Source organism: Erysipelothrix anatis, assembly GCF_009828745.1.
Taxonomy (GTDB): Bacteria; Bacillota_I; Bacilli_A; order Erysipelotrichales; family Erysipelotrichaceae; genus Erysipelothrix; species Erysipelothrix anatis.
Genome location: NZ_WTSX01000002.1, coordinates 57524 through 172866, shown reverse-complemented (window position 1 = coordinate 172866; position 115343 = coordinate 57524). Strand labels below are relative to the sequence as shown.

At 37.9% G+C, this 115343-nt stretch carries 108 protein-coding genes, 1 other RNA gene and 1 other annotated feature (2 of these 110 running past the window's edge); of the genes, 71 read left to right on the top strand and 38 right to left on the bottom strand.

Going from position 1 to position 115343, the window contains the following annotated elements; translation table 11 throughout:
* The 5 genes from GVV19_RS02325 to GVV19_RS02305 form a co-directional block, all read right to left on the bottom strand.
* Window positions 1–563, bottom strand: partial view of an ABC transporter ATP-binding protein/permease gene (locus GVV19_RS02325; protein WP_159645201.1) — the start only. Its footprint begins 1726 nt before the window's first position; 563 of the gene's 2289 nt are visible here — the first part of the coding sequence; the start codon lies at window positions 561–563; its stop codon lies off the left edge, out of view.
* 120 nt (window positions 564–683) lie between these two features.
* Window positions 684–1601, bottom strand: coding sequence for a tRNA (adenosine(37)-N6)-dimethylallyltransferase MiaA (miaA, locus tag GVV19_RS02320; RefSeq protein WP_159645199.1), 918 nt, complete (start codon window positions 1599–1601; stop codon window positions 684–686).
* The gene (gene mutL, locus GVV19_RS02315) at window positions 1598–3457 is read right to left on the bottom strand and encodes a DNA mismatch repair endonuclease MutL (RefSeq protein WP_159645196.1); all 1860 of its coding nucleotides are present in this window, start codon (window positions 3455–3457) and stop codon (window positions 1598–1600) included. Before mutL ends, miaA begins: the two co-directional genes overlap by 4 nt.
* Window positions 3450–5963 (bottom strand): DNA mismatch repair protein MutS, encoded by a 2514-nt coding sequence (mutS, locus tag GVV19_RS02310; protein ID WP_159645193.1) that lies wholly within the window; start codon window positions 5961–5963, stop codon window positions 3450–3452. The genes mutL and mutS overlap by 8 nt, the downstream gene beginning before the upstream one ends.
* Window positions 5953–7506: a PTS glucose transporter subunit IIBC gene (locus GVV19_RS02305; RefSeq protein ID WP_159634806.1), complete on the bottom strand. Its 1554-nt coding sequence runs from the start codon at window positions 7504–7506 to the stop codon at window positions 5953–5955. Before GVV19_RS02305 ends, mutS begins: the two co-directional genes overlap by 11 nt.
* Window positions 7507–7573: 67 nt before the next feature.
* On the opposite strand from GVV19_RS02305, the gene GVV19_RS02300 reads away from it, so the two are divergent.
* On the top strand, window positions 7574–8779 hold the full coding sequence (locus GVV19_RS02300; protein ID WP_159639921.1) for an FtsW/RodA/SpoVE family cell cycle protein: 1206 nt from the start codon (window positions 7574–7576) through the stop codon (window positions 8777–8779).
* A gap of 27 nt (window positions 8780–8806) precedes the next feature.
* Here GVV19_RS02300 and GVV19_RS02295 read toward each other — a convergent pair whose 3' ends face one another.
* Window positions 8807–9589 carry an NAD kinase gene (locus GVV19_RS02295; protein ID WP_159645191.1) on the bottom strand — a complete coding sequence of 261 codons (783 nt, stop codon included), beginning with the start codon at window positions 9587–9589 and terminating at the stop codon, window positions 8807–8809.
* A 42-nt stretch (window positions 9590–9631) separates the two neighbouring features.
* Here GVV19_RS02295 and GVV19_RS02290 point away from each other — a divergent pair, with 42 nt between their 5' ends.
* A complete protein-coding gene (locus GVV19_RS02290) occupies window positions 9632–10174 on the top strand; it encodes a CYTH domain-containing protein (protein WP_159639925.1) in 543 nt (180 codons plus the stop codon).
* Here GVV19_RS02290 and GVV19_RS02285 read toward each other — a convergent pair.
* The 3 genes from GVV19_RS02285 to dnaX are packed head-to-tail and all read right to left on the bottom strand — an operon-like array spanning window position 10140 to window position 13491.
* Complete coding sequence (locus GVV19_RS02285) at window positions 10140–11006, bottom strand: hypothetical protein (RefSeq protein WP_159645189.1); 867 nt, start codon at window positions 11004–11006, stop codon at window positions 10140–10142. The two genes, GVV19_RS02290 and GVV19_RS02285, sit on opposite strands and share 35 nt — an antisense overlap.
* 14 nt (window positions 11007–11020) lie before the next feature.
* Window positions 11021–11611: a recombination mediator RecR gene (gene recR / locus GVV19_RS02280; protein WP_159634821.1), complete on the bottom strand. Its 591-nt coding sequence runs from the start codon at window positions 11609–11611 to the stop codon at window positions 11021–11023.
* A gap of 8 nt (window positions 11612–11619) precedes the next feature.
* The gene (gene dnaX / locus GVV19_RS02275; RefSeq protein WP_159645187.1) at window positions 11620–13491 is read right to left on the bottom strand and encodes a DNA polymerase III subunit gamma/tau; all 1872 of its coding nucleotides are present in this window, start codon (window positions 13489–13491) and stop codon (window positions 11620–11622) included.
* 74 nt (window positions 13492–13565) lie between these two features.
* On the opposite strand from dnaX, the gene GVV19_RS02270 reads away from it, so the two are divergent.
* Complete coding sequence (locus tag GVV19_RS02270) at window positions 13566–14171, top strand: sortase (protein WP_159645184.1); 606 nt, start codon at window positions 13566–13568, stop codon at window positions 14169–14171.
* A 43-nt stretch (window positions 14172–14214) separates the two neighbouring features.
* Here GVV19_RS02270 and GVV19_RS10745 read toward each other — a convergent pair whose 3' ends face one another.
* Both GVV19_RS10745 and ffs read right to left on the bottom strand, forming a co-directional pair.
* Window positions 14215–15102 (bottom strand): GNAT family N-acetyltransferase, encoded by an 888-nt coding sequence (locus GVV19_RS10745; RefSeq protein WP_201288182.1) that lies wholly within the window; start codon window positions 15100–15102, stop codon window positions 14215–14217.
* 25 nt (window positions 15103–15127) lie between these two features.
* Window positions 15128–15215, bottom strand: an RNA gene (ffs, locus tag GVV19_RS02260) — signal recognition particle sRNA small type.
* A 77-nt stretch (window positions 15216–15292) separates the two neighbouring features.
* Here ffs and GVV19_RS02255 point away from each other — a divergent pair.
* Window positions 15293–16084, top strand: a complete 792-nt coding sequence (locus GVV19_RS02255) for an HAD family hydrolase (RefSeq protein WP_159645182.1) — start codon at window positions 15293–15295, stop codon at window positions 16082–16084.
* A gap of 54 nt (window positions 16085–16138) precedes the next feature.
* Here the strand turns inward: GVV19_RS02255 and serS are convergent, their stop codons facing one another.
* The 10 genes from serS to dnaA form a co-directional block, all read right to left on the bottom strand.
* Window positions 16139–17428, bottom strand: coding sequence for a serine--tRNA ligase (serS, locus tag GVV19_RS02250; protein ID WP_159645179.1), 1290 nt, complete (start codon window positions 17426–17428; stop codon window positions 16139–16141).
* 34 nt (window positions 17429–17462) lie between these two features.
* Window positions 17463–17654: a binding site (T-box leader), on the bottom strand.
* A gap of 97 nt (window positions 17655–17751) precedes the next feature.
* Window positions 17752–20262 (bottom strand): DNA gyrase subunit A, encoded by a 2511-nt coding sequence (gene gyrA, locus GVV19_RS02245; protein ID WP_159645176.1) that lies wholly within the window; start codon window positions 20260–20262, stop codon window positions 17752–17754.
* A 10-nt stretch (window positions 20263–20272) separates the two neighbouring features.
* Complete coding sequence (gene gyrB, locus GVV19_RS02240) at window positions 20273–22192, bottom strand: DNA topoisomerase (ATP-hydrolyzing) subunit B (protein WP_159645174.1); 1920 nt, start codon at window positions 22190–22192, stop codon at window positions 20273–20275.
* Window positions 22192–23289: a DNA replication/repair protein RecF gene (gene recF / locus GVV19_RS02235; protein ID WP_236261682.1), complete on the bottom strand. Its 1098-nt coding sequence runs from the start codon at window positions 23287–23289 to the stop codon at window positions 22192–22194. Before recF ends, gyrB begins: the two co-directional genes overlap by 1 nt.
* A complete protein-coding gene (locus GVV19_RS02230) occupies window positions 23261–23482 on the bottom strand; it encodes an RNA-binding S4 domain-containing protein (RefSeq protein ID WP_159639941.1) in 222 nt (73 codons plus the stop codon). Before GVV19_RS02230 ends, recF begins: the two co-directional genes overlap by 29 nt.
* Before the next feature lie 188 nt (window positions 23483–23670).
* Window positions 23671–25530, bottom strand: coding sequence for a PTS fructose transporter subunit IIABC (locus GVV19_RS02225; RefSeq protein WP_159645171.1), 1860 nt, complete (start codon window positions 25528–25530; stop codon window positions 23671–23673).
* Window positions 25531–25532: 2 nt separating this feature from the next.
* Entirely contained in the window at window positions 25533–26444 is a 912-nt protein-coding gene (locus GVV19_RS02220; protein ID WP_159645169.1) for a 1-phosphofructokinase family hexose kinase, read from the bottom strand.
* Window positions 26445–26557: 113 nt separating this feature from the next.
* Window positions 26558–27295, bottom strand: a complete 738-nt coding sequence (locus GVV19_RS02215; RefSeq protein WP_159639947.1) for a DeoR/GlpR family DNA-binding transcription regulator — start codon at window positions 27293–27295, stop codon at window positions 26558–26560.
* A gap of 2 nt (window positions 27296–27297) precedes the next feature.
* The gene (dnaN, locus tag GVV19_RS02210) at window positions 27298–28416 is read right to left on the bottom strand and encodes a DNA polymerase III subunit beta (RefSeq protein WP_159639949.1); all 1119 of its coding nucleotides are present in this window, start codon (window positions 28414–28416) and stop codon (window positions 27298–27300) included.
* A 262-nt stretch (window positions 28417–28678) separates the two neighbouring features.
* The gene (gene dnaA, locus GVV19_RS02205; RefSeq protein ID WP_159645167.1) at window positions 28679–30052 is read right to left on the bottom strand and encodes a chromosomal replication initiator protein DnaA; all 1374 of its coding nucleotides are present in this window, start codon (window positions 30050–30052) and stop codon (window positions 28679–28681) included.
* Between the two features lie 596 nt (window positions 30053–30648).
* On the opposite strand from dnaA, the gene rpmH reads away from it, so the two are divergent.
* The 8 genes from rpmH (at window position 30649) to GVV19_RS02165 (ending at window position 37481) form a co-directional block, all read left to right on the top strand.
* Window positions 30649–30783, top strand: coding sequence for a 50S ribosomal protein L34 (rpmH, locus tag GVV19_RS02200; RefSeq protein WP_003774176.1), 135 nt, complete (start codon window positions 30649–30651; stop codon window positions 30781–30783).
* Between the two features lie 46 nt (window positions 30784–30829).
* The gene (gene rnpA / locus GVV19_RS02195) at window positions 30830–31156 is read left to right on the top strand and encodes a ribonuclease P protein component (protein WP_159634863.1); all 327 of its coding nucleotides are present in this window, start codon (window positions 30830–30832) and stop codon (window positions 31154–31156) included.
* A gap of 24 nt (window positions 31157–31180) precedes the next feature.
* The gene (gene yidC / locus GVV19_RS02190; RefSeq protein ID WP_159639953.1) at window positions 31181–32026 is read left to right on the top strand and encodes a membrane protein insertase YidC; all 846 of its coding nucleotides are present in this window, start codon (window positions 31181–31183) and stop codon (window positions 32024–32026) included.
* A gap of 16 nt (window positions 32027–32042) precedes the next feature.
* A complete protein-coding gene (locus GVV19_RS02185) occupies window positions 32043–32657 on the top strand; it encodes a Jag family protein (RefSeq protein WP_159634869.1) in 615 nt (204 codons plus the stop codon).
* A 38-nt stretch (window positions 32658–32695) separates the two neighbouring features.
* Window positions 32696–33250, top strand: coding sequence for an aminoacyl-tRNA hydrolase (gene pth / locus GVV19_RS02180; protein ID WP_159645165.1), 555 nt, complete (start codon window positions 32696–32698; stop codon window positions 33248–33250).
* The gene (gene mfd / locus GVV19_RS02175) at window positions 33247–36669 is read left to right on the top strand and encodes a transcription-repair coupling factor (RefSeq protein WP_159645163.1); all 3423 of its coding nucleotides are present in this window, start codon (window positions 33247–33249) and stop codon (window positions 36667–36669) included. Before pth ends, mfd begins: the two co-directional genes overlap by 4 nt.
* Window positions 36659–36922, top strand: a complete 264-nt coding sequence (locus tag GVV19_RS02170) for an RNA-binding S4 domain-containing protein (RefSeq protein WP_159634878.1) — start codon at window positions 36659–36661, stop codon at window positions 36920–36922. Before mfd ends, GVV19_RS02170 begins: the two co-directional genes overlap by 11 nt.
* A gap of 238 nt (window positions 36923–37160) precedes the next feature.
* Window positions 37161–37481, top strand: coding sequence for an FtsB family cell division protein (locus GVV19_RS02165; protein WP_159639959.1), 321 nt, complete (start codon window positions 37161–37163; stop codon window positions 37479–37481).
* A 21-nt stretch (window positions 37482–37502) separates the two neighbouring features.
* Here the strand turns inward: GVV19_RS02165 and GVV19_RS02160 are convergent, their stop codons facing one another.
* Window positions 37503–38045, bottom strand: coding sequence for an NUDIX hydrolase (locus tag GVV19_RS02160; RefSeq protein WP_159645161.1), 543 nt, complete (start codon window positions 38043–38045; stop codon window positions 37503–37505).
* Window positions 38029–38247: a hypothetical protein gene (locus GVV19_RS02155; RefSeq protein WP_159645159.1), complete on the bottom strand. Its 219-nt coding sequence runs from the start codon at window positions 38245–38247 to the stop codon at window positions 38029–38031. The genes GVV19_RS02160 and GVV19_RS02155 overlap by 17 nt, the downstream gene beginning before the upstream one ends.
* Window positions 38248–38351: 104 nt before the next feature.
* On the opposite strand from GVV19_RS02155, the gene tmk reads away from it, so the two are divergent.
* From tmk to GVV19_RS02110, 9 genes are all read left to right on the top strand, one after another.
* Window positions 38352–38981 carry a dTMP kinase gene (gene tmk / locus GVV19_RS02150; protein ID WP_159641728.1) on the top strand — a complete coding sequence of 210 codons (630 nt, stop codon included), beginning with the start codon at window positions 38352–38354 and terminating at the stop codon, window positions 38979–38981.
* Window positions 38965–39906 (top strand): DNA polymerase III subunit, encoded by a 942-nt coding sequence (locus GVV19_RS02145; protein WP_159641729.1) that lies wholly within the window; start codon window positions 38965–38967, stop codon window positions 39904–39906. The genes tmk and GVV19_RS02145 overlap by 17 nt, the downstream gene beginning before the upstream one ends.
* An 11-nt stretch (window positions 39907–39917) precedes the next feature.
* Entirely contained in the window at window positions 39918–40763 is an 846-nt protein-coding gene (gene rsmI, locus GVV19_RS02140; RefSeq protein ID WP_159645157.1) for a 16S rRNA (cytidine(1402)-2'-O)-methyltransferase, read from the top strand.
* Window positions 40764–40773: 10 nt separating this feature from the next.
* The gene (gene guaC / locus GVV19_RS02135) at window positions 40774–41748 is read left to right on the top strand and encodes a GMP reductase (protein WP_159634899.1); all 975 of its coding nucleotides are present in this window, start codon (window positions 40774–40776) and stop codon (window positions 41746–41748) included.
* A gap of 30 nt (window positions 41749–41778) precedes the next feature.
* Window positions 41779–42177 (top strand): Fur family transcriptional regulator, encoded by a 399-nt coding sequence (locus GVV19_RS02130; RefSeq protein WP_159634902.1) that lies wholly within the window; start codon window positions 41779–41781, stop codon window positions 42175–42177.
* 46 nt (window positions 42178–42223) lie between these two features.
* Window positions 42224–42991, top strand: coding sequence for a tyrosine-protein phosphatase (locus GVV19_RS02125; RefSeq protein WP_159641731.1), 768 nt, complete (start codon window positions 42224–42226; stop codon window positions 42989–42991).
* Between the two features lie 95 nt (window positions 42992–43086).
* Window positions 43087–45006, top strand: coding sequence for a methionine--tRNA ligase (gene metG, locus GVV19_RS02120; RefSeq protein WP_159645154.1), 1920 nt, complete (start codon window positions 43087–43089; stop codon window positions 45004–45006).
* Window positions 45007–45049: 43 nt separating this feature from the next.
* Window positions 45050–45652 (top strand): histidine phosphatase family protein, encoded by a 603-nt coding sequence (locus GVV19_RS02115; protein ID WP_159634911.1) that lies wholly within the window; start codon window positions 45050–45052, stop codon window positions 45650–45652.
* Window positions 45653–45702: 50 nt separating this feature from the next.
* The gene (locus GVV19_RS02110) at window positions 45703–46311 is read left to right on the top strand and encodes a histidine phosphatase family protein (protein WP_159645152.1); all 609 of its coding nucleotides are present in this window, start codon (window positions 45703–45705) and stop codon (window positions 46309–46311) included.
* A gap of 32 nt (window positions 46312–46343) precedes the next feature.
* Here GVV19_RS02110 and GVV19_RS02105 read toward each other — a convergent pair whose 3' ends face one another.
* The 3 genes from GVV19_RS02105 to GVV19_RS02095 are packed head-to-tail and all read right to left on the bottom strand — an operon-like array spanning window position 46344 to window position 49551.
* The gene (locus GVV19_RS02105) at window positions 46344–48329 is read right to left on the bottom strand and encodes an ABC transporter permease (protein ID WP_159645150.1); all 1986 of its coding nucleotides are present in this window, start codon (window positions 48327–48329) and stop codon (window positions 46344–46346) included.
* Entirely contained in the window at window positions 48326–49195 is an 870-nt protein-coding gene (locus GVV19_RS02100) for an ABC transporter ATP-binding protein (protein ID WP_159634920.1), read from the bottom strand. Before GVV19_RS02100 ends, GVV19_RS02105 begins: the two co-directional genes overlap by 4 nt.
* Complete coding sequence (locus GVV19_RS02095; protein WP_159641735.1) at window positions 49192–49551, bottom strand: GntR family transcriptional regulator; 360 nt, start codon at window positions 49549–49551, stop codon at window positions 49192–49194. The genes GVV19_RS02100 and GVV19_RS02095 overlap by 4 nt, the downstream gene beginning before the upstream one ends.
* Window positions 49552–49680: 129 nt before the next feature.
* Between GVV19_RS02095 and mnmG the strand changes: the two genes are divergently transcribed.
* The 19 genes from mnmG (at window position 49681) to GVV19_RS02000 (ending at window position 68811) form a co-directional block, all read left to right on the top strand.
* Window positions 49681–51540: a tRNA uridine-5-carboxymethylaminomethyl(34) synthesis enzyme MnmG gene (gene mnmG / locus GVV19_RS02090; RefSeq protein ID WP_159634926.1), complete on the top strand. Its 1860-nt coding sequence runs from the start codon at window positions 49681–49683 to the stop codon at window positions 51538–51540.
* A 155-nt stretch (window positions 51541–51695) separates the two neighbouring features.
* Window positions 51696–52667, top strand: coding sequence for a Gfo/Idh/MocA family protein (locus GVV19_RS02085; RefSeq protein ID WP_159645145.1), 972 nt, complete (start codon window positions 51696–51698; stop codon window positions 52665–52667).
* A gap of 13 nt (window positions 52668–52680) precedes the next feature.
* The gene (rsmG, locus tag GVV19_RS02080; RefSeq protein WP_159641738.1) at window positions 52681–53397 is read left to right on the top strand and encodes a 16S rRNA (guanine(527)-N(7))-methyltransferase RsmG; all 717 of its coding nucleotides are present in this window, start codon (window positions 52681–52683) and stop codon (window positions 53395–53397) included.
* Complete coding sequence (noc, locus tag GVV19_RS02075; RefSeq protein WP_159634935.1) at window positions 53390–54139, top strand: nucleoid occlusion protein; 750 nt, start codon at window positions 53390–53392, stop codon at window positions 54137–54139. The genes rsmG and noc overlap by 8 nt, the downstream gene beginning before the upstream one ends.
* A 27-nt stretch (window positions 54140–54166) precedes the next feature.
* The gene (locus tag GVV19_RS02070) at window positions 54167–54943 is read left to right on the top strand and encodes a ParA family protein (RefSeq protein ID WP_159634938.1); all 777 of its coding nucleotides are present in this window, start codon (window positions 54167–54169) and stop codon (window positions 54941–54943) included.
* Between the two features lie 5 nt (window positions 54944–54948).
* Entirely contained in the window at window positions 54949–55821 is an 873-nt protein-coding gene (locus GVV19_RS02065; RefSeq protein WP_207948901.1) for a ParB/RepB/Spo0J family partition protein, read from the top strand.
* Between the two features lie 23 nt (window positions 55822–55844).
* Window positions 55845–56138 (top strand): hypothetical protein, encoded by a 294-nt coding sequence (locus GVV19_RS02060; protein ID WP_159634941.1) that lies wholly within the window; start codon window positions 55845–55847, stop codon window positions 56136–56138.
* Window positions 56139–56327: 189 nt separating this feature from the next.
* Entirely contained in the window at window positions 56328–57908 is a 1581-nt protein-coding gene (locus tag GVV19_RS02055; protein ID WP_159645142.1) for a right-handed parallel beta-helix repeat-containing protein, read from the top strand.
* 131 nt (window positions 57909–58039) lie between these two features.
* Complete coding sequence (locus GVV19_RS02050; protein ID WP_159645139.1) at window positions 58040–58327, top strand: hypothetical protein; 288 nt, start codon at window positions 58040–58042, stop codon at window positions 58325–58327.
* A 369-nt stretch (window positions 58328–58696) separates the two neighbouring features.
* Window positions 58697–60010, top strand: a complete 1314-nt coding sequence (locus GVV19_RS02045; RefSeq protein WP_159634950.1) for an ABC transporter substrate-binding protein — start codon at window positions 58697–58699, stop codon at window positions 60008–60010.
* 70 nt (window positions 60011–60080) lie between these two features.
* Window positions 60081–60959, top strand: a complete 879-nt coding sequence (locus GVV19_RS02040; protein WP_159634953.1) for a carbohydrate ABC transporter permease — start codon at window positions 60081–60083, stop codon at window positions 60957–60959.
* Window positions 60949–61776: a carbohydrate ABC transporter permease gene (locus tag GVV19_RS02035; protein ID WP_201287515.1), complete on the top strand. Its 828-nt coding sequence runs from the start codon at window positions 60949–60951 to the stop codon at window positions 61774–61776. Before GVV19_RS02040 ends, GVV19_RS02035 begins: the two co-directional genes overlap by 11 nt.
* Window positions 61777–61849: 73 nt before the next feature.
* A complete protein-coding gene (locus GVV19_RS02030) occupies window positions 61850–63784 on the top strand; it encodes a heparinase II/III family protein (protein ID WP_159645136.1) in 1935 nt (644 codons plus the stop codon).
* An 8-nt stretch (window positions 63785–63792) separates the two neighbouring features.
* Window positions 63793–64920, top strand: a complete 1128-nt coding sequence (locus tag GVV19_RS02025; RefSeq protein WP_159645133.1) for a glycoside hydrolase family 88 protein — start codon at window positions 63793–63795, stop codon at window positions 64918–64920.
* 212 nt (window positions 64921–65132) lie between these two features.
* Window positions 65133–65966: a hypothetical protein gene (locus GVV19_RS02020; RefSeq protein WP_159641743.1), complete on the top strand. Its 834-nt coding sequence runs from the start codon at window positions 65133–65135 to the stop codon at window positions 65964–65966.
* Between the two features lie 17 nt (window positions 65967–65983).
* On the top strand, window positions 65984–66820 hold the full coding sequence (gene kduI / locus GVV19_RS02015) for a 5-dehydro-4-deoxy-D-glucuronate isomerase (RefSeq protein WP_159634968.1): 837 nt from the start codon (window positions 65984–65986) through the stop codon (window positions 66818–66820).
* A gap of 105 nt (window positions 66821–66925) precedes the next feature.
* Window positions 66926–67489, top strand: coding sequence for an SIR2 family NAD-dependent protein deacylase (locus tag GVV19_RS02010; RefSeq protein ID WP_159645131.1), 564 nt, complete (start codon window positions 66926–66928; stop codon window positions 67487–67489).
* Window positions 67486–68034 carry an SIR2 family NAD-dependent protein deacylase gene (locus tag GVV19_RS02005; protein WP_159645128.1) on the top strand — a complete coding sequence of 183 codons (549 nt, stop codon included), beginning with the start codon at window positions 67486–67488 and terminating at the stop codon, window positions 68032–68034. The genes GVV19_RS02010 and GVV19_RS02005 overlap by 4 nt, the downstream gene beginning before the upstream one ends.
* Window positions 68035–68064: 30 nt before the next feature.
* Complete coding sequence (locus GVV19_RS02000) at window positions 68065–68811, top strand: NUDIX domain-containing protein (RefSeq protein ID WP_159634977.1); 747 nt, start codon at window positions 68065–68067, stop codon at window positions 68809–68811.
* A gap of 14 nt (window positions 68812–68825) precedes the next feature.
* Here GVV19_RS02000 and GVV19_RS01995 read toward each other — a convergent pair whose 3' ends face one another.
* A complete protein-coding gene (locus GVV19_RS01995; protein ID WP_159641746.1) occupies window positions 68826–69071 on the bottom strand; it encodes a hypothetical protein in 246 nt (81 codons plus the stop codon).
* Window positions 69072–69205: 134 nt separating this feature from the next.
* On the opposite strand from GVV19_RS01995, the gene mnmE reads away from it, so the two are divergent.
* Window positions 69206–70543, top strand: a complete 1338-nt coding sequence (gene mnmE, locus GVV19_RS01990; protein WP_159641747.1) for a tRNA uridine-5-carboxymethylaminomethyl(34) synthesis GTPase MnmE — start codon at window positions 69206–69208, stop codon at window positions 70541–70543.
* Between the two features lie 7 nt (window positions 70544–70550).
* A complete protein-coding gene (locus GVV19_RS01985; RefSeq protein ID WP_159645126.1) occupies window positions 70551–71336 on the top strand; it encodes a TatD family hydrolase in 786 nt (261 codons plus the stop codon).
* A 741-nt stretch (window positions 71337–72077) separates the two neighbouring features.
* Here the strand turns inward: GVV19_RS01985 and GVV19_RS01980 are convergent.
* The 5 genes from GVV19_RS01980 to GVV19_RS01960 form a co-directional block, all read right to left on the bottom strand.
* The gene (locus tag GVV19_RS01980) at window positions 72078–73079 is read right to left on the bottom strand and encodes an N-acetylglucosamine kinase (protein WP_159645124.1); all 1002 of its coding nucleotides are present in this window, start codon (window positions 73077–73079) and stop codon (window positions 72078–72080) included.
* 85 nt (window positions 73080–73164) lie between these two features.
* Window positions 73165–74109, bottom strand: a complete 945-nt coding sequence (locus GVV19_RS01975; protein ID WP_159645122.1) for an N-acetylglucosamine kinase — start codon at window positions 74107–74109, stop codon at window positions 73165–73167.
* 17 nt (window positions 74110–74126) lie between these two features.
* Entirely contained in the window at window positions 74127–75113 is a 987-nt protein-coding gene (locus GVV19_RS01970; protein ID WP_159634995.1) for an SAM-dependent methyltransferase, read from the bottom strand.
* A gap of 99 nt (window positions 75114–75212) precedes the next feature.
* Complete coding sequence (locus tag GVV19_RS01965; protein ID WP_166082574.1) at window positions 75213–75890, bottom strand: methionine ABC transporter permease; 678 nt, start codon at window positions 75888–75890, stop codon at window positions 75213–75215.
* On the bottom strand, window positions 75890–76912 hold the full coding sequence (locus GVV19_RS01960) for a methionine ABC transporter ATP-binding protein (protein ID WP_159641751.1): 1023 nt from the start codon (window positions 76910–76912) through the stop codon (window positions 75890–75892). The genes GVV19_RS01965 and GVV19_RS01960 overlap by 1 nt, the downstream gene beginning before the upstream one ends.
* Window positions 76913–77345: 433 nt before the next feature.
* Here GVV19_RS01960 and GVV19_RS01955 point away from each other — a divergent pair, with 433 nt between their 5' ends.
* The 11 genes from GVV19_RS01955 to GVV19_RS01905 all read left to right on the top strand — a co-directional run bounded on the left by GVV19_RS01955 (window position 77346) and on the right by GVV19_RS01905 (window position 87139).
* Window positions 77346–78677, top strand: a complete 1332-nt coding sequence (locus GVV19_RS01955) for an aldehyde dehydrogenase family protein (protein WP_159645120.1) — start codon at window positions 77346–77348, stop codon at window positions 78675–78677.
* An 11-nt stretch (window positions 78678–78688) separates the two neighbouring features.
* Window positions 78689–79612, top strand: a complete 924-nt coding sequence (locus GVV19_RS01950; protein WP_159641753.1) for a hypothetical protein — start codon at window positions 78689–78691, stop codon at window positions 79610–79612.
* A 69-nt stretch (window positions 79613–79681) separates the two neighbouring features.
* Window positions 79682–80596, top strand: coding sequence for a hypothetical protein (locus tag GVV19_RS01945; RefSeq protein ID WP_159645117.1), 915 nt, complete (start codon window positions 79682–79684; stop codon window positions 80594–80596).
* A 42-nt stretch (window positions 80597–80638) separates the two neighbouring features.
* Entirely contained in the window at window positions 80639–81109 is a 471-nt protein-coding gene (locus GVV19_RS01940) for a QueT transporter family protein (RefSeq protein WP_159645115.1), read from the top strand.
* Window positions 81110–81273: 164 nt separating this feature from the next.
* Window positions 81274–82077 (top strand): 3D domain-containing protein, encoded by an 804-nt coding sequence (locus GVV19_RS01935; RefSeq protein WP_159645113.1) that lies wholly within the window; start codon window positions 81274–81276, stop codon window positions 82075–82077.
* A 67-nt stretch (window positions 82078–82144) separates the two neighbouring features.
* Complete coding sequence (rnmV, locus tag GVV19_RS01930; RefSeq protein ID WP_159645111.1) at window positions 82145–82690, top strand: ribonuclease M5; 546 nt, start codon at window positions 82145–82147, stop codon at window positions 82688–82690.
* The gene (rsmA, locus tag GVV19_RS01925; protein WP_159641758.1) at window positions 82687–83502 is read left to right on the top strand and encodes a 16S rRNA (adenine(1518)-N(6)/adenine(1519)-N(6))-dimethyltransferase RsmA; all 816 of its coding nucleotides are present in this window, start codon (window positions 82687–82689) and stop codon (window positions 83500–83502) included. The genes rnmV and rsmA overlap by 4 nt, the downstream gene beginning before the upstream one ends.
* Window positions 83495–84328: a 4-(cytidine 5'-diphospho)-2-C-methyl-D-erythritol kinase gene (gene ispE, locus GVV19_RS01920; RefSeq protein ID WP_159641761.1), complete on the top strand. Its 834-nt coding sequence runs from the start codon at window positions 83495–83497 to the stop codon at window positions 84326–84328. The genes rsmA and ispE overlap by 8 nt, the downstream gene beginning before the upstream one ends.
* A gap of 44 nt (window positions 84329–84372) precedes the next feature.
* Window positions 84373–85737 (top strand): bifunctional UDP-N-acetylglucosamine diphosphorylase/glucosamine-1-phosphate N-acetyltransferase GlmU, encoded by a 1365-nt coding sequence (gene glmU, locus GVV19_RS01915; protein WP_159641763.1) that lies wholly within the window; start codon window positions 84373–84375, stop codon window positions 85735–85737.
* A 3-nt stretch (window positions 85738–85740) separates the two neighbouring features.
* Window positions 85741–86706: a ribose-phosphate diphosphokinase gene (locus GVV19_RS01910; protein ID WP_370456898.1), complete on the top strand. Its 966-nt coding sequence runs from the start codon at window positions 85741–85743 to the stop codon at window positions 86704–86706.
* A complete protein-coding gene (locus GVV19_RS01905) occupies window positions 86699–87139 on the top strand; it encodes an NUDIX hydrolase (protein WP_159645109.1) in 441 nt (146 codons plus the stop codon). The genes GVV19_RS01910 and GVV19_RS01905 overlap by 8 nt, the downstream gene beginning before the upstream one ends.
* Window positions 87140–87357: 218 nt before the next feature.
* Here GVV19_RS01905 and GVV19_RS01900 read toward each other — a convergent pair whose 3' ends face one another.
* Entirely contained in the window at window positions 87358–90477 is a 3120-nt protein-coding gene (locus GVV19_RS01900) for a UvrD-helicase domain-containing protein (RefSeq protein ID WP_159645106.1), read from the bottom strand.
* Complete coding sequence (locus GVV19_RS01895; RefSeq protein ID WP_159645104.1) at window positions 90474–92882, bottom strand: PD-(D/E)XK nuclease family protein; 2409 nt, start codon at window positions 92880–92882, stop codon at window positions 90474–90476. Before GVV19_RS01895 ends, GVV19_RS01900 begins: the two co-directional genes overlap by 4 nt.
* Window positions 92883–92991: 109 nt before the next feature.
* Here GVV19_RS01895 and GVV19_RS01890 point away from each other — a divergent pair, with 109 nt between their 5' ends.
* The 5 genes from GVV19_RS01890 (at window position 92992) to GVV19_RS01870 (ending at window position 98620) form a co-directional block, all read left to right on the top strand.
* Window positions 92992–93783 carry a hypothetical protein gene (locus GVV19_RS01890; RefSeq protein ID WP_159645102.1) on the top strand — a complete coding sequence of 264 codons (792 nt, stop codon included), beginning with the start codon at window positions 92992–92994 and terminating at the stop codon, window positions 93781–93783.
* A gap of 2 nt (window positions 93784–93785) precedes the next feature.
* Window positions 93786–94541: an exodeoxyribonuclease III gene (locus GVV19_RS01885; protein ID WP_159635046.1), complete on the top strand. Its 756-nt coding sequence runs from the start codon at window positions 93786–93788 to the stop codon at window positions 94539–94541.
* 103 nt (window positions 94542–94644) lie between these two features.
* Window positions 94645–96393, top strand: a complete 1749-nt coding sequence (locus tag GVV19_RS01880) for a DEAD/DEAH box helicase (RefSeq protein ID WP_159645100.1) — start codon at window positions 94645–94647, stop codon at window positions 96391–96393.
* A gap of 106 nt (window positions 96394–96499) precedes the next feature.
* The gene (locus tag GVV19_RS01875) at window positions 96500–97378 is read left to right on the top strand and encodes an ion transporter (protein ID WP_159641535.1); all 879 of its coding nucleotides are present in this window, start codon (window positions 96500–96502) and stop codon (window positions 97376–97378) included.
* A gap of 285 nt (window positions 97379–97663) precedes the next feature.
* Entirely contained in the window at window positions 97664–98620 is a 957-nt protein-coding gene (locus GVV19_RS01870) for a hypothetical protein (RefSeq protein WP_159641536.1), read from the top strand.
* Window positions 98621–98732: 112 nt separating this feature from the next.
* Here GVV19_RS01870 and GVV19_RS01865 read toward each other — a convergent pair whose 3' ends face one another.
* The 3 genes from GVV19_RS01865 to GVV19_RS01855 form a co-directional block, all read right to left on the bottom strand.
* Window positions 98733–99386 (bottom strand): peptidylprolyl isomerase, encoded by a 654-nt coding sequence (locus GVV19_RS01865; RefSeq protein ID WP_159645098.1) that lies wholly within the window; start codon window positions 99384–99386, stop codon window positions 98733–98735.
* Between the two features lie 57 nt (window positions 99387–99443).
* Entirely contained in the window at window positions 99444–100928 is a 1485-nt protein-coding gene (locus GVV19_RS01860) for an ATP-binding cassette domain-containing protein (protein WP_159645096.1), read from the bottom strand.
* A gap of 131 nt (window positions 100929–101059) precedes the next feature.
* Window positions 101060–102310, bottom strand: a complete 1251-nt coding sequence (locus GVV19_RS01855) for a replication-associated recombination protein A (protein ID WP_159645094.1) — start codon at window positions 102308–102310, stop codon at window positions 101060–101062.
* Between the two features lie 61 nt (window positions 102311–102371).
* Between GVV19_RS01855 and dtd the strand changes: the two genes are divergently transcribed.
* The 6 genes from dtd to GVV19_RS01825 all read left to right on the top strand — a co-directional run bounded on the left by dtd (window position 102372) and on the right by GVV19_RS01825 (window position 106669).
* Complete coding sequence (gene dtd / locus GVV19_RS01850) at window positions 102372–102827, top strand: D-aminoacyl-tRNA deacylase (protein ID WP_159645092.1); 456 nt, start codon at window positions 102372–102374, stop codon at window positions 102825–102827.
* Between the two features lie 44 nt (window positions 102828–102871).
* Window positions 102872–103723, top strand: a complete 852-nt coding sequence (locus GVV19_RS01845) for a bifunctional 5,10-methylenetetrahydrofolate dehydrogenase/5,10-methenyltetrahydrofolate cyclohydrolase (RefSeq protein ID WP_159645090.1) — start codon at window positions 102872–102874, stop codon at window positions 103721–103723.
* 9 nt (window positions 103724–103732) lie between these two features.
* The gene (locus GVV19_RS01840) at window positions 103733–103933 is read left to right on the top strand and encodes a DUF951 domain-containing protein (RefSeq protein WP_159638564.1); all 201 of its coding nucleotides are present in this window, start codon (window positions 103733–103735) and stop codon (window positions 103931–103933) included.
* A gap of 2 nt (window positions 103934–103935) precedes the next feature.
* A complete protein-coding gene (ychF, locus tag GVV19_RS01835) occupies window positions 103936–105039 on the top strand; it encodes a redox-regulated ATPase YchF (protein ID WP_159638562.1) in 1104 nt (367 codons plus the stop codon).
* A gap of 92 nt (window positions 105040–105131) precedes the next feature.
* Window positions 105132–105455: a cyclic-di-AMP receptor gene (locus GVV19_RS01830; protein ID WP_159638560.1), complete on the top strand. Its 324-nt coding sequence runs from the start codon at window positions 105132–105134 to the stop codon at window positions 105453–105455.
* 41 nt (window positions 105456–105496) lie between these two features.
* Window positions 105497–106669 carry a M20 metallopeptidase family protein gene (locus GVV19_RS01825; RefSeq protein ID WP_159645088.1) on the top strand — a complete coding sequence of 391 codons (1173 nt, stop codon included), beginning with the start codon at window positions 105497–105499 and terminating at the stop codon, window positions 106667–106669.
* Window positions 106670–106750: 81 nt separating this feature from the next.
* Here GVV19_RS01825 and GVV19_RS01820 read toward each other — a convergent pair whose 3' ends face one another.
* The gene (locus GVV19_RS01820) at window positions 106751–107899 is read right to left on the bottom strand and encodes a hydroxymethylglutaryl-CoA synthase (RefSeq protein WP_159645086.1); all 1149 of its coding nucleotides are present in this window, start codon (window positions 107897–107899) and stop codon (window positions 106751–106753) included.
* 128 nt (window positions 107900–108027) lie between these two features.
* Here GVV19_RS01820 and GVV19_RS01815 point away from each other — a divergent pair, with 128 nt between their 5' ends.
* The 7 genes from GVV19_RS01815 to GVV19_RS01785 form a co-directional block, all read left to right on the top strand.
* On the top strand, window positions 108028–109200 hold the full coding sequence (locus GVV19_RS01815; RefSeq protein ID WP_240914420.1) for an acetyl-CoA C-acetyltransferase: 1173 nt from the start codon (window positions 108028–108030) through the stop codon (window positions 109198–109200).
* 174 nt (window positions 109201–109374) lie between these two features.
* Entirely contained in the window at window positions 109375–110817 is a 1443-nt protein-coding gene (gltX, locus tag GVV19_RS01810) for a glutamate--tRNA ligase (RefSeq protein ID WP_159641545.1), read from the top strand.
* The gene (locus GVV19_RS01805; RefSeq protein ID WP_159638550.1) at window positions 110804–112042 is read left to right on the top strand and encodes an HD domain-containing protein; all 1239 of its coding nucleotides are present in this window, start codon (window positions 110804–110806) and stop codon (window positions 112040–112042) included. The genes gltX and GVV19_RS01805 overlap by 14 nt, the downstream gene beginning before the upstream one ends.
* The gene (locus GVV19_RS01800; protein ID WP_159641546.1) at window positions 112035–113261 is read left to right on the top strand and encodes an aminopeptidase P family protein; all 1227 of its coding nucleotides are present in this window, start codon (window positions 112035–112037) and stop codon (window positions 113259–113261) included. Before GVV19_RS01805 ends, GVV19_RS01800 begins: the two co-directional genes overlap by 8 nt.
* Before the next feature lie 131 nt (window positions 113262–113392).
* Window positions 113393–113767: a DUF1934 family protein gene (locus GVV19_RS01795; RefSeq protein ID WP_159638546.1), complete on the top strand. Its 375-nt coding sequence runs from the start codon at window positions 113393–113395 to the stop codon at window positions 113765–113767.
* A gap of 4 nt (window positions 113768–113771) precedes the next feature.
* On the top strand, window positions 113772–114095 hold the full coding sequence (gene rpoE, locus GVV19_RS01790) for a DNA-directed RNA polymerase subunit delta (RefSeq protein WP_159638544.1): 324 nt from the start codon (window positions 113772–113774) through the stop codon (window positions 114093–114095).
* A 195-nt stretch (window positions 114096–114290) separates the two neighbouring features.
* A protein-coding gene (locus tag GVV19_RS01785) for a CTP synthase (RefSeq protein WP_159645081.1) crosses the window boundary here: on the top strand, window positions 114291–115343 show its 5' portion. 567 nt of this gene lie beyond the right edge of the window; only the first 1053 of its 1620 coding nucleotides appear in the window; the start codon lies at window positions 114291–114293; its stop codon lies beyond the right edge, outside the window.

The window sequence follows — 115343 nt, the reverse complement described above, 5'->3', positions numbered from 1 at the left end:
AACTTTTCTTTTGATATTTCTTTGAGAAGGTCCATGACCACCACACTTGTTTTACTATCAAGTGCTCCAGTTGGTTCATCCGCTAAGATAATATCTGGATCATTCACCAATGCCCTTGCAATCGCCACTCGTTGCATTTGTCCACCTGACATTTGATTCGGTTTTTTGTTGATTTGGTCATGTAAACCAACTTTAATCAGTGCTTCTTCCGCGCGCTTGTGCGCTTCCTGTTTTCCAATGCCCGATAACTTCATAGATAGCTCGACATTCTGTAGTACTGTCAAGTGGGGGATTAAATTATAGGATTGGAAGACGAAGCCGACAGAGCTATTTCGGTACGCATCCCATTGTTTATCTGTATAGGTTTCTGTGGACTGCCCATCGATAATTAGATCACCGTATGTATAACGATCCAACCCACCTACAATATTTAATAATGTTGTTTTTCCGCTTCCTGATTGTCCCAGGATAGATACAAATTCAGTATCTCTAAATGTAAGGCTAACATCTTTGAGTGCTTGAACTTGTCCATAATTCTTTGTAATATTCTTCAGTTTAAGCATAAACTAACTTCCTTCCGCTGTATCAATATATTAACACAGTGACATTGTGCTTTCAATAGTTTTACGCTTCGATTAATGAAAGATACTTCACACGTACTATTTCCTGGGAAATTAAAAGACCTACGATTCCGTAGGTCCTTGTATAAATTGTGCAACCCTTTGCGATACTGTTTCGAAAGCATTCTCTGATTGAATATCAATCCATTGACTCGGAGTTTGGTGTTTGAACCACGTAATCTGTCTTTTAGCAAAACGACGTGTGTTACGTTTTATGAGTTCATCGCGCTCTTCCGCACTAATCTCATGGTTAAAAAAAGGTTCAAATTCACGGTAACCAATCGCCTGTAAAGCCTGCAGTTCGAAGAGTTTTTGATGATGGCTGAGCAAATCCGCGACCTCTGTCTCAAGACCTTGGTCAATCATCATATCAACGCGTTTATTAATTCGCTCATAAAGTACATCGCGATCTGTTTGCAAGAAAAAAATGCACGCATCAAACAATGCAACATCCTTTTGGTTTTCGTGAATGCCTGTCTTTGTCTTACCATCTTGAAGCATATTTAACGTGCGTACAACACGCTTACGATTGTTGGGATGGATTGTTTGCGCGGCCTCCGAATCACGGTCCTGAAGCATTTGATGCAGTGTGTGATCATCAAAATCATCAAACGTTTCCATCGTAGGCGTTACTTCCGTTTCGAAACGATAATCATTTACTAAAGCATTAATGTATAGTCCCGTACCACCTACAATGATTGGTAGTTTTCCCTTTGCATGAATCGCTGCAATCGCTGCGCGCGCATCTTTTTGAAACTGAGCAACATGATACGGTTCCACAATTGAAGTAACATCAATTAAATGATGGATGATACCCTCACGTTCTTCTACAGACGGCTTCGCAGAACCTATATTCAATTCGCGATAAACCGCAACCGAATCGGCACTTATAATTTCACCGTTAAAACGATGGGCTAACGCAACACCCATTTTTGTTTTCCCAGATGCAGTTACACCTGCAATAACTACTATTTTTTTCATCGTTTAAATTCCTTAATGAGTTGATTGTGTTCGACTGTTATAAATGTCGGACGTCCATGAGGACAATGGAACGGTTGTTGTGTATGTCGCAATTGCTCAACCAACGTTTCCATCGCATCCATTGACATAAACTCATTAAAGCGCACAGAAGAATGACACGCCAATGTTGCGATGACATTACGACGCATATCTTCCTCACGTACAACTTTATCTGTTTCAAACATATCCAATACTTCATTCACAAATTCATGGACCTCTGCTTCATCAATCCAAACTGGAACTGCTCGAAGGATAAATGCATCATCTCCAAAAATTTCGAGTTGCATTTGAAATGGTCTAAAAACTTCATTGATAGCATTGATCTGAGTGATAAGTTTTTGACGCCCTTCAATTACCATAGGAATCAAAAAGTCTTGCATCGGTACGTCTTTATTTAAAAGTTTATCTTGATAGTATTCATAACGAACACGCTCCATTGCTGCATGTTGATCAATTATATATAATCCCGCATCCCCTTGTGCCAAGATATATTTACCACTTAACTGTGATAGAACTGTCAATGGCTCAATCAAAACTTCGATGGGCTTTGGTTCTGACGGATATGGAGTTTGAGGTATAAAAGCAGTCTCCTTTTCTTCAACACGATAATCGTGAATAAATACCGGCGTATCAATAACTGGCATATCTGTAATGTTTATTGGTTCTGATACTTCTTCCGATTCATCATTGTGTGTGTTTGGTAAAACCGTATTTTTATCAACACTTTCTTCAATAAATATTTCCTTTTGAGTTTCAATAATCGCATTTTGTAGTGCTTCACGCATATCCGTTTGTTCTGGCAAACTCGGTTTTATCGTGATTTTTTGTGGACGCATACCTTCTGACAATAAAGCCTCTAAATGATTTTGAATTAAGGATACGAGTTGTTCCTCTTTCGACAAACGTATCTCCCATTTACTTGGATGAACGTTAACATCAACGAGTTGCGGATCTACTGTTATCTTCATTACAACGATTGGATAACGATCGGTTGGCATATGACGTCTGAAACTATCAACGACTGCTTTTTGCGCTTTCGGGTAACGAATCATTCGATCATTGATATATAACCAAATTGCATATCGATTCGAGCGATTGTGCTGTGGTAAAGCAGCAACACCTTCGATTTTGAAATCATAATTTGATGCTTCAAAACGGCGTGAATCTTCTGTAATGGTTCCCCCATAAATTCGGTGGAATACATCCATGACATCACCAGTTCCATAACTTCTAAACACCATGCGGTCATCAAGGGTAAGGGAAAATGCGATATCCGGGCGCCCAAGTGCAAATTTTTGCACCGTATCTTGTATGATTGAGTTTTCATAATGAATGTTTTTAATGTATTTAAGACGCGCAGGAGTTTTCAAGAAGAGATTTCGAACGTGAATTGTTGTTCCTTTATTTCGTGCAAAACGAACGACATCCCGTTTTTTTCCATTATCAATAAAAATGCGATGTCCCGTATCGCCATTATTCGTTGTCGCTTCAACTTGGCTAACTGACGATATCGACGGCAATGCCTCCCCACGAAATCCAAATGTCAGAATTGCGTTTAAATCATCTGTATCTGATATTTTACTTGTTGAATGACGTTCAAAGGCACGTGACAAATCATCTGCACTCATACCCTCACCATTATCAGATACTTCAACTAATTGCATTCCACCTTCAATGATTTTAATATCAATCGTTGTAGCCTTAGCATCAATCGCATTTTCAACAAGTTCTTTTACAATGCCACCAGGACGTTCAACAACTTCACCAGCAGCAATCATATTTGTTAAATGTGTATCTAATACGTGAATTTTACTCATGTGAATCACCTTCTAAAACTTTTTTGAGTTCAGAAACAAGCATTAACGCTTCAATCGGTGTCAGTTGATTAACATCGATCCCTTGCAGACGTTGCTTCACAAAACCATAACCTTGCGGTTCTACTTCTACTTGAATTACTTTACTATCAATATTAACTGAGTTTTTAGAAAGTTCGAGAACTTCAAGATTTTGCTTTGCGCGATCAATAATACTTTGCGGTAAATGTGCAAGACGGGCAACGTTTATCCCATATGATTTATCTGCTCGCCCATCTAAAACACGATATAGGAATGTTACATGATCATTTTCTTCATGAACTTCAACATGAATATTTTTAATGCCATCATACATTTCTTCGAGTGCAACCAGTTCGTGATAATGTGTTGAGAAAATCGTCCGTGCTTTAACCGAGTTATTAATATATTCAATAATTGCTTGGGCTAATGCCATCCCGTCATAGGTTGAGGTTCCACGACCAATTTCGTCAAACAAAATTAATGACTGTTCAGTCGCATTAGATAAAGCTGCTTGAGCTTCAATCATTTCGACCATAAACGTAGATTGACCCATGAGAATATCGTCACTAGCACCCATGCGTGTAAAGATTTGATCAACAAGACTCCACACCATACGGTCGCACGGTACAAAACATCCCATTTGTGCGAGCACAACATTTAATGCGACCATTCGCATATAGGTACTCTTACCACCCATATTCGGTCCAGTTAAAATCAATGTATAAATCGATTCATCCATTAGTGTATCACTTGCTATGTACTGTTGGTCTTTAAGCGTTGCTTGTAATACGGGATGCTTTCCTTCTTGAATATCGAGGTAACGTCCCTCTACAACTTCAGGTTTCGTAAAACCAGGAAGCGCCGAAATTTCTGCTAAAGCAACAAGTACATCCAATGTCGCAAGACCATCTCCAATCGCATGGATGGATTTCGCATGTTCCGAAACATACTCAGAGTACTTCACAAAGAGTTCGGTCTCTATCTGTAGAATTTGGTCACTTGCTTGGCTTATCTTCACTTCATATTCTTGAAGTTCTTCACTGATATAGCGTTCCGCATTTGTTAGTGTTTGTTTTCGGATATAACCGAAATCATCACGAACATTATCGACTTGTCCTTTGGACACTTCGATAAAGTATCCAAACGCACGATTGTATCCCACTTTTAAATTTTTAATTCCTGTTTTTTCCCGTTGTTTGGCTTCATACGCAACGAGCCATTGCTTGCCATTTTTTGAAATTTCAAGAAGTTCATCTAAGGTCTCATGAATCCCCGTTTTAAATGTACGCCCTTCTTTTAATTGAACCGGAGCATCATCTAAAATAGTATTATCAAGCACCTCAAAAACTGCTTCTAAGGGATCTAATTCACTGATGAATTGGAACTCATCAAAACCTTCAATATCTCTTTGAATTGTGCGAAAGACTCCCAATGTTTTCTTCAAACGAACTAGGTCTTGGGCATTATGTTTTCCTGTCGCCATCCGGGCAACGACACGATGAATATCATAGACTTCTTTTAAACTTGCTACTAATTTATCATTTAATAGATAATCTTGAATTAGTGTTTCAATTTGTGCATGACGTTTGTAGATGTCTGACTTACTCACCATCGGTTGCATTAATTCTTGTTTTAAAGCTCGTGCTCCCATATTCGTGCGGGTTTTGTTGAGGTAGTGAAACAAGGACAATTCTTTGCCGTTTTGATGATCTATCAGTTCAAGGTTTGTCATTGTTGCATAATCCATACGAAGGTATGCTTGGTCATTCAAAACGACAACATCTGATAAATGTTGCAATGACCGCTTATGTGTATACTTAAGATAGGCACTCAAACGTGCTAAGGCCATTCCAATCGCTTTATCGTCATGGTTCATGGTCTCATCAATTGTTTCTTGATATGATACATAAATATCTGTTTTGGCTTTAACTTCTTTTAAAATATTGGGGTCAAAGTCTTCGCTAACTACGATTTCTTTAACTTGAAATTGTTGGAGTACTTTAATGATATCTACGAAATCATTCATAACTCTTATGGCACGAACTGTACCCGAAACGATGTCGCAGCTCACAATACTCGCATAAACGAGATCTGTATGAATGGCTGCAATCTCACGTGTTTCATGATCTTCAACTTCGAGATATGTACCCGGAGTTACAATTTCAACAACCTCACGTTTCACAATCCCCTTAACCGATTTGGGATCTTCAACTTGCTCAACAATCGCTACTTTATAACCCGCATTCACAAGTTTTTGAATATAAGATGCTGCGGCATGATGGGGTACACCCGCCATGGGTGCTTTCTCATTACCACCTGCTGATCGTGCTGTTAGCACAAGATCTAAAACTTTTGATGCAACTACGGCATCTTCAAAAAAGAGTTCATAAAAATCACCTAATCGATAAAACACCAACGCATCATTGGTGTTTTGTTTTATTTCCATATACTGTTGGAGCATAGGTGTCAGTTTTGAATTATCCTTCATTCTCTTCAACTTCCTCTACTTCGTGTATTGCTCTGTATGTTTTAATATTTTTATTAATAGCTTTTTGAATCATATATGCTGGTGAACCAATGGATAAGACAAAGCCTTGGCGAGTCTCAACAATTCGAGTAACACCCTGACGGTGAAGCGCAGCAATATTTAAGTCTTCGCGTTCCCTTAGTTCTACATGAATTCGCGTTAATGTACTTGATACTGTTTCGATATTTGAAACACCACCAAGGCCTTCTGTAAAGTCTTCAATACGTTGTTGCTTATTCGTAATACTTAGAACATCCAATGCTAGTTTATTGAAGTACAAGCGTGTGAATGAGAAGTAAACTAAGAAGACAATGATTCCTACAAGCAATAAGATAAAGACTTTACTTACTAATACAGTATTATAAGAAATACCCATCAAATCGATAATATTTCCAGGTGTTGCTGAGAGTAAATTTCCAAAGAAAGAGAATCCCAGTGCCACCGAGAATCCACTCAGAATTGCATAAATAAAACTTGTTGCAAACAGGTGGAAGAAGTATAGTGTTGGGCTTGTAAGTAACATTAGAATTTCTATTGGTAACAATGTACCACCAACCATCGATACAAGAATCGCAGCAATTAATAATCCAATATTACGGTTACGTGCACGTTTGTTTGAAATGGTCGTTGAGATAGCAATTAAGTAAGCTGGTACTGCAAAGATATTCATCACATAATATGCACTTGTAAAACGACCAGCACCAAAGACATTCACCGTTTCTTTTAACTGTCCGGCCCAGATGTTGACATCACCAACGAATGATTGACCTGCAAGGTTCATCCAGGTTCCACCTAAGGTATTGAGCCAGAATTCTTGGTGTAATATAACATCAAGGTTAGCTAGTGCCATGAGACGCTCTAGCGCCCCATAGGCAAATAGACTCATTGGATTATTCACATCTTGCGAAATAAATTCCATGATGCTGTACATCATTTCCATAAAATATGGCCATCCAAATGCAAAGAGCATACCGATCACAGATGATCCAACGATTGCGAAAACCATCTTAACTGTTTCACGATCCGCAAAAGAGACATTACTTATGTGACGTTTTTCTGAAGTTTTACGATATATATTTTTAACAAAGAGATAGATTGCAATTAAACCAAATATCCCTGTACGGTATAACATGTACTGTTTATCACCTAATTTGATCACTAATGCGCTAATATAAGTAGCTGTAGGTGATGTCGTTGGTGACAAGAGTAGCATAGATACTAAAAATGCTAGATATGATATAATTCCTGTGACTACTATGTTCGGTTCGTTTTTCTCATGAGAGAGTAACTTGATAAAAACATATAGTGGGAAATATGCTAAAATGATACCACCACTCATCAATAACACACGTGATATTGTAAGGAGTATTGGGCTGTCCAATTTTAAAACACTATTCACATATGGATTGGGTATAATCGTACCAATTGCGACTAGCAACGATCCAAAGAATAATGATTTTAAAGGTAATTGTAATTGTTCGTAATAAGTTTGAAGACGATTCATGTGGAACACCTCTTGATTTATCTTTATATATTATACACTATTCTATCTATTCACAAAAGGAGCGACAATGAACAAATTCATCAATGAAAGTAAGCGCTACTTTACCTTAGACAAAGTTTTGTTCGGAATTATGATTGCATTCGCAACGATAAGTGTTGTGGCCATCTATCTATCCGCACCACTTTTAGATAATGGTCAAGCAGATGCAATTTCTTTAGTTAAGAAACAATTAATGTGGTTTGCGATTGGATTCGCAGTTATCGCATTTCTAATTAAAATCGGAATAGACCGACTGTTTACTGCGATAGATATAGCTTATTGGATCTTAATGGTTCTTCTAGCTGGTCTTGTAATTGCACGTTTTGCAAATATCAACAGCAGTATCGTTGCACCCATTAACGGAACACGGGCTTGGTATATGATCCCTGGAATTGGTTCTTTCCAACCTAGTGAGTTCATGAAAATTGTCTTAGTTATCAAAGCTGCAAACGTCATTCATCAACATAATACCGATAAAGAAGGGTATACATTTCAAAGTGATTTTCAACTATTTTTCAAAATTGCTAAATTTGCACTCCCACCTTTTATCCTAATTTTCTTACAACCAGATACGGGAGTTCCAATTGTTATTCTATTTAGTTTAGCAACTATGTTTATTCTTTCTGGCGTACGACGCGAATGGTTCATTATCATTGCAACATTAGGTATTGGCGCATTATTAGGAATTGTCTTCCTCTACTATAACTACCCAGATATCTTGAATACTTTGCTTGGTGGTGGTTCGACGTCATATCGCTTGGATCGTTTCTATGGTTGGCTTGACTATGAAAAGTACGCTATGGGCCATGGGTATCAACTTTTCCAATCAATGATTTCTTACGGAACTGCTGGTATTAATGGACATCCTCTCGGAACGATGATTGCCCACTATCCTGAAGCACAAACAGACTTCATCTTTGCAGTTATTTCTCAAAACTTTGGCTTCATCGGTGGTTCAATAACTATCGCACTATCATTCTTATTTGATATTAAACTTGTCTCCATTACTAAAAACAGTGATTTACCAAAAGAACGTTATATGATGATGGGAATCATTGGAATGATTTTCTTCCAGCATCTAGAAAATATTGGGATGATCATGGCAGTGCTTCCGATTACCGGAATTACTTTACCCTTTATTTCGTATGGGGGATCATCATTGCTTTCTTATATGATTCCGCTTGCCGTTGCATTTCATATGTACAGCGAAACACAAAATAGACATAGACACTAAAAAACAGGATTATATCCTGTTTTTTTTTTAGAATAGTGCATTTAAGCGAGTAATATGAGGTATCTCTTTGAAACGAGCAAAACGCATTATGTGGTCACTATTTCGAATCGTAATATCATGGATTGAATCTAAATGAACATGTAGATGATCATAGCAAAGCAATGCATGATCAAACGAGTCACTTGTAAGTCTAATTGTTGTATGTGGATTCATTACCAAAGGTGATCCTAAGCTTCGGGCATGGCGATGATGAATTCCAGATATTTCCGTCATCTGTAATAAATCAAGTCCCGGATAAATTACAGCTCCGCCAATAGAACGGTTATATGCAGTCGATCCGTATTGTCCTGAGATACATACGCCATTTCCTCTAAAGGTTTCAAAATATGAATCATCAATATGAATATCCATCGTTTGCGTCTTTACAATGTTTTCCACGCGAACTTCATTAAGTGCGTAGTAATGGGACACTTTCGTAGTATTTTTTAAAGTGACTTCTAAGATTCTCTTCTCATCAATGATTGGTTGTTTTGTTAATACATCCGCAATGAAATCATCAATTTGATCCTGTGTATAATCAGTTGAAAACCCTAAAGTTCCCGTATGAATACCCACAAACGAGACGTCTTCAACTTTATCAATATACTCGTGAAAGGCTTTCAACAAAGTACCGTCACCACCGACACAAATCACTAATTCTGGTTGATGCTCATCACGAACCATCCCACCTTCAGTTAATTTGCGTGTTACCAATTGGCAAATACTTTCTGATGCATTATCACCACGATGAATTGTTATAAATCGTTTCATAAGTTACTTCCTTTTCCTTTAGACATATTGTAACATAGTAATATGAAACATAACCTAGAGATTGAATACAAAACAATGTTGGATGAACCTTTATTTGACAAAATTAAGTCGAAATTGCCTTTCGATTCTGGTGTCAACCAACGCAATGATTACTACGATACACCCGATCGTCAACTGTATAGTATGGGCATCATGTGCCGTATTCGCACAGTCGACAATCGCTTCGAGTTTACAGTTAAAATTCCTCAAGAGGATGGGGTCATGGAACATGAGGTGCTCTTAGAAACAAAGACTTTAGACCACCCTTCCGTTATTAATTTTTTTAATCAGTTAAACTTGGACGTTAGCCAATTGGATTGCATTGCATATAGTGATACTCAACGCTATACGTATGATGATGCGTACGGATCTTGGTGCCTCGATGCATCCTCATTCGAGAATCACAACGACTTCGAGTTGGAATATGAGCTACATGAAGCAAACGAAAAAGCATATCCACACTATGTAGATATGCTCAATGAGTTAGATGTTGAATACCGTGAAGCAAAACCTAAATATATAAGGGCGTTAACTTCAGGCGCTTAAATTGATCTTCAAAATCACGCATCGAAGTTTTCGATACAATGACGAACTCAAGTTGATAAACTTCGAGTTCTTTTTTTAACCACGTTATAATACCAAGAAGTTCATAAAAGTGATTTTTTATTGATGAGCTTGGCAAGTAGATTTTAGTTAAACGCTCCGTATAATGATATGCGATAGGACCAATTCGCGATGTATTTTCAATATTGTAGGTCAAATTTTCTTGTAATTGTGTCCATGTCACGGCTATATCAGAAATTGCATTTCGGATTGTCTGTTCGTGGATATCTTCATAAATTAAATTCATCTCTACGCGAGCATTTATTGCTGCAAACCATTGATCGATACCAATTGTTTCTGCCTTCTTTAAGAGGTCAATCGCAACATCTCTGCCACCATCTACAAGATACAAGAACGATTCAAGTCTACTTGGTAAGACGAAGTCAACTTCACTTAGAAAGACTGGTCCTTTGAAAAATACGACATGGTCTAATTCGATTGATTGAATTTGCTTGGGCGCTTCCCCATCTTTAGTTGCATTCATAATGGACTCATGAAACGAAGGATAATCTTTGTATCCATTCATGTGTTGATACTCGTCCCATGTCCGCTTGATACTCATCGTTCGTACACTACGAGCACGCCCATATCCAATAATTCCCTTTTCCTTTGTTAAGGGGTGAATATAACGCTTGTCTATAAAGAACAACAATGAGCCCACATCAAAGCGTTCAAATCGCTTCGTACTAAGACGCCAAAAATTGATAGAACGATGACCATTACTTCTATGAAATTCTATCATTCTTTCGTCCGAAATATATGCGATTGAGCTCATTATGTTATCCTCCTTTACTTAATTTTATTACGTCCTTCAAAAGCCTTGATTAATGTCATATCATCGGCGTAATCGAGATGCCCTCCAATTGGAAGTCCAAAAGCCAAACGTGTAACATCAACTTTATCCTCAAGCCTTTTAGCAAGATATAATGAAGTCATTTCACCTTCAACTGTCGCATTCAATGCTAGAATCACTTCTTTTGATTCTAGAGATAGACGTTTTTCCAAACTTTCAATATTCAATTGATCAGGCATTATGCCCTTTTTCGTTGAGATCAGGCCATCAAGCACATGATAGACACCATGATACTCTTGTGTTTTTTCGATTGAGAAAACTTCTTTAGCACTTGAAACAACACAAATTGTATTTTGATCGCGAGTGTTATCTGCACATATGTCACAAATTTCTGTTTCTGTAAGATTATGGCATACTTTGCATGTTTTAATGTTTAATTTTATATTCATCAGATTGCTAGCAAATTCGTTGAGATCTTCAATGTTTGATTCCAACATTGTAAGTGCATAACGTTCTGCTGTTTTTTGACCAACTCCAGGTAGCATCTTAAATGATTCTATGAGTTGTTGCAGTGTTTTCGGATACATTATAACTCCTATTCAATAATTTCTACGGAATCACCAAATAGATTTAAGACACTATCAAGTGACTCATCAACAATTCGGGCATCTTCCGCATTATCTTCTGTTACTGTAAGTTCTTCAGGTAGAACAGGACTTGGTAATGTTCCTGCTTTATTAAGTTCAATAAATTTTGCGACCGCTTCTTGATACATATTTACTGAGATTGCTAAGATTGTTTTATCTTTATTGAAAATCACTTCGCTAAATTTATTGAGTTCGTGACGATTCCGTGCTTCACCAATTTCACGAACTTCAATTTCAGACTGCATCGCTACAACAACAAAGAATGGACTACTTAACACTACTTTACCGCCAGATAGTAATCTCGCTGATCGCGCCCATTGTGGTATATTTCGATACCTCTGAATTTGCGTAAATTGCTCTTCATCCGCTAATCTCAGTGACTTATCAGCAGTTACCATAAATCTTATAACCATATCAGTATCAATATTCTTTAGGCCAATACTATTTTCTGTATGTACAGGAGCAATATTTGATGAATTTTCTGAATCATCTACGACATCTTCGATTATTTCATGTTCAGTATCATCAAACTCAAACTGTATTGCGTCTTCCGGATTTGATATAACAACTTCTGGTTGTTTATTTACATCTTTTGTGAGTACTACTGGATCTAAGTCTGTAGCAACTTTCGAATTTACGGATTCCACTATCGGTTTTAAGTCTTTTGGAGTTTCAACTACAGTCTCTTGTTTATTTGTAACAAACTGCGTATCTTTTTGAGTTTGCTGCCCTTGCACTCTATCTGATTTATTCGAAAAATGATTAAATATGTCTAACATAGCAATCTCAAAGTACATTTCAGGTTGTTGTGAGAAACGCATCTTTTCTGCATACTCTAACAAGATATCAATCATTTTAAGACGGACATCTGTTGTAAATGCTTCTGATAAATAATGGACTAACGTATCTTCAGTTATTGTATTCATTTTAGTATACGTATAAATCAGACTATCTTTAAGGTTTTTTGTAATATCCATCACTAAGCGATCATAGCTGACTGATTGCATTTTCATACCTTGAATATTATCAATAAGTTGCTGCATATCACTTGCTGCAATATTTCTAAACATTTCCATTTTTCCATCAACTGATAGTACACCATTTGATGCATAGATTTGTTGCTTTGTAATCGGACCATCAGATAGCACAATTGCTTGCTCTAAAATAGTTAGTGCATTTCGCAATCCACCACCCGATAATGACGCAATCAATTCCGTTGCACCAGGTTCTGCACTTTCATGTTCTTGATCTAAAATACTGTCTAAACGCTCTGCAATTGCCAATTCAGGAATTCTTGTAAAATCGAATCTTTGGCACCTTGAAATGATGGTTGGAAGCACTTTATGAATCTCTGTAGTCGCAAGAATAAAGACAACATGACTTGGTGGTTCTTCTAATGTCTTTAATAGGGCATTAAATGCACCTTGCGTCAACATATGGACCTCATCAATAATATACACTTTATATTTACCTAAAATCGGTGTGTATTTAACACGTTCGATTAAACTTCGAATTTCATCTACACCGTTATTACTTGCTGCATCAATTTCAATTAAGTCAGGATGTGTATTATTTTGTACTGCAACACAGTTATCACACTGACCACAGATCAGTTCGGTTTCACTTGTACAGTTTACTGCACGTGCAAACAATTTTGCTGTTGAGGTTTTTCCGGTACCTCGGGGACCTGTTAAAAGATATGCATGCGATATCTTATCTTTTTTCACTGAATTTGTAAGGACTTCAACAATATGTTGTTGGCCGACTACTTCGTCCATCGTAGAAGGTCTGTATTTTCTATATAATGACTGATATGCCATGTTATCACCTATTATTCATTATATCATACGGTCTATTGGTTGTAATTACTTATTTGATTCCATATAATTAAGGTATGGAAAAGAAGAAAAAAGTAAATGTTCTTGGTATCATTGGGATACTAATGACTGTGCTGGGGCTCTCAATCATTGTTTACGATGTCGGTATCAAATACTTTGAACGTAAATCACAGGAACAGGAACTACAAAATTTTATGAATGCTCCTTTATTATCTGAAAACTCAGAACTTCCAGCTGAGACTGTTGATGCCAATGTATGGGGCTATATAGTTATTGAAAAACTAGGTGTTAATCATTTGATTGCTAAAACTAATGATTGGGACTATCTTTCTCGCTATGTAGTTGCATATGAAAGTTCTCCTGAACCTACAGGTAACGGAAACTTCGCTATTGCGGGCCACAATGGAAACTGTGCAAGCTGTGTCTTTAGAGATTTTGATAAACTTGAAATTGGTGATGAAGTAATACTTAACGATAAAAAGAATACTTATACTTATCGTATTGAAGATATTTCTACCGTTCATCATACGGATGTGTCGGTCTTGAATGATACTCCAGATGCTAGAACACTTACTTTAATTACATGTACAGAACAAACGACTGTTGATCCATGGCGAACTATCGTCAAGGCAACACAAATCAGTGAAGTACCGAACACATAAGTTTATGCTATAAAAAACATCAATCACTAAGATTGATGTTTTTTTATTTGATTTCCTTTTCCATCATTATATGATCAATCCCTGCGTCATCAAAGACTTCACCATATTCTTTATAGCCATTTTTTTCATAGAATGGTATTGCTTGAATCTGCGCACCCAATTCTAGTCGCTTAAACCCATTATTTTTCGCTTGTTTCTCTGCATCTTGGAGCAACTTTGTCCCTATTTTGAATTTCCGGTACTCTTTGAGCACTGCAACTCTTCCAACCTTGAGGGTATCTCCCTTTTTCACGTATCGAGCAGCTCCAACAACTTGATTATTAACAACCGCCATTACATGCATTACGTTCTCATCATTAGGTGAATCGTATTCATCTATTTCAAGGCTTATATCAACATTTTGTTCTTCAACAAACACTTTCTTCCTGACATCTAAGTATAGATTATAAGATTCATCATCAACACGTTTGATTTTTACTTCATTATTTCGTTTTTCTTTAAAAAATTCTTTCATAAGTAATCTCCCTTCAGATTCGAGTATGTTTGGGATTACCTTCGGGTAATGATTAAATCCCTGTATTTCAGACATATTCAATACTGATCCATAGCTACCACTATTTGGTTCATTAGCACCAAATACTACAGTATCTACATGAGCTTGAATCATTGCTCCTGCGCACATTTGACAAGGTTCGACAGTTACATAAACAGTACAACCACTTAAGTTCCAACTATTAAGTGATTTCCCCGCGGCATTCATGGCTTCAATTTCTGCATGTGCGCTTGTTCTATTGGTACTCTCTCTTAGATTGAATCCTTTACCTATAATTTTCCCGTCTTTTACTACAATAGCACCGACAGGTACTTCATCCATCTCATATGCCATTTTAGCTTGTTTTATAGCTTCTCTCATATACATTTCGTGATTCATGATTTATCACCTCATTTTGGATACAAAAAAAGCCACTACACACATAAGAGCTAAATTAAGGCTGCTGTATTCCTACCCTGACCTGGTTCATTAGATTATGTTGTAGTAGCATAGTTATTATAACAAATATGCAAATAAATGCAACGTTTCACGTGAAACATTTATGATATAATTTCACTGGAGGTAGCATATGCCAAAACTATTTGTAAGTGACATGGATCACACCCTTCTGAACGATAATTCAGAGTTGCCAAAAGATTTCAAAGAAACACTAGACCTACTAAACAGTAGTGATTCCGGACTTGTTCTAGCTTCCGGAAGAACACTCTTTAGTATTAAAAACAAAGTTAAAGATTTTAAACATGAGATCAATTTTATCTCAGACAATGGCGCAATTGTCGAGTATAACGGTAAAATTATCTATAAGTCTGTATTTTCTCAGGAAGATATTGAAGAAGTCCTAGTACCCATTCGTAAAGCAAAAGAAACTTCAATCATTGCATCGTCTCTAACGAGTGCTTATGTTGAAGTCTACAATGATGACCATAAACAAAAGCTGTATGAATATTATCTCGACTATAATATAGTTGACGATATATCAAAGGTGGATGATGATATAATCAAAGTCACTATGCTAAGTCTTGATAATACAGTTGATAATTACAAAAACTTTATAGAACCTGCCCTATCAAGCAGTTATAATGCTGTTACTGCCGGTAAAATCTGGATTGATGTCATGCATAGCAATGTCGATAAAGGCGAAGGTCTTAAACATCTACTCGAAGAAATGAATATAGATCGAGATGACGTAGTCGCATTTGGTGATTATCATAACGACATTGGAATGCTTGAGCTAGCGGGTATTGGTTATGCTGTTAAAAATGCACATGATGATGTCAAACAAATTGCTGATTTTGTAATTGAAGACAATAATTCTGCCCCTGTTACTCGAATTATTAAAGAATACTTAGCAAAACAATAAATAATGAACCTAAAAAAGGAGATAATCTTACGATTAACTCCTTTTCTTTGTGATTTATTTAGATACAGGAACCATTTTCTCTTTAAATCCCATATAAGGTCTTAACGCTTCAGGAATTAGTACCGAACCGTCTTCTTGAAGGTTATTCTCTAAAAATGCGATAAGCATACGCGGAGGTGCAACAACAGTATTGTTTAAGGTATGTGCAAATACGCGTCCATCTTTTGTATCAATTCTTATTTTTAGTCTTCTTGCTTGAGCATCAGTAAGGTTTGAGCAACTTCCTACTTCAAAGAATTTCTTTTGACGAGGACTCCATGCTTCAACATCAACAGATTTGTGTTTCAGATCAGCTAAATCTCCTGAGCAACACTCTAAAACTCTGACTGGAATATCTAGACTTCGGAAGTAATCAACTGAATTTTTGTACATTTCTTCAAATAATGCAGCACTTTCTTCCGGTTTACATACAATAACCATTTCTTGCTTCTCAAACTGGTGTATTCTATATACTCCGCGCTCTTCTATTCCATGTGCACCTACTTCTTTACGGAAGCAAGGTGAGTAGCTAGTGAGGCGTTGTGGCATCTTTGATTCAGGGTTGATTGTATCAATAAACTTACCAATCATTGAGTGTTCACTGGTACCAATTAAGTACAGATCCTCACCTTCAACCTTATACATCATATTTTCCATTTCTTCGAAGCTCATTACACCAGTTACAACATGACTACGGATCATATATGGTGGAATGACATAGTCATAGCCACGATCAATCATGAAGTCTCTTGCGTATGCAGTGACAGCTGAATGAAGACGCGCAACATCCTTTTGTAAGTAGTAGAAGCCTTGTCCACTAACTTTTCGCGCTGCATCTAAGTCGATTCCATCGAATGACTCCATAATATCTACGTGATAAGGGACTTCAAACGGTTTTTCTACCATTTCACCATGACGTGAACGCTCGACATTTTCGGTGTCATCTCTTCCTAAAGGAACATCATCAGCAATTAAGTTCGGTATTTGCATTAAGAGTTGTTGTAATTTCTCAAATACTGGTTCTTCATTCTGCTCAATTTCTTCAAGTTCTTTAGCAAATGCTTGAACCTGCTCTTTAATGGCGTTTGCTTCATCGATTTTCTTTTGACCCATTAGTTTACCAATTTCCTTACTTAATGAGTTTCTTTGTCCACGTAATTCATCTGCACGTGTCTTTAAACCACGATATTCAATGTCCAATGCAATGATTTCATCGACCATTGGTAGTTTGTGATCTTGGAATTTTTTCTTGATATTCTCGCGAATAATATCCGCATCAGTTCTAAATAGATTAATATCTAACATAACTATCTCTCCTAAAATAAAAAAAACACCCTCATTAAGGGACGGATTTACCGTGGTGCCACCCTTTTTCGAATGTTTCACGTGAAACATTCCTTTAACAGATAACGGCTGTCTTCCGAATTTAATCTCTCAAGGGTAGATCTATAATCAATTAATAATACCTCTCACCAACAGTATCTCTCTTTAAATAACTTACGACTATATTATTCCCTCTCACTGAGTTTAAGATAATTATAGCCATTACTGTATTTATTGTCAAATTAGTGAGTTTTGATTATGAATAAAGAAAAAGCATACGATAAATCGTATGCTTTTGTACTATATTATTCTGAATCTACAGTTTCTGTTTCAACTACTGTATCATCGTGTGACTTATCATCGATATCAGAGTCAGAAATTTCTTCACTAACTTTCAACACAGCGACTGAAGCAACAGCGTCATTTTCTCCAACATTGATAATTCGAACACCAATCGTTGAGCGACCATATATTCCTATATTTGCAACTTCTGTTCGGATTACAGTTCCATCACTTGAAATAACAAGAAGCTCTTCATCACCTGCCACAGCTCGAAGTGATACGAGATTACCGTTCTTCTCAGTAATATTAACTGTTTTAACACCTTTAGCACCACGTTTTGTTAATCGATACTCATCTAATTCAGTACGTTTACCATAACCTTTTTCAGTAATGGCTAAAATATACTTACCTTCACGGTCAGTTGCAACCCCTACAACGATTCCACCATCAACATCGAATCCTCGAACACCAGATGCGGTACGTCCCATTGGTCTAACTTCATTTTCGTCAAAGCGAACTGCTTTACCGTTGTCTCCACCAATGATAATTTCATTTGAACCATCAGTCATTTTGACAGCCACGAGTTCATCGTCTTCGCGTAGCGTAATTGCAATTTTACCATTTTGTCGAATTGACTCAAACTCACTCACTGCAACACGTTTGACGATACCTTGTCGAGTTACGAAGAATGCATATTTAGAGTCTTCATCATCTCTAGGTACTTTCACCAGTGTACGTACTTCTTCACCTTCATCCAGAGAGAGTAAGTTGACGACTGGAATTCCTTTAGCAGTTCTACTTGCTGCTGGAACATTAAATCCGCGCATTCTATACACTTTACCTTTATTAGTAAAGACTAGTAAGTAATCATGAGTTGAAAGAGCTAGGAATTGATCAATTTCATCTTCATCGTATGTCGCCATACCTTTAACACCCTTACCACCTCTATTTTGAACATTAAAGGAGTCTATAGTTGTACGCTTAATATAACCATTCATGGTCATCGAAATTACGATATCTTCTTCAGGTATCAAATCTTCATCAAGCATATCGATATCTGCTTCTATAACCTCAGAGCGTCTTGGATCACCAAATTTAGTCTTAATTTCTTCTAAATCTGTCTTAATGATATCTAAAACACGACTGTGATTTGCAAGAATATCTTTTAAATCTTCTATTGTCAGTGTTAACTCTGCGTATTCTGCATCGAGTTTTTCACGTTGCAATCCAGTCAAACGTCTGAACTGCATATCTAAGATAGCTTTAGATTGGATTGCTGTAAGACCAAATCTCTCATTGAGACGACTACTTGCCTCAGCATCATCATTTGAATTTCTAATAATTGTCATTACTTCATCGATATTATCGAGCGCAATGATCATTCCTTCGAGAATATGAGCACGTTCTTCAGCTTTTCGCAGTTCGAATCGTGTTCTTCGTGTGATAATCTCAATTTGGTGATCTCGATAATATCCTAGTATTTCAAGAAGGTTAAGCAATTTTGGTCTATTATCAACCAACGCTAACATATTTACACCAAATGTCGATTGCATTGCTGTTAAACGATATAGTTGGTTTAATACAACTTCTGGTTGTATTTCGCGACGTAATTCAATAACTATTTTGATACCGACTCGGTTTGACTCATCTCTTAAGTCAGTAATCCCTTCAATTTCTTTATCCCGAACAAGACTAGCGATTTTCTCAACAAGATTCGCTTTATTTACTTGATAAGGTATTTCAGAAATTGTAAGAACCGGCTTCCCATTAGGTAACTCAGTGATATCAACTTTAGCACGCATAACTACAGATCCGCGACCAGTTTCAAATGCTGACTTAATACCTGAGCGTCCAAGTAAATAAGCTCCTGTTGGGAAATCTGGACCAAAAATATACTCATCCATCAATTCTTTAATTGTGATTTCTGGATTATCAATTAATGCAATTGTAGCATCAACGACTTCTCCTAAGTTATGAGGAGGGATATTCGTCGCCATCCCGACAGCAATCCCCGTTCCACCATTAACTAAAACATTCGGAAAACGTGAAGGTAGAACCGAAGGTTCTGTCTCTTCTCCGTCATAGTTAGGTTGAAAATCAACAGTTTCTTTATTAATATCGCGCATCATTTCCATCGAAATTTTGGACATACGAGCTTCTGTATAACGCATCGCAGCAGCGCCATCGCCATCAATGGACCCAAAGTTACCATGGCCATCAACTAGCATGTAACGATAAGAAAAGTCTTGTGACATACGAACCATTGATTCATAAACAGCAATATCACCGTGAGGGTGATACTTACCAATTACGTCCCCAACGATACGTGCTGATTTCTTATACGGTTTATCACTCGTCATACCCAAATCACTCATCGCGTATAGAATACGACGGTGAACAGGTTTCAATCCATCACGTACATCTGGAAGGGCACGTGAGACAATAACGGACATTGCATATGAAACGAAAGATTTCTTCATTTCATCAGAAATACTACGCGATTTTACGCGATCAAATTCTTTATTCTCTTCCATTTTTCCCTCCCTAGATATCTAAATCTGCATATTCTGCATTTTCTTGAATAAACTGGCGACGAGGTGCAACTTCATCACCCATTAGCGTTTCAAAAATCATATCTGCTTCCATTGCATCTTCAATATCAACACGAATAAGCGTACGTGTTTGAGGATCCATGGTTGTTTCCCATAGTTGCTCTGGATTCATTTCACCAAGACCCTTGTATCGCTGAACGTTGAAACGATCACCGAATTCAGGTTTGAGCTCTTCTAACTCTTCATCGCTATAGGCATAAGCCATTTTATTTCCACGAGAAATTTTATACAAAGGTGGCTGAGCAATATATACAAAGCCTCCTTCAATGACTGGACGTAAGAAGCGGTAAAAGAAAGTTAAAAGTAACGTTCTAATGTGCGCACCGTCTACGTCAGCATCGGTCATGATAACGATTTTATGATATCTCAATTTCTCAAGATTCATTTCTTCACCAATTCCCGTACCGAATGCTGTAAGCATCATGCGAATTTCATTGTTGTCAAAGATTCGGTGTAAACGAGCTTTTTCGACGTTGATAACCTTACCACGTAGAGGAAGAATTGCTTGGAATTTACTATCTCGACCTTGTTTTGCACTTCCGCCAGCGGAATCCCCCTCGACGAGGTAGATTTCACTTTCGGCCGGGTTACGATTTGAACAGTCTGCAAGTTTTCCAGGTAATGATGATACTTCAAGAGCACCTTTACGGCGTGTCAATTCCCGTGCTTTACGAGCGGCAACACGTGCTTTTGATGCAACTAGAGCTTTATCAATGATTATTTTTGCATCGTCTGGATGCTCCATTAAGAAACGTTCAAATTGATTTCCAAAGATATTAGAAACAATCTTACGTACTTCACTATTTCCAAGTTTAGTTTTTGTTTGCCCCTCATATTGAGGATCTGGATGTTTTACAGAGATTATAGCAGTGAGTCCTTCACGAACATCATCACCCAAGAATCCATCTTCTTCTTTTTTCAATAGATTATTTTCTTTAGCGTAATTATTAATAACTCGTGTTAAAGCAAGACGGAAACCATCTTCGTGCGTTCCCCCCTCTTGGGTATTAATATTATTTGTAAATGAATAGATATTTGGAACAAATCCATCATTATACTGCATCGCAACTTCAACTTGAATTTGATCTTCTTCGCCTTCGACGTAAACAATCTCTTCATGAATTACTTGGCGATTTCTATTCATAAAATGAACATACTCAAGAATTCCATTTTCATAATGGAATTCGTTGACGCGTGACTCCTCAGGCTCTCTCTCATCAATAAATGTAATCTTAATTCCTTTATTCAAGAAAGCCATTTGACGTAAGCGATCACGTAATACATCAAATGAGTACTCTGTTGTTTCTTTAAAGATTTCTGGATCAGCTTTAAATCTAACTTCTGTCCCTTGACGATCAGTTTTTCCACGTTCTTCTAATGGAATGGCAGTGTGGCCACCATTTTCGAAACGAAGATAATACTCAATACCTTCTTTAAAAATAGATACTTCTAAGAAAGTAGACAAGGCATTAACAACGGATGCCCCAACCCCATGAAGTCCACCAGAAACTTTATAGGCGCCACCACCGAATTTACCTCCGGCATGAAGCACAGTATAAATTGTTTCTGCAGTAGAAACACCAGTTTTTTCGTGAATTCCAACTGGAATACCACGACCATTATCAGAAACAGTGACAATGTTATCTTTGTCGACAGTAACTGTAATTTCACTTGCGAAACCAGCTAAAGCCTCATCAATACCATTATCAACAATTTCCCATACCAAATGGTGCAAACCACGAGCAGATGTACTCCCTATGTACATCCCAGGACGTTTACGAACAGCTTCTAATCCCTCTAATACTTGAATATCTTCTGAAGTATAAGAATGTTCTACTTTGTTTGATGCCATTAAATTACCTCCTTATGAATAATTCCTTTATTAACGTGAAACACATTTAAGTTTCTTTCTGTTTGTATAAATTGCATATCAGTCGTTGTAATAAATACTTGTACGGCGTCTGGAATCATTTTCAGAACCATTTTACGACGTGACTCATCTAACTCCGAAAATAAATCATCCAAGCATAATATTGGATAAGCCCCTTGCAACTCATAAACCAACGAGACAAGCGCAAGTTTAAACGCAATCATGAGCATTCGTTTCTGTCCTTGAGACGCAGTATTGATAACAGGAACTCCATCCATCTTAAATACGTAGTCATCTCGATGAATTCCCACTTGCGTTGCACGTAAATCTAAATCTCTTTGGTGCATTTCTTGCATACGTTTCGTTAGATTAGCAAGAATCGAACTATCAACACTTACAGGGCTCCTATACTCGAAATTAACACGAGTCGATGTTTGACTCATTGCTTGGTAAAATCTTTCTACAACTGGCTCTAAACGAGCAATAAATGCATTTCTTTGCTTGATAATCGGAATTTGATACTCAATTAGCTGGCTATCCAATATTTCCAATAAACCAAAATCAATATTTCTTGATTTCAATAATGCATTACGTTGTGTTAAGACCTGTGTATATCTAGACAAAATGCCAATATAATCTTTAGAAAGTTTTCCTAATTCAAAATCAACACTTCTACGTCGAATTTTGGGTGCATCCGTAAAAAAATTTAAATCATCAGGATTGAATAATATTACATTACAATACCCGATAAAATCACTTAACTTTTTCAATGGTGAATGATTAACCTGTAAATATTTTCCTTGCTCGCTAACAACTATTTTCAAAAGGTGTCCCGAATCCATAACTGCTTCGGCTTTCGCAAATTCTTTTCCATTTTGAATCAGAATTTTATCATCATTGACTCGAAACGATCTGCCTGAACCTAAAAAAACTATCGATTCGATGATATTTGTCTTACCTTGACCATTGTTTCCAACAAACACTGTAATATTTTCCGGAAAATCGAGACTTACGTCATCAACATTTCGAAATTGTTTAAGTTCAAGTTGCTTAATCTGCATCTTCTTCAGAGATTTCATGCATATTCCCGTTAATCACAACTTGATCACCAGGGTAAAGTTTCTTTCCACGACGATTTTCATTTTCGCCGTTTACTTGAATGGAGAATGTATGAATAAGGTGTTTAGCTTCCCCACCCGATTGCACATAGTCCATAACTTTTAGAAACTGTCCAAGTGTTATGTAGTCTCCTTCTTTTTTCATATTATCCATCCTTTTTTTAACTCCTCTATTTTATCATATTTTACGATAAAATGCACGTATATGAATAATCATAAAAGTCCTATATTAGTGGGTTTGATGACATTTTTTTACACAAAAAAAAACAACCGAATATGCACCTTCAAAAATTATTTTTTTAAGATGAGTGCATTCGGTTGTTTTTATGTTTTATATGTTAATTATTTGGATAAAATACCCATAATGAATCCGCTAATTATTGATCCAATTGCAATATAAGCAATGTATAGAACTGGTTGCGAAACAAGGAATATTACGAAGATACCACCGTGAGGCGCACTTACCATAATATTTGATGCAAGTACAAGTGCACCGGTAACTGCGGACCCAACTACAAAACTTGGAATGATTCGTAATGGATCTTTTGATGCAAAAGGAATTGCTCCTTCAGTAATGAAAGATGCCCCTAAGACAGCATTAGTAAGTCCGGCTTGTTTCTCTTCAACTGTAAATTTATCTTTGAAAAATAGTGTGGCAACAAATACTGCAAGCGGCGGTACCATACCAGCCGCCATAACGGCTGCCATGACACTACTTCCTCCCACAGATGCTGTAGCAAGCGTTCCTGTACCAAAAACATAGGCCGCTTTGTTAACTGGACCCCCTAAGTCAATTGCCATCATAGCCCCTAAGAGCAATCCTAGGATAACAGCATTCGTGCCTGACAAGTTCAGCAGGAAGTTGTTCATCATATCATTAATCGTTTTCATTGGTACATTAACAATAAGCATTATTGCACCAGTAATGAGGACACCTAAGAGAGGATATAACATGATATTTTTTAATCCATTCAGTGAATGGGGCAGTCCATTGAGCATTTTCTTCACAAAATTGACTACATACCCTGCCACAAATCCACCAATTAGTGCGCCAAGGAAACCTGCGCCACCAGTGCTAGCAATTCCACCTGCAACAAATCCTGCTACAAGGCCCGGACGATCTGCAATACTGTAGGCAATGTAACCAGCTAATACTGGAAGCATGAATCCAAATGCTGCACCACCAATTTTATTTAGAGATGCAGCTAATTCATTGTAACTACCCAATTGACCTAAGCTATCTTGTGGTACACCTATCAACTGGTCGACCAAAAATGAAAGTGCAATAACAATTCCACCACCAATAACAAATGGGAGCATATAAGACACACCACTCATTAGATGTTTATAGATTCCTTTTTTCTCATCTCGTGGTGAATCTTGAGCCTTCTCACTATGAATAGGAGTATTATCAGAAAGTGCTTCTTCAAATAATTTTTGTGGTTCTTTAATTGCTTTAGCTACTGGGACTGCAATCATTTTTTTACCATCAAATCGTGATGTTTCAACCTTGATGTCAGCAGCAACAATCACAGCATCAGCATTCTCAATATCAGCCTTCGACAACTGATTGCCAACACCTGAAGTTCCGTTAGTTTCAACTTTTACATCAATGTTCAACTTCTTTGCAATTTCTTGAAGTTTCTCTGCTGCCATATATGTGTGTGCGATTCCTGTTGCACATGCTGTCACTGCTACAACTTTTTTATGATTATGTAAATCATTCGTTTCGATATTATTAGTAGTATCTTCTATTGAGAATGCTTCGATTATTTCTGAATACGTTGAGGCATTTTTTAGTTCTAGCACAACATCGGAATGCATGAGTTTACCCGATAATTCTGCGAGAATCTTAAGATGCTCATTCCCTGAATTTTCCGGAGTAGCAATCATAAAGAATAAATGCACGGGCTTGTCATCCATGCTTTCGAAATTCACTCCACCAGTACTTCTTCCAAATAAAACAACTGTTTCTGTAACTATATTGCTCCGACCATGAGGGATTGCAATTCCATCTCCAACACCAGTCGTACTTACAGCTTCTCTTTCAAGAAGTACATCTAAGAATTGATTTGCATCACTAACAAATCCTTGTGCCTTTAGATATTCAGACATTTCTAAAAGCACAGATTTCTTATCATTTTCTTTCAAATCAAAAATAATACTATTACTTTTAAGCACATCACTAATTTTTAATTCCATAATTAGATCCTCTCTATTTTGATTTTATTCATTAAATTTGATATCTCATCTGATGTTGCAAGTGCTTCAGAAAATGCCGTTGCCGTTCCCGAAGCCGATGCTAATAAGTATGTTTCTTTTTCGGATTCTCCTTTTACGATTCCTGCAATAAATCCAGCAACCATGGAGTCTCCAGCCCCAACTGAATCAATAAGCTTTCCTTCTGGCACCGTAGCCTTAAACAGGTCTTGATTGGAAATATATAGAGATCCATCTTTACCACAAGAGATAATAATATTTTTAACACCTAATTTAAGCATTTCCTTACCTGCAATAAGAATCGATTCGTAATCATTCGGGACATTGGTAATTTGAAGGAATTCATCGATATTTGGTTTAATTAAGAGGGGATGATATTTTAAAATATTTATAAGCTCATGACTTCCTATATCAACGATAAAATCAATATTCTTCGAATGTAAATATTGTGCTATCTTTGTGTACCAACTGTAATTCATTCCCCGGGAAATACTACCACTCATAACAACAATATCGTTTTCAGTAAATGTCTTGATTTCTCGTTCAAGTTGTTCAATGTATCTCGAATCGATGATTTCTCCAGAACCGTTCAACTCAGTCTCGACATCGGTTTTAATCTTCACGTTGATCCTCGTTAATACATTTGAATTGATAAATTTATCTTTTATGAGTGGATACTCTTTCAAATTTTCACGAATATGTTCGCCAGTAAAACCTCCTAAAAATCCATGAAGCGTCGTATCAATTCCTAAGTTATTGAGTACGATTGCAACATTAATTCCTTTACCTCCTATTCTTATTTTCTCGAAGTTTGACCGATTCGTCTTGCCAAGTTCCACAGAACTTGCAGACATCAAATAATCAATTGACGGATTTAGTGCAATAATATGTATCATGAAATCACCTCTATTTGTATTTTATCATAAATGTAATCGTTTTCAAACACTATTTATCATTTCTTATCATTTTCATTCAAATCATTGTTAAAAATAAAAAAAGTAGGACACGCCTACTTTATTACTTTTATATTTAGGTATTTATCTCCTGGATGTTTATTTGAAACTAGGTATCCATCACTAATTTGTGCAAAGGACATTCCTGACTTCCGCCCAAATTTACTTTCATCCCCTAGGAAATACACTACATTAGAATGCTTGATAATAGTGGCCTTAATCATTGCTTCCATTTCATCAGGAGTTGAATAACCAAACTCTGAATCGAGAGCATTAAATCCTATAAGTGCTATATCAAAATTCATACGTTCAAGATATTTGATACTTAGTGATCCAACCGTTGCAAGTGTCTTAGTTTTTAGATGACCACCGATAATATACGTATCAATATTGTATTTATTTAGCATTTCAATATGATGTAAGCCATGAGTAAACACCGTTACATTCTTGTTCTCGAGATATGGAATGACAAGTGATGTTGATGTTCCTGCATCTAAATAGATTGATGAATCGTCGGGAATATAATCTGCAGCGATTTTAGCAATTTTTAGTTTTTCATCAGCATTAGTAGTTCGACGCAATTCGAGCTCAATATCCATAGCAATGTGATTCTGTTTGAGAGAGCTCGCGCCTCCATGAACTTTTTTAATGACATTTTCTTCATGAAGTTCATTAATATCTCTTCGAATCGTAATTTCGGAAACATTCAGAAGTTGCGATAATTCTTCTACTTTCGCAAATTGATGTTCATTTACGTATTCAATAATTGCGAGATGTCTTTGATTCTTTAACATGATTAGTCAAATGTTCTAAGTGGTAGAATTAACTGAACAATTGAATCATCTTCAGGATGACGAATTACAAATGCTTGCATTTCACCCACGAACATAATTTTAACTGTTTCTGACTTGAAGGATTTTAAAGCTTCAATCAAGTATTTTCCACTGAATGAAATTTTTAGATTACCTCCCACATAATTTATCGGATGGAGAATTTCTTCTGATGATCCAATTTCTTGAGATTTTGAACTAATAATAATTTCATCTGGAGTTGCTTCAAGTTTTACAGTCCAGTACCCTTCACTCTTTAAGAATGAAGATCTATCAACAGCATTGATTAAATCAGTTTTCTTAACAACGAGTTCAAATCCATACTCGTTCGGAATCAAACGATTTACATCTGGGAAAAGACCATCAATAAGTCGAGATTGAATCAATGTTTCGCCAATATAAAATTGAACTAATTTATCCGATACTGCAATAGTAATGATTTCATCACCGGTTATTGTTTTTTGTACTTCATATAAGTTAGAGGCTGGGACTGAGATATTAAAGTCCATCTCTACAGGAAGTTCAACAACTTTCTTTGCAAGACGGTAACTATCAGTTGCAACACTATTTAAAGTCGTTCCATTAGCTTTAAAGTTTACGCCCGTAAAAATCGGACGATCTTCACTTGTTGAGCAAACAAAAGCTGTCTGAGAAATAATCTCAGATAATTTACTTCCAGAAATCTCAAATTGTTTTTCTGGTTTTGTAAAGTCGATAATTGGGTATTGATCGCCCTTTGTTCCATTAATGTTATATTCAGCTTGATTTCCACTGATACGTGTTAGAGCACCATCAATAATTTCCATATTAATAATGTCAGCATCTAATTTTCGAACTGCTTCCAGAACATAACGCGCTTCTAAAACGACATCACCTTCTTCATGGATAACTAAATTATTTTCATCGTTAGCATAAATGACTTCACGAATAGAAATATTTGAATCACTAGCTATCAACGTTAACGTGTTGTTACGTAATTCAAATTTGATTCCTGAAAGTATAGGTAGCGGTGAGTGTGTTGATGAAGCACGACCAACTGAAGATAATGATTTATAAAACGATTGTTTTTTGATATTAAACTTCATAGATTCCTCCAAAGTATATTGAATACAATTACATTTATTATAGCATAATTATGCAAAATATTATTATCGAAAAAGTAATTCGTAAAGAACGATTTTTTGTTATTTATAAGTATATTAAGTAATTTAATACTATTAAGGGCTGTGGAAAAGTGGATAACATTTCATTTAGGCCTATAATACGCCAAATAAAGCTATTTTAGGGTGTTATCAATATGTGGATAACTGTTGATAACTTCTCTAAAAGAAAAACCAGCTGATAGATTTAGCTGGCTTTAAATTCAGATTCAATTTCAAAAATTGCTCGTGCAAGAAGCTGATCTGTTTTAAGTTTCTTTTCAATTTTGTCACACGCACTTATTATGGTTGAATGATCACGTTTTCCAAATTCTTCACCAATTTTATTGTAAGGTAAATCGAGATGCTTTCTCGATAGATAAATTGCAATATGGCGGGCATTCGCAATTGCTTTCGTCCGTGCCTTAGAAACAAGCTGAGCTTGTGTAAGTCCATAGTAGTCAGCGACAATACGTTTAATAGTTTTTGTATCCAATTCATTTGTTTTTATTGGTTGTCCATTTGTTACCTTAAATGCAGACATAGCTATATCTAAATTTATATGGTCATTGTTAGAGAATTGAATAGAGTAAAACAATAAGCGGTTAAGTGCACCTTCTAAAGTTCTCACATCTTTAGAGAAATTTGCAGCAACATAAGCGAGGACATCTTCATCAAAAATACCTGGATCAACACTTCGACTCATTATTTTCATTTTTAGAATTGCAAGTGAAGTTTCAAACTCTGGCGAATCAACGCCAACAGATAAACCTGAGGAAAAGCGGCTAATTAAGCGGTCTTCGAGTCCTTTAATTTCGGTTGGAAGTCTATCACTAGTAATAACAATTTGCTTACGGTTATAAATTAATTCATTGAAAATATGGAAGAAAATCTCGTGGGATTTTTCTTTACCTGCTAAAAACTGGATATCATCAATAAGTAAAACATCGAGATCGTACATTTGATCTTTGAAGTCTTCAATTTCTCTATTTTGGATAGAGTTGGCAACTTGTCTAACAAAATCAGAACTTGATGTATAAAAAACCTTAGCATTAGGGTTCTTTCCTTTAATATAATTACCAATTGCATTTAATAAGTGGGTTTTACCTAAACCAGAGTTTCCATAGATAAAAAGAGGCGTATAAAATTGTCCAGGTCGATACGCACATCCCAATGCTGCTGAATGACTTTCCTTATTACTAGGTCCAACTACGAAATTTTCAAAAGTTTGGTCAACCGCAATTCCATCAGATTTAACAACACGCTTTACTTCTGGAACAGGAGTAGCAGTAATTGGCTTCTTCTGTGTAAACTCGCCTTCTTCAAGAACTTCACAGACCATGTTTTCTCGTTCTAAAACAGAATTAATGGCTTTATTCAAGTATTCAAGTTGATCATGTAGTATGACTTTTTGTAAATAAGTTGAAACAACAATCGTTGCTGTTGCATCATCGAGTGCACCAAGACGAGTATCAGATTCAATATATGTTTTAAAAATCATATCATCTAAAGGACTGTTTTTCTGAATATAAGATTTAACTTTTCCCCAAACATCCTCTAAATAGAATTTCATCGTTGTCATGGCATTTCTCCTTGTTCATTTACTATAATACCAAATAAAAACAAGAAAAAAAGCAGGTATTTTTTTGGTAACAAGTTATCCACAAATGTAAGTGTCAACCGAACAGTAAACAGTGGATAGTTTAGAGTTATCCACACTTATCCACAAAATTAACAATGGGGATTAATTGGGGAAAGTTGAAAAGATAGTCAACAACTGTTGATAAATGAATGATTCAGGAAAAATACTTGAATTTCAAACGCATTAACAACATCAATATAGCGCTTGTATACTGGATATAATGTACTTTTCCACATATCAACAAAGTGTTGATAAACAATGTTATAAAGTGGTGGTAAAAGGTGTTAAGAGTCAAAGTGGATAAAAAAAACATATATTTAATCCACTGATTTATAAACAGGGTTATCACCAATCCTTAAATTATTAAAATAATGTGGATAAATGTTGTTGAATTTGTTAAGATGGAAAAGCATGTTTTCTGAATCAGTAAAAAAAAGCGTACTCGCTCGTGGGTTTCGTTGACATTTGGATACAGATTATATATAATTTTAAAGCATTTGCTCTTTATCGTAAAAAAGAACTGGAGGTGGTTTTCAATGAAGAGAACTTATCAACCGAGCAAAAGGAAACACCAAAAGGTCCATGGCTTCAGAGCCCGTATGAAAACAGTTGGCGGACGTCGAGTGCTTTCACGTCGTAGATCAAAAGGAAGAAAAGTGTTATCTGCATAAAAAGTCACCCATGCGGGTGGCTTTTTTGTAAAGATGGAAGTGAATTATGAAAAGAGAACTTAGAGTAAAAAATCCAAGAGATTTTCAACGAATTATGCAACGACGTCGTTTCAAAAATTCGAAGTCTTTTTCAGTATATATAGATACAAAAAAAGAGATTAGTCCACGCTTTGGAATATCAGTTCCCAAAAAATTAGGTGGAGCCGTATTAAGAAATAAAACCAAGCGCCAAGTACGCTCAATGGTTCAAGATATTGGAGTTTTCGAAAGCGATTATGACTATATTATTATGGTACGTAAAAGCTATTTTGAAACAAGTTTTGAGGAAAACCGAAAAGACTTGGAAAAACTCCTAAAAACAGTTAAAATATAACAGTACGTATGTTAGGAGATTTAGATGAGAAAATATAAAAAAATTGCACTCCTAGGATTACTACTTGTAGTACTAACAGGATGTATGAGCTATGTTGATCCTGTAACGAAACAAGTATATCCAGAATCAATTATTCGACTAGGGGATGCATGGACATGGGGTAAAGAGAGCTGGTTCGGCGCTATCTTTGTATGGCCTATTGCACAATTACTTAACTTCTTTGCTCAATATGTTGGAGCGTTATTATCAATTGTTATTGTTACTTTGTTAATTCGTTTATTAACAATTCGTGGATCAATCAAATCAACGATTCAACAACAAAAAATGCAATTGTTAGGACCTGAACAAGCAAAAATTGAAGAGAAATACCGAAACAGAACTGACCAACAATCAAAAATGGCTAAAGCAACCGAAATGCAAAAGCTGTACCAAAAACACGATATCAAACCGATGTCAGCAATCGGCGGTCAATTATTACAATTACCAATCATGATTGCAATGTACTATGCGGTTACACGTGCAGACTTAATTATTAGCGGAACAGTATTTGGAGAAACATTAGAAAAAACACCAATGCAAGGATTCCAAGAAATGAATGTTGTGTATATTACAATATTTGCATTAATGGTTATCTTCCAAGCATTATCAATGTTCTTACCACAATACTTAGCAAAACAAAAATTGAAGAAATATCCAAATCAAAAGCAACCTGCAAACCCAGCAAGCTCAATGATGTATGTATCATTAGCAATGATCGTTTTCTTTGCTTTAACATGGAATATCGGAATGAGTCTATACTGGATGATTTCAGCTATGGGACAACTATTCCAAACACTTTATATTAACAACAAATACGCAGATCAAAAATAATTCGTAGGAGGAAGTCATGAAGCAATATACCGCAAAGACTTTGGATGAATTACTAAGTAAAGCAGCCAAAGAAAAAAATGTTCAACCCGAAGATTTAGTATATTACGTAACTGAAGAAAAGACAGGATTCTTAGGAATTGGGTCCAGTGTTACTGCTGAAGTATATGCCCTCCAAGACGTGTCTGAGTTCATTAAAGATTACCTAACTACATTCTTTAGTGGTTTAGGACAGAACGTTGAAATTGAAATTGATCAAAACAATAATAATATTCGCATTAATATTAATGCAGAGAATAATGCAATCTTGATTGGCCGTGGTGGTAAATCGCTCGATGGACTAGGACAATTAGTTCGTCATGCTGTTAACGCTAAGTTCAAACGTAGATTCTTTGTTAGCCTTGATATTAATAACTATAAAAATGACCGTTACCAAAAACTTAAAGCAATGGCAAAACGTATTGCTAAACAAGTTCAACGATCTAAAGTTGATGCATCGTTAGATCCGATGCCAAATGATGAGCGCCGCGTTATTCATAAAGAATTAACGAACTTCCCTAATGTCAAAACGTTAAGTGAAGGTTCTGGCCGTAACCGTCATCTAAAGATCATTTATGATCCAAACAAAGAGTAAGGGGAAGCCCTTATTCTTTTCTTTCTAAAGAGGTATGTATGAAAATAGTTGTAGGTCTGGGAAATCCCGGAAAACAATACGAACGTACACGCCATAATGCTGGTTTTATTACAATAGATAAAGTTGCTTCGAAATTGGGAGTAACAATTTCTACGAAGAAATTTAAAGCATTGATTGCGGAGACATTCGTAAGGGGTCAAAAGGTTATTCTCGTTAAACCACAAACATATATGAACTTATCCGGCGAAGCTGTCCGTGAAGTTGTGGCATATTATGATGCATATCCGGAGGATATTATTATCATAAGTGACGATAAAGACCTTGATTTGGGAAAAGTCAGAATCCGTCCGAAAGGCAGTTCTGGTGGACAAAATGGAATCAAGAGTATCATCGAACATATTGGTACATCTGAAATTGCACGTATTAAGGTGGGGATAGGGAAAAATCCACATATGAATACTGCAGATTACGTTATGGGAAAAATTGATGAAGAAACAGCTATCGATCGTGCTGCAGATGCGGCAATTGATTTTGCTGAAGGAATAGAAATTCTTGAAATTATGAACCGTTATAATGGAGCAAATAATTCATGAATTGGCTTAAAGATTATTTAAAATCGAATCCTATTGTTGAACAATACACCCAGGGCAAAGATAACTTTGCCCATTTGAGCGTGATGCAAGAAGCAATGTTAGCTGTAGGAGCCACATTAAAAAACAAGAAAAAAATATTTATTGTTAAAGAAAATGAACAGCAAGCTCAAGAACTGTTCGATCAAATTCAGCGAATAAGTCCCGAATCAAGAGTTATATATTATAACCATGAAGAATCTCTAAGAGTCGAAGCTATCGTACAATCTGAAATTATGCGTGCCAATCGAATCGAGGCACTCTATCGAATATTAGAAAATGACTATGACATATGTATCACGCATGCGATTGCTTCGATTCGTAAGCTTTCGTCACCCAATACATTACAAGAGGCAATTACAACCATAAAAATTGGTGACCACTTTGAACCAATTGAACTTGCGCGTCGCTTGCAAAATATGGGTTACTCGCGCGTTAAATACGTCGATCAACCGTTTACGTTTGCAATGCGTGGTGGTGTTTGTGATATCTTTTCAGTTCAAATGGAAAAACCAATCCGCATTGAATTCTTTGATGTTGAGGTTGATAGTATTCGGTCATTCAATATTGATGATCAAAGATCAGAAGAGAAACTTGAATCAGCAACAATCGTCTTTGCGAATGATGTGTTATTAACCGATTCTGATAGAACGATGATTGTATCAAAAGTTGATCAAGCATTGGCTTTAGAAAAAAATGATGAACTTATCAATAACGTTGAAGTCAAACGAGAACAAATAAACCAAGGATCGTATGATACGACACTCTATCCCCTTCTTGGATACTGGGAAAACTATGCAACCATCTACGATTTCGTGAAAGATGCACAGCAGATTTTGAGTTCGGTTGAGGGTGTAGAGCGAACATTAAAACAAAATACGATAGATTTAGCGGAGTACTCTGAAGAATTGTATGACATGCACGAGTTAATCTATATCAATAATATGTATGCAGAGTACCCCTCTTACCTTAATGATGCTTCGAAAATGAAAATTCATGAGTATCAGATTGAAAATGAAGTCTTCATTCCTTGGCATAGTGCAAATATAATATCGGATAATATCGTAGAGACACTTCAATGGATTCGTAAAGAAGCTATAACCCAACGTGTCATCATTGCTTTAAATGAACACAACATGGAAGAGTTCATCCGCGCACTCATTAATGCAGATATGTCTTATACAGTATTAACGGACTACCCAAGTAATCCTGGGATTTATATTGATTACTCAGATATCCAAAGTGGATTTTACTTAGAAGACGAGAAAATTCTTGTTTTCACCGAAAAAGAGCTATACCAATATCGTAAAAAGAAATATCGCTATGACAATAAATTCTCAAAAGCGGAGTCTTTGAATCAACTTCAAGATTTAGATACTTCTGATTATGTTGTGCATCGTCAATATGGAATTGGTCGTTACATGGGAATTATGACAAAAGAAATTGAAGGCGTCCATAAAGACTTTATGAGAATCATGTATCGTGATGGTGATGAATTGTTTGTCCCTCTCGAACAATTTAGTTTAGTTCGAAAATACATGTCTTCTGAAGCAACTGCAGTTAAGCTCAGTAAGCTTGGAAGTAGTGCATGGCAAAAGAATAAAGATAGAGTTAAACAGGATGTTGCATTAGTTGCGGATAAGCTAGTTAATCTCTACTCACAGCGAATGGAAAGTGTTGGTTATGCATACCAACCTGATACCGAATTTCAAAAACAATTTGAATCAGAGTTCGAGTACGAGTTGACTCCAGATCAAAAACAAGCAATCAAAGAAATCAAGGAAGATATGGAAAAACCACTTCCGATGGACCGACTACTCATCGGTGATGTCGGATTCGGAAAAACAGAAGTCGCAATTCGGGCGGCATTTAAAGCATTTGTAGATAGTAAACAAGTTATCTTCTTGTGTCCAACTACGATTCTTAGTGCCCAACATGCTCGAACATTTAAAGAGCGCTTTGCAAACTATCCAATTGTTGTTGAAGTATTGAATCGTTTCGTATCTGATAAAGAACAAAAAGATATCATTCAGCGTTTTAAAGATGGAAAAGTTGATATTTTAGTTGGAACGCATCGTGTTTTATCACGAGATATCAAGCACCATGATCTAGGGTTATTAATTATTGATGAAGAGCAACGTTTTGGTGTTGAACATAAAGAACGAATTAAAGAATTCAAAGTATCGGTTGATGTGCTTTCGCTGAGTGCAACGCCGATTCCGAGAACGTTACAAATGTCATTAATTGGTCTTCGTTCATTGTCACAACTTAATACTCCACCGTCAAATCGACTTCCGGTTATGACATATGTAATTGAGAAAAACCAAAAAACAATTAAAGAAATTCTTGCAAAAGAATTAAATCGTGATGGACAGGCATTCTATCTCTATAACAATGTAGAGCAAATTTATAGTGTTGCAAATAATGTTGCAATGTCGGTTCCACAAGCGCGTGTTGCAGTAATACATGGGCAGATGGATCGTAGTGATATTGAAGATGTTATGATCCAATTTATTGAGAAAGAGATTAACGTCTTGGTATGTACCACAATTATCGAGACAGGCATTGATATTCCAAATGCGAATACGATTATTGTAGATAATGCTCATCGATTTGGACTGTCTCAACTGTATCAAATTAAAGGTCGTGTTGGTCGATCAGATCGTTTAGCCTATGCATATTTTATGATACCAAGTAAACAAAATATCACAGAAGTTGCGCAAAAGCGTCTGCAAGCAATTAAGGAATTCACGCAATTAGGAAGTGGCTATAAGATTGCAATGCGTGATCTTACCATTCGTGGTGCGGGAGAATTGTTAGGTGGAAATCAATCCGGTTTCATTGACACCGTGGGTATTGATTTATACGTTCAACTTCTTAAAGAAGCTATTTCTGAGCGTCAAGGTAAAGGAATTGAAACACCTGAAACAGAATCACGATATAATCTAAGTGTTGATGGTTATTTACCCGACGATTTTACAAGTGACGATGGTGAAAAACTGGAATTGTATCAGCGCATTAATGACTTAGAAACAATCTCAGATTTAAAACGATTCTATGATGAAATGCGAGATCGTTATGGAGAACTTCCAGAGTCGGTAACAATGTTGCTAGAGAAAACACGACTGGAAATCTTCTTGCGAGATGAACGAATTGAATCATTTAAGGAACGTGTGAATAAAGTTGAATTGCGATTCACAGAAGCATACAGTTCAAATGTCGACGGAATCAGTCTTTTTGAATTGATTTCGGAACGCTCAAGTGAGATTAAAATTAAGTATACAAATCGTATGATATCAATTGAATTACCTGTCTATAAAGGATGGGCTGAAGATTTAATTTATGTTTTAGAACATGTAAAGGAGCAAAATCATGAGGCTTGATAAGTATTTAAAAGTATCGCGAATCATAAAACGGCGTACAATTGCGAAAGATTTGGCTGATGATAATCGTGTATTTGTGAATGGAAAATTGGCAAAACCATCGACTGAAGTAGCGGTTGGAAACGTCATCGAAATTCGCTTTGAACACCGCCATATTAAGGTTGAAGTAACCTTTTTAAGTGACAAAATTCTGCGTTCAAATCCGCCAATGTATGAATTATTGGATGATAAACGCATCGAAAAGAGTGAATAAGTTTCCTCGAATATGTGAATTAAATTATTTTAATTCACATTCGAAGTCTTAATATATTAAGAAAATAGCCCTGAATTGTGACAAAAACGTCACTACATAGTGCGGAAATTTAAAATATGTGAAGATATCCTTGAAATATTGTTGCAATGTGAGCTTTGTGAAAGTGAAGTGACAACTCTTGAAACGTAATAATTTGTCGGTATAATTAGGTGTGTAAAGAAAAGGAAGATGAGACACTATGGCTCAAATTGCTAAGAAAAAAATTAAAAAAACATCACCACTTGTTAAAATTATTTCGACATGTCTTGGTGTTGCCGTTCTTGCATTTTCGGGATACATGTTAACAAAATCCGTAAACGAATTAGTTACAACAGCACAACTTAAACAAGAACTAAATACAGTTCAATCCCAATTAGACACATTGAAAGATGAACAAACAACTCTCAATGAAGAAAAGGCTCGTTTAGAAGATCCGACATACGTTCAAAACTATGCGCGTGGTACCCACCTCTTATCGAAGTCGGGAGAGCAAGTATTTATTTTACCTAAGGGTGAATAATAGAAAAGGTATGACATTATGTCATACCTTTTTATTTTGCAAATAAAGACGGAGTTTCATTGCAAGTGCAATTGTCTTTGCATCTGTAATTTCATTATTCATGATTTTTGCTTCAATCTCTGAGAGCTTGAGTTGGTGAACGTGAAGTTCTTCACCCTCATCAAGATTTTGTCCAACAAATTCTAAATCAGTAGCGTAGAATAAGGATAATGCTTCTGTAAGATAGGCAGGTGTTGGATGCATAATGCCAAGTGGCACAATAGTTTGCGCTCTGTATCCAATTTCTTCTTGAAGTTCACGTTTCGCAACATTGAGGGGAATCTCACCAGGATCTGTTTTCCCAGCTGGAAATTCTGTCATGATCATTTCTGTACCAAAACGGAATTGATCAACGACATAAAAGTATTCATCATCGTGTGTCGCCGCGATTACAGCCCCACCAGGGTGTTTTAGTACTTCTGCTGTGAAAATACCTGCATCGGTCTCAAAATCAGTCTCAAAGGCATCTATGAGAAAGCCATCAAATTTTTTTCGTTCATCGAGTTTTTTATAAGGTTTTACCATTGTTTTTATAATCCTTTCGCGCACCAACATAGTGTTTAATTAGATAACCAAAGCAAACAATCAACAAGACTCCTGTGATTACGGGAATAAAGGGTTGTGGCCAAAACATATAAACAATCATCAAAATAAAAATTATAGCAATTAATCCATTATAAATTTTGTCATCAGCAGCATTGTGAAATGCCTGTTTAAGTGGTTTCATCAACGTAATCCTTCTTTCATCACTTTTCATTCTAACTGAAATCATTTTTTCAAACAACAATAAAGAATGATGCATGATATAATGATAAAAAAAGAGGTGTGATTATGGGATTATTTGTATCATTTGAAGGACCAGACGGAAGCGGTAAGACAACGATCACGAAATACTTAACAGAGTATTTTATTGATAAAGGGGAAGATATCTTGCTAACGCGTGAACCTGGGGGAATTGGAATTTCAGAAAAGATTCGAAACCTGATCCTTGATCCAGTCCACACAGAGATGGATGATCGTACAGAAGCATTATTGTATGCAGCAAGTCGTCGTCAACACTTAGTGGAGAAAATTGTACCTGCCGTCGAAGCAGGTCGTATTGTTTTTTGTGATCGTTTTGTTGATTCATCACTAGCGTATCAAGGATATGCCCGTGGAATCGGCATTGATGAAGTTTGGGAAATTAATAAGTTTGCAATTGATAGTCATCTTCCAGATGTTACGATTTTTATTGATTGTGACCCGGAAATTGGTTTAGAGCGTACTGGTAAACGGGGCGCAAAAGATCGTTTGGAGATGGAAGGCTTTGAATTTCATAAACGTGTCTATGAAGGGTATCAAGAAGTCATTCGTCGTTTTCCAGACCGTATTCGTGTAATTGATGGTACTGGAACTGTCGAAGCGGTTGCTGCACAAGCAATAGCAATTATTGAAGAGGTTATTAATGAACGTTCAAACTGAAGCATTAAATTTATTTCATAAACAACAAGAAAAAAATCGTGTGTCACATGCATACCTAATTGTAGGGAAAAGTGATGCTTTTTCTTTTGCAGAGTATATGGCGCAAAGTTTGATGTGCATGCAACAAGAAATTGGTGCGTGTGGAACATGTAGTGTGTGTCTTCGAATTAAAGAACGAACACATGGTGACTATAGCGTTTTAAGTAGTAAAGATGAAAGTATCAAAAAACAAGAGATTGTAACGTTGAAAGAGCAATTTGTTCAAACCAATATGGAAGCCAATTCGCGTAAAGTTTATATTATTGAAGATGTAGAAAATGCTAGTATCGCTGCAATGAATAGTATTTTGAAGTTTCTTGAAGAACCGGATAGTGATGTGACTGCAATTCTTACGACATCCCAACCCAATCGCGTCTTAGAAACGATTAAATCACGTTGCCTACTTATTCAATTGAAGGATAACGACCAAAAATTGCTCTTCGAAGCCGGTATTGAAGAAGGACTTGATGAACAAGATGCTTATTTATTATCAAGAGTTGAAAATACCGTTGAAGAAATGCTTTCTGTAAGTCAAAGCGATGGTTATCAAGCAACCGTAGATTTGGCGTTAGAAGTTTTAGGGATGTTGAATGATATGCGCATTCACGAAGGTGTCGTTCTTATGCAGCACCGTGGTATTAAACAAAAAGTCTTAGACAAAACAACGATTGATTTATTTTTAGACGTGCTCTTGGTAAGTTTGGATTTTGAAACATTTCCAAAATTCAATCAATATGTCGATAAAATGAATGACAATACAAAACTTGGATATAAGAAGCGTGTATTGATGATTAAAGATAGAATTCGCCCTGGGGTAAATACAAACTTACTCATTGATCAACTCGCTTATGAAATTGTGAATCAGCATAAAACATTTACGCTCTAGGAGGTCCCGCTATGATTAAGCAACAAAGTTTTAAAAATGAACTGCCAACACTGTATCTTGTCGCAACACCGATTGGAAACTTACAAGAAATGACACCACGTGCCATTGAGGTTCTCAAAACAGTAGATATTGTTGCTGCAGAGGATACACGTAATGCGCGTAAACTATTTTCGCATTTTGATATTGAAACGAAGTTAATCAGTCATCATGCTCACAACGAACATGAGAGTTCACAAGGGATTATCGACCTATTGCATAACCATTCGAGTGTTGCATTAATTAGTGATGCAGGATACCCCCTAATTTCAGATCCTGGGCAAACTTTGGTTCGAGATGTTATTGCTGCAGGATATAATGTTGTGCCAATTTCAGGTGCGAGTGCATTTCTAAATGCATTAGTTGCTTCAGGTCTTGTTGCCCAACCATTTGCGTTTATGGGATTCTTGGAACATAAAGAAAATCAATTAAAAAAACAACTCGAAAAAGATAAAGATTTGCCGATGACAACTGTCTATTATTTATCGGTTCACAAGTTAGCAAAGACCCTAGAAATCGTGTATGATGTATTAGGTAATCGCCAAATATGCCTTGTTCGTGAACTCACCAAAATGCATGAAGAATTCATACGTGGCAGTGTTACCGAAGTTATCGATGCAGTCGATGTGATTAAAGGTGAATTTGTTCTTGTCATTGAGAAAAATTCAGTTGAAGAAATTGTGACGTTTGAAACGCTCATTTCGCAAATTGATGACGCAATTTCAGAAGGAAATTCAGTATCACGATCAATCTCATTGGTAGCGAAGCGTAATAATGTATCTAAAAATGATCTTTATGCGCAGTACCACGAATCAAAATAGGAGAGATAAAATGAAAATTTTTGATTATGAAGATATTCAATTGATTCCCAATAAATGTATTGTGAACAGTCGTTCAGAGTGTGATACAAGCATTGAATTAGGAAACCGCCGTTTTGAAATGCCAATTGTTCCTGCAAACATGCAAACCGTTATTGATGAACCCCTTGCAATCTGGTTAGCAGAAAATAACTACTTTTATGTTATGCACCGCTTCGATGAAGCACGTCGTTATGACTTCATAAAGGAAATGGCAGAACGTAATTTATTTTCATCGATTAGTGTTGGTGTCAAAGGTGATGAGTATGGTTTTATCGAACAACTCGCTAATGACAATGTGATCCCTGATTATATAACAATTGATATTGCTCATGGTCACTCAGAGTCCGTTATCTCAATGATTAAACATATTAAAAAATTCATTCCTCAAACATTCGTAATTGCGGGTAATGTCGCAACACCTGAAGCTGTTCGCGAACTTGAAAATGCGGGAGCGGATGCTACGAAAGTTGGCGTTGGACCTGGAAAAGTATGTATCACAAAATTAAAAACTGGTTTTGGAACTGGTGGATGGCAATTATCAGCGCTAGCATGGTGTGCTAAAGCAGCACGTAAGCCAATTATTGCTGATGGTGGTATTCGCGACCATGGTGATATTGCAAAATCAATTCGCTTTGGAGCAACAATGTGTATGATTGGTTCACTCTTTGCAGGTCACGAAGAATCTCCAGGGGAAACTGTTGAAAAAGATGGAGTTACATTTAAAGAATACTTTGGTAGTGCGTCACAATTCCAAAAAGGTGAACACAAAAATGTCGAAGGTAAGAAAATCTTGGTACCATACAAGGGAAATCTTGCTGATACATTGTTAGAAATGAAGCAAGACTTACAATCTTCAATTTCCTATGCGGGTGGAAGAGACCTTGAGTCAATCCGCAAAGTAGATTACGTAATTGTTAAGAATTCTATATTTAACGGCGACCGTTAAAATATGATATAATTTACACAGGGTGATGCTATGAGTTTAAAACTTACAAAACAAAGACAAGAAATCCTCGATGTTATTCAAGCATCTGACGGACATATGACCGCAGACGAAATACATTCAACATTAAAAGAGCATGGAGTATCGGTAGGAATTGCGACTATTTATCGCAATCTTAACGTTTTGTATGCAGAAAAGTTGATTAACCGTGTGCGCCATCCTGAGCTAGGATTTATCTATGATAAGAATCTACATGATCATTATCATTTTAGATGTCGCGAATGCAATCGAATACAAGATGTAGAGATTGAGTATCGTGATGATTTACATGCGCTTGTAGAACAGGAACTTGGATGTCTCGTGATTGATCACGATATGTCATTTGAGGGAATCTGCAGCGAATGTTTAAAAAAACGAACCAAAAAAAGCTAAATCCCGTCATTACGGGATTTTTCAATAGATATGAAAGGGATAGTACATGCATACAAAAATATTAAATTTCCGTGATTTAGCTGGAATACCTGTTACTAATGGTGTTGTGAAGCCACATAAATTGTTGCGAGGTGGTCCTCTTGAAAATCTGGATGACCAAACGCGGGCCCGTCTTGTTGATGAATTTGAGTTAACGCATGTTATCGACTTGCGAACGCTTAATGAACAAGATCGTCAACCTAACGAAATTCTCGATGGTGTCCGGTATACACATTTAGATATACTTGGGAAACGTGAACGCACAACAGCAGACCCAATGGAAATGCTAAAGATGGTCGAAGACGTAAACTCGGTTGAGCATATGCAATCGCTAAATGATACATTTATTCGTGATGAAGATGCTCGTAATGAATACCGACAATTCTTCAAGGAACTTTTAAATAATCCTGAAGGTGCTACTTACTTCCATTGTTCAGCAGGAAAAGATCGTACTGGGTTCGCAGCTGCTCAAATATTGAAAATTCTGGGTGCATCTCGAGAATCAATTTTAGAAGATTATTTGATGACAAATATCCTCAACAAAGATAATCAAAAACGCATGGTTGATCTCATGTTGGAACAGCATCCTGATGCGACACACGAACAGATCGAAAATTATCGAGGATATACAATGGTTGCGGAATCCTATATTCAAGCGGCATTTGATGCAATCGATGAAGATTATGGTGATTTTGATACCTACGTTGCGGAAGTCTTAGAACTTACTGCAGACGATATTGAAATACTTAAAACAATTTACGTAACAGAACAATAATCTCAGTGGGATTGAATCCCATTGAGATTTTCTTTTCTAAGTTGTGAGAAGTGACTAAATAAGCTATAATTACAAAGAAATATGCGGAGGCCTATATGAAAGACAAAAAAAATTATTACATTACATCCGCCATTGCTTACACCTCAGCAAAGCCTCATGTTGGGAACATTTATGAAATCGTATTAGCTGATGCTATCGCGAGATTTAAACGTGCACAAGGCTTTAATGTTCGTTTCCAAACTGGAACAGACGAGCATGGACAAAAAATCGAGGATTATGCGATTGCAGCGGGTATTACACCAAAGGAACATGTCGATAACATTTCTACAATTATTCGTGACCTTTTTGATCTCATGGACGTAAAATATGATTACTTCATTCGAACCACAGATGAAGATCATAAAACACAAGTCAAAAAAGTATTCAAAAAATTACATGACCAAGGGGATATCTATAAAGGTGTTTACGAAGGTTGGTACTGTAAAGCTGATGAAGCATTTTACTCAGACATTCAAGTTAAAGATGGTTTATGCCCAGATTGTGGTGCAAAATTAGAACGTCAAAAAGAAGAAACATACTTCTTTAAAATGAGTAAATACCAGGATCGTTTGGTAAAACATATTCAAAATAATCCAAATTTCATTCAACCAGAATCACGTAAAAATGAAATGGTCAAAAACTTTTTAACAGAACCACTTCACGATTTAGCGGTTTCTCGTACAAGTTTCAAATGGGGAATTCCTGTTGATTTTGATCCAGAACATGTTGTTTACGTATGGATTGATGCATTAATCAACTATATTACAGGTATTGGATATGATGCTGATGGAAACCATAGCGCAGAGTTTGCGGAATGGTGGCCGGCAGATGTTCACTTAATTGGTAAAGATATTTTACGATTCCACACAATTTACTGGCCAATTATTCTCATGGCATTAGATGTTGAATTACCCGAACAAATTTTTGGTCATCCATGGTTACTTTCCGGTGATGATAAAATGAGTAAGTCAAAAGGAAACATGGTTTATGTTGACGACTTGGCTGCAGTGTTTGGTGTTGATCCTGTTCGTTATATTATGCTTCATGAAATGCCATATGAACGTGATGGCCATATCACAAATGAACTGATGATTGAACGTATTAACACAGACCTTGCGAATATTATAGGGAACTTAGTTAATCGTACAGTTGCGATGATCAATAAATACTACGGGGGCGTCCTAACGGTAAACACTGTGACAGACCCACTAGATACAGAACTTGTTGATGCAATTCAAAATTTAATACCAAATGTCGAAACAAAAATGGAAACATTACATGTTGCGGATGCAATTAGTGAAATTGTAAGTCTTTTCCGTAAAGGAAATAAATATATTGATGATACACAACCATGGGTACTGGCAAAAGATGAAGCGTCAAGTGATCGCCTCCAAACGGTACTTTATAATCTTGTAGAATTGATTCGTGTTGGTGGTATTGCTTTAGAAGCTTTCATTCCATCGACATCTCAAGAAATTCTTGACCAAATTAATGTTGAAGATCGTTCATTCGAAAGTGCGCGTCAATATGGTCGTACACCATTAGGTCACAAAGTTATCGATAAAACTGAAATTATCTTCTCACGTTTAGATAAAGAAGAAACTTTAGCAAAACTTACTGTTGAAGAAGAACCAGAAGTGGTTGAAGAAGTCGTCGAAGAAATCACGATAGACGAGTTCAAAAAAATGATCCTAAAAACAGGAACAATAGTGGATGTTGAGAAACATCCAAAAGCCGACAAACTCTATGTAGTTCAAGTTGACTTAGGATCTAAAACTGTCCAAGTCGTAAGTGGTCTTGTGGAACACTTTACGAAGGACGAACTAATGGGGAAACAAGTTGTTGTTGTAACGAACTTAAAACCTGTCAGTTTACGGGGTGTCCAATCAAACGGAATGATTCTAGCAGCTAAAGATGCTGAGGGAATGGATCTTGTTTCAGGTGGAACTGTCGCAAACGGAACACAAATTAGTTAACCAGTCCCTCCGCAAGGAGGGATTTATTTTTTAGGAGGAATTTATGAAAGTTGTTTTTATCCGTCATGGTCGTTCCATGGCCAATGATACGGGTGTATGTGCAGGTTGGTACGATACACCGTTATGTGAAAAAGGAATTGAAGAGTTACATCAACATCGAGAAACGTATACCTATCCCAAAACCGATCGTTACTACAGCTCTGATCTGAGCCGCGCTTACGATACCTTTAAAATTCTTTATGGTGATGAAACACCGCTTGCAGAGAAAACATCAGCATTTCGTGAAATGTCAGTGGGCGATTATGAAAATGTTGCGTGGGATGCCATGGATTTTAATCCGTTCGACGAACTTTTTGGCAACAACAAGCCAGTTCTAAATGGTGAGACTGTTTCGCAAATGAGTTTACGTGTTTTTGGAAAGCTAACAAAAATACTTTCCGAAATGGATGCATCGAATGAAGATAGTGTTACGATTGTTTGTCATGCAGGTGTAATTATGATGGTTCTTACATTTCTTGCGCCACTGTCGTTTGAAGAGCGTATGAATATTGAAACACCCAATGGACTGGGATATGTCATGGATTTAGATTTTGATGCAATGCACAATCATATCCGCCTTAACTCTTACCATAAAGTCTGGGAGTAAAGGTCGCTTTCAAGGGCGAATCTTGGTACAATACAACCAGAGGTGATAGCATGAAAGTTGTATTAGTAAGACATGGATTTACAGTTGGAAATGATTTAGGTACTTATACAGGTTGGAGCGACACAATGTTGTCGGATAAAGGAATTCGCGAACTCAAAGAATACCGTGAAGCGTATAATTACCCAGAAACAGATCGTTATTATACATCTGATTTAACACGTACAATTGATACATTTAAACTTATTTATGGTGAAGAAACACCAATTACGGAATCAACATTTGCCTTCCGTGAGATTAACTTTGGTGATTATGAAGATGTTCGTTGGGATCAAATCAACAACATTCCTTACAATGAAGTTTATATCCAAAACAAACCCCATGTGAATGGTGAAACCATTTCTCAAGTTAGTTTGCGTTTGTTTGGAAAACTGACGGCAGTTCTTGGGGAAATGCAAAAAGCAGGCGAAGATAGTGTAACAATCGTCTGTCATTCAGGAGTCATTAAGACCATCTTGATGTTCCTCAAACCTGTATCTTTTGATAATTATCGTCGTATCGATACGCCAAATGGCTTGGGTTATATTCTCGATGTTGATTTTGATGCGTTAAATAACTACATCACATTGAACTATTATGATCCAATCGAGAAGATAAAATAAAAACTGTCTAAATAGACAGTTTTTTTGTTCGATTATTTCAATGGAATTGCGATTGAAAATGGAATTAGTGTATCTTGACCGATTGACTCAACATATAAGATGTTATGTAGTTCATTAGTGTAATCAGCAGCAGTTACTGCCGTCTCATAAGTGACTGCCTCAGTTCGAGATAAATTAGATAAAGTAACGGTGTCATAGTTCAAAAAAGACAATGCGTTGGTACTCATAAACCCGTATTCGGGATTAAAGAATCGCGGAATTACAATATCTGTCTTTGGCTTGGCAAGGAAATAGTTTAGATTAACATCAGTTTTCTTACCTGTGTTTGCTTTGAGATAAGCAAGCGTTCCTGGGAATCGTTGGTCAACGTTTAATTGATAGGTTTCAGCATTCTTTTGATACATAACAATGTATTCAAGTTTGCCACCATCTTGAGTGTAATCTTGTGTTGAATCAATATTCCTTAAATCATTAGTATAGATGGTTCCAAGTTCTGTAAAGTTTCCAGTGAACTCATGCTCAGCTGTCAGAGTGTTATTAAAAATTTGCATCGCAGTAGGATTAAAACGTGGTCGTGATAATGGATTAATTTGAATCAGTGTTTCTGATGTATGCATCATTGAAAAGAGTGGATCCAACTTGTCTTTACGAACAAAGAACTCTCGGTTCATTTGACTGCCATTATCTAAGTTATAGGAAAATTTGAGTAACGCATATGGTGACTGCCCTGGTTCTGTAAAGATATCACTGTAGGATAATACTGATGCGTCTTTTTCGAAATCATCGACAATTGATTGGTGGAATGCAACGAAATCGGTAATACCCTCATCAGATGTGATAAAGATATCTTTAGTTGAACCTTCACCAAAAGGTAATTGAGCAACGGTACTTCCTGAAATCTTAATGCGCTCAACATTTTCGGCATTTGGGACGCGTGTTGTGAAACCATAGCCATTTGATATAAAAATAAATGCACAGGTTACAATTGTAACAAGAACAACAATACCGTAGTTTCGTGTTATTTCTCGGATATTTCGTGTCGATCGGTTTTTGATAATATTTAATAAAACGTAAATGACATAGCAAAGTAAAATTGGGAGAATGATGACGAATGGTGATAGGAAATGGTTCACATTAGTGAGAATTGCCCAGAACGCAATCAAACCAACCAGTAACAATGCCGTGAATAAAGATGTAATGAGACTGAAGAAGACCCGATTCGTAAACGGTTGTTCTGTCTTTTCAGATTTTCGAATTTGGTAGAGATAGATAGAAACAGCATTAATAATTATTCCAAGAATAAGCCAGTACGATGAGATAATCGTAGGACTGTATTCAACCCCTAAACTATTGGTAACATGGAATGTTGCGATATGAGGCGAGAAGAGTGCAAGCATCTCGCCAGACCCTGATGCAAAACCAAGAATGAAGCGCCCGGCAAAAAATTGGACAGCGGTATATGCAATATAAGGTGCAATAGATAGAATTACAGTGTAGATAATTGCATCGGACAATGTTCCGGTATTCATGATGACAAAAATTGTCATACTCATTATTGCCGCGAAAATAATAACTAAACGGGCATATATAAAGAGATGTTCAACGGACATTGGAATAATATTCAAGATATAAGAAAGAATATAACCCAAACCATATGTAATCGTAAATGGAATTACAACCATCATTAACGATGCAAATAAATAGGTAATATATAGGTCACGACGTCGTACTGGCAACGAGTGATAAATGTTCACCGATTTACTCGAAAATAAATAGTTAAAGAATAAGAATGGTGAAATGGCACTGATGAAAACAGTGACAGTCGCAAGGAGGCTAACCAAGAATTGTGGAAATGGATTCAATGTCGATGTTGCTGAACTATTGAGCCAATTGATAAAGATTGGTAGTGGAAAAGTTGTTAGCAATAAAATAGTGAAAACCGTCATAAATGCCTTGAGTCGTTTCGCGTGGAAGCCGATGAGATCAAAGTTTATCCGTGATGTGAATAAGAGTTTCATATGTTGACCTCCGCCATAAATATTTCATCGAGTGATGTATCATCATGTTCGTAAAGAATAGGGTTTAATGTTTCAAGAAATGCTTCTATTTCTGAACGATTTCCTTTAACAAGAAGTGTAAAAATTCGTGATTTACCACTGATGCGTAGTGTCTCAATGTTTGCGAATACTTTAGGATCAATATCGTTCGCAAATGCAATCTGGTATTTATGATAGGAATTTAAGAACTCTTCTTGAGAGTAGTTCATCTGAATTGTATTCTTATCTAAGATAACTACTGAATCGCAAATATCTGATAACTCTTGAAGGTTATGTGATGAGATGATCACAATTGTTTTATTTGTTGCAACTTCATCACTAATCATTTGGCGAATTTTGAAGCGCATTAAGGGATCAAGACCATCAAATGCTTCGTCCAAAAGCAGTACTTTGGTGCGTGCTGCGATTCCAAGAAGGAGTGAGACTTGCCGTTTCATCCCTTTCGAGAAGGAGTTTAAAGATTGATCTTCATCTAAATCAAAAAGATAGAGTAATTCATAGAAACGACCATCGTCAAAATTTTTATAGAAGACTTTATAAAAATCGCGCATCTCTTTGATGGTTGCTTTAGTCATAAAATAGGCGTCATCGCTGACAAAGAAAACCTCTTTTTGGACATTTGGATTATCGAAAACTTGTTGTTGGTTAAATGCAACAATTCCTGCATCAGCTTCAACGACACCAGCAATGAGTCGTAAAAAGGTGGATTTTCCAGCACCGTTTCGACCAATAAGTCCTAAAATCGTACCATCTTCAATACGGATGTTGATGTCTTCGAGGACTTCGCGATGCTCGTAGCGTTTGTTAACATTAATAAATTGGATCATGAGTGTGCCCTCTTTAGAAAATTTTGAACAGTCTCTGGGTCTTCACCCAGTTCAATAAGTTGTTGATATGCACTTGCTAAGATTGAATAGGCATCTTCTAAGACTGAGTCTAGGCCTTCGGTTGTCTCACTGACAAACGACCCCTTTCCTGCTACGGAATAGATTAAACCCGCCATTTCGCATTCGTGATATGCCTTCGAAACCGTATTCGGATTGATTCCTAATTCTTTAGCAAGAATCCGTACTGTTGGAAGCTGATCGTGTGGCTTCAATATCCCAATAGCGATATACTTAGCGACTTGTTGCACAATCTGTTCAAAGATTGGCAAGGAACTTCTTGAATTAATACTGAACATAATGTCACCTCTATCTGTACCACTTATAGTAATACAGTAATACAAAGCAGTGTCGGCTGTCAATAGTTTAAGCATAAAATAGCGGATTTTATGGATAATGTGTTAAAATCTAAGACGGAGGCTTTAGATATGTATGATGTTATAGTAGTAGGAGGCGGTCATGCCGGTGTTGAAGCAGCAGTAGCTGCAGCTCGCATGGGACAAAAAACTGCACTCTTTACGTTAAATATTGATCGAATCGCAGCCATGCCTTGCAACCCCTCAATTGGAGGTCCTGCAAAAGGTATTGTTGTTCGCGAAATTGAGGCATTGGGTGGTGTTATGGGAAAAATTGCAGACCAAACAGCACTACAATTCCGTGTATTAAATTCAAGTAAAGGACCAGGCGTACAAAGCTTACGAGTCCAATCTGACAAAATCGAATACAGTAAAGCTATGCGCGATGCTGTATTGAATGAACCAGGTATTGAAATTGTCCAAAAAATGGTGGAAGGACTTGTTGTTGAGGATGGGAAAATTGTTGGTATTCAATGTGCTAACGATGAATTCATTGCAACAAAGACGGTTATTATTACTTCCGGAACCTATATGAGCTCAAAAATTTTGGTCTCAGATCGTGTTACTCACTCAGGTCCTGAAGGTGATCCAACGTCAAACAAGTTGTCCAACTCAATACGTGCTCTTGGTCTAAAAACATTCCGTTTAAAGACTGGAACCCCTGCACGAGTCTATACAGATAGTATTGACTTCACAAAGACAACGATCCAACCTGGTGATGACAAACCGTATTATTTCTCAAATACAACACGTAAAGAAGATGTTATTCAAGAACAATATGCTTGTTACCTAACCTATACAAATGAAGAAACTCATAAAATTATCCAAGCCAACTTAGGAAAATCAAGTATGTATTCAGGTGTTGTAGAAGGTGTTGGTGCGCGTTACTGTCCATCTATTGAAGATAAGATTGTACGTTTTGCTGATAAAGAACGTCACCAAATCTTCTTGGAACCAGAGGCAGCATCGCTTGATACAACATATGTTCAAGGACTCAGTTCTTCATTACCTGAAGATGTACAAGATGCTATGCTTCGTACGATTCCTGGATTGGAAAATGTACGTGTTCAAAAATATGGATATGCCATTGAGTATGATGCAATTGACCCAATTCAATTGAAACCAACTCTAGAAATAATGTCAGTTGATGGTCTGTTTACAGCGGGCCAAATTAATGGTACTTCAGGGTACGAAGAAGCAGCGGGCCAAGGACTAATGGCGGGTATCAATGCAGCATTAAAAGTACGTGGGGAAGAACCACTTATTTTAAAACGTGATGAAGCTTATATTGGTGTTATGATTGACGATTTGGTGACAAAAGGAACGTTAGAGCCGTACCGTTTGCTCACATCTCGTGCAGAATACCGTCTGTTATTACGTCACGATAATGCGTATAGACGTCTATCCCATTTTGGACAACGCATAGGCTTATTACATGATGATAAAGCACAATCTATTCAAGATGATATTGCGATTATTGATGCGTTTATTGAAGAAGCGAAAACAATCAAAGTACCTCATGATGAAAACTTTACGGCATACTTTGCGTCAAAGGATTCTCCGTTTGAAAGTCATGACTTAACATTATATGATGCAGTTAAACGTCCGGGTATTGAATTACTGGAGATGCTTGAACTGTTCAATATGGATGTTCGTCAAGATCTTGCATTCCAAATTCAAGTAGAGATTAAGTATGAAGGTTACATCCGTAAAGCCATGAAGGATGCGGAAAAACTACGTTCGATGGAAAATATAAAACTTCCAGAAGACATTAATTATGATGCCATTGATAACTTATCAATTGAGGGAAAACAAAAACTTGGATTGGTACGTCCTGTCACAATGGGACAAGCATCACGAATATCAGGAGTTAATCCTGCCGATGTCGCAATCCTAGCAATGGTTCTCAAACAAAGAAATAAACAAGCTTAACACTCATTCGTGGGTGTTTTTCTTTGCAGTTTACCACCCAATAATGTATAAAAATTGAAAACTGATCACTTTTAGAATGACTTCGAGATACAACATCATGAATACACCAAAAAAATGATATAATACAAGTAATCGACCCCAAAGGAGGACCTGTTATGAAAATAGGGACAATCGGAAGTGGTGTTATTGTTGAAGAATTTATCCAAGCTGCACGGATCGTTGAAGGTGTCAGTTTTGATGCCGCATATTCAAGAACCATGGACCGTGCATCACTTTTTGCACAAAAACATGACATACCTAAAGCTTATGACGATCTTGATGCAATGCTAGCTGACCCAGCGTTAGATTTCATTTATATTGCATCACCTAATAGTTTGCATTATAGCTATACGATGCAAGCACTTCATGCTGGAAAAAATGTCATTGTAGAAAAGCCCTTTGCTGGAAATGTGGTCCGGGCACAAGAAATGATTGCCTTGGCAAAAGCGAAAAATTTAATGTTGTTTGAGGCCATTTGCAACATACATATGCCACACTTTAAGTATATTAGTCAGCAATTCGACCGAATTGCTCCAATTAAGGCAATTCAATGTAATTTTAGCCAGTACTCAAGCCGTTATACACAATTAAAAAATGGTGAAGTCACAAATGTCTTTGATCCACAATTTTCTGGCGGAGCGCTAGCAGATATTAACATTTACAACCTTCATTTTGTTGTGGGTTTATTTGGGAAACCTGATCATGTTACTTACATCGCAAATACGCATGAAAATGGTATTGATACTTCAGGCGTTGTAACACTAACGTATCCTGGTATGGTTGTTGAATGTGTCGGTGCAAAAGATAGTTTTTCTAAAAATTTCGGACAAATCCAAGGCGAAAACGGTTATCTCTACATTCCTGAAGGCGTAAACAGTATTAAAAGTGTCGAAACGATTACAAAAGACGCAAAAATCGATTATAATATTCAAGATAAACCACGTCTTTACTATCAAGTAGATGTATTCAAAAATATTTATGATACACAAGATTTTGTGCGTCGTGACGCATTACTTGAACACAGCCTTGCTGTTGTCGAAGTTGCAGAAAAAGCACGCGATGCAATCAATCTAAAATTTGAATTTTAATAAAGGAGTATGCATGAATTTCAACGTATTTATAGAACAGATAAATACATTAGGAATTGTTGTTTCAGATACGATGGAGCAACAATTTTTAACGTATAAATCACTCATTCAAGAAGTGAATCAGGTGTTGAATCTTACCGCAATTGACGATGATGCAGGGATTTTCCACAAGCATTTTTATGATTCATTACTGATATCTCCATTGATTAAGGCAGACACTACCTTAGCGGACATCGGTAGTGGCGCTGGATTTCCAGGAATTGTCATTGCTATTGCAAGACCGGATGTTCATGTGACATGTATTGAGCCAACAACAAAGCGTACAAATTTTCTAAATCGTGTTGTTGCAGAGTGTGGTCTCAAAAATGTTACTGTTTTGAACCAACGAGCTGAAGACGCAATCGTTGATTTGAGAGAATCGTTTGACTATGCGACGGCACGGGCTGTGGCATATCTCGATATTCTCAGTGAGTTATGCCTTCCATTCGTCAAAATGGGTGGAACCTTTCTGGCAATGAAAGGTCAACGCGCGATGGAAGAACTGGAAATATCAAAAAAGGCCATCACAACCCTTGGTGGGTCATTCAAAGAAAGTCACTTTTTTGATGATGAAATTATGGGTGAGCGATATAACCTTGAAATCGTTAAAATTAAGAACACGCCAAAGAAATATCCACGTATTTATGCTAAAATAAAGAAGACACCGTTGTCGGGGAGGAATCATGATTGATCGCAAAGATATACCGATTGAACTAGTACAGCCCAATCGTTACCAACCACGTACTGTATTTGATGAAGAAAGCTTATTGGAATTAGCTCAGTCTATTCGTGAGAATGGCTTAATTCAACCAATAGTTGTTCGTGAAGTTGATGATCATTATGAGATTATTGCAGGCGAAAGACGTTATCGCGCCATGCTCATGTCCGGATTTTTAACGGTACCAAGTATTATTAGCAATATCAATGATGAAAAAAGTGCAACATTAGCACTGATTGAAAATATCCAAAGAGAAAATTTAAGTGTCCTTGAGGAAGCACGATCATACCGTGACTTACTAAGACTTCAAGGAATTACGCAAAAAGAACTTGCATCACGTGTCGGAAAATCACAATCAGCAATTGCCAATAAAATTCGTTTGTTGGAATTACCTGAACCAATTCTTGAATCACTCGGGAAAAGAGAAATAACGGAGCGTCATGCACGTGCACTATTGGGTGTTGAACGTGAAAAACAAGAAGAATTCCTAGAGGCGATACTTGCCAAAAAGTTGAATGTTAAACAAACAGAAACTATGGTAAATAAACCGAAAAAACGCAAACCTGTTACGCGTGGAATTTCCCAACATATTAAAATTGGTATCAATACGATAAACCAATCTGTACAGATGATTGAAAAAACAGGAATTGCTGTAAAAGCAGAAATGGAAGACTTAGAAGACGAAGTTGTCATGACAATTCGCTTCCCAAAATAAAACCATAGAAATAAAGGATGTGAGTCAATGGGGAAAATTATAGCCGTAGCAAATCAAAAAGGTGGCGTAGGAAAAACAACGACCAGTATCAACTTATCTGCAGGATTAGCTTACTTAGGTCAAAAAGTTCTACTAATTGATCTGGATCCGCAAGGAAACGCATCGCAAGGTGTTGGCGCAAGTCGTATGTCAATTAAAGACAGCACCTATGACCTAATCCTTACAGATAAAGAAGTAGAAGATGTAGCGATTTCGCTAACAACACCACCAATGGATTTAATTCCTGCTACCATCGATTTAGCAGGTGCTGATCTTGAGATGGTTGAGTTTAAAGTAGGACGTGAACGTTTACTTAAAAATAAATTAGAATCAGTCAAAGACAAATACGATTTCATTATTATCGATTGTCCACCATCATTGGGATTACTGAATACAAATGCATTAACTGCAGCAGATTCCGTAATAATTCCAGTACAATGTGAATACTATGCTTTGGAAGGATTAACACAATTACTTTCAACCATTCGCCTTGTACAAAAACTGTTTAATCCAGAATTAAAAATTGAAGGCGTACTCCTTACCATGTTTGATGTTCGTACACGTTTGAGTGTTGAAGTTCAACAAGAGGTTCGTAAGTATTTCAAAGAACGCGTCTACAAAAGTAATATACCGCGAAATGTTAAATTATCTGAAGCACCATCTCGAGGCAATACGATTTTTGAATATGACCTCAAATCCGAAGGTGCAAAAGCTTATGCTTCATTAGCAAAAGAAGTTTTATCGCAGAATAAGAAAGAGAGTTGATATACATGGTCGATAGCAATCGCCTTGGACGTGGACTTGGAGCCATCTTTGGAGACGATGTAAGTAATGTCTTAGAAGATATTCAACAGGGAAAAAACGATGCATTTGGAGGCGTTAAAAACGTCATCAACATTAAAGATATTCGTACAAACCCGTATCAACCACGCCGCCACTTTGATGAACAGAAAATCGCAGAGTTGGCCGAATCAATTAAAACACACGGTTTATTTACGCCAATTTTAGTTCGAGAAACTAAAAAAGGATATGAGCTTGTTGCAGGAGAACGCCGTTTACGTGCGTCAAAACTTGCAGGTCTCAAAGAAATTGCAGCTATCGTTGTTGAATTTGATGATTCACAAATGATGGAAATTGCGATTATTGAGAACGTTCAACGTGAAGATTTAAATGTCATTGAAGAAGCTATGGGATATCAATCCCTAATTGAACGTCTTGGGTTAACTCAAGAAGAAGTCGCATCACGTGTCAGCAAATCACGCAGTCATATTACCAATTTGCTCAGACTTTTACGCTTGCCAAAAGCGGTCCAAGAGATGGTAAGTGAGAATAAATTAACGATGGGTCATGTTCGTCCGCTTGTAACACTAGAAGACGATAAAGAAATCATTCGTATCGCTCAAGAAATCTATGATCGGAAATTATCAGTTCGTGAGGCTGAGGCACTTGTCAACAAACAAGGACAAACCGATGAACCGAGCGAAAAGAAAACTTCGGAGCATCCTGAGTACAGCTATGTGAAGTCACTGTTTGAAAAGAAACTTCAGACACGTATCAATGTAGATAATAAAAAAGTAACAATTCATTTCTCAGATGATGATGACTTAAACAGAATCTTAGAAATTTTAGGAGTTATGGAATAGTAATGATCCGGTAAGGAGGACATATGCCATTATTCTTTCAAGTAATTGCGATGATTGGTGCCTTAAGTGCGATACCACTCGCAATATGGATGTATCGAAAAAAATACATCGATATCTTTATTCTGGGTGGGATAGGAATATATGTTGCCGTGTTTAGTAGTATGGAACCAATGCCATTGTTTGCTATTAATTCCGACATCTTTATTATTCGATTTATAAATGATTTTCTACTAGTTCAGCTCTTCTCAATAACACTTGTATTGTGTGTTGTGTTGTTAGTTACGATACTATACCGAAAATTTATCAAGAAACAATAACTCTGGGTATTAAATACCGAGAGTTTTTCTTTGAAAAAACTTAAGAAACGCACATAGTTGCGATAGTGTCCAAAAAGCAAGATAACACATGAAATTCTCAATGTTTTCATAGCAATACGGTATAATTTTTCGTAATCTATAAGATAGAAAGGTAGAATGCACATTAGTATATTCTATAGACACGATAGTATGGCACAAATTTATTATGTAGATGCACAATTAGGTCATGATACAAATAGCGGAACCAGTTCTCACGAAGCATGGCAGTCGCTCAAGAACGTTAATACGATAATATTTCAACCGGGAGATTCAATTCTATTTAAAACGGATTGTGAATGGTTCGGGCAATTGCATCCAAACGGTTCTGGAACCGTCGATAAGCGCATTAAAATAGGTTCATATGGTACAGGGGCACGGCCAGCAATACACGGCATGGGTGTCACGTCTGTAATTTTACTCGTCAATCAAGAATACTGGGAAATATCACATTTAGAAATAACAAATAAAAATCCAGAAGGTGTTGAACGGGGTCCGCGTCGAGGCATAGATATTCAAAACGTTAACTACGGAAATGACACTAATCAGGTTACCAACCTCGATACGATAACCAAGCTTCATGATTTCTACATCCATGATTTGTATATTCACGATATTCAAGGTGAAGATAAAAAAGATGCTGATGGAAGTGCAGGAATACAGTTCAGTGTATTAATTCCTAATATTTTGGAGGGGATTCCAGCGGAACATTCAGTCAATCAACGGAGCACATTTGATGGAATCCGAATTGAAAACAACGAATTAAGAAACATTGACCGTTCAGGGATTATCTTTTGGACTGATTGGAAGAGTCGTGATTTATTACGCCATGCTGACTTCTTGTATGGCGATAAAACAAAGACACCGTGGACACCTATCCTGAATGCTTATATTGCCCGTAACAAGTTATTTAATATTGGTGGTGATGGGATTGCGCCTCATATGACAGAATCTGCAATCATCGAATATAACTTTATTGACGGTTACAATACAACATCTGAAGGCTTTAATGCAGGAATGTGGGTTTGGAATAGTGATAATGCGTTATTCCAGTACAACGAAGCAACGGGTGGGATATCCATTCGTGATGGAATGCCGTGGGACTTTGACCAAGCTAACAAAGGAACGATTTACCAATACAATTACTCTTATGGAAATGAAGGGGGAACACTCCTTATTTGTCCTGAAAATGAGGGTAATGGGATTGTCGACTGTATCTTCCGTTATAACCTAAGTTATAACGACTTATATCAAACCTTTACAATTGGTGTTGGTGACACCGCTCAAAACATTCAAGTTCATAATAATGTCTTCTATCTGGATGAGACGATGAATACGAATCATATGGTTGCTCAAGGTGGTAATAACCATGCAGAAATATTTAATAACATTTTCGTAAATCATGGTACTGGTACTTATACAAAGAAAGATAAATGGCAGTATCGTCATAATCTCTATGTTGGTAATAATATACCTGATTATGAAACGATACCAGATGCACACCCTTTGTATGATGATCCACAGTTTGTAAATACAGATTTTCCAGGAACGATTCTTAATAAGGAAATGGAAACGCGTGATGTAACGGACTGGTCAGCTCTGAACGGTTTCAAGGTCTTGATGACATCACCTGCTATTGATGCTGGAGTACCCGTTTCAAACGATCCATTAGATTTCTATAAAAACGAAAGTGGTCTTTATGCAAATATTGGCCTCGATCAAAAGACACGCTAAACAGTGTGTTTTTTTTCTGGGAATCAAGGAGTCACAACATAAGCGCTAAAGAATGCGAGTTAATCATAAATTGACGTCATTTTGCATAAACATGGTAAAGTTTGAAGAGATGAGCAATTGTGGAGGATTCAATGAAAAAACTGTGGCAAATGATCGTTAAACATGCGTTACTGATTTGGATTGTATTGGTTTATCTGGGTGTGATGCTTTATCTTCAAATTTATGATTTTTTTGTGGGGTACCTATTTTTTGATATTGCATACAGTTCTGGGGATAATATTGCAAGCGTTCGTGATTTATCAAATTCGATTGTTTCAGATTTGAGTCTGGGAATGACGGTATTTCTAATTGTTTCAGTCATCCTTTACTTTATGATGTTGCGAAGAAAACAGACAACGGCAGCAAAAGGATGGGATTAAACAGGTAACACTATGACATTGAAAAGGAGAGTGATTAAGCACACTTTCCTTTTATTTCGACTATATTTGAAATAATTCCCAAAGAAAAATAACAATAAAACAATCGATGATGTGTAAGTGGTTGCACATTTCGATTATTTTAAATAATTCTCTTATATATTATCTTGCTATAAGTTATCATGTTCTTGGTACCCCTTACATGTACAATTATAAGTTATTTTGTCTATAGCAAGAAAGCATAAAGCAAGCACAAGATTATTATGGCTCGATAAGATATTAAGCCGTATTATGTAAGTGCATACATTACTAAAAGTCAGTAGCGGCTCAACTCGAGTCATTACAAATAGGTGTATCCCAGGAGGAAATAGTATGAAGAAAATACTAGTATTATTATTGAGTTTATTAGTGCTTACTGCTTGTGGATCAAAAGCTAGCGGTGGTGCTCAAACTGAAGCAGATATGGCCAAAGCGGAACGCGTTCTTGAAGGAACGATTCAAATTTATGCGCCAAAAGGAAAAAACTCTGACTATCTTACAAAGTCAATGGAATTATATAATCAAAAATATTCAGCGAATCTAAAATTAGATTTAGTTGATGTTGCTCCAGCAATTCCAATGGTACAAAAAATTACACCAATGCTTGTATCAGATGAAAAAATGCCAGAATTAGTATTCATGCAAGATTCAGTAGCAGGTTCTATCTTTGAAAAATTCGAAGACCGTTTCTACTCTGCTGAAGCATTCGGATTTGTTGGTGAACACGGAAGCAAATTCTACCCAGCAAAAATGAACATGCTTAAAAATATCGCACCAAGTAAACAAACATTTGGATTCCCTAATGACTGGGGTAATGCAGCAATGTTCTATAACGATGCAGCATTCAAAGAAGCTGGTGTCAACATGGAAGAAGTTAAAACATGGGACCAATTCATTGAAGCAGGTAAAAAACTTAATGCAGCTACAGGTAAAAAATTAATGTACATGCGTGATACTGGTGAAGTCGATATGATCAACTATCTGACAGAACAACAAGAAGTATCTATGTTTGATGAAGCAGGAAACTTGAACTTGCTTAATGATGCTGTAATTAAAGCATACGATGTAGTAAACCAAATTCAAGAAGCAGATCTTGCAGCTTATGGACCATCAAATGACTATATTAAAATTGGACAAGAAACAGGTGTTATCTTACAAGGTGGTTGGTTAGCGTCAATGCAATCAAAAGATTTCCCAGATGATTCAGGAAACTGGCGTGTCGCAAAATTACCACAAATGATTGAAGGTAAAGACGTTGCTCCAATGAGTGGTGGATCAAGCTACTATGTTACAAAAAATTCTGAAAATGCAACGGCTGCGTACCAATTCATTACATTTGCACTCACAGACCTTGATGCATTACAAGCATACATGGGATTCATGGGACTTCCTGCAAACATGGAAGCATATGAAACAGAAGCTGCTAAGAAACAATTCGAATACTACGGTAACCAAAGCATTCTCGAAGAACTCAATGAAATTAGTAAAACAAGTGTGAATGGATATGTTTATCCATATTCAACAGACCTTGCAAACTATATTCAACAAGCAAGTTATGACATTCAGTATAACGGTGCAGATGTAAAAACAGCACTCGAAAAACAAGCAAACGATTTTGCTCAAAAATATGGCATTAAAGTGAACTAAGTACTCTGATTTATGAGCACCTTCTCAGGTTTATTGCGGAGGGTGCTTCTTTGATTATTAAGGAGCATATATGAAAAGCAATATCGAATCACAACAATCCAAATCAGCTTATAAAATGTTGTCGCCGTTTATTTTCTTCTTTGTCCTAACGGTGCTAATACCTACTATCGCATCTCTCTTCTTTAGCTTTATGAAAATTTCATCTCAGTTTGAGTGGGTGGGATTCGATAACTTTATAGGGATTTTTAAAGATCCATTATTCTTCAAATCGTATGTGAACGTCTTTATTTTTATGGCCGGTTCAATTCCGATTACAATACTACTTGCATTAATTTTTGCGGTAATTCTTAATAAACCGATGGTCAAAGGACGTACGTTCTTCCGTACGGTTTACTATCTTCCTGCGATTACTTCAATTGTTGCAGTATCGTCTATTTTCTTAACATTTTACAATCCTACCGGACTATTCAACCAAGTACTTGCATTGGTAGGGTTAGGACCCATTCCATGGTTAACTGACCCATTCTGGGCTCGTGTATCAATCATAATAGTTTCGATCTGGCTCAATGTTGGTTACTATACAATCCTCTTCTTAGCAGGGTTGCAAAATGTTCCAGGTGAGATCTACGAAAGCGCAGATATAGATGGAGCCAACAAAGTTCAACAATTCTTCCGCATTACAATCCCAATGCTGAAACCTGTTATCTTGATGGCAATCATCCTATCGACGATTAACGGTTTGGGAGCATTTGAAGTTCCCAACATCTTGTTCAAAAATGGATTTGGTCCAGAATCATCTGTTGTTACTGTAGGGGTTAACCTCTATAAAACAAGCTTTGAGATGGTTGACTTCGGTCGTGCATCAGCAATTTCATGGACAATGGTCTTTGTATCAGCAGTTCTATCGATAATTCAGTTCAAGCTTGGAGGTAAAGATAATGAAGCGTAAATTACCATCATTAACTCTAATTTATTTCGTATTAATATGTGGTGTTGTTGTCTTTGCGCTTCCATACCTATACATGATTATTTCATCTACACAAACCAATGAAGTCATCCTTGGAACAACATTAAATTTCAAATTTGGACCACACTTCGGTGCTAACATTGGCGAAGTTCAAGAGAAATATGATTATGTACGGGTCTTGATGAATACAGCAATTATTACAATTGTCGGAACAGTTATTTCAACGTTTATCACTACGTTAGCGGGATATGTTATGGCTAAGTACAAGTTTAAAGGTCAAAAATTGATGTTTAACCTCGTTATGGTTTCACGGATGGTACCACAATTTGCTGTGATCATTCCACAATTCTATATCTTAAGCAAGCTTGGACTAACAAACACCTATGCTGGTGTAATCATTCCTGCACTTGCATCGACAAACTCTGTATTTATTATGCGTCAGTATGCTAAACAGATTCCTGATGAAATCTTGGAGGCACCACGTATTGATGGTGCCAATGAATGGACGATATTCTCGAAAATTGTAGTTCCGATTTTAATTCCAAGCATCATTACGACCGCACTGCTTACATTCATGGCATACTGGAATGCATATCTCATGCCATTAATTATGTTAACAGATCCAAAGAAATTTACAGTGCCACTTATCATTCAAAATATGACACAAAACTTCTACGATCCCTTAAACTACGGTGCTTTAATGGCATTGCTTGCTACATCAGTAATTCCAATCATTTTAATCTACGGTTGGTTACAAACAAAATTCAAAGCGACCAATTTGGATTCAGCAATTAAATAATGCTAAGACTGCTTGGAGCGAAACGGCTTGAAGCAGTCTTTTTATGAATAAAATCTAAAGGAGATAAGAATCTATGCATGATTCATTTGTTGGTAATATTAATTTGACACGTCACAAATTAAAACAAACATTAATGGTTCTCGACAGTACGGAACGGCGTGCACTTATCGCACGTGCAGATCTTTTACTTACAGATACGTTTGTGTTTGATAATGAATGGGATATGGAACGTTCTCATGAACCAATTAACCTACCCAAAATGGATCGTGAATGGAACTATGTCCATAATAGTGATCTAGAATGGTCGTATATGTTTCACCGTCATACATTCTTAAATGATTTGTGGGCTGCCTATGCGCTAACAGACGATTTTAAATACATCGCCTATCTCATGGATTTTATTGATTTATGGATTCTGGAAAATCCGCATACAGAAGCAAATCATCCATTCAGTTGGCGAACAATAGATACCGCCATTCGCATGAACAATTGGATTCGGATTATTGATGCATTACGCGTGATGGAAGTTTTGGATACACAATGGGCAAACCGTCTTTGTGTGTCATTGGATGAGCAGGCTAAGCATGTCTCCGATAATCTCAGTATCATCCGTGCACAGAGTAATTGGGTTGCAATTGAAACTAGTAGTGTCATTGTCTACGAAATATTTAGATATCACGATGCGTCCAAACGAAGTACTTATAAAAATGCAGTATCGTTGCTGCAACTCTGTATGAAGCTGCAGATTAACCGTGATGGACTCCAGTGGGAACAATCGTTTATGTATCATCATGAGGTCTTAATGGTCTTACTCCAAGCATTATGGATTCAAAAGCAAAATGGGCTAAAGTCACACAGTCTTTTCCTTGAAAGTGCGGAACTGATGACCCGTGCTTCAGAAAACCTACGACGTCCAGATAGTACCCAAAGTAATTTTGGAGATAGCGATGTCGAGGTTATGGATGGAATTCTGGCTTTTGCGCAAACAGTTTTGGGTCGTGATGTCGAAGGAGCAAGAGGAAATCTCTTTTCAGTCATGCTCTCAGGGATTAACGAAACCGCAAGCGATGTAAATTCAGCATTAATCTCGACGCATATGTATGAGTCTGGAATTTCTATCATTAAGCATGCAGCATCTGGAAACTTTCTTATGTTTACGCATGGTCCGTTAGGAGGGGGACATGGTCATGATGACTTGTTGCATTTAGAACTTATGTACCGTTTCAAACCGGTCCTTATTGATTCAGGAAGATTTACCTATTTTGAAGCCAATCAATCACGTCTAAAATTTAAGAGTTCACGTGCCCATAATACTGTTTTATTGGATGATCAGGACTACAATGAACATAAAGATGCATGGGATACATTAAAGAACGTTGCGGCAGAGAACCGTGAATTCATTGATGGATCACGTCTCACTTATTTAAAGGCTGGCCACTTTGGGTATAGTACTGTCGCCAATGCTGTATATGTTCAACGTGAGGTAATTGCGTTAGAAGATATGCGGATTCTCGTCATTGATACGTCTCACGGTCAACAAAATCGAGCATTAACCCATCATTTTATCTTTAATTCAGAGGATGTCACCATTTCAGGACAGACAGCAATCCATAATGAAACCGGGTATCAAGTTCAAAGTTTTGGTTCAACACAGCCATGGATTCAAGAAACAACAGAAGTTTCAGAAACTTATAATAAAAAAAGAGAAACAGTCCGCATCATTAAAAAACATGCGGAACAAAAAGCAGTCACATACTTAAGTCCTGTGCAGTATCAAGATATCACGAGTGTACCGGTCTATGACGAACACGGAGCACTTATTGATCCGACTATTGTGAGTTGTTATCGCTTCGAGATTGATACAGTATACGAACATGTTTTGATACAACACCAAGAGCCTCAAGATGGCCGCAAGGTCTACGTGGTTTCAGGTCATTATTTTTACGGAACACTCATTCATTTTGTGACTGATGGCGAGTCCCTTATTTATGAAGAAAAACTACGATAGGAGTACTTATGACAGCAGAAATAATAAAGCAAGCGTTGGATCGTGTAGCAATCCAAACAGCATTAAATATGGAATATTTTGAAGACACATTTCCGTCGGCTTCGACACTTCAGAACCAATATCAGAAGGTAAAAAATGAAGATTGGGTAGAAGGTTTTTGGACAGGTATATTGTGGATGATGTTTGAATATCAACAACAACCAGTTTATCGTGAGATGGCACAACGTCATGTCATCTCATTTATAGATCGTATGGACCGTAATATTGTGCTTGACCATCATGACATGGGATTTCTTTATTCGTTATCGTGTGTGGCATCATACCGCCTAACAGGAGATGAAGCAGCGAAAGAAGTTGCCCTTAGAGCTGCAGACAAACTCATCGCAAGATGGCACGAAAATCCAGGTTTTATCCAAGCGTGGGGTGCTAAAAATGATCCTCAAGAACATCGCTTTATTATTGATTCGCTCTTAAATCTACCCCTTTTATATTGGGCCAATGAAGAAACTGGAATTAGTGAGTATCGTGACATAGCTGATCGACATTATCAAATTTGTTTAACGTACCTCATACGAGATAACGGGAGTAGTTATCACACCTATTACGTTGATCCAATAACACACATTCCAAGTCATGGATTGACGCGTCAAGGGTTTAGTGATGACTCGTCATGGGCCAGGGGGCAAGCGTGGTCAATTTATGGAATTGCTCTTGGCTATAAACATTATCCGCTGACTGAGACCATGAGCCAATTTATGGCAGTTACTGACTATTTTCTCGAAAAATTACCAGAGAACCAGGTCGCTTACTGGGATTTGATTTTTAATGATGGATCAGACCAACCGCGTGATAGCAGTGCGGCTGCAATTGCGGTATGCGGTATGCTCGAGATGCTACCCCATATCACAGATAGCGACTATAGGAAAAAGACAGAGTCAGCAGTTGATGCAATTATGCTTAGCCTCATCAAAAATTATGCCAATAAAAAACCGGAGAAGGGTCATGCGCTTCTTAATGAAGGTGTATATTCGTGGCATGACAATTTTGGCATAGAAGAAGGAAATATTTGGGGAGATTACTTTTATGTTGAAGCTCTGATGCGCCTCAACAATCCGTCATGGAAGCCATACTGGTAACAAAAACACATATTTATATAACCGGTTTACTAGTACTGTTTACTAAATAATTGCGATACTGCACGTTATTCGCAATCTATTGCCTGAACCCGGCAGTTCTACAAAAAGTATATGGTATGATAGAAATGTAGTTGCATGTGTCGTTGCGTTGAATATAACGAAACATGAAGCATATGCCATCACAATTAACCCTATTGGTAAAAGGAGAATCTATGATTAAATTAGGTATTTACAACAAAGACAATCAGATCGTACGTGAAAAATTTGATCCTAAATATGAATTGCCAGATCGTTTACTGTATGGCGAATCGGAAGATGCGGTTCACATTGGAAGTCGCAAAATTGCACTTCAAGAAGGAGATTTTATTCGCCTTGAAGTTGATCAGCCTAATCAATACGTTTGGGTCAAGTTCGATGACACATTCGAACCCAGCCTTGTCTACATTAAAGATGCAATAACATGGGATTATCAAATACCATTTGAACAATTAGAACGTAGTGCTTTGAAAGATACATCATTCACCGGAAATGGTCACTATATTTATGCACGTTATGCCTATGATTTTGAAATTAGTCAGTATCGCAACTTGGCATTAAACCGCCACGCAGAATATCTCAACAAAGGGGTATACCCACATGCCTCAGCCAATGTGGAAACGCGAAATGACCCAACTTTCTTTGCTCGTAATGCAATTGATGGTGTTTGGGCTAATGATGATCATGGAGCGTACCCATATCAATCTTGGGGTATTAACCAACAAGATGATGCTGCGCTAACGATTGATTTTGGACGTGAGATTGTGACAGATATGATTAGTATTACGTTGCGCTGTGATTTCCCTCATGATACGTGGTGGAATCAAGTATCGATGTCATTTGATGATGGATCCGAAGCAGTCTTTGAGACCGTTAAAACGGATGCCCGTCAAGTCTTCAAATTCGAAGCAAAAACCATTACGTCACTAACAATGCATTCATTGATTAAAGGAGAGCCAGGACCATTCCCAGCCCTCACCCAACTTGAAGTTTTCGGAACAAACAAATAAGATAAGGAGCCTTTATTATGAAATTAGAAACACGCTATGCAGCAAGTCCTCGTGAAATGGAGCGTTTAAATACAACCGAATTACGCGAACAATATTTGGTTGAGTCAATCTTTATTCCTGGAGATATCTTGTTAACATATACGCACAATGACCGTATGATTTTTGGTGGTGTAACACCAACAACGACACCATTAGAAATCGTCTTAAGCACAGAACTCGGTGTGGATTACTTTCTAGAACGTCGTGAATTAGGTGTCATCAACATTGGTGGTAGTGGATCCATCACGATTGAAGGTGAAACGTTCGCCATGGAAAAACAAGATGGTTTCTACATTGGAAAAGAAACTAAAGACATTCAATTCATGTCAAACGATGCAAGTAACCCAGCAAAATTCTATGTTGTCTCGGTACCTGCACATAAAAAATATCCAAACGTTAAAATTAGCATAGATCAAATTACACCACGCCTTGCAGGTGAAGCAAAGAGCATGAACGATCGCGAAATTTTCCAGTATATTCATCCAAATGTATGCGAAAGTTGCCAACTTCAAATGGGATATACGATTTTAAAGGAAGGTTCATCATGGAATACCATGCCAAGTCATACTCACGAACGTCGCATGGAAACGTATCTTTACTTTGATATTCCCGAAGGAAACCGAGTGTTCCATTTTATGGGTCAACCTCAAGAAACACGTCATTTACTCGTATCAAATGAACAAGCATGTATCTCACCAAGTTGGTCAATCCATACGGGTGTAGCGACATCAAACTACTCATTCATCTGGTCAATGTGTGGGGAAAATATTACATATGACGACATGGACCATGTCGCAATGGAAGACTTACGTTAATCAAAAAGGATACGTTGTATCCTTTTTTTGTGCTTGTGCATTTGAACTGACTATCCCCGGAACTTGCGTATAATGGATATTAAGACGAGGAGACGTAAAAAATATATGATTATAGCATTAACCGGAGCTGGAATTAGTAAAGCTTCAGGACTTAAAACATTTGATGAGATGCCGGAGGTCCGTCAAATGTTGAATAAAGAATTCTTAGAAAATAATCCCGATGCATTCCGTAACTCCGTATACAACATGCATGATTTGTTCATGGTTGCAAAACCCAATGATGCACATCTTGCATTAGCTGAATATGGTGTTCAAATATTGACTATGAATGTTGATGGATTGCATGAAAAGGCTGGAAGTAAGCCGATTAACTTACACGGCACAATTCCGACACAATTTCAAATCGATAATGATTTAGACCTAGAAAATCGTCCCGTACTCTATGGTGAAACAGCTCCAAACTATCCAAAAGGCATTGAGGCTATTAAAAAGTTAGGAAAAGATGATATACTTTTAGTAATAGGAGCATCGGAGTATACCGTCATATCCAATGACATTCGCCGCATTGCAGCAGAAAATGGCGCCCATGTTATTGAAATTCAACAGAATGCGGTAGCGAATACTCGAATTGTTCTAGAGAATCTTATAAAGGCGGGTATACAAGTATGATATTAGCATTTACAGGAGCAGGAATTAGTAAAGACTCAGGCATTAACACATTCATGGAGATGCCTGAAGTGCGTGATCGTTTGTACCGGACATTTGCGACGGCACATCCTCATGAGTATCAAGAAACGATTCGTGACCTTGTAAATGCAGTAAAAAATGCGGAACCTAATGATGCACATCGCGCTCTTGCGGAATACAAAATTCCAATCATTACGATGAATATTGATGGGTTGCATGAACGTGCCGGAAGTACCCAAGTTCTTGAAGTTCATGGAGTACTCCCTTCTGAAGATGAAATTGAGTATGCACATGAACTCTTTCATAAGCCCGTTCTTTATGGCAATCCAGCACCCAATTATGCCAAAGCAATTCAGAAAGTTTCAAAATTAGAATCTGGAGATATTCTTTTGGTGATTGGTGCATCGCGTTATACACAAATTGCCGTTCAGATACGTGAAATCGCTTATATGAATGGCGCTAACATCATAGAAATTCAAGATGATGCAACTTCAAAAGTACGAGATTTTCTATCACGAAATGCTTGATGGGGATAGACAAGCCCTAAAGGAGGATGTATGGAAACAACGATATTAGGTCGCACAGTAAAAGTTAAGATACACCGCCCAATGGGAAGTATGCATCCTGTTTATAGTTCGTTGCTTTACGAACTAAATTATGGTGAGGTAGAGGGTGTATATACACATGATAACGAACTCCAAGACGCTTACTTAGTTGGTGTTGAAGGGCCAGTGTCAGAATTTACGGGACAAGTTATCGCTGTTATTCATCGTGACAATAGTCCAATTACGAAATGGGTAGTGGCTCAAGAGGGGGCTATTTTCTATCATGACGACATTTTACGGCAAGTAAACTTTCAAGAACAGTACTTCAATATTACGATTGATGCACTCTATAAAGTATCGGCTGGGTTTTTAGTATATCGTGAACATCCTGAGCGTGAATACTTGTTGATTCGACTCCAAGACCAAGAGAACTGGTCATTACCTAAAGGACGTATCAAACGTGATGAGTTATCATGGGATACCGCAAATCGTGAGCTTTACGAAGAAGTAGGATTATCGGTTGACAGTGTCGAGACAACGCATTTTGTACTAGAGTACGACTACCGTGATCAGTATCATAAGAAAATCATTCTGTATCTGGGGTCTATCGACACCGAACAAGAAGTTATGAAACATCCAAAAATTGAAACATATGCATGGATGTCATATGATAAAGCCTATCAAGCGGTTGCAGGAACCTACTGGGAATCTATCATTGTTTCTGCAGAACAATGGCTCAATCCAATTCCATTACAATAAAGACATTCGTCAGATTAATACGATCTTCCGAATGTCTTTATTGTGATATAGATAAAACCCAAAATATTGACGAAAACTGCGATTAATGCCAACGACTGAAAAAAAGGCAAGGTAAATCCAATTTGATCGTATAGTGTTGGATAGTTCATGTTTAAATTGAAACCAATAAGTGACGTAAGAATGACATAACATGCCGCCGTAACGACACAGTTAAAAACGATGATTAAAATAAGAATGTAACGATTTTTGTTATAAATCATAAGCCCCTCCATTAAATACAGTATAAAATGAGAATGTAGTCTTAAGATGTGAAACTGAACAAAAACGCCACAATGAAATCGTATGTCATAGCATTCAGTTTGATTAAACAAAGAAATATCCTTATAATTAACCTATGATAACAGATACAATAGTTTCAATCATTACGGCACTTCAAGAAAGTGCTATATCCGTAATTCGGTTGAGTGGTGTTGAGGCAATCGCCTATGCCAATCAACTTTTTTCTCGTGATTTAACAAAGGCAGAATCGCATACTGTGCAATACGGACACATCGTTGATCCTGTCACAAACAATGTCGTGGACGAGGTTTTAGTGAGTGTTTTTAAAGCGCCTAAAACATACACACGAGAAGACGTCGTAGAGATAAGCTGTCATGGTGGTGTATTAGTAACAAAGAAAGTATTAGAACTATGCTTATCGGTAGGTGCTCGAATGGCAGAGCCAGGAGAATTTACCCAACGCGCCTTTTTAAATGGACGGATTGACTTATCACAAGCGGAATCTGTCATGGAATTAATTCAAGCTCCCAATGAATTTGCGCAAGAGATGGCAATTTCAGGAGTTCAAGGAAGTGTTAAAAAACTGATTGATCCCCTGCTCGAGCGATTGATTCAAATAATTGCAAATATCGAAGTAAATATTGATTACCCTGAATACGATGATGTTCAAGTGCTAACCGAGGATGTAATTTTACCGTTGTCAAAAGAATTCTTATCGGATTTAGACCGTATCTTAAAAGAATCAAAGAGTGGTCGAATCATGAAAGAAGGCGTTAAGACGGTTATCCTTGGGAAACCAAATGTTGGAAAATCAAGCATTCTTAATGTACTCTTAGACGAAGAAAAAGCTATTGTGACGGATATAGCCGGAACAACCCGAGATCTTGTGGAAGGGTGGATTCGTCTCGAAAACGTTGCCCTTCATCTTGTGGACACAGCTGGACTTCGAGAAACTGGAGATGTAATCGAGCGTATTGGAATTGAGAAGAGTCGCAAGGCTCTCGAATCCGCAGAGTTAGCTATCTTAGTGTTTGATGCGTCAAAAAAACGTGACCAAGAAGACCTAGAATTACTTGAAGCAACAAAAAATAAAGAACGAATTATCGTCTACAATAAGCAAGACCTCATTCAAAGTCATGATGAAGAGGGTGTTTACGTGAGTGCGTTAGATGGGGATGTGGATGCCTTAAAGGAGGCTATAAACGTTCGTTATGTTGAACATACTAAAGCTTTAAGCAAACCAACATTGTCCAATCAGCGTCATATCGCAGCAGTTCAACGCAGTTATTTGGCAATGAAACGTGCGATTGAAGCCTTGGAATTTGGAATGGAACTTGATCTTGTTACGATTGATCTTAATGAATCGTATGTGGAATTGGCTTCCGTTGTAATGGCAAAAGAGGACATCAATGTCTTGGATGAAATCTTTGCTAGATTTTGCCTTGGAAAGTAGGAATAATATGGAATTAGGATGGATTGATTCACACGCCCACATCGCAAGTGACCCTTTGTTTGAATCATTTGATGAGATTGTGGTCCGCGCACAAGAGATGGGAATTACCAAAATAAATATCATTTGTGGAACATTAGCTGAAATAGAACGTGCACTTTCAAAAGTCGAAGGGAATCCCTTGTTTGATTTATCGGTTGGTGCTCATCCTATGGAACTGAATTCATTGCAAGAATCAGAACTGCAAGCAATGGAGGCGTATTATACGCACCCACAAGTAGTTTGTGTTGGTGAAATCGGTATTGATTACTATTGGGATGATTCGTATAAGGCCCACCAAGAAGCAATGTTGATTCGTCAAATCGAATTAGCGAATAGGTATGAACTTCCTGTTGCCATTCATGTTCGTAATGAAAAAGACGGAAGTGATGCAATTGATGATGTGATTCGGATTTTTAAAGAACATCCTGTAAATCATCACGGTGTCATTCATTGTTATACTGATTCGGTTGAAAATGCGAAAACACTTTTAGATATGGGATTTTATCTCGGATTTGGTGGTGTTGTTACCTTTAAAAATGGCCAAAATGTACGCGATGCATTAGACGTTACGCCGATAAACCGAATCCTAACGGAAACAGATTCGCCGTACTTAGCACCAGTTCCAATGCGTGGTAAGCAAAATGAACCAGGGTTTGTATCCTATGTAGGAAAACATATGAACAATCACTTTGGAAAAGATATGCGCGAACAACTTCAAGAGAACTATAAGCGTCTCTATACAAAGACAAAATAAAAAATCTGAATGTAGTGAACTCCGAATTCTGGTGGGTTCAATGAATTAATATAATCAAGGATTGATTTCTGTGTCAACGGAAGTTAATCCTTTTTGTTTATCACAAATTGTGTTTGTTGCCGTATTGTAAGATACAATCGGAGATAGTGAAGTTATGAAAGAAGTTAGACTAAACGTATTCTTTGATAAATTATTTAAAGATTGAGTCGGTTTTAAAATGCATAAATCCCACTTAAACATGAAAAATCACAACATGAGCTAGAACATATTTTCTTTATATAGTTCACGACATACAATAGTCATATAGTAGAAGGGTAAATCAGATAATGGAAGAAAAAGATAAATATGTAACATACGAAATGTTGAGCCTTTATTTAACTAATATATTATTGCTAATTATTATCGCATTTTTATATATTTTGCATAATTTCACCGGTTCCATGTTATTTATTTATATTTCGCTTGTTGTTTCTTTATTTTTATTTATAAATATTAGTAAAGTCAGACGCAAAATGAAAAGGAAATGATATAAAAAGCATTTTAATTTTTGTCTACTTTCAAGCGCTAGACCATCTAACAAGATTTATATCAACAACGATGCCACACAAAGACAAAATAAAAGACTCCATATGGAGTCTTTTGCTTTATAAGCCTATATCATAGACTTGATGTGTACGATGACAACCATCGTGTTAGGAGCAATGGTTGTTGTTATTGCCAAAAGATTGAGAAAAAGGAAGGTCAATTGGCAATGCTTTGTTTTAAATTATAGATAATCTGGGGTGTTACGGATATAGATGCAGTTTTGAACCCTAAAATAACACTACCAAGGGAGGGTTCGAAAACAGGGGCAACAATTTCTACATTCAAGTCGCTTAATGCTTCTTTGAAAGGATCAAGTATAAAGACGCCACTGTTGAAGACACCGCCGGCATAAGAGACACGGACAGTATCTTTGAAATTAAGATTGGTATAAATACTACGAACCAGGCTAGCGAGTTCTGTTCCTGCTTCTTCAAATAGTGCTATAGCATAGGGGTCGCCAATCTTTGCAAGAACTCCAATATCTGTTGCCAGTTGTGCAATAATGGTTCGGTTATCACCATGTTCAATCACAAATTTCTGAATTAAATCAGAATCCTCTTTAAAGCTATGCTTCTGTTTCATGTATTCATAGAGTTCGGTCCGAGGCAGGCGGCCATCACTTTGTTTGGTAAATAATTGCATGTAATGTTGCGCAATCCAAGCAGCACTACCCTCATCACCACCGAAGGTATAATACCAACCGCCACTTGTATAGCGGTTTCCGTTATCATCAATACCGAGACCGATTGAACCGGTACCAGCAATGACACAGATGCCATGATCATCTGCTAGTGATCCTGCAAGTGCGTTATCAGTATCGTTACCAACAGCATGTGGAACATCTGCCAAAGCACGCGCAATACTAGCTTCAATCTGTTTCATATCTTCAGCAATATTACCGTATCCTGGGCAGCCGACGAAACAACCCGTGATTTCATTTAGAGAAATACCGCTATCATGAACCACTTTTTCTAATCCAGCTTTAAGTGTATCGTGAAGCCCTTCTAATCCGACTTGAAGGTAGTGAATTGTAGGGGTGATTAATTCGTGAATTATTGTGCCATCAGTTTGTACTAATGTAAATTTCGTTTTGGTGCCACCACCATCTATTCCAAGAATATACATAGGTCGTATGCTCGCTTTCTTTATTGAATTCATTATGTCATACCCAAGGAAAAAAGCGTATGTTTTACTTGTATAACCTCAAGATACTACAAGTATAATTCAAGATATAACAAAAAAACTATCGGTTGATAGTTTTCAAGTTATTCAAGATACGGGATGATAATGGAATGTTGGCATATTTGAAAGCGAGAATAACACTTCCGATATCCGGCGAAAAAACAGGAGCTTGTGTATTGGGGAAAACAGATTTGATGGGGTCGAGGATGAGATTCCCACTTTCGAAGACGCCTCCCGCATAAGAAACTCGGACAGATGCATCCGGTTCGAGACAACATGCTCTAATAATTTGAATAAGTTCAAAGGCTGCTTGTTGAAATATCTCAAGTGCGTACGGATCGCCTGCTTCTGCGAGGGTGTATACAACCCTAGAAAATGATGCAGTATGGGTGCGTTGATTGTGAAGAAGGATGGTATTTGGAGTAAGTGCTTCAGCATTGAAATGGTGTGTTAATGCTTGAACGGCTGATTGAAACATGTTTGATTGGGGATAACGCCCATCCATTTGTTTATGAAGTAGTGCGATGTACTGCGATGCAATCCAATAAGCACTACCTTCATCGCCGCCGAATGCATGATGCCAACCACCACTGATAATGCGCTTCTCACCAAGAACGCCCATGCCAATTGAACCCGTTCCGGCGATGATACATACGCCATCATGTCCCTGTAGTGCTCCAGCATGAGCATTTTCAATATCATTACCGACTCGGTGCTTAATGGGTCCCATAGCGTGCGCAATAGCATCTCGTATCGAAGCTTCGTCATCTTTAATATCGCCAAATCCGGGACAGCCAATATATGCATAATCAATGAGAGTTTCATGAAGCCCAGTTACTGAAAGAAGGTCATTAAGACCTTCTTTCATAATTTGAGTGATGCCATTGAGACCAACCTGCATATAGTGAATTGTAGGATATGTGTTGCGGTAGATGCTTTCTCCATACTGATTTGTGAGAATAAACGCTGTTTTGGTGCCACCACCATCAATTCCTAAATAATACATAGGACCTCCTGTTTTGATTAACGCTTGCGAACAATAACTGTAAACTCACTTCGGTTATGGAAAAGTTGACGTGCTGCTTCAATACGAACTGATTTACGTAATTGTGCAAGTGCGAGTAAGACATGGGTGTATTGGAAATTTTTCCCCATTTTAATTGTGATGATACCCCATCCATGATCTTCAAGATGTGATGCAACATTCGCAAAAAGTTCAACACTCAGTTTCGATGACATTTTCATATCATTGACGACCATGGCATACTTAGTATCATGCACTGAATCTAAGAAATGCTGTGCAGTATCTTTGTAGTGTGTGACACCTTTGAGTTTTGCGACACGTGGGTCAAGTTTTGCAGGGTCAACCGCAATGACATGGTATCCACGTTCTTGTAAGACCCACGTCCATCCACCAGGAGCTGCGCCAAGGTCAACAGCAAGCCCGTTAGGGTCCACTGGAATGTTGAAGACGTCAAATACTTCGCGGAGTTTAAACTCGGCACGTGAGATCAGTGCGAGATCACGTGAAAAGTGAATCATTCCTCCTGACCATTTTGATAGTTGGAGTTGTGGTGTATTGTAGCCGTAGTAGATGGTCCACTCATGGAAGTATAATGAAATGACACGTTCAGGGTTTTTAACATCGAGAGTATAGCCTTGAGCTACTAATTGGTCAGCCCAATCATTACGGAATGCAACTGCCTCTTCACGGAATGCTTTCTCTGAGCGGATCTGGATGGCGAATGAGTGGTTCTTGTCGATATGCGCACGTTCGATTAAATCGCCAGCGGTTTCAAAGGGTTCCTGATCGATGATTTCAAATAAATGACGGATGAAGACAATTGGTGTTGTACGGATAACTTCGTTGAGTTTATCAATTGGAAGTTTACTTTCTAATATTGCTTCGGTCTCCGTCAACCAAGTGAGCGTTCCCATTCCGGGGTGGTGCTTAATTTCGTAGATTAAATGTGATTGTGCATTTTCGTTACATGTAATGATATATTTCATAAGGTTCCTCAAGGTTTCTATTAACTGCACCCATCATACCATGTCAACGCTCAGAATAAAATTAGGGACAAAAGAAAACTCCACTTTTGTGGAGTTTCGTTAGTGTGTTGTCTTTTTAATGATAATATCACAGACAATTTGGATCACGAAGACAATCACAAGGATGACAATAACGCCAACCCATGTGACATCGGCCATTGAACGTCCATGTCCATATCGGATTACAAACGATGCAAGTCCACCACCACCTACGACGGCCCCAGATGCAGATAAGCCTAGAAGACTAATAAGTGTAATTGAGATAGATCTGAAGATGGAGGGAATACTTTCACGTAAATAGACTTTCCATATGATTTGGAGTCTTGATAAACCCATAGATTGCGCCGCCTCAATCAAGCCGCTGTCGACTTCTGAAAGCGAGAGATCTACTTGACGAATGAAGAAGGGCGTACATGCGACAATTAATGGGAAGATAACACCTTCGGCACCAATAATTGTTCCGGAAATGACACGTGTTAGTCCGGTTAAGACTGCAATTAAGATAACAAAAGGAATCGATCGGAACACATTCGTGAAAGCACTTAGAGTCTGATGAACAATTTTATTTTCATAAATCTTTCCAGGACCTGTAGTGACGAGAATAACTCCAAAAATAAGACCAAGAATGATGGAAAAGAATCCTGACACAGCAAGCATATAAACAGTTTCGATAATACTAATGATAAACTCGTCCCAGTTTGCTGCGACGTTGGGAGCAAGTGATGTAATAATTTCCATTATTTGTAGACCTCAACTTTCGCATCGATGGTTTGTAGATAATCAAGTGCTTCATGACGGCGTTCGCCAGATAAAATCACAACCATTGAGCCAATAATGTCATGCTTAATTACTTCAATATTCGCGAAGACAATCGAGGTATCAACATCAAAAACACGACTTATATATGAAATAGTGGAATCTTTTGTGCTTTCACCGTAGAAATCGATGCGAATCAATTCCTGGTCATCTGCGAGATTGATGATTTCGGGGTTGTCTTGGAAAATCTGATGCAGTTGGTTAATGTTTGTTGTATTTGCAACAAAGTCCTTGGAAATTTGTGCCTGTGGTTTTGAGAAAATGGAGACAACGTCACTAATTTCTTTTACTGATCCACTTTCCATAACTGCGACACGGTCACAAATCTCTTTAATGACATCCATCTCGTGGGTAATTACAACGATGGTAATACCAAGCTTTTGATTCAACGATTTAAGCAGAGTGAGAATAGTTTTTGTCGTTTGTGGGTCCAATGCACTTGTTGCTTCATCACACAGTAAAATTTTAGGGTCATTGGCGAGCGCACGCGCTATCGCGACACGCTGTTTCTGCCCACCAGAGAGTTGGGAAGGATAGACGTCTTGTTTTTCGGGAATTCCTACAAGTTCGAGTAATGACTCCGCTTTTGCGTTTTTATCAGCTTTACTCATTTTAGTATTATGCATTGCAAGCAAAACATTCTCTTTGACAGTGCGTGATGTCATGAGATTAAATTGTTGGAAAATCATCCCAATATCACGACGGTGCTCTAAGATTTCTTTTTGACTTAGATCGGTCATGATGGCTCCATTGACGATGACATCACCTTGGGTTGGTCTTTCTAATAGATTAATACAGCGTACGAGTGTACTTTTCCCCGCTCCACTGTATCCGATAATCCCAAAAATTTCACCCGCATTAATTTTGAACGAGGCATCTTTTACAGCATATAAAACGCTGTGATTGGTTTGAAATTCTTTTGTTACATTTTTAAATTCAATCATAGGAAGTCCTTTCTAATAATAAAAAGCGCCCATCCATAAGGATGAGCGCGCTCATGTTACCACCTTAATGCGCCTTATCCTCACGAATAAAGCCTTAACAAGTATACGAAATACTTACACGATAACGGGTGATCCGATATGATTTTGGTTTCCCTTGACCATATAGCTCCAAGTCCATTTTCCGTATCCGTTATTTATCTGTTCGCACCTTGTCAGACTCTCTTAGAAACACTTGATACATACTCAACTCTTCGTTGCTTTGATGTAATTATCATGCATCGCATAGAAATTGTCAAATTGTAAGCGGTAGTTTTTGGATTAATATGTATGAGTGGTTCAAAGATATGCGAAGAAGGCACATTGATGTATAATAAGAGTATTAATTAGTGATCGTCATCAAACGTGAGGTCACATTTCTGGGAAGGGGGATTCGATGGATATTATCGAAAGACAGCGTCACTATTATAAGGATGGGCATACGCTTAATCCAACGTGGCGAAAAGAACAATTACGTCGATTGAAAGATGCCATAAAAGACTACGAGCCTTCCTTATATATAGCGTTTGAAAAAGATCTTGGAAAACATGCACAGGAAGTCTACCTCACCGAGATTGCAATCGTGTATCGTGAGATAGATCATATGCTTAAGTATCTCCATAAATATCAGCGTCCTAAACGTGTTAGGACACCATGGATACTCGTTGGCCGACATAGTCAAATTCATCACCAGCCCCGGGGTAATATCCTCATAATGAGTCCCTTTAACTACCCATTCCAGCTTGCAATCATGCCTTTAGTAGGAGCAATAGCGGGTGGGAACACAGCAATCATAAAAACATCTGAACTGACACCACATGTTTCAGCAGTACTTAAAAATATGATTACATCCATTTACGATCCGGCGTTTGTCTGTGTCATTGAAGGCGATGTTCATGTCAATCAGGAACTTTTGAAAGCATCTTATGATTTAATTTTCTTTACGGGAAGTCCCCGTGTTGGGAAAATTGTAATGGAATACGCTTCCAAACATCTGACCCCTGTTGTATTAGAACTTGGCGGAAAGAGTCCAGCAATCGTTTTTGAAGATGCAAATCTGCGGCTTGCAGCACAACGAATTGCCTACGGAAAATTCGTAAATACAGGTCAAACTTGTATCGCTCCAGATTATGTTTTAGTCCATGAAAATATCAAAGAAAAATTCGTCCTATATATTAAGGAAGAGATTTTGAAGTTGTATGGTCCAAATCCGCGCGAAAATCCTGATTACGGACGGATTGTATCGGAATCTCATGCCCACCGTTTACAACAAATGATCGACGCAGAAAAAAACAATATTTTGTATGGTGGAATGTATGATGGTCGATATATAGAACCAACATTGATCGATAACGAGATTTATGACGACGAAATATTTGGTCCAATACTTCCAATCAAAAGTTTTCGAACAAAGACAGAAATTATTGCGACCGTTAATATGCATCCTAATCCGTTAGCCGTCTATGTTTTCACGAAGACACATCAAGCAATTATTGATGAACTAAGTTTTGGTGGCGGAATGATAAACGATACACTACTCCACATCACGAACGAAGCATTACCTTTTGGGGGTGTACGCACATCAGGGATTGGAAACTACCACGGGAAATATAGTTTCGAGACATTTACCCATCAAAAAGCGATTATGAAGTCGGGGAGTTTTCCCTTAACCATGATGATGCCACCTTATTCAAAGTGGTATCATAAATATATTAGAAAATTCTTTTAAGGAGAGAAATTATGAACAAAACAGAATTTATTCAGGATCTTGGGGTTATTGTTGGATCCAAAAATGACATCTACTTTATTATTCAGTATGATGCCAAAAAACGACTTAATACGTTACAAATTAATGTTGGAGATGAAGAAAATGGCGCATTCTTGGATTTTTTAGCCGGATATCGCGATTTTCATCCAGGAATTGGCTCACGCATTGAATTTCAAGGAAATATCAGTCGCCTCTATATACCGCTAGATTTTAGTCAGATTGACCAGGAAAACGAGCTCGACCAAATTCTTGAGGCAATTACCTTAGAACTCGCGACTCGTCGTTATATTCAACGTTGCGGTGTGAGTGGTCGTACAGATAATCTTGCAATCTACCGTCTTGATAACAATGTTGAAATTCTAAATGCCGAAGTTTACAACCAACGTGTCCGTGATTTCGAAGAAAACCGAAACAGTGGTTCTGAACGTTCACCTCTTGCCTATATTGGAGCTCTTGGAGGTGTATTACTGGGGATGGCGCTTTGGGTAATCGTGGGTCTGATTGGCTTTATCGTAGGTATCATTGGTGCAGTTATGATTCTGGCCGGAATCAAAGGCTATCAAATGTTTGGTGGAAAGAAATCAAAACAGTCCATTATCATCATTGCAATAATGTCCGTTCTTGGAATTGTTTTAGCAGAATACATTTCGATAAGTATTTCATACTATCAAGCGATTAATGGACTCATTCCCTATCAATACATATTATTTGATATTATGCCAACACTCATCCAAGAACCAGAAATCATCCGTATCATGCTCTTTGATATCTCATTTGGAATCTTGTTGTCATTACTCTCAACATGGTCACTTATTAAAGAAGAAATCAAATCTGTTGAAAACCCAACAATCTATTACGAAGTTTACCGTGATGTTGATACATCACACCAATTTTAGTTCTTTCACAAGATACTCAATCGAATCCGCGTGAAAGTATGCGACAATAAATACAAAAGGATGGTCACTATGATTCAACATATCAAAGAATTTAATCGCCACTATAACTACCTATCAGATATTGAAGGATTATATGGCAAACATGGGGGATACTATTTTACTGCGATACAACTCGATCAAAAAAATATGATCGGATTGACATTCTCAGTAACGGACGTGAATGCAATCTTGCCTGAAATTGAAGCACTTCGAGTACAATATGAGAGTATGCCTCATGGTGGGGTTTATACAGATGGTCCAGAGCTAATTGTAGAGCTAAACATGGTTAACATGAATGACTCGCAAGATCTTGTCGATATTGTGGAAGCAATCACAAAAGTGATGCGCAATCATAATTCACAAAACCAATGCTCAATTTCTGGAAGTACAGAGGATATCGGAATCTTCCGAATCGGAACTAAAATGTTTATCCTCAGTGAAGCAGCATATCGTGCCCAAGTTCATACCAACGAAGCACAATATAATCACAAAGAGCCAGCACCAATCGTTCCGTTCCTTGGAGCCCTTGGGGGTATGCTACTGGGTGTAGGGGTATGGATTCTTTTCTCAATGATTCGAATCGTCACAGGGCTTGCAGGTTACTTCATCTTGAAATTCGGATTAAACGGTTATGAAAAAATGGGTGGAAGCGTTACGAAACGCGTTGCCAAGATTTTAATTGGCCTATCCGTCGTTATGATTGTCTTTGCGCAAATACTCACGTATGCATGGCCCTTGTTCATGAATGGCGTGCCACTCTTCATGTCGTTTAGAATTGTGGTCGCACAGATTTTTAACGGATCCGTCGCAACCAATTTTATTATCAATATCGCAATTGGAATTGGATTATCATTGTGGTCAAGTTGGGGGCTAATCAATCACTTACTCAACTTTGCACCGACTTCAACAAAACGCGTTCGTCGTAAAAATAACCGTTTGCTCTAAACTAAGGGGTGGTGTAAAATAGAACCACTTAGGGAGTAAACTATGAAAACAAAAGATTTAGCAATACAAGCCATGATCGCTACAGTATACGTAGCAGTATCCTTGGCATTTCAACCATTATCATTTGGAGCCGTTCAAGTTCGGTTTGCCGAGCTGACGCTCTTACTGCTACTCATCAATAATAAACATGCAACAGGCATCGTTCTCGGATGTTTCATTACGAATCTGTTCAGTCCGCTTGGAATGGCAGATGTAATCTTTGGTACATTAGCAACAGCATTGACATGTTTCTTAATGGCAAAAACAGAAAATGATGTTTTGAAACTGTTATGGGCGGCCATTATTAATGGTGTCATCGTCGGTGCTGAACTCACCATATTATTTGGTGGAGTACCTTTTTTATTCAATCTTGCAACCGTATTCGCAGGAGAAATCATTGCAGTCTTTATTCCAGGAATGCTATTCAAAACAAACATCCGTAATAATAAGGCATTGCAACAATACTTCAATTAATCACATAATTTCCCACAATTAAGTTAATTATGATCAAACCCACTAAAACAGTGGGTTTTTTAATACATGCATTTTGATGACTTCATGAAAAAGTAACTTTTATTTGACCGCACGAGTGAGATTTGCTATATTTTCGTGGTCTTTTTCGAAAGGAGACAATTTTAATGAAGAAATACATAATGACTGTGGTTTTATTAGTCATGGTAACAATCATTAGCGGATGCGCCGTTAATGCGGATGCAACGCCACAAATAACCTATCCAAAACTGAATGAACTAACTGATACTGATGAGGAACCCTATAGGTTTGAGATCGAAACCGTAACGGAACCTTTAGAAGAACCAGGAATTGAAGAACGTGAAGCAAGTTACGTTGTTGACGGAGGTGCAGAATGGATTTATGCCAAAACTCAAGACGGAACAACTGGAACGAAAACTACAAAATACAAAAATATTTATAACAAAAAAGACGAATTATTATCACGTGTAGAAATTCCCGATGCTGTCGAAATTGCTGACACAACACCAACAGTTTATGAAGGTGGACAAAAAGCACAGGTTGATGCTTACTATCGTGCATCACGTATTACCCGTTACGGTGTTGACTGTAATGGCTGTAACATGGGTGCCAATGGGCGTGGATCTACAGCTCTTGGAATTGGTGTAGGACTTGACGAAGTACGTCAAAGTGACGGAACTTGGAGAAAAGGCCTAACCTATGATGGATATTATATTATCGCAACATCTGCAGCGATTCCTTTTGGAACAATTGTAGAAATTTCAAATCACACTGTTAGTGGTGCCGGAATTACACCAGGTGTTCCATTTCAAGCGATTGTAGCCGATCGTGGTGGGGCAATTACTGGAAGTAAGATTGACCTCTATGCAGGAAGTGAACACAACATGCTTATGTCACAAGGTGGTATGCAATCTGCCGATGTTCGTATTGTTGGAATGAACGGAATCTAATAAAAAAATAAACTGGGGGCCTAAGCTCCCAGTTTTCATCATTTTTCAAACATGATATAATATTAGTATGAAGAAACAACGAATCAAAGAGGTTATTGTTGTCGAAGGAAAACATGACCGTGAAAAGATACTCAAATGTATCGATGCAGATATTATTACATCTAGTGGTACCCATATGTCGCAAGAATTTTTGGAGTTATGCAAGAAGATGCATGCCTCTCGTGGTTTAATCGTCTTTACCGATCCGGATGGACCTGGTGAAATGATTCGCCGTCGGATTATTGAAACAGTAGGAACAACAAAACATGCATCCTTGCATGTACTACAAACCAAGAAAAAACAGAAAGTCGGGATTGAGCATGCAGATTGCGAGGATATCCTTGAGGCGCTCACTAAGGCGGCTACTTTTGACATTTACAATGAATCCATGACGTGGGGTGAATTTATTGATTGCGGCCTTTCAGGCCTCCCAGATAGCCAATTAAAACGGGACACACTATCTGAAGCATTACATTTCCCCAAGTCCAATGCAAAAACTACATTTAAGTATCTGAATATGATGAACATAGACGTAGCAACCTGCCGCACTATTTTGAAAGAGAGTAACCTATGAAAACAATTGCTAATTATTCCGTAAGTATGGAGTTGCTAAAACGATACGAACGTCGTGCCAAGAAGCACTTTGGTCAAAATTTTATTATTGATCCGTCAATCGTTAAAAACATTGCAGCCCACAGTGGTGAAAAAGGAACAGTCATTGAGATTGGTCCTGGTTTGGGTGCATTGACGCAACAACTTGCCGAACGCTATGACAAAGTCATTGCGTATGAAATTGATCCACATATGGTTGAAATTTTACAAGAGACGCTTGAAGACTACTCCAATATTGAAGTCATTCATCAAGATTTTTTAAAAGCGGATTTAAGTCATTTTACAGAACCTGTAACGGTATGTGCGAATTTACCGTACTATATTACAACACCGATCCTCTTTAAATTAATGGAATCAGTTCAAATGGTTGCGATGACCATAATGGTCCAAAAAGAAATTTCTGATCGCCTCACGGCGCTTCCAAATACACGAGACTATGCTGCACTTAGTATCCAAATGCAATACTATTTTGATATCAAGACCGTAATGCATGTATCCAAAGAGAGTTTCCATCCACGTCCAAATGTGGAATCAAGTGTTATTAAATTTACACCAACACACAATACGATGCCTTATGATGAGAAAGCATTCTTTAGTTTTGTAAAAAAATGTTTCCAGTTCCGACGTAAGACACTTACCAATAACTTGAAAACATTAGAACTTGAAGTAAATTACGCTGACGTATTAACAAGTTTGGGAATTAATCCAAGCATTCGTGCAGATGCGTTGAGCTTTGATGACTACCTAAGACTTTACGGAGCCTTGTATGCGTAAAAAAGCGTATGCAAAACTAACATTATATTTGCATGCGAAAGATCGAAAGGATGGCGTGCTACATTTTCAAAACATCACGGTGCCAATCGATCTTTTTGATATGGTTTATTTGGATAAGCATGAAACGATGCATATCGAGACGGATAAAACCTATCTTCCTAACGACAAACGAAATACTGTATATAAAACACTCATGATTCTTAAACGCACCTACAAAATAAGTGATAACTTTAAAGTTCGTATCGTTAAGAACATTCCAGCACAATCTGGTTTGGGTGGTGGAAGTGCCGATGCCGCAGCTGTTATTCATATGATTAATGATATGTACCAGTTACAGATGAGTGACCAAGCAATGATTGATGTTGCAGCACAAATAGATGAAGATACGCCTTTCTGCCTTTTTAACCGTCCGATGATTGTTGAGGGTGGTGGCGAAATTTTAACACCGGTGAAACTAGATTTGGATTTATTCTATTTGCTTGTAAAACCGGGATTTGGTGTTAGCACAAAATCATTCCTTAAGAAATTTGATAACTTTCAAGATCCTTTAGGTTTCCACCAAGTTCTTGAAGGTATAGAGACGAATAACTATCACCAAATTGTTGAACATACACACAATGATTTTCAACGTGCTGTCATTAAGCGTAATGGCCGCCTTCGGAAAGTAATACGTACCCTAAAAGAGGGAGACTTAGAAGGTGTCTGCATGAGTGGTAGTGGCACTACAATTTACGGATTAACGCAAGATTTAAGTAAGGCAATGACTCTATATAATAAAATCGTCTTTGACTACCCGTTCGTGAAATATGGCCGAATTGGGAAGTGAAAGACGCTTTCTTATGTTAAAATAAAATTGGAGGGCAATGAATTATGAAAAATGCAATTGTACTAGCAGCGGGTAAAGGAACACGCATGCAGTCAAATAAAAACAAAGTAATGCATGAAATTTTACGCAAACCGATGATTGGAATGCTTGTAGAGAATCTTAAAAAAGTTGATATTGATAAGATTGTCGTTGTTACAGGACATCAAAAAGATGAAATTGAAGCATACTTAGGCGATAGTGTCGACTATGCAGTTCAAGATGAACAAAAAGGAACAGCAGATGCGGTTGCGAAAGCGACACAACTCAAAGATGATTCAGGATCAACCCTAATTCTCTTTGGTGATGCTGCATTAATTCAGCCAGATACTTTTACCCAACTCTTTGATGCTCATGAAGGTCATGATTTAACGATAATGAGTGCACAAGTACAAGAGCCGGGAAACTACCGTCGTATTATACGCGATAACCAAGGTCAAATCGATCACATCGTCGATTTTAGAAATCTGACAGACTCAGAGCGAAATATTCAGGAAATTAGTTTGGGAATCTTCTGTGTTAATAACGAACTTCTCTTTAAATATTTACCAGAATTTAAAGATGATACCAATACAGAAGAGATTAATCTAACGCAACTCGTTAAAATAATGAAAACGAATGGCCATAAGATTCAATCATTACGCGCTGAAGATTATCAAGAATTTATGGGTGTTAATGATCGATTCCAGCTCAATACCTCAATGCGTTGGTTACAAGAACGCATCAATGCACAGCATATGTATAATGGTGTCACAATTATAAGTCCAAGCGATACATATATTGGACCGGATGTTATCATTGAACCGGATGCGACGATTTATCCAAATACGCATATTTATGGTAAATCAATTATTCGCTCGGGTGCAACAATCTACCCAAACAGTTGGATCGAGAATGCAACCATTGGTGAAAATACTACCATCGATAGTTCTCGAATTACGGATAGCACAGTTGGTGCGCAAACAACAATCGGACCGAATGCCCATATTCGTATGCATTCAGACATCGGAAACAAGGTTCGCATCGGTAATTTTGTAGAAATGAAGAATGTAATCTTCGAAGATTTATCAAGAAGTGCACATTTAACGTATTTAGGCGATGCAAAAGTTGGAAAAGATGTTAATATAGGTTGTGGTGTTGTAACTGCCAACTATGATGGAAAGAATAAATACCGTACTGAAATTGGTTCTGGTAGCTTCATTGGAAGCCATTCTACGCTAATTGCGCCTGTTACAATTGGGGAAAACGCATTGGTTGCCGCGGCAAGTGCTGTTTCGGATGATGTCGAAGATGGAGCAATGGCCATCGCTCGTACACGCCAAGAGACAAAGCCAGGCTATGGAGAGAGATTCAAAAACAAAGAGGGAAAGTAGATTATGATGAGTGAAAAAAACACTGTAGTATTTGCATTATCGTCAAATATTGAATTAGCAGATGAAATCTGTGGACATTTAAATATCAATCGTGGAAAAATTGATGTCCGTCATTTTGCGGACGGAGAAATTCTGATTGAACCGTTGGAGTCGGTACGTGGAAAACACGTATACATTATCCAATCAACATGTGCTCCAGTAAGTGAGACTTACATGGAAGTCTTAATTGCAATCGATGCGTGTCATCGTGCATCGGCAGACGAAATAACAATCGTCATGCCTTATTACGGATATGCTCGTCAAGACCGTAAGGCACGTGCACGTCAACCGATATCTTCAAAATTAATGGCTAATCTGTTAACAACAGCAGGTGCAGACCGCGTTGTAACAATTGATTTACATGCGCCGCAAATTCAAGGGTTCTTTGACATCCCTACAGATGACTTAACAGCTGTAGCGATGATTGGACAATACTACCGTGCTAAAGATTTTACGGACGAAATTGTTGTTGTCTCACCAGATCATGGTGGAGCAACACGTGCTCGTAAATTATCAGATACAATTCCTAATTCAACGATTGCGATTATCGATAAACGTCGTACAAAACCAAACGTTGCAGAAGCAATGAATCTTATTGGTGATGTTAATGGCAAGATTGCTATTGTTATCGATGATATGGTTGATACAGCAGGTTCACTCATGGGTGGAATCGATATGCTATACGAAAAAGGCGCTAAAGAAGTCTATGCAGCATGTACTCATGGAATTCTTTCAGGACCAGCAGTTGAGCGTATCGCAAACTCACAAATTAAAGAACTACTCATCACAAATACAATTCCACTTCGTGAAGAAGCGAAGCATGTAGAAAAAATCAAACAAATCTCTGTTGGTTACATGCTTGCGAAAGCAATCGAAGCGATCCAAGATCATACTCCTGTAAGTACTTTATTTGACCTATTTAATGACTAATTTAACGTATAAGCAAGTTAATGTTGTGATTGTTTTCAATACCGATGAAACGGATGTCCTCATGTGTTTACGCATGAAGAATCCTTATCTCGGGTTGTATAACTTCTTAGGCGGTAAAAAGGAAACACAGGAAACAGATTTAGAGGGTGCCTACCGAGAACTTTATGAAGAATCAGGAATTTCAAAAAATAATATTGAATTAAAACCACTCTTCACAACTCAATATCATCAGGATGGTATCGAGCTCCAAGTATTTTATGGAACTTTACAAGATATAACGATAGCATTAGTTCCGGAAAAACACCCATTGCACTGGATACCGATAATAGGCACTGACTTTGCAGATGAAACCAAATTTGCGGGTCAAGGTAATATCAAGCATATGATAGAAATTATTCGTGAGTCCAAACAAAAAGAAGGCCTTGTCATTTAGACAAGGTCTTTTATGTGTGTTATTGACTAGAATAGTTGTGACGATGCAAAAGCCCTTGTGAATTTGACGCTAACTAACTTGATCTGTAACAAGGATATTTTGATATTTACATTGTGTCCTAAAAAATATTCAAGAATATCGGTATTCAAAAATGAATGTATATCTTAAAAGTGTAATAACTTATTAGAAAGTGCGAATTCAGTAGGAAAAAAAAGAGACTACGAAGTGTAATCTCTTTTTAAGTATGTTTGAAGGTGGAAGGAATAAATATATGCACTTACATGATGATTTGGGTAGTAACTACGCATCATCGCGATGTATCCATCGACTTGTGGTGCATAACGCTTCCAAAGTGTTGCAGCATCCGCATTATCACTTTTGAAATCTACAATTACAATTTCAGTGTCATCTTGAGCAAAAAAGTCGATGATACCCTCGCTGTTGGCGTCAATAAACGGAATTTCTTTTTCGATGATTGGTGCAAGATACAGTTGTTGGGTAAATGGGTGTGCGTTGTATGTCATCAGTGGTTGATGGAAACGTGCCTCAATAGACGAGAGGTCATCGTGAGTCCATGTGCGATTTGGGAGAGCCTCAATCGATTCGTGAAGAATCGTTCCATAGGCCATTCCAAATTCGGAGTATTTATCCGGGTCGAGCAGCGTATTTTGGGCAATAAGAATAGGCTCGGGAATCATTTCAAATGTCGTGTCAAAGGATTCATTCTGAACCACCGTTGTTTGACCTGGTAATGTTTCAGTTCCAATTTCTTCAGCATCGACAACTTTAAGAATTCGTGATGGAGGACTTGCTGCGAAGAGTAGTTCCGTCTTATTGCGATGTCCACGTAGAAGCGCACTGGAAAGTGGTTCAGGTTTAAATTCCTTTGTAACATCCACTAAAATGAGGTGCTTCTGTGGTCGGGTGAGTGCGACATAAAGTAAACGCAAAGACTCTTCAAGTTCTTCGTGGTCTTGTTTGTATTCAACAATGGTTCTAAGCATGTTTTTTTCTTGTGTGCGATAAGGCATTTGTATGTGATTTAAAGCGAGTCCAAGAGCATCATCAGAGACTAGCGTACTTGTATGGTCGCGTACTGTGTGTTTGCCAAGTCCCCACAAGAATACAATTGGAAATTGCAGACCTTTGGATTGATGAATTGTCATCGATGTGACGACATCAGCATCCTTGCTTAGTGGTGATGCTTCGCTGCTTGTATCATCTTTGAATTCACGGATAAAGCGGATGAAGCCCAGTAGCGTTGGGGTACGTGAAGCCTGATATTGAACGGCTTTTTCAAGTAAAAAATCAACATTGGTTTTATCTTGCAATGATAATTGTGTTTGATAGGTGTTACGCATCACAATAATATCTTGAATGATTGAGACGACATCTTTAGTGCGCCAAGTTCGAATTGCATCATGAATTATAAAGTGTGTTTGGGGATCCATGATCTTAAGTGCTTCCTTAATGGAAACATGTCCGGATAGCTTTAACGCAGCAATCTGATCGTCTGAATATCCGATAAAGACTGATTTTAGAACATAGACAAGATAAAAATCATGGCGGTTTAGCGCATAGTTTAAGATGTGGATAATATCTTGAATAACTTCTGAATTGTAGAAACCACTTCGATCATCAATGTAATGAGGAATGTTCGCAGCAGCGAAAGCTTCTTTTAGATACGCTTTGCTTGCATGAGAACGCACCAAGATGACCATATCTTTGAACGCATAGCCTTGCTTGTGAAACTTAATAATTTCCTGGGCAATATAATCGGCTCTTTGTTGGTTAACGGATGCCTCGAAATAACGATCACCACGTTCGATAATGTGAAATTCTACAGGATGAGAGTCTTCTGATTGTTGTGGAATTCCGACATTTACATGGTCATGTTCACTATACGATATCCCTAAAGAAAGGTTCATCAACTTATCAAAAACATAGTTGTTGTAATCTACGATATCTTTTTTGGAGCGATAATTAAAAGATAAAAACAAGTTCTGAGTCGTTGTATCTTTCATTAAGTCTTGCATGATATTCGGTTTTGCACCGCGGAAGCGATAAATAGATTGTTTAATGTCACCGACACGGAAAATATTGGTCCCATTAGAGATTAAACGAATAATTTCATCTTGGTACTCATTGGTATCCTGAAACTCGTCAACCATAATCTCTTGATAGCGGGGTTGAATTAATGTTGCGATTTCAAAGTTATTAACAGTAAGAATTTCTAAAGCGAGGGATTCAAAGTCGCTAAAGTCGAGACAGTTTTCGGCAATTTTAATGTCATTGTAGGCGCTCATGAAATCTTGTGTCATGTGCAGCAAGTTGGCGACATCATCATATTGTTCGTGGAGTAGTGCAAACTGTGCTTCTAACGGACGGTGATATTCTAAAATTTCATGAATACTATCCCCAAGCTGTTTGCGGGCTTTGGTATAGGCTTCATTTTTAGTGTCTGCATGGAGTTTGAAGTTGAAAAGATCTTGGAAGGAGTCATAAAAAAGAATATCGTGATTTTTAACTGTAGCTTCAACATCCAATAACTTTCCAAAAACATCGTTGAGCATTGTTGATTGGTCAAAAAACTTTACTTGTTTCTTGTCGTTGGCATCATAGGATGCATCCGCTATTGAAACCAAAGTCTGAATATTCGCCTTGATTGCTTGAATAGCGTGTAAATATTGATGGAAAAAATAATCTTTAAATAGAGGTGGTAATGCATCGAAATTATCGGTTTGGTAGAGGTTTAAAGTACGTGCTGCTTCTGCAAGCGGATCTTTTTTACTTAATAACCAAGATGCGGTTGCTTGCAGCGCATCTTTCAATCCGTCAAAATCAATTGGATTCGTCGAAAAGATATCCAGTAAACGTTCAGTTGCTTCAGGATTTGTTTGCAACCAGGTATCCAACGTCGCATCTAAAGCACGATTTTGAAGCAATGTAACTGATGCATCGTCTAAGATGTTTTCAGCACGTTCAGGATTCATGCCAATGATATAACCGTAGTTTTTAATAATCGTCAGGCAGAAGGAGTGAATCGTTGATATTTGTGCTGTCTCAACGAGAGCGATTTGCTCGGCAATAAATGGTGTTGCATGCGTTTCATACTCTTGGTTAAGAGCTGCAAGTAATCGTGTTTTCATTTCCGAAGCAGCAGCTTCTGTAAAGGTCATAGCGCACACTTCATCAATACGAACGTTATCGTGGATGATGCGTTTCATTAATCGCGCAATTAAAACAGTTGTCTTTCCAGCTCCGGCAGAAGCAGAAACAATAACATTTTGGTTCAATGCATCAATGGCAAGCTGTTGTTGCGGGTTAAACGTTGTCATGCTTCATCATCCTTTCTAAGATTAAGGTCTTTGTCGACTTCAATGGTGATGGCTTCCGGATCTAAGATACCCGATAATATATGAAATTGAATGGTATCGTAGACGTGGTGTAGGAGTGGTCTGATTTTGTCCATATCAAACGGCTTACGCCATAATCCCATACCAGCTTTCCCCAGACGCAGTCCTCCATAGTAGGCATCAGTTTCGAACGTGTCTTCAGGCAGATCAAACATCCAACCACTATATTTCTTTTGCTTTTTCCAAAGATCTTCCGCAAGTTCTTCATTGTGGATGACGCCTTTTGACATATTGTAGGAGAGTGGTGCAAGTGCAATATTACTGTTGCGCAGTCCAAAGTAAAAGACGCCCAGGACAGATTTACTAAATAATGTTTCGCAAATCATAGCGTACGTTAAGAGTTGGAGTTGCTGTCCCGACTGGACAGAACCTTGACTTAAAGATTGCGCTGTAGATTTGTAATCAACAATTAAAGCATGGTTATCATTCAAATCGATACGGTCAATAATACCGCGTAAGTGGATGTTCTTGAACAATGAATTAGCCTCAAACCACTTTTCAGTATCGGCGACATCAAACGACGATGTCGCAATTGATTCCTTCACAAAATCCATATTCATGGTCATTAATGCTTCATTACGACGCTGAATCATTTTAATTCTGTTAGAATCTTGCGGGAATACACGTCCGATTGAATCCCATGCATCATTGGGAAGTTGTTTATGCATCGTTTCCATAATGCGATGATTGATCGTACCAATAACACGAGGATCAAAGGTGAATTTTTCAGGTTCTCGTAATGCCAATCCACGTTCTACAAAAAATTGGTAAGGGTTGTTGATATACATTTGGAATGCCGAAATAGAGCCAACAATCTTTCCATCTTTCAAATAAATTTGTGGTGCGAGGTCAGGACTTAGGGAGCGGAGTACGGGTGTTCGTTCGCTAATTTGTTTTAATGTCCACGGTTCAAGTTGAATGTTACGATCAGCACAGAAACGTTCAATTGGATAGGAGACTTCAATACCCTTTCCTTCATACGATGACGCATGGTAAGACAATGTAAGGTTCGTGCTGTGTGAAAAAATTATGTTTTGTTGATCTAAAAGATATTGTGTGCGAACGTCGAGGCTCGGGAAGTTGTGTATTTGGGCAACATAACTTTCATCCAAGATGCCTGTTCGAGAAGCGATTGCTGGAAATTGCTTTGCGCTCAAACCAAGGACATAAAGATGCTGAGGTGCGAGATACGGCAATTCTCGAATATCAATCCATTGAATAATGTTTTGTGTTAATGCACGGCTCTGAACATTTTTAAAGTGATTGATAAAGAATAAATGTGTTGATGCGTCATAGAGATGCATGTGAGATTCTAGGAAAGACTTAATCGGACGAATATCAATGCGCGAATTAAGGGCAAGAGTGTCGTAGGCAAAGGCTAGGGCGCCAGCATAATCTTTGGTTGAAAGATCAAGCATAAATTGCTGTAACGTAAGTACGTCAGATTGAATATGCTCTTGAAGGCGATAGATTTGCGGATAATCAGGATGTGCTTGCGCATGATCAAACGGTTCAAACAATTGTGCGTATGTTAATTCAAAATGTTGAATGTAATAAACAAGGTCATCGATGAACTGTAATTTTAATGGATTCGCTTCAATAAGAGCTAAAACCGATTGAACTGAGTTGTCTAAAGCAAGTGTAACCATTGCAAGAAATTGTGCTTTTGCAAGATCAAAGCGTTTATCTGAAAATTTTTGGTGCAGACCATAGCGTGCGAGTGTTGCCTCAATCAATGCATGATGAGCATTGAAATTTGGAATGGCAACGACAGCATCTTTAATGTCATTGTCGAGAATATCCTGGATGACACTCTCAATTTCAGAACGAATGTTTAAAGCAACTCGAAAACGGATGGAAGTAGGATCCATTGGTAAACGCGAGGTAAGGGGAATCTGATGTCGCACTAAAAAGGCACGATGCGCATGCGAGAGGCCTTGGTCATATGCAATATATGATTGCGGTCCTACGATTGGTTCAGGAATCATAGTGCGAACAATTGACATCACCTGTGCAATTTCAAGTTGTAATGGTGTCGCCTTGGGCAAATCACTCAAGGATACACCATAGGCGTCCATGTCATCCAAAAGAGCCATAAACGATTGGATCGTTTTGGGGTAATTCAAAACGTCGTTTAATTTTGTAAATGTGTGGTTTTTTAAGGCATGATAAATAGCAACTTCAATCGATTTACGGTCCAAAGAAGCTTCGCTAAATGCAAAGTTAAAAGGGCGAACTTGGACACCAAGTGCAAATTCGCGACCTTCTAAAAGTGCCTTTCGATAATCATCAACAAGATGAGAAGCAGTAATATAGGTTTGTCTCATAAATGCCTCCTTACACACCATTATAAATCATAATCACATTCGAGTGTGACACACTTTCATTTCTTTTGAGAATGTGCCAAAATAAGAGTACATGGGGGGAAATATATAAATGAGTCTGTACACTACTTTGAAGGAAATAAAAGATTTCCGCGTAGGTGCTAAAGACTGTGCTTTCAACGGATATGTAGAAGATTATCTGAACCGGGACACTGTACAATTTAGCGATACGCTGGAGGGCATTTTGGAAATAGATTCTGAAGTGCGTGTGATTGAGGCATTTAGTGTTTTTATTAATAAAGAAGTGATTGCCAATAAAATTATAAGTTACAAGGATATTCATAAAATTCCAAAGTGGTATATTAAAGCACCACTTATTCTTTATACGGAAATAGAAGGCCGCGAGTTTGCAATGATTTTGGTCGATCGTAATTATTATGAAGCAAAAGGTATTTTCTTCAGTTTGACTGAGCGCGATGCATTACTCGAGCCGTTTGTTGATAATGTTATAGTGATGGATACATCCGATTCAGAACGAATCGTAGCCTTGTATTCCTTGCTGTTTGAAGGAAGGGCACGATGCTCAGTGCTCCAACGAGAGCTTGACCGTCGCTACTTTACGACACCGCAAGAATTGTTGGAACAAAGTCATGCTGAGAGTCAAAACATTAAAGAAACGCTCGAACTAAGTTTTGAAAATGATCCGAAAGGACGTGCACAACGGATTCATGATGCAATCGCATCCTGGTATCTCATAAAAAAAATGGTCTACGTTCAATACATGATAGACCGCGAAACCTTAATCAATGAAAATGAAAATGATATTAAGAAGCACCGTCAGAGTGCTAAACAAATGAGTTCAAGCATTGAATTCAAACCATTTAGTGAAATGTGGAGGCAATAGACATGAAATTGGTATCTTGGAATGTGAATGGATTACGAGCAGTAATGGGAAAAGATTTTGTAGGTATTTTTGAAAGTTTAGATACAGATGTTTTGTGTCTTCAAGAAACGAAAATGCAGGCAGGACAATTGGACTATCATCCGGAAGGATATCACGCATACTATAATTATGCGGTGAAAAAAGGGTACTCAGGAACTGCTGTATATTCGCGACAAGAACCACTTTCGGTCAAATATGGCATTGGAATTTCTGAGCACGATCAAGAGGGTCGTGTAATAACATGCGAATTTGATGCGTTCTACTTAGTGTGTGTTTATACCCCAAACAGTCAGCAAGAATTAAAGCGTTTAGAATATCGTATGCAATGGGAGGATGACTTCCGTGCATTCATTACAACACTGGAAGCAGATAAACCAGTTGTAATATGTGGTGACCTCAACGTTGCGCACAAAGAAATCGATCTCAAAAATCCAAGTACAAACCGTAAAAATCCTGGTTTTTCTGACGAAGAACGAGGACAATTTACGAATTTGTTGGATGCAGGTTATCTTGATTCATTCCGACATGTCCACGGAGATGTCACAGATCGTTACTCGTGGTGGAGCTACCGTGCAGCAGCGCGGAGTCGCAATGTAGGGTGGCGGATTGATTATTTTGTTGTTTCAGAGCGCTTACGTGATGCGATTGTAGGTGCAGATATCTATGATCAAGTTGTTGGAAGTGATCACTGTCCAGTCATGTTAGAACTTCAGGTTTAGAGTAGGATTCCTACTCTTTTTTTATAATAAGTACAGAAAATGACAAGCGTTTCTATTTATGTTATACTTTAACGCGTGTACTAGAAAAGAAGTAGGAAAATAAATGACATTTTTAGAATTAGGATTATCAGAGGAAGTCGCTCGCGCGATAACGGAAAAAGGATATGAAAATCCAACCGATATTCAACAGCAAGCACTCCCTATTTTATTAAATGGTCATGATTTATTAGCGCAATCTCAAACAGGAACAGGTAAAACTGCGGCGTTTGGATTACCAATCGTGACTGCAGTTGAGCATGTAGACAAACAAACACAAGCTTTGATCTTATGTCCAACACGTGAACTAAGTATGCAAGTAGCTGAAGAAATTCGTAGCTTTGCAAAATACAAAAAACTTAGTGTCGTAAGTATATACGGAGGCGCACCGATTGACCGTCAAATTAAAGATTTGAAACGTGGTGCAGATATTGTGGTAGCAACACCAGGACGTTTGATGGATCATATCCGTCGTCGTACGATTCGCTTAAACCACACAACAAGAATTGTTTTAGACGAAGCCGATGAAATGCTGAACATGGGTTTTGTTGATGATATTCGTGAAATTTTCGAATATCTTCCTGAAGAACGTCAAATGGCTTTCTTCTCTGCAACAATGCCTAAAGAAATTATTCGCTTAAGTGATGATTTCTTAGTTGAACCAGAACGTATTGCATTATCACGCAATAACTTAACGGTTTCACGCATCGAGCAACGTTACTATACAGTTGAATCAAACCAAAAAATTAATTTAGTAACACAATTACTACAAATTCATGACGCAAACGGAATCATGATCTTCTGTAATACGAAGAAAATGGTTGACGAGCTCACTACAGAATTAAATAAAGCAGGATTCCCAGCTTTAGGATTACATGGTGACATGAAACAAGAAATGCGAAGCATGGTTATGGGACGCTTTAAGCGAGGCATGGTTAAAGTGCTTATCGCGACGGATGTTGCAGCTCGAGGAATCGACGTTGACAGCATGGACGTTGTTATTAACTATGATGTACCGCAAGAACTTGAATACTATGTACACCGTATTGGACGTACTGGACGTGCGGGTAAAGAAGGATTGGCAATTACACTTGTAACACGCCGCCAACGCTACGCAATTCGTCAAATTGAACGTCTCTCAAATTCAGAAATTAAAGAAACACCACTTCCTACTAAAGAACAACTTAACGCAGTATTGGTGCAAAAACTTGCAGCTGATATTCGCCAATGGTCATCGGCAGAACGTGGTAAACTCTTTGAAATAGCATATGAAGGTCTTTCAAAAGAAGGCTTCACACAAGAAGAAATCATCATTGCATTCATCAATAAATCTGTTGCAGAAAATAACTTAGCAGCAATTAAAGGTGAAGCAGCAAGCAAACGTGTTCAAAACCGTGACCAATTCTCAAAAATCGCATTAACAATTGGAGGACGCCAAGGTATTTCGGCATCACACCTTGTTAGTGCAATTGCAACAGCCACAGGAATTCGTGGAAAAGATATCGGACGCATCATAATTGACGATACTGTTTCCACAGTTGAAGTTCCCCGTGAACATGCAACTTCAATAATGGAAGACTTGAAAAAAGTAACTATTAAAGGCAAAAACTTCGATACTGAGATGTTAGAAGTTGAAGCAATTCGTGAACCACGTCGTCGTGACCGTGGTGGAGATTCTCGCCGTCGTGATGGTGGTGGAGGCCGTGACCGCGGAAACCGTGGTGGCGATCGCCGTCGTCGTGGAACGGATTCGGATTCCAAACAAGCACGCTCTCGTCGTTACGACAATGAACGTCGTAAAGATCGCGGAAAATAGTAAAATCAAAACTCATAGGTTCGCTATGAGTTTTTTGTGGGAGTAATTCAGCGTATATTTATGAATACATGGTATGATGTGCATAAGTGATAAAAGGGGGAGTACTGTGGAAAAAAAACATCATAAAAAGTACAACAAATATCTCGAGCATCAAATATACAACTTGATTCGCCAAGATGAACATTCTGCACTCGCGAACGTCGTGGATGCCTTCTTAATGATTGTTGTATTAGTCAGTGTTGTCGTCGCATTTATCAGTACATTTGATTTACCAACTCATTACACAACAGCGATTAATACCATGGAAATGGTATTTGTCATACTGTTTACATTAGAGTATGCGGTACGACTTTGGACCGCTGATTTAATGTATCCGGAACTATCACCTACAAAAGCACGACTAAAATATGCAAAGAGTGGCATGGCAATTGTAGATTTATTGTCGATTTTACCATTCTATCTGCCAATGTTTGGACTCAGTGCGGGAGCAATGCGTGGCATCAAGTTGCTACGTTTGTTACGTGTGTTCAAGATTAATCGCTATACGTCATCATTAAGTTTGATCGGGAATGTTCTCAAAACACGAGCATCACAATTGTTATCATCGATAATAATTATACTTCTGCTAATGTTTATTGCTTCAATGTTAATGTATGACATTGAGCATCAAGCCCAACCTGATAAATTCAAAAACGCATTCTCGGCGATGTGGTGGGCAATGTCGACGATTACGACTGTAGGATATGGCGACATCTATCCAATTACAACGGCAGGGCGAATCTTAAGTGCAATTATCACCTTTTTAGGAATCGGTTTAACGGCCATTCCGACTGGTATTGTATCCGCTGGATTTATCGAACAGTCGCGAAAACTGGAAGCGCAAAAGGCACCAAAACTTAAAGTTGAACCACACCATAAATATTGTCCATGTTGTGGTCAGCCGTTACCTGATAGTGACGAAGCGTCTATAATTGATAATGTATAACATAAAATGTTTGGTGTTTGCGGACCGCTTGTGAAAACCGAATTAGAGACACTGAATGAAATCTGAGATTTTATGAACATGAATTGAAAGTACACATTGAATTCGATGTGTACGAAAGCACTTAAAAATACCTTAGTAAATATTATGTATTTTTTCACAAGTTAGTAAAAAAATTGATGTAACTTGTGAAAAGTATAGGTATAACCTAACAATCTCAATAATATGAATTGACCGAATAAACATAAAATTCGTACAATGGAAGAGCAGACACGGGAGGAATATGCAATGAAAAAATTAGTTGCTTTATTATTAGTTGGCCTTCTTGTATTAACAGGATGTGGCGCATCAAAGCCAAAAGGGCAAGATGTAAAAATTGGAACTGCAGTTACTGTTAAGGCAAAAGCCGCAGCACCAGAAGGGGACAAAAAAGGAAACTTCGAAACAAACGTATACTACGGAACAGTTGTATTGAAAGATGACAAAATTGCTCAAGTGCAAATTGACGTTGCTCAAAACAAACAAGCATACAACGCAGACAACTCAATTGAACCATTCAAATTTGACGGTTCAAAAAAAGTTTTAGGCGATGAATACGGAATGGTCAAAGCAAGTAAAATCGGTCAAGAATGGTACAAACAAATGGAAAATCTTGAAACTTGGATGACAGGAAAAACAGTTGCTGAAGTATTAGCAATGGAAACAGTAGAAAAAGATGCAGCTCACCCAGCTGTACCTGCAAATGCAGATTTAACATCATCAGTTTCAATTGATGTTTCAAACTACTTGGAAATTGTAAAATTAGCAGTTGAAAATGCAGTTGACGTAAAGAATGCAGCAACAGTAGGAAATGTTTCATTCACAACAGGCGCAGCTGACAAACTTGACTTAACAACAACAGTAGCAGCAACAGCATACGATCCAGATGGAAAAGTTGTATACTCATTCATCGATGCAGCACAAGTTACAGGAAAAGTTGAAAACGGTGTTGCTACATTGAACGAAGAAGTTCAACGTACAAAAGGTCAGAAAAAAGACGAATATGGTATGAAGATTGCAAGTTCAATCGGTAAAGAATGGTACGAACAAGTTGCAGCATTTAACGAATATGTTATCGGGAAAACACCAGCAGAAGTCAAAGCAGGTGCGGATGCAGATCTTAAATCATCAGTAACAATGGGCAAAACTCCATTATTATCACCAATTGAAGTCAACAACGAAAAAGCTATCGCTATTGTTAAATAATTATAAAAAACAAGCCTTCGGGCTTGTTTTTACGTATTGATGATTTTTGAATTAGGTCTAGAGATTTACACAAATCGTCTATTACTATAAAAAAAAGCTCCGTAAGGAGCTTTTAGTTTTTCTCAGGTGAAGGATATGTTACACCTTTAGTATCAACAGTAATTGATGCGATAACATTATCACTGTCAGTTGTTGGACGATCACTGCGGTCACGATCCAGTGCAGCAATTTTATCGACAGCTTCTAAACCACTAGTAACCATACCGAATGCAGCATAGTCTTTGTCTAGGTGTGGTGAATCTTTATGCATGATGAAGAATTGTGAGCCTGCGGAGTTTGGGTCTTGCGCACGTGCCATTGAAAGCACTCCACGATTGTGTTTTAAATCATTCGGGAAGCCATTGTTTGCAAATTCCCCTTTGATACCATAACCCGGTCCGCCCATTCCAGTTCCATCAGGGTCTCCCCCTTGAATCATAAATCCAGGAATTACACGGTGGAAAATAACACCATCATAAAAGCCACTATTTGCCAACGAGATAAAGTTGTTGACGGTATTCGGAGCAACCTCAGGATACAATTCAGCGGTGATAACATCGCCATTAGTCATTGTAATTGTAGCAACTGGATTGGTCTCTTTACTATAATCAGTTTTTGATTCGGTTTCTGTTTTCGTTTCTGGCAATGAAACGGGTTCTTCCTTTGGCTTGGATGAACAACCCACCAACAAAATGCCGAGAATCATAAGTACACTCAGTTTTTTCATACATGTCTCCTCTTTGTACATCTTAGTCATTATAGCATTCTCAATGTGATAAAGCGGTTAAAAATTTGCGGATGTGGCTGCGAATCCCTCAGTAGTTAACGTAAAACAGGTATCAAAAATGGCTGCCATCAATCCGCGATCGTGTGTAATGCAAAAGATTGCGCCAGGAAATGCTTCAAGCATTTCGGTGACTTCCTTTTGCGTGTCCGGGCTGAGGTTGCGAGTTGGTTCGTCAAGAATTAAAAGTTGGGGTGATTGATTCATTGCATGGAGCAAGGCAACCTTTGTGCGTTGTCCTCCCGATAGTTTATGCAAGGGAAGTGTCATTTCTTCACGCGAAAAACGCAAATGTGAGAGTGCATTACGTGTTGATTCAAGGGCGTCACGCGTGCCACTTGGTGCACAATGATCCAAGGGACTTAACGATAAATCCAAGTTTTTCCAAATATCTTGATAAACAACTTGATATGCAATTGAGGTTTGCGCGAGCGCTTCGGTCCATAAATTAATGAATGTAGATTTTCCAATTCCATTTGAACCTGTGCAAGCAATTTTACTGGTGCTCGTCATCGAAAAATGAATGGGTGTGGCTATCATCGGGTGAGACACATCCACATCGACAAGATGACGCTGTGAAATCGGTGCGACAGTATCGAGTACAAAAGTACTCGGCGACTCAACAGTACGCTGTTCAATCTGCGGCTGTTTATCATAACGTGCTTTTTGGGCTTTAAGATTTTTCATTTTCTTTTGAAGTCCGGGGTCTGCCCGATTGACGTTTTGCAATTGATGTCCTACTTTTTGATATTGTTGTTGCCACGTATCAATTTGTTTTTTGTGTTCGCGTTCTTGACTTGCGACAATTTGATTATGATGGGCAATTTTTCGTTGGCGAATATCCCAATAATCTGAATAGGAACCTTCAAAGAGTGTAATTTGTTGCTTGGTCTTTTTGTTGAGTAACTCAAAGTGTATGATTCGATTTGCGGTATGAGTGATAAGTGTAACGTCATGTGATACAAAAAGAATCGGCGTATCCTGCTCTAGCATCCAGGTTTCGAGCCATTGCAAGGTTTCAACATCGAGATTATTGGTAGGTTCATCGAGAACGTAAACATCGACATCTTCGAGCATGAGTTTGACCAACTGCAACTTGACACGTTCACCACCACTTAAGGTAGCAAGTGTTCGGTCAAAATCATCTTCCGTCAGATTGGGTAAAAGTTTATGGAACAGTTTGAGAAATACGGCGTAACGGTCCCACATATTATTTAATGCGAATTCGAGTACACTGAGATCAAGATCGCCCAGTGATACATCTTGGGACACGTAACCAAAAACAAGATTTGGTTGTGATATTGACCGTTGGATATCAAGATCCATTACATCTGGGTGATGGATGAGTGTTTTTAAAAAGACACTCTTTCCATTACCTTCTTCGCCGATGAGAGCGATGCGGTCATGTTGATTTACAGACATAGAAAAAGACGTGACAAGCTCACGTCCTTCTTTTGTCTTAGTGTTGAGACTAAAAGTAAACATTAGAAAACTCCTCCTTATTTAATATTTAGATTTAAATAATAAGAAATTGTCCCAATTGATTCACCAGTTTAGCGATGTGCTACCTCTCTAGTCAAATTAAGTGTACAAGTGGATAACGAAAAAGTCAAATCTCATACTTTTTGTTTCAACTTACGCAAATTATTCGTACGCTTAATCTTTTTAAGTGCAGTGCGATTGGCACTGTATGTTTTCTCGGCAGAGTTTTCATTACCAGGAATATAAAATTCTGTATCTTTGAGCTCATTTGGTAAATACTGGATTTTATTCCATAAATCGGAACGATCATAATCATACATATCAATCGGATCGACCCCGACAGCATTCAAGCGTAAGTACTTAGGAACTTGGTACGCGGTATTACGAACAGTATCTAAGGCACGATCAATGCCATGCTCGGCACTCTTGGATTTTGGTGATAAGGCGCACTCAATAACGACGACACTTAACGGAATACGTGCTTCTGGAAAGCCGATTCGGCGCGCAGCAGCTACGGCTTCAGCAACACGTGCACATAATGCAGGATTAGCAAGACCGATATCTTCGTATGCAATCGTAATCAAGCGACGTTCGATGGAATCAAAATCCCCGACTTGGATTAATTTAGCGAGATAGTACAAAGCGCCATCAACATCGCTTCCGCGAATCGACTTTTGGAAGGCGCTCAAAGTATCGTAGTAATTATCAGAGTCTTTATCCATTGAAATATTCATGGATAAAGAAAGGGCATTAAGATGCTGGGCTGTGAGGTGTGTATCTAATGTTGATTTGGTAAGAATCTCTAAGGCATTTAAAGCATAACGCGCATCACCGTTTGCACTTTTAGCGATGGTTGCAATGACATCATCATCAATCGATTTATCCGGATAGTGCTTGAATGCACGTTTAAGAACAGATTCTAAATGCGCGGTATCAATCGGATTAAACTCGAATAAGTGAACACGTGAACGGATTGCTGGGTTAATCGAGAAATAAGGATTAGCAGTTGTTGCTCCAATCATCGTGATGAGCCCACTTTCAATATGAGGTAAAAGAACATCTTGTTTGTCTTTATTGAGGCGATGGACTTCGTCGATAATCACAACAAGTCCTTGACTCATCTCAGCCTCCACAAATAACTGATCTAATTTTTTCTTATTATCAGAGACCGCATTGAAAAGTCGAAACGGACGTCCTAAAGTGTTTGCGATTGCCATCGCTGTAGTGGTTTTTCCAGTTCCGGGAGGACCGAAAAAAATCATAGATGGAATTTCTTTGTTGGTGACAAGATTGCGTAAAATTTGACCTTCCCCGAGTAAGTGGTCTTGGCCTGCAATTTCGTTAATAGTTTGTGGTCTCACAGTATGTGCTAAAGGTTTATTCATACAAATCTCCTTCTATATATTGTATCATGATTCGTGTAAAATAAGGCATAGAGGTGACACCATGAAAATAGTAATTCAGAAAGTTAAAGAAGCAAAAGTTATCGTTGATTCGGAAAGCGTTGGAGCGATTCAAGAGGGTTTTATGCTACTGGTAGGAATTGAAGTCGATGATGGCGAACGTGATATCCAAAAGGCAGCGGATAAAATTGCACAAATTCGTCTTTTTGAAGATGCCGAAGGAAAGATGAATCGGAGCATTCAAGATGTCGGTGGAAAAATTTTATCAATATCACAATTCACACTTGCAGCTGATGCCCGCAAAGGGAATCGTCCCAGTTTTATTGGTGCAATGCGGCCAGAATTGGCAAGTGAATACTTTGAACAGTTTAATGCGAAACTTAGAGCGCATGGAATTGAGGTTCAAACAGGTAAGTTTCAACACCATATGAACGTCATATTAGACAATGATGGCCCGGTTACCGTGATTCTAACTATCAAAGATGGTAAGGTCATTTAAGGTGTGATATTATTATGGGTGGAAATCGCTAAGGAGGGATAAGTATGAGTACACGTCTTGATGGTTTGCATGTTTCGAAAGAAATTCGAAAACAAATTGCACAAGAAGTTTCTGAGATTACGATGCAAGGAAACCGCGCCCCATCACTAACAGTTGTCTTGGTTGGAAACGATCCAGCTTCTGAAACCTATGTAAATTCGAAAATGAAGCAAGCGAGTGCTGTTGGGATGACTTCCAAGACTATTCGCCTAGAAGAAGATACGTCTGAAGATGATGTATTACGTCATATCCATGCCTTAAACGATGATGCAGATGTTGATGGAATTCTCGTCCAGCTGCCATTACCAAAACATATCAATGAAGACATAATTGTGGATGCCATCAGCCCAAGTAAAGATGTTGACGGACTTCATCCACTTAATGTTGGTCTATTGGAAATTAACCGCCCTCAGTTCATTTCGTGCACACCCAAAGGGATTATGCGCTTATTGGACTGGTATCATATTGATGTAACAGGCAAACGAGCGCTTGTCATTGGGCGAAGTCGTCTCGTGGGAAAACCCGTTGCGACACTCCTAACCCATGCGAATGCGACAGTTACCCTAGCACATTCTCGAACTCAAAATCTCGATACTTTGATTCAAGAAAGTGACATTGTAGTTGTGGCGATTGGGCAACCCAACTTTATTAAGGCATCTCAAGTTCAATCACATCAAGTATTGGTGGATGTTGGAATTCATCGAATTGATGGCATGATTGTGGGAGATGTTGATCCAGAAGCATATAAAAAAGTTGCTTATGCGACACCAGTACCGAAAGGTGTTGGTCCGATGACTATTGCAAGTTTATTGGAAAACACACTGCAAGCATACCGTGCGCAGCATGCGCAAAAATAAGGAGACCCTATGATTAAAAAAGAATATGGCCTTGGTGATATCGTTCAGATGAAAAAAGACCATCCCTGTAAAAAATCACAATACTTCAAAATTACACGTATGGGTGCGGATATTAAAATAAAATGTGAAGGCTGTGGTGCTGTCATCATGATGGAACGCCACGAATTTGAAAAGAAACTCAAAAAAATAATTGAAAGAAATGAGGCATAAATATGGCATTAACAGCAGGAATTGTTGGTTTACCAAACGTTGGAAAATCAACACTATTTAACGCAATTACAAAATCACAAGTTGAAGCAGCGAACTATCCGTTTGCGACAATTGAACCCAATGTAGGTGTCGTTAAAGTAAACGACAAACGCTTGGAAGATATTCGAAGCAAAATTGAATCTGAAAAAATTATTCCAACAACATTTGAATTTACCGATATTGCAGGGCTTGTAAAGGGAGCATCGAAAGGGGAAGGTTTAGGAAACCAGTTCCTTTCAAACATTCGTGAAGTGGATGCAATCGCTCACGTCGTTCGCTGTTTTGCAAATCCTGACATCGTGCATGAGCACGGGGTTGTCGGAGATCCAATCTCTGATATCGAAATTATAGAAATTGAATTGATGCTTGCTGATTTACAATCAGTTGAGAATCGCTTAAATCGTGTCGGTCGTAAAGCCAAATCAAACGATAAAGATGCACAGAACGAACTTAAAGTGCTTGATAAGTGTAAAGCAGTGCTTGAAGACAACCGTCCGCTTTCTGATTTGTCACTAACTGATGATGAAATGAAGCTGATTCGTACATTCCACTTCCTAACAATCAAACCTGTCATCTATGTTGCGAACGTAGATGAAGACAGTATCGCAAATGTTGAAGAAAATGAGATGTATCAAAAAGTTAAAGCATATGCTGAGGCACGTGATAGTCGTGTTGTTACTGTATGTGCAAAAGTTGAAGAAGATTTGTCTAGTCTTGCAGATGAAGAACGTGATGAGTTCTTAAGCGAACTTGGTGTTGAAGAGAGTGGTCTCGATGTTTTAGTCCGAAACGCATATGATATTCTTAGCTTGCGTACATTCTTTACGGCAGGGCCGAAAGAAATTCGTGCATGGACATTTACTGAAGGCATGAAGGCACCACAATGTGCTGGGGTAATCCATACTGATTTTGAAAAAGGATTTATTCGTGCCGAAGTCTACCATGTTAATGATCTTGTGGAACTTGGTTCTGAACAAGTCGTTAAAGAAGCTGGGAAACTTCGTTCGGAAGGTAAAGAGTATGTCATGAAAGATGGCGATATTGTCCATTTCCGCTTTAATAACTAAACTTAACAAAAAATTCACCAAATATCGCAAGTCATTGACTTGTGATATTTTTCTTTGTGTTATAATAAACGTAATAAGAGGGGAGAATACTTATGAAATTAGTACTCGCAATTGTATCAAACGATGATAGTTCATCTGTTTCAACAGCGCTAAACAAAGAGAATTTCCAAGTAACACGTCTTGCAACGACAGGAGGATTCCTACGAGCAGGTAACACAACTCTAATTATTGGTTGTGATGATGATCGTGTTGATTCTTGTTTAGAGATTATCGGTCGCGAAGGTAAAAAACGCACCGAAGTGGTTCCTTCCACAGCATCTTATGACATCGGACGCTATGCTTCGTTCCCAGTTGAAGTCCAAGTGGGTGGTGCAACAGTATTTGTTGTAGATGTCGAAGCATTCCACAAACTATAATCAAGTACCGCTGCGGCGGTACTTTTATTTAAGGAGACGCTATGAAAGCATTATTATTAAAAATGATTGAGGACCGAATGGATGAAATGATTGCAATACGTCGGCATCTCCATCAATTTCCAGAATTGTCATTCGCAGAAGTTGAGACTGCAGCATACATTAAAAACTTCTATGCGGAAAAACCCGTACAAATAGACACGATTTCAGAGCGTCACGGCTTTGTAGTTACGATTAACCCAGGAAAATCAGAACGTGTCCTCGCATTGAGAGCGGATTTTGATGCCTTACCAATGCAAGAGTTAGTCGAGAGTTCGTTTAAGTCTCAACATGATGGTATTATGCATGCGTGTGGTCATGATTTGCATACAGCAGCTCTTATGATTGCGGCTGATAGTCTCATCACACTTCGTGACCAATTACCGATTACTATCAAAATTATCCACCAACATGCCGAAGAAACACCTCCAGGAGGTGCTGTGGATTTCATGAACTCCGGACTTCTTGATGATGTAACCCGTATTTATGGAGCGCATGTGATGCCTGACGAAAAGCTCGGAACCATCCGTTATGCGAAGGCATCCATGATGGCCGGTAATGCCGCAATCACAGTTGATATTACTGGTTTAGGTGGACATGGTGCATCGCCACATCTAGCGAATGATGCAATTGTTGCTGCAAGTCAATTCGTTGTAGCGACCCAAAGCATTGTGTCTCGACGTATTGACCCACAAAAACCGGCCGTAATTACAATCGGATCGTTTGAGGGAAAAGGTGCTGATAATGTCATCCAAGAGCATGTTCATCTCGCTTTAAGCACGCGTTATTTCGAGGAAAGTGTTGAAAAATGTCTTGAATCAGAACTTGAAGCGCTGTGTCATGGGATTGCCGCTATGTACAAGGTTGAGGTTCGAATGAATCATTTAGGAGGATACCCCGCACTTGTAAATCATCCTGAAGTGGTATCGAAGATTATTCCAGTTCTTAAAAAAGCAGCCTTTCTTGATACGGTTGAAGAAATTGAGCCTGTACCATTTTCAGAAGATTTCGCAACGTATTTAAAAACAATTCCAGGTGCGTTTCTATTTGTAGGGTCATCTGCAGCACCATCTCCATATTTTTTACATAATCCTAAATTTGAAGCAGATGAACGGGTATTGGTAATGCTTGCGCAAACGATGATTGAACTAACAATTGCATATATCGATGAGCAATAACACATGAAACTTTGTGTATTTAGACGACAAAATCACAACATAACGCATAAAAAACAAACAAAAAAGGAGCAAAAGCTCCTTTTATTTATTATAAACACGTTTGTGGTGTTTGATTTCTTTAAGATAGAATGGTGATGTTTCGTGTGTTGTATCCAAGATTTGGTGCGAACCATCTTTAATTAACGATACATTATACATCGCTTCATAGGCATGAATCGATAGGCGTTTACGGGCATCAATCATGGTTTGATGATCCGAAACAAGATGGTCTTTGTAACCGTCCTCAAGAACACCGCTGAAAAATTCTCCAACAGCTCCTGAACCGTAACTAAACAATCCAATTCGAGAACCTGCGGCTAATGACCCTTTTTCAAGTAACGAAATAAGACTCAAATAGAGTGAACCTGTATAAATATTTCCAACCGTTCGGTTGTAATAAGTAGCGTGATTAAAATTCTCGAACAAATCAGGACGGGTATCTATATCTGCGACCATACGTAATGATTTAAGCCCTAGCTTGGTATACGGAATATGGAATGTTAACGCATTGAAATCATCAAGTGTACGGCCGGTATCTTCCATGTAGCGGTTAAACGTTGCTTCAAAGAATCGTTGGTATTGTTCGTTCGAATACTGACCATCAACAAATGCATAATCGCTGTAGTTTGGTCGCCAGAAATCCAAAATATCATCAGTAAAGTATGCAGCGTCATTATCCAAACTCATAATGCGCGGATTTGCAGCAATTAAAATCGCGACAGCACCGGCACCTTGTGTCGGTTCACCACCTGAATTTAAGCCGTATTTGGAAATGTCTGATGCGATAATCAGAGCCTTTTTGGTAGGGTTTAATGCAATATGACCTTTCGCAAGTTGAATTCCTGCGGTTGCAGCATAACAAGCTTGTTTCATTTCGATTGCACGAGCATAGGGGTTAATACCTAATAAATGGTGGATTGCAGTTGCACCTGCTTTTGACTGGTCGGTTCCGCTTTCGGTACCTAAGATAACCAAATCGATTGCTTCTAAATCTTCTTCGGATAAGATTCCAACGGCAGCATTCGCAGCCATAGTTATGGTATCTTGTGTGATAGGGGGCATTGCCATTCTATCTTGTCCAAGACCAATGGTATACTTGTTCACGTCAGCGTTACGCGCTGTAGCTAAATCGGCCATATCCAGAAAATATCCTGGAGAATAGAACCCGATTTTATCAATACCTATTTTCATAAAGTACTCCTTTTAATAGTAAAACTATTATACGGAGATTTGCCCAAATAGGCAAAGAATACGAAAAGTTTTGTTTTTGGATTAAACAAAAGGTATAATATACAGGCTAACACTATAAACAAAAAGGAGTGATCTATTTGCGCGACGTAGTAATTGTAGGCGCGGCCCGTACTGCTATTGGGAAATTTGGGGGAAGCCTCATTGGAACCACAGCCGTAGAAATCGGGACTGCCGTAATAAAAGAAGCGATGAATCGTGCACGAATCAAGCCGGAAGACGTCGATTATGTTGTTATGGGAAACGTGATTCAGTCGGGATTGGGACAAAACCCAGCGCGACAAGCATCCGTTCATGCGGGAATTCCATACAGCACACCAGCGATGACAATCAATGAAATGTGCGGTTCTGGGATGAAGTCAATTCATCTTGGAATGCAGTCAATTTTGCTGGGAGAAAGTGATATTGCAGTTGTGGGTGGTTTTGAAAACCTATCTCAGGCCCCACATATTGTAAAAAACGGTCGATTCGGTTCGAAAATGCGGAATCTTGAAACACAGGATACGATAACGGTTGATGGATTTACGGATGCCTTTACACAAGAATTAATGGGAATGACAGCAGAGCATGTTGCGGATCAATTCAATGTGAGCCGCGAAGACCAAGATGCATTTGCACTGGAATCTCAACTTCGTGCAAGCAAAGCACAACGCGAAGGTATCTTTAAAGCAGAAATTGTACCTGTAGAAACAAAAAAAGGGATTTTTGAGGAAGATGAATACATTCGTCATAACTCAACACTTGAAGGACTTCAAAAATTAAAACCAAGTTTTCGTGAGGGTGGTTCTGTAACAGCTGGAAATTCATCCGGAGTTAATGATGGTGCAGCTGCATTGGTTATTATGAGTCGAGAAAAAGCAGAAGCCATGAATCTTGAGATTCTCGCAACCATTAATGGATTTGCGGAAATTGGTATGGATCCATCAATTATGGGATATGCGCCCTATCTTGCAGTTTCTAAACTCGTTGAAAAAACAAAAATTGATTTAAACAGTGTTGATCGATTTGAATTGAACGAAGCATTTGCCGCACAGTCATTAGCGGTTATTCGTGATTTAAATATTGATGCTAATAAAGTTAATGTGAACGGTGGTGCAATCTCACTGGGGCATCCAATTGGAGCGTCGGGAGCACGTATTATGGTTACACTAATCTATGAAATGCTTCGATCCGAGTCTAAACGCGGAATTGCGTCACTATGTATTGGTGGCGGAATGGGTGTTGCGATGCTTTTGGATCGCTAAAATGATAAATAAGAAAAGGTTGGTACAGTGTATCAATCTTTTTGTTTTCGCTAAAATATACAACCATATTACGTGAAAATACAAGGTAAACCATGTAAATGCACATACTTAAATTGTAGGGAAAACACAGAACGTGATATAATAAATGCAATGTTTTTGAAAAGAGGTAAAAATATGGAAAGAGTTCGAGTTAGATATGCACCAAGCCCAACAGGGTTTTTACATATCGGAAACGCGCGTACAGCGTTGTTTGACTATTTAATTGCAAAACACTATGGGGGAGATTTCGTATTACGTATCGAAGATACAGATGTAGAACGTAATGTTGAAGGTGGCGAAGCGTCCCAAACATATTTCTTAAATTGGTTAGGGATTGAAGCAGATGAGTCTCCTGATAAACCCAACCCGAAATATGCGCCATACCGTCAAATGGAACGTTTAGATATCTACCGAGAATATACAGAAAAACTTCTTGAAAGTGGACATGCATATAAATGCTACTGTACTTCAGAAGAACTCGAAGAAGACTATAATCGCCAAAAAGAAGCTGGCTATGCATCAACACGATACAATCAAAAATGCTTACATCTTGATGCAGCTACGAAAGCAGCTTACGAAGCTGAAGGACGCCAACATTCTATTCGCCTCCATGTTCCAGAAGATCAAACCTATACGTTTGATGACATGGTACGTGGTGAAATCACTTTTGAATCCAAAGATATTGGGGACTGGGTGATTGTCAAATCAAATGGTATTCCAACTTACAACTTTGCGGTTGTGATTGATGACCACTTGATGGAAATCTCACACGTATTCCGTGGTGAAGAACACATTTCGAATACACCAAAACAAATGATGATTTTTGAGATGTTCAATTGGGAAATACCACGTTATGGTCACATGACACTCATTGTTAACGAAAGTGGTAAAAAACTCTCAAAACGTGATAACTCTGTGATGCAGTTTATCAGTCAATATAAAGATCAAGGATATCTTCCGGAAGCAATGTTTAACTTTATGGCACTTCTAGGATGGTCACCAAAAGGTGAGAAAGAACTCTTCACTAAAGAGGAATTAATTGCTGAATTTGATGAATCTCGTTTATCAAAAGCGCCATCAATGTTTGATGTTACCAAATTAACATGGATGAACCACCAATACCTAAAAGAAAAATCAGATGCAGAATGGCTTGAATTCGTGAGACCTTATGCTGCTGCAAGTCATGATCTTGCATCAAAAGATGAAGCATGGGTCGAGAAACTCTTGTTACTCTATAAAGACCAAACACAATATGGTTCTGAAATTGGAAGTCTGATTGATAGTTTCTTCAATGAGCCGGTTATTACAGAAGCTGAAGAAGAAGTACTTGCATGGGAGACAACCAAAACAGTGGCTGCGTCATTCTTGAAAAACCTACCCGAAGCTTGGTCAGTTGAAGCACTTAAAGAAGCATTTAACGCAACTAAAAAAGAAACTGAACTCAAAGGAAAACCATTATTCATGGGACTTCGTGTCAGTGCTACCCATCAATCACACGGACCTGATCTTATGAGTGCGTTATACTTAACAGGTTATGATGTGGTTAAAAAACGTTTAGAAACTTATGTCAACGCTTAATAAACGCTGTGCTGAGCAGAAAGTGATGCGTGACACCGTTCACGGATATATTCATGTAAATTATCAAGTAATCTGGGATCTGATAAACGCACCAGAATTCCAAAGACTACGACGTATCCACCAATTAGGTGGTACTTACATGGTTTATCATACTGCAGAACATTCACGATTTTCTCACTCACTCGGAGTCTACGAAGTAGTGCGCCAAATGATTGAAAAAGTCAGTGGGCTGAAAGAAAGTCTGTCCGAAGAAGAGCAAATTGCCCTTCTTTGTGCAGGTCTTTTGCATGATGTTGGACATGGTCCCTTTTCGCATGCGTTTGAATCTGTAACCTCGGTTCACCATGAAACATTCACAGATCGAATTATCCGCGAACCGTCTGAAATCAATCGGATTCTAAAACAAGCAAGTCCCGATTTACCGGAAATTGTAAGTGATATTATTGCGCATCGTCATGAACGAACATTATTAACACAGATAATCTCAAGTCAGCTCGATGCTGATCGTATGGATTATTTATTAAGGGATTCATACTTTACCGGTGTTAGTTATGGAGAATTTGACCTACAACGAATTCTTCGAACCATGAAGTTGGAAGGCGATCGCATCGTCATGAAAGAAAGTGGTATACACGCTGTTGAAGATTACATCATGGCGCGTTACCAAATGTACTGGCAAGTTTATCTTCACCCAGCATCACGAAGCTTCGAAGGGATTTTACTTTCTATTTTCTCAAGAATGCGTGATTTGATGACGACCAATCCAGAAATGTTGGATTGCGTTGCATTCTTCAAGCCGTTTTTGAATAATACAGAAATCTCACTTGAAGACCATTTCAAACTTGATGAGCCAGCGGTTACGCACGGGTTCACAGTACTTACAAACAGTGACGATCCAATTTTAAAAGACTTAGCGTTACGTCTTTTAAATCGGGTTCTCTTTCAATACGAAGATTTAACCGGAACCAATCAACTCGAAAAAATTCGTAGGGCAACGACACAAAATGGATATGATGCGAGATACTATGTTGTGGAAGACTTCACAACACAGACTTTGTATCAAAAGCCATATCGCAAAGAAGACACAAACTCAGGAATTTATGTATCAATTAAAGGTGACCTTGTTGAGTTATCTGAGGCATCATCAATTGTAAGAGGATTTGTGCAAGGGGAAGATAAAGAAGACCGTAAGGTATTCTATCCAAAGGAGATTGTATATGAATAGTCAAACATACATCACAATTCGTGAAAATATTATGAACGCACTACCAAAAAATACTGTAACGTTCTTATTTAGTGGTAAAGGTGTACGCAAATCAGCAGATGCGCAGTATCCATTTCAAGCAAACCGTAATTTCTACTACGCAACAGGGATTCAAGAACCAGAGGCTGTAGTTGTATTTGATAAGACAACACAAGCTGTGACGTTGTTCCTTCGTGAAATTGATCCAAATATGGAAAAATGGGTCGGTCACTACATGACGGAAGAAGAAGCACAGCTTATTTCTGGAATTGAAGATATTCGATACTTTGATGAATTTGATGCTTTTGTAAATTCGGTCATGGAACGAGACGTACAAATCGGTCTAGATTTTGATCACGACACAATAACAGAAGAGTTCCACGGATCGGGTTTAGCGTTTGTAGATTTTGTGGGTGAAGACCGCGTCGTTAATATCTTTGAAGAACTTGTTAGACTACGAATGGTCAAACTTCCGGAAGAAGTTGAAGCGATTAAGCATGCACTTGTTGTTACAAATGATGCCATTATGGGTGCTCTTGAAGAAGTGAAACCAGGGAACAATGAAAATGATGTTGCTGCACGTTTCTACTATGAAGGTATGAAACAACACGGTGACTTGATGTTTGATACAATTTTAGCTGGTGGAAAAAATGCAACAGTACTCCACTACATCGAAAATAATCAAGAACTACTGGATGGAGATCTAGTCTTATTCGATTTAGGAATCCGTGTTAATGGCTATGGTGGAGATATTTCTCGAACATTCCCAATAAATGGTAAATTTACAGATCGTCAACGTGATGTTTATCAAGTGGTCTTAGATACGTTCCATGCTGTTAATGAAGCAATTCGTCCAGGCATCAGCATCAAAACATTGAATGATCTTGCGAAAGAGTATCTTGCTGAGGGATGTATCCAATTGGGGCTCATAGAAGACCCTCAAGACGTCTCACGTTACTATTATCATGGTATAGGACATTCATTAGGGTTGGATACTCATGATGTCTGGATCGACCGTGAGGAGCCGCTCCAAGCAGGTAATGTAATTACAAACGAACCGGGACTTTACATCGCTGAAGAAGGCATTGGAATCCGTATTGAAACAGATGTCTTGGTAACTGAAGAAAGTAACGAAGATCTTGCCCCACAAATCATCCGTGAGGTTTCAGATATCGAAGCTTACTTCGAAAGCAAACAATAAGAAATGTGAATTCTGTATGAAAGTGCAACGATATCCGTGCACTTTCATTTTTTTTTGTTAAAATGTATTGACATTGTACCGTATTTTCATATAATGCAATGGTAAATAAGTAAGGGGGCAATCTATCCGTTTTGAAAATTACAGTTATACAAAAATCACGAGAAGCGAATGCAAAGACAGTTGATGAAAACGCAACACTACAAGATTTAGGTGTGTACAAGCGTATTAGTTATGTCGAAAAAAATGGCGCAGTTGTGATACTCGACATTACGGACCATGAAATTTCGCTCAAACGCCAAGACAGTTGGCTAACACAAGGTCTATTTCGTCGAGATGAATCGACAGAAATGCTCGTTAAAAACGAACATGGAACAATTGTATTTGATGTAAGTGTAGATGAAATGAAGATTGACAACAATGTATTTTATATTAGGTATCATTTAGACCAAGAAGGTCAACGTGTTGACACACTTGAGTTTGAATGTTGGTGGGAACCGGAGGTATAACATTATGGCATCTAAATCGTTAAGCGATATTGCATTTGATAAATTACAAAAGAAAAAGAAAGAAACTACTTTCCAGAAATTATGGGCTGAAGTTTCAGAAGAAGTTAAGCTACCCGAAGAAGCAGCTAAAAGAAAAGTTGCATCGTTTTACAATGCGTTAATGATGGACTCACGTTTCATCTCGTTAGAGGGAAATAAATGGGACCTTCGTGAACGTCATACCCTTGAAAGTTTACAAATTGACCCGGATCTTCTTGATGGTTATGATGACTATGAAGAAGAGTTTGAAGATTACCCAATTGAACTCAGCGTTACAGACGACGAGTAATTAATACAATAACCCAAACCTGCATTTTAGCGAATGCAGGTTTTTAAACCCTAAATGTAAATTTCCCGCTATATAAGTGGCTTTTTGTAGTGTCTCGATTTTTATGGTTGAATACCCATAACGAGTTTGATAGAATAATAAAGGGCAGTAGGCTTCCAGCGATGGGAGCTTTTTTATTTTTTAGAAGGAGATAATATGACAACAAAATATATTTTTGTCACTGGTGGTGTTGTATCAGGTATCGGTAAAGGTATCATTGCAGCATCAGTAGGACGTTTACTTAAAAACCGTGGTATGAAAGTGTTTATGCAAAAATTTGATCCGTACATTAACGTTGATCCAGGAACCATGTCACCATACCAACATGGCGAGGTTTTTGTAACCCGAGATGGTGCAGAAACAGACTTGGACCTTGGACACTATGAACGATTTATCGATGAGGAATTAACACGTAATGCAAGCATTACAACCGGACGTGTATATCAAAACGTTATTAATAAAGAACGTCGTGGTGATTATAATGGTGCGACTGTACAAGTTATTCCACATATTACAGATGAAATTAAAAATAAAATTTATGCAGCGGCTGAAGAGTCTGGTGCAGATGTTGTAATCACCGAAATTGGAGGAACAGTAGGAGATATCGAATCACTCCCATTCCTTGAAGCGGTCCGTCAAGTTCATGCCGAAAATGCTACTGAAGATGTTGTCTTTATCCACACAACTTTAATCCCAAAAGTACCTGCGAGTTCAGAGTACAAAACGAAGCCTACTCAACATAGCTTTAAGGAGCTAATGTCACACGGTATCAAAGCAAACATTATTGTTACACGTTGTGATGAGCCACTTACAAGCGATATGAAAAACAAAATAGCACTTTTCTGTGATGTTCGCGAGAATGCCATTATCGAATCACGTAATGTCGAAAATTTATACGAATTACCGTTAATGTTCCAAAAACAAGGACTCGATGAGTATATTGTTCATAAATTTGGTATTACTGATTTACCACAAGCTGATATGACAGAATGGAATGAAATGATCGATCGTGCATCCCATCTTCAAGATGATGTTAAAATCGCGTTGGTTGGTAAATATGTTGAATTAAAAGATGCTTATCTTTCAGTTGCGGAATCATTAATGCATGCAGGATACGAAGTAAGCAGTCGCGTTAATATCGACTGGATTGATTCAACAACAATTACTGAAGAAAACAAAGACGATATGTTAGCTAAGTACGATGGTATA

Bases quoted from the DNA above. Each gene is read 5' to 3' on its own strand.
- miaA (WP_159645199.1), bottom strand. From the start codon at position 1,601: ATGAAAAAAATAGTAGTTATTGCAGGTGTAACTGCATCTGGGAAAACA.
- mutL (WP_159645196.1), bottom strand. From the start codon at position 3,457: ATGAGTAAAATTCACGTATTAGATACACATTTAACAAATATGATTGCT.
- mutS (WP_159645193.1), bottom strand. From the start codon at position 5,963: ATGAAGGATAATTCAAAACTGACACCTATGCTCCAACAGTATATGGAA.
- GVV19_RS02305 (WP_159634806.1), bottom strand. From the start codon at position 7,506: ATGAATCGTCTTCAAACTTATTACGAACAATTACAATTACCTTTAAAA.
- GVV19_RS02300 (WP_159639921.1), top strand. From the start codon at position 7,574: ATGAACAAATTCATCAATGAAAGTAAGCGCTACTTTACCTTAGACAAA.
- GVV19_RS02295 (WP_159645191.1), bottom strand. From the start codon at position 9,589: ATGAAACGATTTATAACAATTCATCGTGGTGATAATGCATCAGAAAGT.
- GVV19_RS02290 (WP_159639925.1), top strand. From the start codon at position 9,632: ATGAAACATAACCTAGAGATTGAATACAAAACAATGTTGGATGAACCT.
- GVV19_RS02285 (WP_159645189.1), bottom strand. From the start codon at position 11,006: ATGAGCTCAATCGCATATATTTCGGACGAAAGAATGATAGAATTTCAT.
- recR (WP_159634821.1), bottom strand. From the start codon at position 11,611: ATGTATCCGAAAACACTGCAACAACTCATAGAATCATTTAAGATGCTA.
- dnaX (WP_159645187.1), bottom strand. From the start codon at position 13,491: ATGGCATATCAGTCATTATATAGAAAATACAGACCTTCTACGATGGAC.
- GVV19_RS02270 (WP_159645184.1), top strand. From the start codon at position 13,566: ATGGAAAAGAAGAAAAAAGTAAATGTTCTTGGTATCATTGGGATACTA.
- GVV19_RS10745 (WP_201288182.1), bottom strand. From the start codon at position 15,102: ATGAATCACGAAATGTATATGAGAGAAGCTATAAAACAAGCTAAAATG.
- GVV19_RS02255 (WP_159645182.1), top strand. From the start codon at position 15,293: ATGCCAAAACTATTTGTAAGTGACATGGATCACACCCTTCTGAACGAT.
- serS (WP_159645179.1), bottom strand. From the start codon at position 17,428: ATGTTAGATATTAATCTATTTAGAACTGATGCGGATATTATTCGCGAG.
- gyrA (WP_159645176.1), bottom strand. From the start codon at position 20,262: ATGGAAGAGAATAAAGAATTTGATCGCGTAAAATCGCGTAGTATTTCT.
- gyrB (WP_159645174.1), bottom strand. From the start codon at position 22,192: ATGGCATCAAACAAAGTAGAACATTCTTATACTTCAGAAGATATTCAA.
- recF (WP_236261682.1), bottom strand. From the start codon at position 23,289: ATGAAATCTCTGAAGAAGATGCAGATTAAGCAACTTGAACTTAAACAA.
- GVV19_RS02230 (WP_159639941.1), bottom strand. From the start codon at position 23,482: ATGGATAATATGAAAAAAGAAGGAGACTACATAACACTTGGACAGTTT.
- GVV19_RS02225 (WP_159645171.1), bottom strand. From the start codon at position 25,530: ATGGAATTAAAAATTAGTGATGTGCTTAAAAGTAATAGTATTATTTTT.
- GVV19_RS02220 (WP_159645169.1), bottom strand. From the start codon at position 26,444: ATGATACATATTATTGCACTAAATCCGTCAATTGATTATTTGATGTCT.
- GVV19_RS02215 (WP_159639947.1), bottom strand. From the start codon at position 27,295: ATGTTAAAGAATCAAAGACATCTCGCAATTATTGAATACGTAAATGAA.
- dnaN (WP_159639949.1), bottom strand. From the start codon at position 28,416: ATGAAGTTTAATATCAAAAAACAATCGTTTTATAAATCATTATCTTCA.
- dnaA (WP_159645167.1), bottom strand. From the start codon at position 30,052: ATGACAACGATGAAATTCTATTTAGAGGATGTTTGGGGAAAAGTTAAA.
- rpmH (WP_003774176.1), top strand. From the start codon at position 30,649: ATGAAGAGAACTTATCAACCGAGCAAAAGGAAACACCAAAAGGTCCAT.
- rnpA (WP_159634863.1), top strand. From the start codon at position 30,830: ATGAAAAGAGAACTTAGAGTAAAAAATCCAAGAGATTTTCAACGAATT.
- yidC (WP_159639953.1), top strand. From the start codon at position 31,181: ATGAGAAAATATAAAAAAATTGCACTCCTAGGATTACTACTTGTAGTA.
- GVV19_RS02185 (WP_159634869.1), top strand. From the start codon at position 32,043: ATGAAGCAATATACCGCAAAGACTTTGGATGAATTACTAAGTAAAGCA.
- pth (WP_159645165.1), top strand. From the start codon at position 32,696: ATGAAAATAGTTGTAGGTCTGGGAAATCCCGGAAAACAATACGAACGT.
- mfd (WP_159645163.1), top strand. From the start codon at position 33,247: ATGAATTGGCTTAAAGATTATTTAAAATCGAATCCTATTGTTGAACAA.
- GVV19_RS02170 (WP_159634878.1), top strand. From the start codon at position 36,659: ATGAGGCTTGATAAGTATTTAAAAGTATCGCGAATCATAAAACGGCGT.
- GVV19_RS02165 (WP_159639959.1), top strand. From the start codon at position 37,161: ATGGCTCAAATTGCTAAGAAAAAAATTAAAAAAACATCACCACTTGTT.
- GVV19_RS02160 (WP_159645161.1), bottom strand. From the start codon at position 38,045: ATGGTAAAACCTTATAAAAAACTCGATGAACGAAAAAAATTTGATGGC.
- GVV19_RS02155 (WP_159645159.1), bottom strand. From the start codon at position 38,247: ATGAAACCACTTAAACAGGCATTTCACAATGCTGCTGATGACAAAATT.
- tmk (WP_159641728.1), top strand. From the start codon at position 38,352: ATGGGATTATTTGTATCATTTGAAGGACCAGACGGAAGCGGTAAGACA.
- GVV19_RS02145 (WP_159641729.1), top strand. From the start codon at position 38,965: ATGAACGTTCAAACTGAAGCATTAAATTTATTTCATAAACAACAAGAA.
- rsmI (WP_159645157.1), top strand. From the start codon at position 39,918: ATGATTAAGCAACAAAGTTTTAAAAATGAACTGCCAACACTGTATCTT.
- guaC (WP_159634899.1), top strand. From the start codon at position 40,774: ATGAAAATTTTTGATTATGAAGATATTCAATTGATTCCCAATAAATGT.
- GVV19_RS02130 (WP_159634902.1), top strand. From the start codon at position 41,779: ATGAGTTTAAAACTTACAAAACAAAGACAAGAAATCCTCGATGTTATT.
- GVV19_RS02125 (WP_159641731.1), top strand. From the start codon at position 42,224: ATGCATACAAAAATATTAAATTTCCGTGATTTAGCTGGAATACCTGTT.
- metG (WP_159645154.1), top strand. From the start codon at position 43,087: ATGAAAGACAAAAAAAATTATTACATTACATCCGCCATTGCTTACACC.
- GVV19_RS02115 (WP_159634911.1), top strand. From the start codon at position 45,050: ATGAAAGTTGTTTTTATCCGTCATGGTCGTTCCATGGCCAATGATACG.
- GVV19_RS02110 (WP_159645152.1), top strand. From the start codon at position 45,703: ATGAAAGTTGTATTAGTAAGACATGGATTTACAGTTGGAAATGATTTA.
- GVV19_RS02105 (WP_159645150.1), bottom strand. From the start codon at position 48,329: ATGAAACTCTTATTCACATCACGGATAAACTTTGATCTCATCGGCTTC.
- GVV19_RS02100 (WP_159634920.1), bottom strand. From the start codon at position 49,195: ATGATCCAATTTATTAATGTTAACAAACGCTACGAGCATCGCGAAGTC.
- GVV19_RS02095 (WP_159641735.1), bottom strand. From the start codon at position 49,551: ATGTTCAGTATTAATTCAAGAAGTTCCTTGCCAATCTTTGAACAGATT.
- mnmG (WP_159634926.1), top strand. From the start codon at position 49,681: ATGTATGATGTTATAGTAGTAGGAGGCGGTCATGCCGGTGTTGAAGCA.
- GVV19_RS02085 (WP_159645145.1), top strand. From the start codon at position 51,696: ATGAAAATAGGGACAATCGGAAGTGGTGTTATTGTTGAAGAATTTATC.
- rsmG (WP_159641738.1), top strand. From the start codon at position 52,681: ATGAATTTCAACGTATTTATAGAACAGATAAATACATTAGGAATTGTT.
- noc (WP_159634935.1), top strand. From the start codon at position 53,390: ATGATTGATCGCAAAGATATACCGATTGAACTAGTACAGCCCAATCGT.
- GVV19_RS02070 (WP_159634938.1), top strand. From the start codon at position 54,167: ATGGGGAAAATTATAGCCGTAGCAAATCAAAAAGGTGGCGTAGGAAAA.
- GVV19_RS02065 (WP_207948901.1), top strand. From the start codon at position 54,949: ATGGTCGATAGCAATCGCCTTGGACGTGGACTTGGAGCCATCTTTGGA.
- GVV19_RS02060 (WP_159634941.1), top strand. From the start codon at position 55,845: ATGCCATTATTCTTTCAAGTAATTGCGATGATTGGTGCCTTAAGTGCG.
- GVV19_RS02055 (WP_159645142.1), top strand. From the start codon at position 56,328: ATGGCACAAATTTATTATGTAGATGCACAATTAGGTCATGATACAAAT.
- GVV19_RS02050 (WP_159645139.1), top strand. From the start codon at position 58,040: ATGAAAAAACTGTGGCAAATGATCGTTAAACATGCGTTACTGATTTGG.
- GVV19_RS02045 (WP_159634950.1), top strand. From the start codon at position 58,697: ATGAAGAAAATACTAGTATTATTATTGAGTTTATTAGTGCTTACTGCT.
- GVV19_RS02040 (WP_159634953.1), top strand. From the start codon at position 60,081: ATGAAAAGCAATATCGAATCACAACAATCCAAATCAGCTTATAAAATG.
- GVV19_RS02035 (WP_201287515.1), top strand. From the start codon at position 60,949: ATGAAGCGTAAATTACCATCATTAACTCTAATTTATTTCGTATTAATA.
- GVV19_RS02030 (WP_159645136.1), top strand. From the start codon at position 61,850: ATGCATGATTCATTTGTTGGTAATATTAATTTGACACGTCACAAATTA.
- GVV19_RS02025 (WP_159645133.1), top strand. From the start codon at position 63,793: ATGACAGCAGAAATAATAAAGCAAGCGTTGGATCGTGTAGCAATCCAA.
- GVV19_RS02020 (WP_159641743.1), top strand. From the start codon at position 65,133: ATGATTAAATTAGGTATTTACAACAAAGACAATCAGATCGTACGTGAA.
- kduI (WP_159634968.1), top strand. From the start codon at position 65,984: ATGAAATTAGAAACACGCTATGCAGCAAGTCCTCGTGAAATGGAGCGT.
- GVV19_RS02010 (WP_159645131.1), top strand. From the start codon at position 66,926: ATGATTATAGCATTAACCGGAGCTGGAATTAGTAAAGCTTCAGGACTT.
- GVV19_RS02005 (WP_159645128.1), top strand. From the start codon at position 67,486: ATGATATTAGCATTTACAGGAGCAGGAATTAGTAAAGACTCAGGCATT.
- GVV19_RS02000 (WP_159634977.1), top strand. From the start codon at position 68,065: ATGGAAACAACGATATTAGGTCGCACAGTAAAAGTTAAGATACACCGC.
- GVV19_RS01995 (WP_159641746.1), bottom strand. From the start codon at position 69,071: ATGATTTATAACAAAAATCGTTACATTCTTATTTTAATCATCGTTTTT.
- mnmE (WP_159641747.1), top strand. From the start codon at position 69,206: ATGATAACAGATACAATAGTTTCAATCATTACGGCACTTCAAGAAAGT.
- GVV19_RS01985 (WP_159645126.1), top strand. From the start codon at position 70,551: ATGGAATTAGGATGGATTGATTCACACGCCCACATCGCAAGTGACCCT.
- GVV19_RS01980 (WP_159645124.1), bottom strand. From the start codon at position 73,079: ATGAATTCAATAAAGAAAGCGAGCATACGACCTATGTATATTCTTGGA.
- GVV19_RS01975 (WP_159645122.1), bottom strand. From the start codon at position 74,109: ATGTATTATTTAGGAATTGATGGTGGTGGCACCAAAACAGCGTTTATT.
- GVV19_RS01970 (WP_159634995.1), bottom strand. From the start codon at position 75,113: ATGAAATATATCATTACATGTAACGAAAATGCACAATCACATTTAATC.
- GVV19_RS01965 (WP_166082574.1), bottom strand. From the start codon at position 75,890: ATGGAAATTATTACATCACTTGCTCCCAACGTCGCAGCAAACTGGGAC.
- GVV19_RS01960 (WP_159641751.1), bottom strand. From the start codon at position 76,912: ATGATTGAATTTAAAAATGTAACAAAAGAATTTCAAACCAATCACAGC.
- GVV19_RS01955 (WP_159645120.1), top strand. From the start codon at position 77,346: ATGGATATTATCGAAAGACAGCGTCACTATTATAAGGATGGGCATACG.
- GVV19_RS01950 (WP_159641753.1), top strand. From the start codon at position 78,689: ATGAACAAAACAGAATTTATTCAGGATCTTGGGGTTATTGTTGGATCC.
- GVV19_RS01945 (WP_159645117.1), top strand. From the start codon at position 79,682: ATGATTCAACATATCAAAGAATTTAATCGCCACTATAACTACCTATCA.
- GVV19_RS01940 (WP_159645115.1), top strand. From the start codon at position 80,639: ATGAAAACAAAAGATTTAGCAATACAAGCCATGATCGCTACAGTATAC.
- GVV19_RS01935 (WP_159645113.1), top strand. From the start codon at position 81,274: ATGAAGAAATACATAATGACTGTGGTTTTATTAGTCATGGTAACAATC.
- rnmV (WP_159645111.1), top strand. From the start codon at position 82,145: ATGAAGAAACAACGAATCAAAGAGGTTATTGTTGTCGAAGGAAAACAT.
- rsmA (WP_159641758.1), top strand. From the start codon at position 82,687: ATGAAAACAATTGCTAATTATTCCGTAAGTATGGAGTTGCTAAAACGA.
- ispE (WP_159641761.1), top strand. From the start codon at position 83,495: ATGCGTAAAAAAGCGTATGCAAAACTAACATTATATTTGCATGCGAAA.
- glmU (WP_159641763.1), top strand. From the start codon at position 84,373: ATGAAAAATGCAATTGTACTAGCAGCGGGTAAAGGAACACGCATGCAG.
- GVV19_RS01910 (WP_370456898.1), top strand. From the start codon at position 85,741: ATGATGAGTGAAAAAAACACTGTAGTATTTGCATTATCGTCAAATATT.
- GVV19_RS01905 (WP_159645109.1), top strand. From the start codon at position 86,699: ATGACTAATTTAACGTATAAGCAAGTTAATGTTGTGATTGTTTTCAAT.
- GVV19_RS01900 (WP_159645106.1), bottom strand. From the start codon at position 90,477: ATGACAACGTTTAACCCGCAACAACAGCTTGCCATTGATGCATTGAAC.
- GVV19_RS01895 (WP_159645104.1), bottom strand. From the start codon at position 92,882: ATGAGACAAACCTATATTACTGCTTCTCATCTTGTTGATGATTATCGA.
- GVV19_RS01890 (WP_159645102.1), top strand. From the start codon at position 92,992: ATGAGTCTGTACACTACTTTGAAGGAAATAAAAGATTTCCGCGTAGGT.
- GVV19_RS01885 (WP_159635046.1), top strand. From the start codon at position 93,786: ATGAAATTGGTATCTTGGAATGTGAATGGATTACGAGCAGTAATGGGA.
- GVV19_RS01880 (WP_159645100.1), top strand. From the start codon at position 94,645: ATGACATTTTTAGAATTAGGATTATCAGAGGAAGTCGCTCGCGCGATA.
- GVV19_RS01870 (WP_159641536.1), top strand. From the start codon at position 97,664: ATGAAAAAATTAGTTGCTTTATTATTAGTTGGCCTTCTTGTATTAACA.
- GVV19_RS01865 (WP_159645098.1), bottom strand. From the start codon at position 99,386: ATGAAAAAACTGAGTGTACTTATGATTCTCGGCATTTTGTTGGTGGGT.
- GVV19_RS01860 (WP_159645096.1), bottom strand. From the start codon at position 100,928: ATGTTTACTTTTAGTCTCAACACTAAGACAAAAGAAGGACGTGAGCTT.
- GVV19_RS01855 (WP_159645094.1), bottom strand. From the start codon at position 102,310: ATGAATAAACCTTTAGCACATACTGTGAGACCACAAACTATTAACGAA.
- dtd (WP_159645092.1), top strand. From the start codon at position 102,372: ATGAAAATAGTAATTCAGAAAGTTAAAGAAGCAAAAGTTATCGTTGAT.
- GVV19_RS01845 (WP_159645090.1), top strand. From the start codon at position 102,872: ATGAGTACACGTCTTGATGGTTTGCATGTTTCGAAAGAAATTCGAAAA.
- GVV19_RS01840 (WP_159638564.1), top strand. From the start codon at position 103,733: ATGATTAAAAAAGAATATGGCCTTGGTGATATCGTTCAGATGAAAAAA.
- ychF (WP_159638562.1), top strand. From the start codon at position 103,936: ATGGCATTAACAGCAGGAATTGTTGGTTTACCAAACGTTGGAAAATCA.
- GVV19_RS01830 (WP_159638560.1), top strand. From the start codon at position 105,132: ATGAAATTAGTACTCGCAATTGTATCAAACGATGATAGTTCATCTGTT.
- GVV19_RS01825 (WP_159645088.1), top strand. From the start codon at position 105,497: ATGAAAGCATTATTATTAAAAATGATTGAGGACCGAATGGATGAAATG.
- GVV19_RS01820 (WP_159645086.1), bottom strand. From the start codon at position 107,899: ATGAAAATAGGTATTGATAAAATCGGGTTCTATTCTCCAGGATATTTT.
- gltX (WP_159641545.1), top strand. From the start codon at position 109,375: ATGGAAAGAGTTCGAGTTAGATATGCACCAAGCCCAACAGGGTTTTTA.
- GVV19_RS01805 (WP_159638550.1), top strand. From the start codon at position 110,804: ATGTCAACGCTTAATAAACGCTGTGCTGAGCAGAAAGTGATGCGTGAC.
- GVV19_RS01800 (WP_159641546.1), top strand. From the start codon at position 112,035: ATGAATAGTCAAACATACATCACAATTCGTGAAAATATTATGAACGCA.
- rpoE (WP_159638544.1), top strand. From the start codon at position 113,772: ATGGCATCTAAATCGTTAAGCGATATTGCATTTGATAAATTACAAAAG.